Source organism: Alteromonas sp. ABD4_190, assembly GCF_056160105.1.
The window spans coordinates 2,707,512-2,822,854 of sequence record NZ_JBSWWN010000001.1 but is presented as its reverse complement, the minus strand read 5'-3'; the positions used below and the strand labels follow the sequence as shown (position 1 = coordinate 2,822,854).

Annotated in this window: 92 protein-coding genes, 4 tRNA genes, 3 rRNA genes and 1 pseudogene (2 of these 100 cut by a window edge); 32 read left to right on the top strand and 68 right to left on the bottom strand. The window is 44.5% G+C overall.

What is annotated here, in order from left to right:
- The 4 genes from ACXAFM_RS12415 to ACXAFM_RS12400 form a co-directional block, all read right to left on the bottom strand.
- Positions 1 to 154 carry the start of a hypothetical protein gene (locus tag ACXAFM_RS12415; RefSeq protein WP_474829856.1) on the bottom strand. It extends 899 nt beyond the left edge of the window, so the window shows 154 of its 1,053 coding nt (coding positions 1-154); it begins with the start codon at positions 152 to 154; its stop codon lies beyond the left edge, outside the window.
- A gap of 143 nt (positions 155 to 297) precedes the next feature.
- On the bottom strand, positions 298 to 768 hold the full coding sequence (gene yiaA, locus ACXAFM_RS12410) for an inner membrane protein YiaA (RefSeq protein ID WP_474829854.1): 471 nt from the start codon (positions 766 to 768) through the stop codon (positions 298 to 300).
- 10 nt (positions 769 to 778) lie between these two features.
- Entirely contained in the window at positions 779 to 1,588 is an 810-nt protein-coding gene (locus tag ACXAFM_RS12405; protein WP_474834717.1) for a DUF2145 domain-containing protein, read from the bottom strand.
- Positions 1,589 to 1,595: 7 nt separating this feature from the next.
- Positions 1,596 to 2,000: a hypothetical protein gene (locus tag ACXAFM_RS12400; RefSeq protein WP_474829850.1), complete on the bottom strand. Its 405-nt coding sequence runs from the start codon at positions 1,998 to 2,000 to the stop codon at positions 1,596 to 1,598.
- Positions 2,001 to 2,131: 131 nt separating this feature from the next.
- On the opposite strand from ACXAFM_RS12400, the gene ACXAFM_RS12395 reads away from it, so the two are divergent.
- Entirely contained in the window at positions 2,132 to 2,866 is a 735-nt protein-coding gene (locus ACXAFM_RS12395) for a helix-turn-helix domain-containing protein (RefSeq protein WP_474834715.1), read from the top strand.
- Positions 2,867 to 2,916: 50 nt separating this feature from the next.
- Here ACXAFM_RS12395 and ACXAFM_RS12390 read toward each other — a convergent pair whose 3' ends face one another.
- The 9 genes from ACXAFM_RS12390 to rutA form a co-directional block, all read right to left on the bottom strand.
- On the bottom strand, positions 2,917 to 4,416 hold the full coding sequence (locus tag ACXAFM_RS12390; protein ID WP_474834713.1) for an NCS1 family nucleobase:cation symporter-1: 1,500 nt from the start codon (positions 4,414 to 4,416) through the stop codon (positions 2,917 to 2,919).
- Between the two features lie 363 nt (positions 4,417 to 4,779).
- Positions 4,780 to 7,098 carry a TonB-dependent receptor gene (locus ACXAFM_RS12385; protein ID WP_474834711.1) on the bottom strand — a complete coding sequence of 773 codons (2,319 nt, stop codon included), beginning with the start codon at positions 7,096 to 7,098 and terminating at the stop codon, positions 4,780 to 4,782.
- Positions 7,099 to 7,369: 271 nt separating this feature from the next.
- Entirely contained in the window at positions 7,370 to 8,860 is a 1,491-nt protein-coding gene (locus ACXAFM_RS12380) for a CoA-acylating methylmalonate-semialdehyde dehydrogenase (RefSeq protein WP_474834709.1), read from the bottom strand.
- A 19-nt stretch (positions 8,861 to 8,879) separates the two neighbouring features.
- Complete coding sequence (locus ACXAFM_RS12375) at positions 8,880 to 9,410, bottom strand: flavin reductase (protein ID WP_474834707.1); 531 nt, start codon at positions 9,408 to 9,410, stop codon at positions 8,880 to 8,882.
- Positions 9,411 to 9,432: 22 nt separating this feature from the next.
- On the bottom strand, positions 9,433 to 10,053 hold the full coding sequence (locus ACXAFM_RS12370) for a malonic semialdehyde reductase (protein WP_474834705.1): 621 nt from the start codon (positions 10,051 to 10,053) through the stop codon (positions 9,433 to 9,435).
- A gap of 109 nt (positions 10,054 to 10,162) precedes the next feature.
- A complete protein-coding gene (gene rutD, locus ACXAFM_RS12365; RefSeq protein ID WP_474834703.1) occupies positions 10,163 to 10,999 on the bottom strand; it encodes a pyrimidine utilization protein D in 837 nt (278 codons plus the stop codon).
- Positions 11,000 to 11,057: 58 nt separating this feature from the next.
- Positions 11,058 to 11,441 (bottom strand): pyrimidine utilization protein C, encoded by a 384-nt coding sequence (rutC, locus tag ACXAFM_RS12360; RefSeq protein WP_159120466.1) that lies wholly within the window; start codon positions 11,439 to 11,441, stop codon positions 11,058 to 11,060.
- Between the two features lie 215 nt (positions 11,442 to 11,656).
- Positions 11,657 to 12,388, bottom strand: a complete 732-nt coding sequence (rutB, locus tag ACXAFM_RS12355; protein WP_474834701.1) for a pyrimidine utilization protein B — start codon at positions 12,386 to 12,388, stop codon at positions 11,657 to 11,659.
- Complete coding sequence (rutA, locus tag ACXAFM_RS12350) at positions 12,388 to 13,476, bottom strand: pyrimidine utilization protein A (RefSeq protein ID WP_014950780.1); 1,089 nt, start codon at positions 13,474 to 13,476, stop codon at positions 12,388 to 12,390. Before rutA ends, rutB begins: the two co-directional genes overlap by 1 nt.
- Before the next feature lie 309 nt (positions 13,477 to 13,785).
- Here rutA and rutR point away from each other — a divergent pair, with 309 nt between their 5' ends.
- Together rutR and ACXAFM_RS12340 are read left to right on the top strand one after the other, a co-directional pair.
- On the top strand, positions 13,786 to 14,457 hold the full coding sequence (gene rutR, locus ACXAFM_RS12345; protein ID WP_474834699.1) for an HTH-type transcriptional regulator RutR: 672 nt from the start codon (positions 13,786 to 13,788) through the stop codon (positions 14,455 to 14,457).
- An 86-nt stretch (positions 14,458 to 14,543) separates the two neighbouring features.
- Complete coding sequence (locus ACXAFM_RS12340; RefSeq protein ID WP_474834697.1) at positions 14,544 to 14,762, top strand: VF530 family protein; 219 nt, start codon at positions 14,544 to 14,546, stop codon at positions 14,760 to 14,762.
- Here the strand turns inward: ACXAFM_RS12340 and ACXAFM_RS12335 are convergent.
- Positions 14,755 to 17,919: a glycoside hydrolase family 2 TIM barrel-domain containing protein gene (locus tag ACXAFM_RS12335; protein ID WP_474834696.1), complete on the bottom strand. Its 3,165-nt coding sequence runs from the start codon at positions 17,917 to 17,919 to the stop codon at positions 14,755 to 14,757. The two genes, ACXAFM_RS12340 and ACXAFM_RS12335, sit on opposite strands and share 8 nt — an antisense overlap.
- Positions 17,920 to 18,146: 227 nt before the next feature.
- Between ACXAFM_RS12335 and ACXAFM_RS12330 the strand changes: the two are divergent.
- Positions 18,147 to 18,370 (top strand): annotated as a pseudogene (locus tag ACXAFM_RS12330) (VF530 family protein).
- A gap of 139 nt (positions 18,371 to 18,509) precedes the next feature.
- Positions 18,510 to 19,778 (top strand): ABC transporter substrate-binding protein, encoded by a 1,269-nt coding sequence (locus ACXAFM_RS12325; protein WP_474834695.1) that lies wholly within the window; start codon positions 18,510 to 18,512, stop codon positions 19,776 to 19,778.
- A gap of 44 nt (positions 19,779 to 19,822) precedes the next feature.
- On the opposite strand, the gene ACXAFM_RS12320 is transcribed toward ACXAFM_RS12325, so the two are convergent.
- The 13 genes from ACXAFM_RS12320 to ACXAFM_RS12260 form a co-directional block, all read right to left on the bottom strand.
- A complete protein-coding gene (locus tag ACXAFM_RS12320; RefSeq protein WP_474834694.1) occupies positions 19,823 to 20,713 on the bottom strand; it encodes an MBL fold metallo-hydrolase in 891 nt (296 codons plus the stop codon).
- Positions 20,714 to 20,776: 63 nt separating this feature from the next.
- Positions 20,777 to 21,025 (bottom strand): DUF1653 domain-containing protein, encoded by a 249-nt coding sequence (locus tag ACXAFM_RS12315; RefSeq protein WP_474834693.1) that lies wholly within the window; start codon positions 21,023 to 21,025, stop codon positions 20,777 to 20,779.
- A gap of 216 nt (positions 21,026 to 21,241) precedes the next feature.
- The gene (gene dinB / locus ACXAFM_RS12310) at positions 21,242 to 22,315 is read right to left on the bottom strand and encodes a DNA polymerase IV (protein WP_474834692.1); all 1,074 of its coding nucleotides are present in this window, start codon (positions 22,313 to 22,315) and stop codon (positions 21,242 to 21,244) included.
- Between the two features lie 208 nt (positions 22,316 to 22,523).
- Positions 22,524 to 22,757: a (Na+)-NQR maturation NqrM gene (gene nqrM / locus ACXAFM_RS12305; RefSeq protein ID WP_014950791.1), complete on the bottom strand. Its 234-nt coding sequence runs from the start codon at positions 22,755 to 22,757 to the stop codon at positions 22,524 to 22,526.
- A gap of 9 nt (positions 22,758 to 22,766) precedes the next feature.
- Complete coding sequence (locus tag ACXAFM_RS12300) at positions 22,767 to 23,792, bottom strand: FAD:protein FMN transferase (protein WP_474834691.1); 1,026 nt, start codon at positions 23,790 to 23,792, stop codon at positions 22,767 to 22,769.
- A gap of 135 nt (positions 23,793 to 23,927) precedes the next feature.
- A complete protein-coding gene (nqrF, locus tag ACXAFM_RS12295) occupies positions 23,928 to 25,160 on the bottom strand; it encodes an NADH:ubiquinone reductase (Na(+)-transporting) subunit F (RefSeq protein WP_071815998.1) in 1,233 nt (410 codons plus the stop codon).
- 20 nt (positions 25,161 to 25,180) lie between these two features.
- Positions 25,181 to 25,789, bottom strand: a complete 609-nt coding sequence (nqrE, locus tag ACXAFM_RS12290) for an NADH:ubiquinone reductase (Na(+)-transporting) subunit E (RefSeq protein ID WP_474829811.1) — start codon at positions 25,787 to 25,789, stop codon at positions 25,181 to 25,183.
- 3 nt (positions 25,790 to 25,792) lie between these two features.
- Positions 25,793 to 26,425, bottom strand: coding sequence for an NADH:ubiquinone reductase (Na(+)-transporting) subunit D (locus tag ACXAFM_RS12285; RefSeq protein ID WP_015068139.1), 633 nt, complete (start codon positions 26,423 to 26,425; stop codon positions 25,793 to 25,795).
- A gap of 10 nt (positions 26,426 to 26,435) precedes the next feature.
- A complete protein-coding gene (locus ACXAFM_RS12280; protein WP_014950796.1) occupies positions 26,436 to 27,200 on the bottom strand; it encodes a Na(+)-translocating NADH-quinone reductase subunit C in 765 nt (254 codons plus the stop codon).
- Complete coding sequence (locus ACXAFM_RS12275; RefSeq protein WP_014950797.1) at positions 27,190 to 28,392, bottom strand: NADH:ubiquinone reductase (Na(+)-transporting) subunit B; 1,203 nt, start codon at positions 28,390 to 28,392, stop codon at positions 27,190 to 27,192. Before ACXAFM_RS12275 ends, ACXAFM_RS12280 begins: the two co-directional genes overlap by 11 nt.
- Before the next feature lie 3 nt (positions 28,393 to 28,395).
- On the bottom strand, positions 28,396 to 29,736 hold the full coding sequence (locus ACXAFM_RS12270) for a Na(+)-translocating NADH-quinone reductase subunit A (protein ID WP_474834690.1): 1,341 nt from the start codon (positions 29,734 to 29,736) through the stop codon (positions 28,396 to 28,398).
- Positions 29,737 to 30,248: 512 nt separating this feature from the next.
- Positions 30,249 to 31,427, bottom strand: coding sequence for an enoyl-ACP reductase FabV (gene fabV, locus ACXAFM_RS12265; RefSeq protein WP_474834689.1), 1,179 nt, complete (start codon positions 31,425 to 31,427; stop codon positions 30,249 to 30,251).
- A 330-nt stretch (positions 31,428 to 31,757) separates the two neighbouring features.
- The gene (locus tag ACXAFM_RS12260) at positions 31,758 to 32,378 is read right to left on the bottom strand and encodes an FKBP-type peptidyl-prolyl cis-trans isomerase (RefSeq protein ID WP_015068144.1); all 621 of its coding nucleotides are present in this window, start codon (positions 32,376 to 32,378) and stop codon (positions 31,758 to 31,760) included.
- A 232-nt stretch (positions 32,379 to 32,610) separates the two neighbouring features.
- Between ACXAFM_RS12260 and ppc the strand changes: the two genes are divergently transcribed.
- The gene (ppc, locus tag ACXAFM_RS12255) at positions 32,611 to 35,232 is read left to right on the top strand and encodes a phosphoenolpyruvate carboxylase (protein ID WP_474829806.1); all 2,622 of its coding nucleotides are present in this window, start codon (positions 32,611 to 32,613) and stop codon (positions 35,230 to 35,232) included.
- 114 nt (positions 35,233 to 35,346) lie between these two features.
- Here ppc and ACXAFM_RS12250 read toward each other — a convergent pair whose 3' ends face one another.
- The gene (locus ACXAFM_RS12250) at positions 35,347 to 36,381 is read right to left on the bottom strand and encodes an alpha/beta hydrolase family protein (protein ID WP_474829804.1); all 1,035 of its coding nucleotides are present in this window, start codon (positions 36,379 to 36,381) and stop codon (positions 35,347 to 35,349) included.
- A gap of 221 nt (positions 36,382 to 36,602) precedes the next feature.
- Here ACXAFM_RS12250 and ACXAFM_RS12245 point away from each other — a divergent pair, with 221 nt between their 5' ends.
- Positions 36,603 to 37,391 carry a DUF2071 domain-containing protein gene (locus ACXAFM_RS12245; protein ID WP_474829802.1) on the top strand — a complete coding sequence of 263 codons (789 nt, stop codon included), beginning with the start codon at positions 36,603 to 36,605 and terminating at the stop codon, positions 37,389 to 37,391.
- A 553-nt stretch (positions 37,392 to 37,944) separates the two neighbouring features.
- Here ACXAFM_RS12245 and mdh read toward each other — a convergent pair.
- Positions 37,945 to 38,883 (bottom strand): malate dehydrogenase, encoded by a 939-nt coding sequence (gene mdh / locus ACXAFM_RS12240; RefSeq protein WP_474829800.1) that lies wholly within the window; start codon positions 38,881 to 38,883, stop codon positions 37,945 to 37,947.
- A 237-nt stretch (positions 38,884 to 39,120) separates the two neighbouring features.
- Here mdh and argR point away from each other — a divergent pair, with 237 nt between their 5' ends.
- Positions 39,121 to 39,585 carry a transcriptional regulator ArgR gene (argR, locus tag ACXAFM_RS12235; protein ID WP_025253953.1) on the top strand — a complete coding sequence of 155 codons (465 nt, stop codon included), beginning with the start codon at positions 39,121 to 39,123 and terminating at the stop codon, positions 39,583 to 39,585.
- 84 nt (positions 39,586 to 39,669) lie between these two features.
- Here argR and ACXAFM_RS12230 read toward each other — a convergent pair whose 3' ends face one another.
- Positions 39,670 to 40,353 carry a type 1 glutamine amidotransferase domain-containing protein gene (locus ACXAFM_RS12230; protein ID WP_474834687.1) on the bottom strand — a complete coding sequence of 228 codons (684 nt, stop codon included), beginning with the start codon at positions 40,351 to 40,353 and terminating at the stop codon, positions 39,670 to 39,672.
- Positions 40,354 to 40,545: 192 nt separating this feature from the next.
- On the bottom strand, positions 40,546 to 43,719 hold the full coding sequence (locus tag ACXAFM_RS12225; RefSeq protein WP_474834685.1) for a TonB-dependent receptor: 3,174 nt from the start codon (positions 43,717 to 43,719) through the stop codon (positions 40,546 to 40,548).
- A 384-nt stretch (positions 43,720 to 44,103) separates the two neighbouring features.
- Between ACXAFM_RS12225 and ACXAFM_RS12220 the strand changes: the two genes are divergently transcribed.
- The 5 genes from ACXAFM_RS12220 (at position 44,104) to ACXAFM_RS12200 (ending at position 48,995) form a co-directional block, all read left to right on the top strand.
- On the top strand, positions 44,104 to 44,997 hold the full coding sequence (locus ACXAFM_RS12220) for a type 2 periplasmic-binding domain-containing protein (protein WP_474834683.1): 894 nt from the start codon (positions 44,104 to 44,106) through the stop codon (positions 44,995 to 44,997).
- Positions 44,997 to 45,950: a hypothetical protein gene (locus ACXAFM_RS12215; protein WP_474829793.1), complete on the top strand. Its 954-nt coding sequence runs from the start codon at positions 44,997 to 44,999 to the stop codon at positions 45,948 to 45,950. Before ACXAFM_RS12220 ends, ACXAFM_RS12215 begins: the two co-directional genes overlap by 1 nt.
- Positions 45,951 to 46,138: 188 nt before the next feature.
- Positions 46,139 to 46,762 (top strand): uridine kinase, encoded by a 624-nt coding sequence (gene udk / locus ACXAFM_RS12210; protein ID WP_014950808.1) that lies wholly within the window; start codon positions 46,139 to 46,141, stop codon positions 46,760 to 46,762.
- Positions 46,763 to 46,774: 12 nt separating this feature from the next.
- Complete coding sequence (locus ACXAFM_RS12205; RefSeq protein ID WP_474829791.1) at positions 46,775 to 47,986, top strand: NupC/NupG family nucleoside CNT transporter; 1,212 nt, start codon at positions 46,775 to 46,777, stop codon at positions 47,984 to 47,986.
- Between the two features lie 169 nt (positions 47,987 to 48,155).
- Positions 48,156 to 48,995, top strand: coding sequence for an isopenicillin N synthase family dioxygenase (locus ACXAFM_RS12200; protein ID WP_334060271.1), 840 nt, complete (start codon positions 48,156 to 48,158; stop codon positions 48,993 to 48,995).
- A gap of 55 nt (positions 48,996 to 49,050) precedes the next feature.
- Here ACXAFM_RS12200 and ACXAFM_RS12195 read toward each other — a convergent pair whose 3' ends face one another.
- Entirely contained in the window at positions 49,051 to 50,211 is a 1,161-nt protein-coding gene (locus ACXAFM_RS12195) for a tetratricopeptide repeat protein (protein WP_474834681.1), read from the bottom strand.
- A 306-nt stretch (positions 50,212 to 50,517) separates the two neighbouring features.
- Between ACXAFM_RS12195 and ACXAFM_RS12190 the strand changes: the two genes are divergently transcribed.
- The 3 genes from ACXAFM_RS12190 (at position 50,518) to ACXAFM_RS12180 (ending at position 52,870) form a co-directional block, all read left to right on the top strand.
- The gene (locus tag ACXAFM_RS12190; protein WP_474834679.1) at positions 50,518 to 51,024 is read left to right on the top strand and encodes a fasciclin domain-containing protein; all 507 of its coding nucleotides are present in this window, start codon (positions 50,518 to 50,520) and stop codon (positions 51,022 to 51,024) included.
- Between the two features lie 236 nt (positions 51,025 to 51,260).
- Positions 51,261 to 51,680, top strand: a complete 420-nt coding sequence (locus ACXAFM_RS12185) for an MAPEG family protein (protein WP_474829784.1) — start codon at positions 51,261 to 51,263, stop codon at positions 51,678 to 51,680.
- A gap of 206 nt (positions 51,681 to 51,886) precedes the next feature.
- Positions 51,887 to 52,870 (top strand): GGDEF domain-containing response regulator, encoded by a 984-nt coding sequence (locus ACXAFM_RS12180; protein WP_474834677.1) that lies wholly within the window; start codon positions 51,887 to 51,889, stop codon positions 52,868 to 52,870.
- Here the strand turns inward: ACXAFM_RS12180 and ACXAFM_RS12175 are convergent.
- The 4 genes from ACXAFM_RS12175 to ACXAFM_RS12160 all read right to left on the bottom strand — a co-directional run bounded on the left by ACXAFM_RS12175 (position 52,867) and on the right by ACXAFM_RS12160 (position 57,463).
- Positions 52,867 to 53,499, bottom strand: a complete 633-nt coding sequence (locus ACXAFM_RS12175) for a 3'-5' exonuclease (RefSeq protein ID WP_474834675.1) — start codon at positions 53,497 to 53,499, stop codon at positions 52,867 to 52,869. The genes ACXAFM_RS12180 and ACXAFM_RS12175 overlap by 4 nt on opposite strands.
- A gap of 59 nt (positions 53,500 to 53,558) precedes the next feature.
- Positions 53,559 to 55,388 carry a putative nucleotidyltransferase substrate binding domain-containing protein gene (locus ACXAFM_RS12170; RefSeq protein WP_474834673.1) on the bottom strand — a complete coding sequence of 610 codons (1,830 nt, stop codon included), beginning with the start codon at positions 55,386 to 55,388 and terminating at the stop codon, positions 53,559 to 53,561.
- A gap of 98 nt (positions 55,389 to 55,486) precedes the next feature.
- A complete protein-coding gene (locus ACXAFM_RS12165; protein WP_474834671.1) occupies positions 55,487 to 57,193 on the bottom strand; it encodes a sodium:solute symporter family protein in 1,707 nt (568 codons plus the stop codon).
- A gap of 3 nt (positions 57,194 to 57,196) precedes the next feature.
- Positions 57,197 to 57,463, bottom strand: coding sequence for a DUF4212 domain-containing protein (locus tag ACXAFM_RS12160; protein WP_039216401.1), 267 nt, complete (start codon positions 57,461 to 57,463; stop codon positions 57,197 to 57,199).
- A 257-nt stretch (positions 57,464 to 57,720) separates the two neighbouring features.
- On the opposite strand from ACXAFM_RS12160, the gene ACXAFM_RS12155 reads away from it, so the two are divergent.
- Positions 57,721 to 61,164, top strand: coding sequence for a PAS domain-containing hybrid sensor histidine kinase/response regulator (locus ACXAFM_RS12155; protein ID WP_474834669.1), 3,444 nt, complete (start codon positions 57,721 to 57,723; stop codon positions 61,162 to 61,164).
- 90 nt (positions 61,165 to 61,254) lie between these two features.
- Here ACXAFM_RS12155 and ACXAFM_RS12150 read toward each other — a convergent pair whose 3' ends face one another.
- A complete protein-coding gene (locus tag ACXAFM_RS12150) occupies positions 61,255 to 61,878 on the bottom strand; it encodes a mechanosensitive ion channel domain-containing protein (protein WP_474829773.1) in 624 nt (207 codons plus the stop codon).
- Positions 61,879 to 62,210: 332 nt separating this feature from the next.
- Between ACXAFM_RS12150 and rimK the strand changes: the two genes are divergently transcribed.
- The 4 genes from rimK to ACXAFM_RS12130 all read left to right on the top strand — a co-directional run bounded on the left by rimK (position 62,211) and on the right by ACXAFM_RS12130 (position 65,693).
- Positions 62,211 to 63,116: a 30S ribosomal protein S6--L-glutamate ligase gene (gene rimK, locus ACXAFM_RS12145; protein WP_025257684.1), complete on the top strand. Its 906-nt coding sequence runs from the start codon at positions 62,211 to 62,213 to the stop codon at positions 63,114 to 63,116.
- 42 nt (positions 63,117 to 63,158) lie between these two features.
- The gene (locus ACXAFM_RS12140) at positions 63,159 to 64,190 is read left to right on the top strand and encodes a succinylglutamate desuccinylase/aspartoacylase family protein (protein ID WP_474829771.1); all 1,032 of its coding nucleotides are present in this window, start codon (positions 63,159 to 63,161) and stop codon (positions 64,188 to 64,190) included.
- Between the two features lie 15 nt (positions 64,191 to 64,205).
- Entirely contained in the window at positions 64,206 to 64,640 is a 435-nt protein-coding gene (locus ACXAFM_RS12135) for an ATP-dependent zinc protease family protein (protein ID WP_474829769.1), read from the top strand.
- A gap of 81 nt (positions 64,641 to 64,721) precedes the next feature.
- Positions 64,722 to 65,693 carry an amino acid ABC transporter substrate-binding protein gene (locus ACXAFM_RS12130; protein WP_474829767.1) on the top strand — a complete coding sequence of 324 codons (972 nt, stop codon included), beginning with the start codon at positions 64,722 to 64,724 and terminating at the stop codon, positions 65,691 to 65,693.
- On the opposite strand, the gene ACXAFM_RS12125 is transcribed toward ACXAFM_RS12130, so the two are convergent.
- Entirely contained in the window at positions 65,653 to 66,297 is a 645-nt protein-coding gene (locus tag ACXAFM_RS12125) for a response regulator (protein WP_474829765.1), read from the bottom strand. The genes ACXAFM_RS12130 and ACXAFM_RS12125 overlap by 41 nt on opposite strands.
- Before the next feature lie 17 nt (positions 66,298 to 66,314).
- Positions 66,315 to 68,261 (bottom strand): acetate--CoA ligase, encoded by a 1,947-nt coding sequence (acs, locus tag ACXAFM_RS12120; RefSeq protein WP_474834667.1) that lies wholly within the window; start codon positions 68,259 to 68,261, stop codon positions 66,315 to 66,317.
- A 256-nt stretch (positions 68,262 to 68,517) separates the two neighbouring features.
- Between acs and ACXAFM_RS12115 the strand changes: the two genes are divergently transcribed.
- Positions 68,518 to 69,681 (top strand): DcaP family trimeric outer membrane transporter, encoded by a 1,164-nt coding sequence (locus ACXAFM_RS12115; protein ID WP_474829761.1) that lies wholly within the window; start codon positions 68,518 to 68,520, stop codon positions 69,679 to 69,681.
- Positions 69,682 to 69,883: 202 nt separating this feature from the next.
- Here the strand turns inward: ACXAFM_RS12115 and ACXAFM_RS12110 are convergent, their stop codons facing one another.
- From ACXAFM_RS12110 to ACXAFM_RS12100, 3 genes are all read right to left on the bottom strand, one after another.
- Positions 69,884 to 71,032 carry a Na/Pi symporter gene (locus tag ACXAFM_RS12110; RefSeq protein ID WP_474829759.1) on the bottom strand — a complete coding sequence of 383 codons (1,149 nt, stop codon included), beginning with the start codon at positions 71,030 to 71,032 and terminating at the stop codon, positions 69,884 to 69,886.
- A 107-nt stretch (positions 71,033 to 71,139) separates the two neighbouring features.
- The gene (locus ACXAFM_RS12105; protein ID WP_474829757.1) at positions 71,140 to 72,192 is read right to left on the bottom strand and encodes an aldo/keto reductase; all 1,053 of its coding nucleotides are present in this window, start codon (positions 72,190 to 72,192) and stop codon (positions 71,140 to 71,142) included.
- Positions 72,193 to 72,283: 91 nt separating this feature from the next.
- Complete coding sequence (locus tag ACXAFM_RS12100) at positions 72,284 to 73,342, bottom strand: chemotaxis protein (protein WP_474829755.1); 1,059 nt, start codon at positions 73,340 to 73,342, stop codon at positions 72,284 to 72,286.
- 286 nt (positions 73,343 to 73,628) lie between these two features.
- Here ACXAFM_RS12100 and ACXAFM_RS12095 point away from each other — a divergent pair, with 286 nt between their 5' ends.
- The 6 genes from ACXAFM_RS12095 to ACXAFM_RS12070 all read left to right on the top strand — a co-directional run bounded on the left by ACXAFM_RS12095 (position 73,629) and on the right by ACXAFM_RS12070 (position 82,669).
- Positions 73,629 to 76,106, top strand: coding sequence for a S8 family peptidase (locus ACXAFM_RS12095; protein WP_474829753.1), 2,478 nt, complete (start codon positions 73,629 to 73,631; stop codon positions 76,104 to 76,106).
- Positions 76,107 to 76,198: 92 nt separating this feature from the next.
- Complete coding sequence (locus ACXAFM_RS12090) at positions 76,199 to 77,044, top strand: DUF6689 family protein (RefSeq protein WP_474829751.1); 846 nt, start codon at positions 76,199 to 76,201, stop codon at positions 77,042 to 77,044.
- Positions 77,045 to 77,189: 145 nt separating this feature from the next.
- Positions 77,190 to 78,032 (top strand): GAF domain-containing protein, encoded by an 843-nt coding sequence (locus tag ACXAFM_RS12085; protein WP_474829749.1) that lies wholly within the window; start codon positions 77,190 to 77,192, stop codon positions 78,030 to 78,032.
- A 122-nt stretch (positions 78,033 to 78,154) separates the two neighbouring features.
- Complete coding sequence (locus ACXAFM_RS12080) at positions 78,155 to 81,361, top strand: protein kinase domain-containing protein (protein ID WP_474829747.1); 3,207 nt, start codon at positions 78,155 to 78,157, stop codon at positions 81,359 to 81,361.
- On the top strand, positions 81,354 to 82,043 hold the full coding sequence (locus ACXAFM_RS12075) for a sensor histidine kinase (protein ID WP_474829745.1): 690 nt from the start codon (positions 81,354 to 81,356) through the stop codon (positions 82,041 to 82,043). The genes ACXAFM_RS12080 and ACXAFM_RS12075 overlap by 8 nt, the downstream gene beginning before the upstream one ends.
- Positions 82,040 to 82,669 (top strand): response regulator, encoded by a 630-nt coding sequence (locus ACXAFM_RS12070; protein ID WP_474829743.1) that lies wholly within the window; start codon positions 82,040 to 82,042, stop codon positions 82,667 to 82,669. The genes ACXAFM_RS12075 and ACXAFM_RS12070 overlap by 4 nt, the downstream gene beginning before the upstream one ends.
- Positions 82,670 to 82,994: 325 nt before the next feature.
- Here the strand turns inward: ACXAFM_RS12070 and ACXAFM_RS12065 are convergent, their stop codons facing one another.
- The 17 genes from ACXAFM_RS12065 to ACXAFM_RS11985 all read right to left on the bottom strand — a co-directional run bounded on the left by ACXAFM_RS12065 (position 82,995) and on the right by ACXAFM_RS11985 (position 101,093).
- Positions 82,995 to 85,442: a S8 family serine peptidase gene (locus ACXAFM_RS12065; protein ID WP_474829741.1), complete on the bottom strand. Its 2,448-nt coding sequence runs from the start codon at positions 85,440 to 85,442 to the stop codon at positions 82,995 to 82,997.
- A 232-nt stretch (positions 85,443 to 85,674) separates the two neighbouring features.
- Positions 85,675 to 86,217 (bottom strand): hypothetical protein, encoded by a 543-nt coding sequence (locus tag ACXAFM_RS12060; protein ID WP_474829739.1) that lies wholly within the window; start codon positions 86,215 to 86,217, stop codon positions 85,675 to 85,677.
- Positions 86,218 to 86,325: 108 nt separating this feature from the next.
- Positions 86,326 to 86,943: an ankyrin repeat domain-containing protein gene (locus ACXAFM_RS12055; RefSeq protein ID WP_474829737.1), complete on the bottom strand. Its 618-nt coding sequence runs from the start codon at positions 86,941 to 86,943 to the stop codon at positions 86,326 to 86,328.
- A gap of 150 nt (positions 86,944 to 87,093) precedes the next feature.
- A complete protein-coding gene (locus tag ACXAFM_RS12050) occupies positions 87,094 to 88,710 on the bottom strand; it encodes a catalase (RefSeq protein WP_474829735.1) in 1,617 nt (538 codons plus the stop codon).
- The gene (locus ACXAFM_RS12045) at positions 88,707 to 88,883 is read right to left on the bottom strand and encodes a hypothetical protein (protein WP_474829733.1); all 177 of its coding nucleotides are present in this window, start codon (positions 88,881 to 88,883) and stop codon (positions 88,707 to 88,709) included. Before ACXAFM_RS12045 ends, ACXAFM_RS12050 begins: the two co-directional genes overlap by 4 nt.
- 268 nt (positions 88,884 to 89,151) lie before the next feature.
- Positions 89,152 to 90,504 (bottom strand): alkaline phosphatase PhoX, encoded by a 1,353-nt coding sequence (locus ACXAFM_RS12040; RefSeq protein ID WP_474829732.1) that lies wholly within the window; start codon positions 90,502 to 90,504, stop codon positions 89,152 to 89,154.
- Between the two features lie 645 nt (positions 90,505 to 91,149).
- Positions 91,150 to 92,334, bottom strand: a complete 1,185-nt coding sequence (tuf, locus tag ACXAFM_RS12035; RefSeq protein ID WP_012519826.1) for an elongation factor Tu — start codon at positions 92,332 to 92,334, stop codon at positions 91,150 to 91,152.
- Positions 92,335 to 92,401: 67 nt separating this feature from the next.
- Positions 92,402 to 92,477, bottom strand: a tRNA-Thr gene (locus ACXAFM_RS12030).
- A gap of 7 nt (positions 92,478 to 92,484) precedes the next feature.
- Positions 92,485 to 92,559: transfer RNA gene (locus tag ACXAFM_RS12025), tRNA-Gly, on the bottom strand.
- 33 nt (positions 92,560 to 92,592) lie between these two features.
- Positions 92,593 to 92,677: transfer RNA gene (locus tag ACXAFM_RS12020), tRNA-Tyr, on the bottom strand.
- Between the two features lie 7 nt (positions 92,678 to 92,684).
- Positions 92,685 to 92,760: transfer RNA gene (locus ACXAFM_RS12015), tRNA-Thr, on the bottom strand.
- A 107-nt stretch (positions 92,761 to 92,867) separates the two neighbouring features.
- A complete protein-coding gene (locus tag ACXAFM_RS12010) occupies positions 92,868 to 93,626 on the bottom strand; it encodes a type III pantothenate kinase (RefSeq protein ID WP_474829730.1) in 759 nt (252 codons plus the stop codon).
- A gap of 147 nt (positions 93,627 to 93,773) precedes the next feature.
- Positions 93,774 to 94,760, bottom strand: coding sequence for a bifunctional biotin--[acetyl-CoA-carboxylase] ligase/biotin operon repressor BirA (birA, locus tag ACXAFM_RS12005; protein ID WP_179984680.1), 987 nt, complete (start codon positions 94,758 to 94,760; stop codon positions 93,774 to 93,776).
- On the bottom strand, positions 94,757 to 95,797 hold the full coding sequence (murB, locus tag ACXAFM_RS12000) for a UDP-N-acetylmuramate dehydrogenase (protein WP_474829727.1): 1,041 nt from the start codon (positions 95,795 to 95,797) through the stop codon (positions 94,757 to 94,759). Before murB ends, birA begins: the two co-directional genes overlap by 4 nt.
- Positions 95,798 to 96,003: 206 nt before the next feature.
- A 5S ribosomal RNA gene (rrf, locus tag ACXAFM_RS11995) occupies positions 96,004 to 96,119 on the bottom strand.
- A 232-nt stretch (positions 96,120 to 96,351) separates the two neighbouring features.
- Positions 96,352 to 99,227, bottom strand: a 23S ribosomal RNA gene (locus ACXAFM_RS11990).
- A 333-nt stretch (positions 99,228 to 99,560) separates the two neighbouring features.
- Positions 99,561 to 101,093, bottom strand: a 16S ribosomal RNA gene (locus ACXAFM_RS11985).
- The 16S, 23S and 5S rRNA genes sit together here, the layout of an rRNA operon.
- Before the next feature lie 632 nt (positions 101,094 to 101,725).
- On the opposite strand from ACXAFM_RS11985, the gene ACXAFM_RS11980 reads away from it, so the two are divergent.
- Positions 101,726 to 102,538 (top strand): hypothetical protein, encoded by an 813-nt coding sequence (locus ACXAFM_RS11980; protein WP_474829725.1) that lies wholly within the window; start codon positions 101,726 to 101,728, stop codon positions 102,536 to 102,538.
- 237 nt (positions 102,539 to 102,775) lie between these two features.
- Here ACXAFM_RS11980 and ACXAFM_RS11975 read toward each other — a convergent pair whose 3' ends face one another.
- Genes ACXAFM_RS11975 through ACXAFM_RS11965 form a run of 3 tightly spaced genes read right to left on the bottom strand, consistent with a single transcriptional unit; the run spans position 102,776 to position 107,037 of the window.
- On the bottom strand, positions 102,776 to 104,230 hold the full coding sequence (locus ACXAFM_RS11975) for a TolC family protein (RefSeq protein WP_474829722.1): 1,455 nt from the start codon (positions 104,228 to 104,230) through the stop codon (positions 102,776 to 102,778).
- Positions 104,224 to 105,276 carry an HlyD family secretion protein gene (locus ACXAFM_RS11970; RefSeq protein WP_474829720.1) on the bottom strand — a complete coding sequence of 351 codons (1,053 nt, stop codon included), beginning with the start codon at positions 105,274 to 105,276 and terminating at the stop codon, positions 104,224 to 104,226. Before ACXAFM_RS11970 ends, ACXAFM_RS11975 begins: the two co-directional genes overlap by 7 nt.
- Positions 105,277 to 107,037: an ABC transporter transmembrane domain-containing protein gene (locus ACXAFM_RS11965; protein ID WP_474829718.1), complete on the bottom strand. Its 1,761-nt coding sequence runs from the start codon at positions 107,035 to 107,037 to the stop codon at positions 105,277 to 105,279.
- A gap of 201 nt (positions 107,038 to 107,238) precedes the next feature.
- Here ACXAFM_RS11965 and ACXAFM_RS11960 point away from each other — a divergent pair, with 201 nt between their 5' ends.
- Complete coding sequence (locus tag ACXAFM_RS11960; protein ID WP_474829716.1) at positions 107,239 to 108,129, top strand: LysR family transcriptional regulator; 891 nt, start codon at positions 107,239 to 107,241, stop codon at positions 108,127 to 108,129.
- On the opposite strand, the gene ACXAFM_RS11955 is transcribed toward ACXAFM_RS11960, so the two are convergent.
- From ACXAFM_RS11955 to rfbA, 6 genes are all read right to left on the bottom strand, one after another.
- Complete coding sequence (locus tag ACXAFM_RS11955) at positions 108,086 to 108,850, bottom strand: YkgJ family cysteine cluster protein (RefSeq protein ID WP_474829714.1); 765 nt, start codon at positions 108,848 to 108,850, stop codon at positions 108,086 to 108,088. The two genes, ACXAFM_RS11960 and ACXAFM_RS11955, sit on opposite strands and share 44 nt — an antisense overlap.
- 306 nt (positions 108,851 to 109,156) lie before the next feature.
- A complete protein-coding gene (locus ACXAFM_RS11950) occupies positions 109,157 to 110,344 on the bottom strand; it encodes a nucleotide sugar dehydrogenase (protein ID WP_474829712.1) in 1,188 nt (395 codons plus the stop codon).
- A gap of 297 nt (positions 110,345 to 110,641) precedes the next feature.
- Entirely contained in the window at positions 110,642 to 111,724 is a 1,083-nt protein-coding gene (rfbB, locus tag ACXAFM_RS11945; protein ID WP_474829710.1) for a dTDP-glucose 4,6-dehydratase, read from the bottom strand.
- 37 nt (positions 111,725 to 111,761) lie between these two features.
- Positions 111,762 to 112,631 (bottom strand): dTDP-4-dehydrorhamnose reductase, encoded by an 870-nt coding sequence (rfbD, locus tag ACXAFM_RS11940; protein WP_474829709.1) that lies wholly within the window; start codon positions 112,629 to 112,631, stop codon positions 111,762 to 111,764.
- A 58-nt stretch (positions 112,632 to 112,689) separates the two neighbouring features.
- Positions 112,690 to 113,235, bottom strand: coding sequence for a dTDP-4-dehydrorhamnose 3,5-epimerase (gene rfbC / locus ACXAFM_RS11935; protein ID WP_474829707.1), 546 nt, complete (start codon positions 113,233 to 113,235; stop codon positions 112,690 to 112,692).
- 75 nt (positions 113,236 to 113,310) lie between these two features.
- Entirely contained in the window at positions 113,311 to 114,192 is an 882-nt protein-coding gene (rfbA, locus tag ACXAFM_RS11930; protein ID WP_474829705.1) for a glucose-1-phosphate thymidylyltransferase RfbA, read from the bottom strand.
- Positions 114,193 to 114,369: 177 nt separating this feature from the next.
- On the opposite strand from rfbA, the gene ACXAFM_RS11925 reads away from it, so the two are divergent.
- Both ACXAFM_RS11925 and ACXAFM_RS11920 read left to right on the top strand, forming a co-directional pair.
- Positions 114,370 to 115,002, top strand: coding sequence for a hypothetical protein (locus tag ACXAFM_RS11925; RefSeq protein ID WP_474829703.1), 633 nt, complete (start codon positions 114,370 to 114,372; stop codon positions 115,000 to 115,002).
- A gap of 1 nt (position 115,003) precedes the next feature.
- Positions 115,004 to 115,343, top strand: the start of a protein-coding gene (locus ACXAFM_RS11920; RefSeq protein WP_474829701.1) for a glycosyltransferase family 2 protein. 620 nt of this gene lie beyond the right edge of the window; 340 of the gene's 960 nt are visible here — the first part of the coding sequence; its start codon is at positions 115,004 to 115,006; its stop codon lies off the right edge, out of view.

Genomic DNA, 115,343 nt, shown 5'->3' with positions numbered 1-115,343 from the left:
CAAGCGCCGTATTACGCCAGCTTGGCTCTGATATGATATTGCCGAAGGTAAGCGTAATGTCTGGCAAGGTACTAGGTAAAAACCATGTGCCTACATAAAAACACCCCGCAGCAACAATCAAAAAAGCAATTCTGTATTTGACGGGTTTACGCATATTTCATCCCTGACGCGTTGAAGATAAGAAGCAGCTAAGAAGCTAAACAATTGATATACAATACGAAAAAGTGGGGTCAGAGTAAATTAATTTGATGACGGGGTCGTCTGACTTTGGCGAAATGTACTCTGATCCCTTTACTTTTATGCAGCTTTTACTTTGGGGGTTGTTTCAGGCTGTGAAACGTTAGTTTCTAATTGGGGTTCAACGCTATTAAGTTCATTTTGATTTTGGCTATCACGAACGTTCTTTTGAACCGTAATGGCAGCAAATAAGCTTAAGGTAAACGCCATTCCGAAAAAGCCTTTCTCACTTAGTAAAAGTTCGGCGTTTAGCAACCCAATAACTAACAGTACAATGGCTGAACCGGTGGCTACCGCTGAAGCTAAAAAGTATGCTTTGGTTGTAGGTACACCTTCCATTTTATCCCGTACCGTTTTTTGCAAGCTTACCACTGAAAATAAGCCAAATAGCATGATTGTGAAGTAATAACCTTTTTCGTTAAGGGCCATAGGTGCATTGTACAAGCCTATAAAATAAGCACCTACGCCTACAATAAGTGCAGCTAGTGACGCGATTCGAAATGCTTTAGTGGGTTTATTCATGTTTTGCATAGTAAAACTCCTAAATATTCTCTATTTGACCCGTATGGGTAAACGTAACGGCCTTGTTTGTTAAATCGTACTTTTGCATATAACGAGCAAGGCTTCCGAAAGTGGTGGTTTCTACCTTGCGACCGTGGTCTGACAAAGTTACGCCATCGCTGAACATACTTGCTAAGCCAAGTTTCGCGCGGCTCATATTTACTTTTTGTGGCACAAAATGGGCCTTAGCATTTACCTTTAGCTGCGCAATATCAGTGGTTGAATAAATTGCAGCGTTTAAAACATCAAGGGTGTATTCCGTGCAGTTCTGGCGTTCACTATTAAACGGGTTAGCCACTACCGAATATCGAGCATTGTGAAGCAGCTTAGCTTTGTCATCGCGATATAGCTTCACCAACGCTTGTTGCACTTCTGCTGAAGGAATTATTATTCCCGCCTCTAGCGCATACGCGCCCCAGAAGAAGTCTACTGGATAGTCGGTAATTAAGTGACTTTTGCCCTGATCTTCTGCGTCTTGATATAAATTGTGTATGGCATAGCCTTTCGCCGTATCGCCGTTGCTTAGCTGAATAGTTGAGTAAATAGCAACGGCGGTATGGGTAAAGCGAATACCTTTTGGCATATCCTCAATAGGTCTGCCACGTCTTGCAATAATAAATGCCCGGGCCCCTTCACCTGCCGCATACTTTTCCACATCTTTTGAAAAAGTTGCGATCGCTTCTGGCGTAAAAGTAGGCTTGCCGTGTTGCTGGCTACCCGCGTATACGTCATGAATACTAGACATCAACAATACAAAGGCGAACCCGATTGAAGTTAAGTAGGCTTTCATGTTCAACCTACCGCTGAGTATTAGTTGTGGTTGTGATCACTTTAGTTTTGGTAGTAACCACTTGGTTTGGAGCGGGGTCGGCGGTGATAATAGTTTCGGTTATCACCAAAGGCTGGTTGTGCGCCACTGAAGATTGATGGCTAGCCTGATGAAGGTTACGAGCACTTTCATTCACGGCGCTTTCTACCACCGCGCTTCCGGCTACAACCACACTCCCGGTCAATACCACAGGTACTGCCACCACCGCACTTGCTACCGAAGCGGTTGTCGCTAAGCCTTCAGAAGCAGCTAACGCACTGTGCTTACTTGCTTTGCCGCTATGGTCAAAAGAATCATCTGCCATTGCAGAATGGGTAAGAATCGCACTACTTAATAGTGCAGTTAACATCAATGTTGAACGTGTATTTTTCATATCACTTGCTCCTAGTTTGTTAAGACAAGATGTGTCTGAACACTTTCTACACTAGAACTAAGAATAAATTTCGTAAACCATAATGATTAATGTAGTATTAAATTACACCACAAGTATAAAAAAGTAATACCATGAGCCAAATCAACCTTGTGTACGACACCTTGAAACAATGCTTACGGGAACAGCGACTCACCTATAAGCAGCTTGCAGAAGCGCTTGATGTTAGCGAAGCAAGTGTAAAGCGTAACTTTTCGTTGCAGGCATTCAGCCTTGATAAGTTAGAGCAGATTTGTGAATGCTTAAGTTTGTCATTAAGCGATTTATTTAGCCTTTCACAAAAACAGCAGGAGAAGATTTCACAGCTGTCTGAACAGCAAGAAATGGAACTGCTCGCTAACCCCAAGCTATTGCTTGCCGCGGTGTGTGTTCGTGACGGCTGGCGCTTTTCAGAACTTATCGAACATTACGATATTGATGAAGTGGAAGGCATTAAGCTAATGACAACCCTTGATAGGCTTAAGCTTATCGAGCTGTTGCCGAACAACCATTATAAGCTGCTTATTGCCCAAGACTTTCGCTGGATCCCAGGCGGGCCGCTAGAAAAGTTTATGGAACAAGAGGTCATGGTGAAGTTCATGGATCCAAAAAAGAACGAACCTTGGATGTTCCGCTTTTATTTGCGCGGTCGCTATTCTCAGACCTCGGTTTCGATTATTCAACGTCGTCTTGAACAATTGCGGCAAGAAGCGGCTAAGCTCAGCAGCGAAGATAATGATTTACCGATAGAAGAGCGCCAGCATGTGGGGTTGCTTATGGCTATGCGGCCTTGGGAGCCATCGCTTTTTGAAAACATGAAGCGAAAATAGAAGCAGTGGGGTCAGAGTACATTTCATGGAAAAGTACTCTGACCCCATAGCTAAGAGGCGCTTTTTGCCTGCATGGTAACTGGTACTCTGTTAGACAGCGTTAGGTAAACGATACTGGCGATAATTAGCCCCACGAACCACGCGTAGGCGTAAAGTGTATCGAAAATGGCTGGTACACTGTCTACAAACCCTGCCGCGTGCATAAAGCCGGGTATATTAGGCAAAATTCCAATAACTAGTGCAGCTACTCCCGCCATGTTCCAACCGTTGTTCGCACCGTATTCGCCAGAGTGTTGAAACAGCGCATCAATGTTTAACGTCGATTTTCTCAAAATGAAATAGTCAGCAATGAGAATACCTGCAATTGGGCCGAGTAGCGCTGAATATCCCGTAAGCCAGGTAAATAAATAACCACCGGCGGTTTCAAGCAGCTTCCAAGGGAAAATAGCCACACCTATCCCCGCGGTAATATAGCCGCCCATTCTAAAGCTAATTTTTGAAGGCGCCATGTTCGAAAAGCCATACGCTGGAGCAACCATATTAGCGGCTAAATTTGTAGTTAAAGTAGCAAGCGCTAAGGCAGCGAGTGCAAAGACCACGCCCATGCCGCCCATTCTGCCAGCAAGTGCCACTGGGTCCCAAATGGCTTCTCCGTAAATGGTTACCGTTGCAGAGGTAACCGCTACACCGATAAAGGCAAACAACGCCATGGGTAAGGGTAAGCCAATAGCTTGCCCTAGCATTTGATCTTTCTGTGATTTAGCGAAGCGAGTGAAATCGGGAATATTTAATGCCATGGTTGCCCAAAAGCCCACCATAGATGTAAGACCTGCGAAAAAAGCAGACCAAAACTGCCCTTCTTTAGCGCCCCCTTCTACAAATTGAGATGGCGTAGATAACATAGCGCCAAATCCACCGGCATTGATGTATGCCCAAGCAAGAAGCGCTAAGCCCATTAAGATCAAAAATGGTGCAGCAAAAGTTTCAAGCCAGCGAATAGATTCAGTACCGTGTTTAATAAAAACTAAGTGCATTGCCCAAAAAGCAAAGAAGCACAGAGTTTGGGTAATATCTATACCTAAAAATGGCAGCGCCTGCCCCACAAAAGCGTCGCCGCTCACGCTATTTAAAATAACGTAAATCGCACTGCCACCCACCCATGTATTAATGCCAAACCACCCGCAGGCTACAAGACCGCGAGCCAGAGCAGGAATCTTCGCGCCTTTGGTACCAAACGCGCTGCGTAGCAATACAGGAAAAGGTAAGCCGTATTTAGCCCCCGCGTGACCAATTAGCATCATTGGCACCAGAACAATAACGTTGCCTAACAGCACGGTAATCACTGCCTGATACCAATTCATGCCTTCAGATACTAGCCCAGCAGATAGCAAATAAGTGGGCACACATACCACCATAGCCACCCATAACGCTGCATAGTCCTTCCACCTCCAGGTTCTTGTTGCTTCACTAGTGGGCGCCAAATCTTGGTTCCATAAATCGCCATCGTAATGGGAAGGTTTTGTCATGGGTTGATTGTTGGTGTTATCCACGATCTCTTTCCTTGTTGTTTTAGTGTTGCACGCGCTTGTCTTATTTATAATGAAAAACAGGGTTTTACGAAGCGTTACTGTTAACAAAATACCAAATATTTTGCTGATTCTTTTGGTGACATTTTTTGAAAAAATGCCGCATTCTTTTCAACTAGCGAAAACGCGTTATTTAGCAATAAGTTGCCGATAAGAAAAGAAGCAAAAATGCTGCCGCTTTTCGCTTACCGATAACGAAACACCTAGATACCGTTTCATAGAATTTCGGTATCTAGGTTAGCTAAATAGCTTTCGTTTTCGGGTTAGAGCGTTTTCGAGTAAGATTTAACGTCTAAGCCAAGTGACTAAAACGTCTTGCTTACCAAACTAGAAACTTCGTCTTATAGTCACGCCATATGTCCTAGGCTTGGCATAAGATATTTGCGACGTCCCATAAAACCCTGATACATCGAAGCCAATGAGTTCGTGGTCAGAATCAAATAGATTATCTACGTAAGCAGCTAGGCTCCATTTGTCTTGCCCATCAACCCAGGTCAATCGTGCATCGGCCGTAGCATAGCTATCAATTTCATGAGCGGTAAAATTACGCGCATTGTGAAAAGTTTCAGATTGATAGTTTGCTGATAGCTGTGCCGCCATGTTGCCGTCAAAGGCATCCCAGTTGTACCTGAGCATAGCAGACGCCTGGTATTCAGGAGTAAATGGCGGAGTAGTGTCGGCAAAGTAACCTGAAGCCACTTCCAAGTCTTCAACCACGGCATCGGTATAAGAGAAGTTAAGCATTACATCTAAGCTGTCTGTTGGCGTTAAAAATACTTCAAGCTCCACACCGCTAAACGAGGCTTCTTCATTCGTCACTACACCGGCATTATTTACCCATGAAAAAGACTGGTAATCGTTGTAGTCATAGTAAAAGACGTTGGCATTAAACACACCGCTCCCCTGCATGAAGCTGTGCTTTAAGCCTGCTTCGTAGGAAGTTAGCTCTTCAGGCTCATAAAAGCTGAACCCTCCGAATAAGGGCGCATTAAAACTCCCCGCTTTTACGCCACGATTAATTCCCGCGTAGTACAAACTATTGCCAATGCTATATTCCAACTGTAGCTTTGCCGACCATAAGTTTTGATCGTTACTTTGCGAAAGTATTTCCAAAGAAGACGTACTGGTGTCAATCTCAATAACTCGGTCATCGGTATTTTCATTCTGATACACGTTACCGATGAAATCTTTGCTCTCTCGGGTGTAGCGAAGCCCGCCTACTAATACCAAATCATCCGTTAAGCTGTAGTCAAGTTGCCCGAATGCAGAGTATGACTCGGTTTCAAGCGCCACTAAGGTATTGTTTTCTTCACCGCCTAAGAAAAAGGTGGTGGGTGAGCCCGCCAAGCCTTGACTGTAATCTGTGTCGATAGAAAGGTAATAAAGCCCTCCAACCCACTTTAAGTCTGCAGTTTCACCTGAAAAACGAAACTCTTGGCTAAACTGTTCGATGGTGCTATTTGACTGGAAGATAAGTTCAGGAGACGCCGTTTGGTCAGAGTCAAGACCAACCGTACGCTTGAATTCTTTATAGTCTGACATCGCAAAGAAGTCGAACTCTTCGAAGGCATAGTCTAGTGTCGCCGCTAAGCCTTTTGACTTAATTTTGTTTTGATCGTCAAAGGCAAAGTCTTTATTTACCTTATTGCCCGAACCGTCAGGGTCAAAGTTACCGTTAAAGTCACCACCTTGCACAGGGCGAAACGGGTCACCATTAAAGTTACCGTCCACGCACACGCCTGCCTGAATAGTGTCACATCCTAGAGGATCGTCGGCTGCGAAAATTACATCTATCACATTGCCCGCGGCATCTTTTACTTCTGTGGTATTCACAACCTGATACGGGCCTTCACTTTTGGTGGTATCAGACCAGTTACCGCTTAGAAGTAAGGTGCCCTCCTCGCCAATATCAAACATCAGCTGAGCACGAAACGCTTTCGTATCGTCGTTATAGCCGTCTTCTCCACCGCCTACAGATCCTAATCGGGTGTCGGGAGCAGCACCGTCTTCGTAAATATTCTCGAGTATCTCACCTTGCTGATTGGTAAACCCAGAAAATCGGCCATAAATGCCGTCTGCTATTTCCCCGGATATTGCCCCTTCAAAACGATATTGTTCGAAACGGGCTGCGGTAAACTCTGCATAGCCCTCGGTGTCGGCAGTAGGTTTTGCGGTAATGGTATTTACCAGCCCGCCCGTGGCGTTTCTTCCAAATAATGTTCCCTGTGGGCCTTTTAGAATTTCGATGCGAGCCACATCAAATAAGCCAAAGGTTTGCGCTTGGGTACTTGCTAAATATCCGCCGTCCACATAGACCGCCACGGGCGCTTCAGCCAAATCAGCGTAGTCATTTTGTACCACACCTCGAATATTGAAAATAGCGCGCTGGCCACCAATATCACCGGCTAGCGACACCCCTGGGGTAAAGGCGATAAGCTCGGTACTACTTTCAAGACCAAGGGCTTCTAGTTGTTCACCAGAAAACGCGGTAATGGCAATCCCCACATCGCTTATATTCTCGTTGCGCTTTTGCGCGGTAACTTCAATACTTTCCCAAACATTCTCTGCAGCAAAGGCCGCTGGCGCACTTAACGCCATCCCAACGGTTAACGCCAGCAGACGCTTGTGTGTGTTTAACGTATGCATGTTTTACTCTCGTTTATAGTTCTTTTTAACAAGCCTTGCGGCGGTGTTGTCCCGATATTTTTATAAGAGTAACTGTCGACGTGAACTGCTTATCGATTGCCACTGGGGTGCAAACCTAAGGCAGGACTGGAGACGAACTGTCAAAGGTTTGCGAGTTTAAATTGTTATAATTAATGGCGTAGCTTTTTATACCTACCGCCAGTGAACATTGGCCGCTTTATCTAAAGGCATTAATACACTGGCAGCGTGTAAGTGTTTATTAACTTGTTAGTTAACTAGGAAATGAAAAGCTGACTCCTTCTCTAACTCCACTTGAGGGCCAACGTTGGGTAATAGTTTTGCGCTTGGTATAAAAACGCACGCCGTCTGGCCCATATGCGTGAAGGTCGCCAAAGAGTGAGCGCTTCCAACCACCAAAACTGTGATAAGAAACAGGTACAGGCAGCGGTACGTTTATGCCTACCATGCCCACCTGAATATTGTCGGAGAAATAACGCGCAGCTTCACCGTCGCGGGTGAAAATGCAAGTGCCGTTGCCGTACTCATGCTCGTCAATAAGCTGCATGGCTTGCTCCATACTGTCAACGCGCATTACCTGTAACACAGGGCCAAAAATTTCGGCCTTATAACTTGTCATTTCAGGCGTGACTTTATCGATTAGTGTGGCACCTAAGAAAAAGCCCGTTTCATATCCCTCGACTGTGGGGCTTCGCCCGTCAACGACTACGTTGGCGCCTTGTTCAGCAGCACTTGTTATGAACCCTTCTACTTTCTCTTTATGCTGCTGTGTAATAAGCGGGCCAAAGTCATTAGATGCATCGTCAAATGCCCCTACTTTCAAGTCTTTCATAGCCGACTGCATTTTATCTACAATCTCATCGGCTATCTTGTCGCCCACGGCAACCACCACAGAGAGCGCCATACAGCGCTCGCCCGATGAACCAAAGGCTGCGCCTAACAGTTGATTTACCGCGTTATCAACGTCGGCGTCAGGCATAACAATGGCGTGATTTTTAGCCCCACCTAGTGCTTGGCAGCGCTTGCCACTAGCATTGGCTTTTGAATAGATGTATTCGGCGATAGGCGTAGAACCTACAAAACTTACTGCTTTAATGCGCTCGTCATCGAGTATCTGATCAACCGCTTCTTTATCGCCATTTATCACATTGAAAACACCGTCGGGTAACCCAGCTTCTTTCAGTAACTTTGCTAAGAAAATAGCGCAGCTTGGATCTCGCTCTGATGGTTTTAAAACAAAGGTGTTACCGCATACAATGGCGAGCGGAAACATCCAAAGCGGCACCATAGCCGGAAAGTTAAATGGGGTAATCCCTGCCACCACACCAAGGGGCTGAAACTCGCTCCATGAATCTATGCTTGGACCCACATTTTTACTGTGTTCACCTTTAAGCAACTGCGGCGCGCCACAGGCAAATTCTACGTTCTCGATACCTCGCTGTAGTTCGCCCGCCGCGTCGTGGCTTATCTTTCCGTGCTCGGCGCCAATTAGCGCGATAATTTCATCCGCGTGCTCTTCAAGTAAGCTTTTGAACTTAAACATAACGCGAGCCCGCTTGCTTACCGGCGTGTTTCGCCATTGCGGAAAAGCTTGCTGCGCGTTAACAATGGCTTCGTTTACGGTAGCCTTCGATGCCAGTAAAACCAGCTTCTCTGCTTCGCCCGTTGCCGGGTTATAAACATCTTGCATACGCCCTTTTGGGGTACAGGTTTCACCGTTTATAAAGTGGCCTACTACTTTCATTGGGTATCTAATCCTTCAGTTATGCGTCTTTGCACGCGCTGTGATATCCGCGCTGGTAATATAAAAGTGCGTCGGCGTCTTGGTCTTGTTTGATGTCTACTACCTGGCAAAAAAGCACATCGTGTGTAGCAACACTTTTTACATCTGTGATAATGCAATCAAAGCTTACTGCAGCATCGGCAAGCCTTGGGCAGCCGGTAGTCGATTCCACCCAATCACCAATTTCGAAGCGTTCATTCATAGGCGCTTTACCACCAAAGGCGTTTGAAATTGACTGATGCTGTGAAGTTAGCGTGTTAATAACCAGATGCGTGCTGTTTTTAAATACTTTGTGTACAGAAGCACTGCGGTTTAAACACACCAGTAAAGTTGCTGGGCTGTCGCTTACGCTGCACACCGCAGTTGCTGTAAAGCCAGCGCGCCCTTCTGGGCCAGTTGTTGTAACGACGTTTACCGCTGCCGCTAAGCTAGACATGCCTTCACGGTATTGCTCAGGCGTAACAGGGGGAAGCACTTCTGTTACTGCGTTTTTTATTGCTGTAATAGTCATACAAATATCCTTTGTGTTGGCGTTACAATATTTGACAAGCTTGCTCGAAACTTAAGCGAGGCAAACGTTTGTGCACTTTCTTTCCATCGCCATAGCCAATGTTAAGTAAGAAGTTCACCTTCCACGTGCTATCGGAAAAGAATGTTTCGTTGAGTAATTTGGGGGTAAAGCCAGACATGGCACCGGCATCAAGACCGAGTGCGCGCGCAGCGCTAATGAGATAAGCCCCCTGCATTGAACTGTTTCGCATCGCGGTTTCATAGGCGGCTTCAGGGCTTGAAGTAAACCAGCTTTTCGCATCCGCATAAGGAAATAGCGTAGGTAATTCTTCATAGAATTCTTCATCGTAAGCCACGATAACCGTACAAGGTGCGGTCATGGTTTGCTCTACATTACCGCTTGAAAGACAAGGCTTAAGTTTTTCTCGCCCTTCATCTGAGGTTATAAAAACAAATCTCGCCGGGCTGCAATTTGCTGATGTCGAACCTACCTTCACCAAGTCATAAAGCTGCTTTAGCACCCCTTCATCTATCTTTTTATCGAGCCATGTAGTGTGCGTGTGTGCACCGCTAAATAACTGGGCTAGACCACTTTCGCTTATAGGGCCTTTTGTTTCATATTCAGTTTTTTCTGATACCGTCATTTCTATATCTTTCCAGTTTTCAAATTGCTAGACAGCGTCTTAGCCGACTAGGTATTGTCTTGAGCGCTTTGTTCAAAGGTGCTTATCTAAGGAGCGGACTTGTGAACAATTAAGCTATGCGCGCTAAGTATTCCAATACCAATTTATTAAATGCCTCAGGCACCGTAATGCTTGATGCATGACCGCCATATTCCATTACCGATAGCTCTGCGTTAGGCATGGCATCAGCTAATATTTTTGAGCGCTGCCACGGCACCAAGGTGTCGTCTTTGTTTGCCAGCGCTAATGTTGGTGTGGTGATAGTCGCTAGTTTGTTATCGATATCGAACGCACTTAGCGCGCCGATACGAGCTAGCAAGTTATCTACATCGGGAAAATGATTAAGTAAACGTGCCTCTTCATCGTCTAAATGCTGTGCATTAGCGGCTATCCAATCAGGTGGAAATAGCAACAGTGCTTGCAGCTGTAGGTACATGTCTTTTCTATCCGCAGCGAGTAAGGCTTTGCGTATATCAAAGCAGCGCAGAGTGTGCGGATTGGGGCTACTCCATGCATTTACTAGCACTAGGCTTTGCAGTAGGTTGGGCTGAGTTAACCCTAGTTCTAAGCCCACCAGCCCACCAAGTGCATGCCCAACAAAATGACATTGCTGCACTTCCAGTTTTTTCAGTAGTGCAGCGAGTTCATTTGCCATATCAGAAATACGGTAGTTCGCTGGCAAGTCACCCACACTTTTGTTGGTTCCTAGCTGGTCGTAAGTGACAACTCGGTAGTTTTGAGTAAAGTCAGCCAGTTGGGGCTGCCAAAACTTAGCTGCCCCGCCTAGCCCTGAACTGAAAACAACCGTTGGCGCGTCGGGCGATGTCAATCCGTGAAGTTCGTAGTACATGTCGTAATGCATTCCCTTGTGCGTATCAACTTCGCTTGCCTGCACATCAGAAGGCATAAAGCTCACCTACATAAAACCAATGGGCACAGTTAATAGGAAGTCCAAACATAACCGCTTACCCAATGTGCGCTGTGGAGGCAATTTCAATTAAGGCTTCAGGCTTAACCAGCCCAACCTTAATGCAATAACGTGCGGGCTTTTCACCTGGGAAGTATTCGGCGTAAACTTTGTTTACCGCGGCGTAATCGTCCCAATCGGTAATGAAAATTGAGTTAAAGGTGACGTCATCCATAGTGCCACCCGCCTCTTCAATAACGCTTTTTATGGTTTCCAAAACATGACGAGTCTGTGCTTCAGCATCACCTACATGCACTACGTCATTGTTTTCATCAAACGGCAAAGTGCCTGACACATATAAAATATTGTCCGCCATAGAGCCTGGAACAAAAGGGGCGATTGGCGTTGACGTACCTGCTGGAATAATGGCTTTCTTTGGCATAATTAAATTCCTATTCTTCTTTGCGCTTTTTACACAGTGTTCTTTGTAGTGCTTTAGCTAATTCGTTTTATTAAGGCGTTACTGCTTGCCCTTTTTTTACGGTTATTGGTTTTTCGCTTTTTAAGCTTTCTTTCCCACTTTTGAATAGCGGCTTTGGGTTGAAGCTAAATGTTTTTTGCTCCAAGTGCAGCGCGCTAACGTCTGGGCTTTGGAAACTAAGAAGACTTAAACACCTCACAAAATTGCGCGGTGGTAGACACCCAACCGAAAAACGTTTGTATATTGAAAAGTGACGCTTCGTGAATATCGGGCGGACCAGCTTGATATGCAGCATCAGCCAATACCACGCCAAAATATTCCAAGTGAAAGCCATCGCGCAGCGTAGACTCCACACACACGTTAGTGGCAATACCGGTGAACACTAAGTTGCGAATACCGCGGGCGCGCAGCATGCTGTCTAAATTGGTGTTGTAAAAACCGCTATAACGGGTTTTAGGGATAACGATATCGCCTGTTTGAGGCTTTAGTGCGTCGACAAGTGCGTAGTCCCAGGTTCCTTTGGCTAGCAAACTGCCCTTTAACTCTGGCTGTTTGCGCATAGTTTTAAGGGCATTAGATTTATACCAATTTGGCGAACCTGGGCCGCCAGCCTCTTTATAATCCGCATCCCAACCATTTTGTAAGAACACCACCGGCATGCCTGCAGCACGAGCGGTATCAAGCACCTTGACGGTATTTTCAATAACAGGCGCAGTAGTAGAGACGTCAAAACCCGCTTTGTCTAAGTAACCCTTTTTACTGGCATAAGCGTTCTGCAAATCCACAACTATCACGGCGGTTTCAGCAGGGTTTAAGGTTAAGGGCTCAGGTTTAGCAGGCAGTACGGGCTGCCCTGTTTGGCGTGCTTGAAAGCACCCTGACACTTCAAATACGTCACCGGCAGACATTAGGCAGCTCCCGATGTGCTAAGCAAGTGCTGACGGGATTTCATTAACGGCTGAATTTTAGTGCCAAAATCATCCATACCTTTAAGGAAGTCATCAAAGGTTAGCAATACTCCTTCACAGCCTGGAACCGTCGCTATTTCATCGAGCATAGAAGCCACCGATTCATAAGAGCCAACCAGCGTGCCCATGTTCAGATTTACCGCTGAGGTTGGGTTGGTCATGTCGCGAATATTAGTGTCTTTACCCGATTTCTTATCAGCGGCCCCTTGCGTTGCCATCCAATCTAACGCTGACTGATCTTTACCGTCTTTATAGCTTTCCCATTTAGCCATGGCAGCTTCGTCGGTTTCATCGGCAATAACCATGATAAGTACCGCAGAGCCCACGCTGCGACCGTGCTTTTCAGCCGCTTCGGTTAAGCGGGCAGCGGTAGGAGCAAATGCGGTAGGTGTATTCACACCTTTGCCAAAACAGAAGTTATAGTCGGCATGACGGGCCGAGAAATCCATGCCAGCTGCGCTTTGGCCCGCACAGATAAGCGGTATTTTACGCTGTGGTTTGGGCAGCATGCGACAATCATCCATTTGGAAATGCTCGCCTTTAAAATCGCTTTTTCCGGTTTCCCATAACTCTTTTACTACCTGAATGTATTCATCTAAGTATTCGTAGCGGTTACCGAAGAATTCATCGCCCGGCCACATACCCATTTGTGAGTATTCAGGGCGTTGCCAGCCAGTCACTAGGTTTACGCCAAAACGACCGTTGGAAATAGAATCGATAGTACTTGCCATGCGCGCCATGATCGCAGGCGGCAAGACTAACGTGGCAGCCGTAGCATACAGCTGTATTTTTGAGGTAACGGCGGCAAGACCAGCCATTAACGTAAACGACTCTAGGTTGTAGTCCCAAAATTCAGTTTCACCGCCAAAACCGCGCAACTTAATCATAGAGAGCGCGAAGTCCATATCGTACTTTTCTGCCTTCATTACAATCTCTTTGTTGAGATCGAATGATGGTTTGAACTGAGGCGAGTTTTTCGAAATTAGCCAGCCGTTGTTACCAATCGGAATAAATACACCTATATCCATGTTGTACCCTCTGCTTGTTTGCGTTTTAAGCGGTTAACCCCGCTTTTTTTAAGGTTGCCGAATTCAAAACATTGAAGTGGCGGTATACATAGTGAACAGCATAAAGCAGGCCAATTTATTTAATATATAATTTTCAATAACTTAAATATCACAAGCTCTCAAATTAGACCTCGCGGTTCAATTTGGAACACCCAGTCCAGTGCAACTGAACTTAATTGGTGCATATTTGTGCAAATGGGTTTATAGGTTAGAAAACTGCGCGTAAACTATGCGCCAGATTGCAGAAATCCGGTTAAGAAGAATTGAGTAGTGAGTAAATCTGAAGACCAATTAAGTACAAAAACAGCAAGAGCTTTTAGCCCTACAACCCAGAAACGAAGAGAAAAGGCGCTTCAAGAAAAGCGTACCCGCATTATGGATGCTGCCCTTTCTCTGTTTTCAAAAAACGGTGTAAGCGGCACAACCGTAGAACAAGTATCGGAATTAGCGAATGTATCAAAGAGTAATTTACTGTATTACTTTAAAAGCAAAGATGGCCTTTACTTATCGGTAATCACTCACCTATTAGATGTATGGCTAACGCCGCTACAAAGCTTTTCAGCAGAACAAGAGCCCATAGCCACCTTAAATGAATACATTAAAGTAAAACTTGAAATGTCACGGGACAACCCAGCCGAATCTAAGCTTTTTTGTATGGAAGTAGTGCAAGGTGCGCCACTTTTAATAAAGGAATTGGAAACGCCGCTTAAAACATTGCTGGACACAAAAAGTGCCGTCATTAATGAGTGGATTAAGGTCGGAAAGCTTAAATCTGTCGACCCCATACATTTAATTTTTAGCATTTGGGCTATTACGCAGCACTACGCAGATTTCAGCGTGCAGATTAAAGCGGTCACCGGCAAAGATTTGAGCGATCCCGACTTCTTCGATAGCACACTAAGTAACATTCAGCGCATTATTTTAGACGGGCTAAAGCCTTAAAGAGGATTGGGGGTCAGAGTTGTGACTCTGACCCCATTGTTCGTGATAAACTAGCAGTTCGAATTAAAACAGAGCAGCGCTATACTATGAACCAACAACCCAATAACCCGCTTCACGGCTTAACGCTAGAGAAAATCGTGACACAGCTTCATGAGCGGTACGGCTGGGACGGATTGTATTACCGCATAAAGGTGAACTGCTTTAATAATGATCCATCCATTAAATCCTCACTCAAGTTCCTCAGAAAAACGCCATGGGCTCGAGACAAAGTCGAAAAACTGTATATTCAGACCTTTATCAATTAAGCGCTATCTCGAACTGATAGTGATAGTCTCTCCATGGCAGCGTGTATTTGAACAGTGGCGGAGTCATCCATGAGTCTGTACCCGCAACACCACGCTGCTTAAAGTCGATATTAATAAAAGCATTTTGCTTAACCGGGATTTCATGAGGATGAAGTCCGGTTTTTTCCGTTGTGTCGTAATCCAGCCAATCTGTGTATTGCGCATTAAAGCCTATCAATGGCTTGCCTTTGAATGTAATAGACGGTGTCTCTGCATTACTTCTCTCAAAGAAACTTACTTCGTAAACATCCGCTCTGTGTCCGTTTTCTTGAGGCCTCACATAGTCATGACTTAAATCAGCAATAGACATTGAGTATTGGCCAAAAAAGGCAGAGCTTTTGCGATCCCAGTAATTTTCGTGTGGACCACGGCCAAACCATGACGCACTTTCATAACTATCGGTTAGCTGAAGGCGATAACCAATTCTAGGGAGCGCAGAGTAATATTGGTTTGGCGCGGCAAGAAACCAAACATCAATCAAAATATTACCCTTATCCGTCAAGGTGTATGTTGTGTGATATTCACTTTGTACGGTAGGAAAACGGTGTTTTGTTACAACACTTATTGCTCCGTTTTCTTCTTTTTCAGTTATAGAAATTAATTCAGCATGTTTAGCAACATCTATCCAGATCTTGCTTTTTTGCGGAAAGCCCTCTCCGAAGTCATTGTCGGTTGGCGCTCGCCAGAACCAGGGGATCATTGGCGTCTTTAATACTTCTTTTTCTTTCTTTTGTACTGAAGTAAGCCACCCCGTATTTTTGCTCACCGTGTACTCGCTATCTTCAAAGCGAAGTATCAGTGCATCACCTCTCTCGTCAATACTGCCTTGTGACTTAACAATCTCTTTTTCGTTATTTTTAAATGGTTGCAAGAGCTGTATTTTTGCAATCACATCCCCTTTTTTATGGCTAAGTGAATCTGATTTCTTAACAAAGTACAGGTTAGTATGATAAAGATTCTCGTTTTTCATCTTTGAGATATTAGGGATGGTTATTGTCGCGCTTTCGCCTGGTGGTATTGAGAGCGATTCAACTATTCCACTTTGAAGCACCTGTCCCTGCTCAAGCCTTTCCCATCTTAGAGCGACATCGTCGAGACCGGTAAAGTAACGACCATTTCTGATAAGAACTCTGTCAGCACGGGGAGAATCCCACTCTGCAAATATATTTTGATAAACGTGTTGCACCTCATAGGCATGAGGATGCAATTCTCGATTAGCGGTAAGAAGACCATTTGCAGAAAAGTTACCATCGTGATATTGACCTGCTTGCTCAAAGTCACCTCCATAACCTTGATACTCGATCCCCTCATTTGTTGTGGTGGTTATCGTTTGGTCTACCCAGTCCCAAATGAACCCGCCTTGTAACGCTTCATGTTTATAAATGAGATCCCAGTACTCTTTTAAATTCCCAACCGAATTTCCCATAGCGTGCTGATATTCACACAGTATCATAGGCCGGTCACTGCCTAACTCAACAAAGCTTTGCATGAGATCTAGCGAAGCATACATTTGGGCGTAAATATCGGTATGAGGACGAAGCTGCGCTTGCTCAAACATAATAGGCAGCGATGTTCGTTCTTTGAGCCAGTGATATAGATATTCAGTATTGTCGCCATCTCCACTTTCGTTGCCAGGAGACAACATCACGACAGAAGCATGGTTCTTACTCGCCTCATACATATTGCGGATACGATCTACATATGCGTTTCGCCACTGAGGCATGTTGACCATGTGATTTTCAGCATTATAGCTGTGGCCTTGATTCGCGGCCCCTACACCGTGTGACTCAATGTTCGCTTCGTCAACAAGATACATTCCATACTCATCAGCTAACGCATACCATAGGGGATGGTTCGGATAATGTGAGTTGCGCACCGCATTTATATTGAGCGACTTCATTAGTGTAAGGTCTTTTCGCATCGACGCTTCTGAAATAACGTGGCCAGTAAGCGGATCATGTTCATGACGATTTACACCTTTAAACAACACAGGTTTGCCATTAATCAGGACGTTACCTTCCTTCAACTCACTCGTCCTAAAGCCTGCTCGAAGCCAGACGACCTGTGTTACCTCTTCCTCTCTGTTTAGCAGCCTTAACCTGACCGAGTAAAGTGTGGGAGATTCATGGCTCCATAACTGTACCCCTTTTACAACCGTCGACTGAACGATGGCTACGGACGTATTTTCTTGGATGCGAGTTGACTGGCTATCACTTAAAACCACATCTCCGTTTTCATCATAAACGGTGAAATCAACCACGCTATTACTGGCTTGATTTCCTACAATCGAAACCTCTGCTCCAAATAACCCATTTTGATAATCTGTAGTGGTCGTGGTGTTTAACTTGATATCTTGGATGCGTGTGCGAGGGGTCGCATAGAGATAAACATCTCGTTCAATACCATTTAGCCGCCACATATCCTGTAACTCTAAATAACTTCCATCCGACCATCTATACACTTCAATAGCCATAGAGTTCTGCTTGCCGGGCACTATAAACTCTGAAATATCAAACTCAGCTGCAGTTTTACTGTCTTGAGAGTATCCAACGTAGTGCCCATTCACCCACAGTTTAAACGCTGACTTTACAGCGCCTAAATAGGCAATAACTGTTTTTCCATTCCATTCTTTAGACACATAAAAAACACGTTTATATCGCCCTGTTGTATTGGTATCACGAGGGATCTTATTAACCGTCAGCGGATTTTCATCAGGTGCAAAATCAGCGCGCATATTAACGTAATTGGGCTCGCCGTAACCGTTTAAAGACCAATTTCCAGGTACCTGTATCGTACCCCAGTCTTCTGTTGAGGCGTCGTTTTCGTAAAAACGCGTGGAACCGGTAAACGGCGACGAAGACAATTGAAATTGCCAGTCTCCATTTAAGTTCAAGTAATTTTGGCTATCCCATGGGGTATAGACGAATTTATTCGGATCTTGAAAAAAAGAAAAAAAGTGTGACCGTGCTGGAAGACGATTCTCATGGACAATTGTTGGGTCTTCCCAAGGCGCTTGAATTTCGTCGCAGTGAAGGTGATGAGAGAATACGCCTAGAAACGCAACAAAAAGCAGGATTACTTTCCAAGGTAACGTACTAATTTTTTTATTTTTCAACACACGTCCTCTCCTTCACAATTTGTGCAACCCATTATAGGTAAACGTTTACCCTTGTAAAGTTAAGTGTGAAATAAATGTAAAAAAAGCGGCCTGCGCCACTTTTTTCATGCTTTTTGACATTGCTAAGCGTCGTCAGGTTATGGGGTCAGAGTAATGACTCTGCCCCCATAACCTATTACGTTCGTGATAAACTTACGGTTTGAATAGAAACAGAGCAGCGACACGCTATGAACCAACAACCTAATAATCCGCTTCACGGTTTAACGCTAGAGAAAATCGTCACGCAACTTCACGAACGATATGGCTGCGACGGGTTGTATTACCGTATCAAAGTGAACTGCTTTAATAAGACCCTTCTATTAAGTCATCCCTTAAATTTTTAAGAAAAACACAGTGGGCAAGAGATAAAGTAGAGCAGCTTTACATACAAACGTTTAAACAGCCTGAATAGCCCTAACAGTCCAAGTGTCGTACCTAACTATGGCAACAGCATTGCGACTTTTTAACTAGCAACTCCCCTCCCATGTACTACACTTTTCTTATAATGAAGGAGTAAGTTTAGAACTTTCTGGTCTACAAGGGATGTTGATATGTGGGGTAAGAGTAAGCTGACGTGGCTTAAGTTTTTCTTTCTACCGCTCTTTTTTTATTTCTACTTTACCTTCCCTGTTTCTGCTGTGGATTGTGAAGAAGCGAAGGGCACACTGAATGTGTCACTGCTTATTTTCAGTGTTGAACAACGAAATGCCTTCGAAGAAATTGCAGCGAACTTTTCAGCACAGTGCCCCGGTATAAATATTGTTTACTCATCGTCAGATGATACTGGCTACAAGCAAATGACCGAACTGTGGTTAAGTGACAATCTTAATCTAGATCTCATGGTATGGTTATGGCCTGTCGAGCTAAAAAAGGCCATTGAGAGAGGGTTGATAGAGCCTTTAACATCTCTTTGGGCAGAACCAGAACTTCAAAAATATCCAAACAACATGAAAGAATTGATGACTCATGAAGGGGAGCAGTACGGCGTTCCTTTGTCAGTGGGTTTTTGGGGATTTTTTGCCAACCGAAACGTCCTACAAGAATTTAAAATCAATCGTCTTGAAAATATTAGCGATCTGCTTAGTGCATGCCGAACACTGTCTCGAAATCAAATTGTTCCGATCGGTTTAGGATTACAAGAAAAGTGGCCTGTTCTGGCACTGTTTGACTATTTAAATCTCAAAGTAAACGGGCTTTCCTTTCACAATCAGTTAATGGAAGGAAATGTAAAATTCACTGATAAGAAGGTGTTAGCAGTACTTCAATTGTGGAAAAAAATGATTAATAACCAATGTTTTCTCAAAAATGCTGATGAGTACACACAAAAGCAAGTTCTCCCGTTACTGTATCGCGATAGAGTGGGAATGGTGCTTTCAGGGAATTATACGATAAGCCAGATCCCTGATGCGGTCTCTGAAAAGCTAGAATTTATTCCTTTTCCTTTTGTGGATGAGAAGATCGGCCAGTTTGAAATTGCCCCAATGGATTTTATTATCCTTCGCTCTAGTAGCAAAAACAAAACTCTCGCTAACGTTTTTTTACGGTACCTAGTTAAGCATGATGTACAAGCCCTACTAAATAAAAGGCTTAATTTCCTACCCGCACATCCAGATGCCCAAATAAGTGATGTTAGCTTGGTTCAGCGCGGTAGCTCAAATTTAGAAAAGGCTGACGGTGTAGTGCAATTTTTCGACCGCTCTACCAGTAGGGACTTTCATCAACCGCTCAGTGACATTCTCGTAGACTTCATGGGCTCAGGAGAGGTAGACAAAACAGCATTAGAGATGGAAACAGTTAGACTGCGGCTCTTCGATCCATAGCATATTTCGAGCCGCATAGCTTTTTAGCTAAAAAAATTCCGCGCTTAGGCATCGTTGTAGAGCGTCGTTAACCACTTCTCTTCATTGATAAAATTCCAGCTCCAGTCGGCCCACTTTTCATCTAAGCCCATCGCTTTCACCTCATCAAGGGTTTTGCCGTCTTGCTTGAGTTTCTTAACGTAGTCAAAGGTTTCGCTGATCATAGCTAAAAATGCGGTGTATTCTTGCTTGTTGCTGATTTCGCCGTGGCCCGGAATAATAACTGTCTCGTCATCTATTTTCGCTAGCAACTGCTCTACCGAATCCATGTAGCCTTCCACATTGCCACCTGCACCTTGGTCAATATAGGGAAAGCGACCATTGAAGAACAAATCACCCGTGTGCATGACGTTGGGTTGCTCAAACCACACTACGCTATCGCCATCGGTGTGGCCGACGGCTAAATGCATTACGTGAAGGGTTTCACCATTAAAGTAAATTTTAATCCCGTCTTCATAAGTGATAGTTGGCAGGGCTTCGGGTTTTACTTTTTCATCGTTAGCTAGCCGAACACGTACATTTTCATGGGCCAGAATGGTAGCGCCTTTGTGGCTGTGGAAAAATGCATTAGAGCCAGTGTGGTCACCGTGATAATGGGTGTTTATTACATACTTGGGTTTATCGCTGCCTAATTCGCCAAGCTGCGCCGCTATTTTTTCAGCAAGTGGCGCAAATTGATCGTCAATGATCAAAACGCCGTCTTCCCCAGCTGATACGCCGATATTTCCGCCAGCTCCTGTAAGCATGTGCACAGAGCCCTTAATTGCCGTCGCTTTCACTTCGACATCGGCAAATCTATCTTGTGCATTTGCAGGGTTAATTGTTGAATAGAATAGAGGGCTAGCAGCAATGAGTGCAGCCATTATAGGTGCACTAAAACGAGGGGCAGTTTTCATTATTATTTCCTTGTAAGAAGTCTGTTTAGATAAGACCTCTTACACTATGACCTAATTTCACAATTAGATCATTTTTTCATCATCAGGAATATCACCCACATAAGCAAAACGAGGGAGTGTCTCTCCGTCTTTATCCACTGACTCTACAAACATCGCAAGGGGACGAACCCACAACGCCCTTTCACCATAACACGGCCGATATACCACTAACTTGCTTTCATCTTCCGAATGGGTGGCCACCTCGTATACATCGTATAAATTGCCTTTGTAGTGTTTATAACGACCGGGGGTTTTGAGTTGATTTGAGTTCATAATGTTCTTCATTAAAAGAGTAATAAAATAGCAGCAGTTGGCTGCTTTGTTTGAGTGCCGCATATAAAATGCCTTGGCTGCCAAACCACTAGTCTGTGCTTTCGCAACGCAAGATAGCATCAGCGGTATGCCCCACAACTTCACCGCACTAAGTATAACAAGTGACTATATTGCGGCCGCAGCGCACGAGCATTAAAAAATGCATGATACCTTTAGCTAAATCTGTTCAAAAGGCAAAACCAATTGCTGAGTCGATTGGTCGGCCGCAAGCCCTATGTGCACACCCACAAGACGGATACCTCGCCCTGTTGCCCGTTCAAAAGCTTCCTGCATCAATGTGCGAAAATACGCTTCATTGAGAGTTGCGCAGCGATGTTCAACCGTGGTTAGCTGGAAATCATTAAACTTAAGCTTTACTCCCTGGGTGCGAATACGTACAGGCTTGCCCGTTCGCTTCTTATGATTTTCAATTCGTTCCTGAAGCTTCTCAAACAGGTGCGGCAAAAAGTCGAGGCACTGATCGAACGTGTGTATATCTTCGTTTAACGTGCGTTCTACGCCGATAGACTTGCGTTCACGAGATACGGATAGCTCACGCCCATCAATCCCATGAGCACGCTCCCACAATACACTGCCGAATTTTCCAAGCTCTTTTTGAATGCGCTCAAAAGGATACTCACGAACATCGTTGCACGTATTTAAGCCCATGCGCTGCAGCTTTTGCATAGTCACTTTGCCAACGCCTGGGATTTTCTTTAGCGGCATGTCGCGCACAAACTCATCGAGTTTGTCGGGAGTGATAACGCAAATGCCGTCCGGCTTGTTTTCATCACTGGCTACTTTTGCCACAAACTTACAGGGCGCCACTCCTGCTGAAGCGGTAAGACCTAGTTCGTTTTGTATACGAGCACGTATTTCTTCAGCTATTAATGTAGCACTGCCACCACAAAACTCACTGTTGGTAACATCTAGGTAGGCTTCGTCTAATGATAGAGGCTCAATAAGGTCGGTATAGTCAGCAAAAATCTTACGTATTTTTTGCGACTCGGCAGCGTAAACATCCATGCGCCCTTTTACTAGAGTGAGGTTTGGGCATAGTTTCAGGGCATACGCTGTAGCCATAGCTGAACGTACACCAAATTTGCGGGCGGGATAATTACAGGTAGAGATAACACCGCGACGGTCGGCACTGCCGCCAATAGCGATGGGTATATTGCGCAAAGCTGGGTTGTCGCGCATTTCAACTGCGGCGTAAAAACAATCCATGTCGACGTGGATAATTTTTCGCATTACCTGCCTTTGCTATATAGCTATCAACGTAAAACTGTACAAAAAGACAGTATATTATTAATAGTGCTGAATTACACTATCTAATCATGGCTTCTAAATCGAAGTAATGGCTCGCACTTATATTTGAAGGCTGTGATAAAAAACAAAAAAGCGCTGTCGATTTAATCTAACAGCGCTTTTAAATATTAAGCCAACGAGAGACTAAGCATTACAAAATTTGATTTTGCTTCCACTCGTTTAGCTTTTTCTGGCGGGCTTCTTCTTTTTCCATGCGCGACTTTTTACGGTCACACGGTTCTGGACAGTCACAGGCTTTTTCAATACCTAGTGCACCTAAGCCACCACAGCTTCCAGAGATTGATTTTTTCTGAAATAGGTAACCCACGGCCATAGCCAGTACCATTGTTAGAAAGAAACCAAAAGCAAGAATGAATGTAGACATTGCTACCCCCTAATTATGAACTGTGACCAGTTTATCAAATTCTGGTGACGCATACTCTTCAAATCCGTCATCTGTGCGACGAATGAGGAATACAGCAAGATGTTCTTGCTCAGCAACCGCTTTTGCTTGCTCCCATCCCATCACATTAAACGCCGTAGCCAAACCGTCTGACGTCATAGATGAAGGGTGAACTACGGTTACCGACACCAAATTATGCGAAATAGGTTTACCCGTTGTCGGGTCGATAAGGTGCGAATAACGAACACCGTCTTCTTCATAATAGTTGCGATAATCACCGGATGTTGCCACTGCGTTAGTACCAATAGACACCACTTTTTGAACTGCGCGTTCAGTAGTAACTGGCTTTTCAATGGCTATCAGCCATTCGCTGCCGTCGCCACGTTCTCCTTTAACGCGCATTTCACCGCCTATTTCCACAAGGTAGTTTTCAATACCGTGCTTTTCAAGGATCTCTGCCACTTCATCAACGCCAAAACCTTTGGCAATAGTGGATAAATCGACGTAAAGCATGGGATGGCTTTTCTTTAAGCCCGTCGGCGTAGTTGATAGCTTTTTATAACCCACATATTCGCGAATGTCGTCGATGTCGGCTTGGCTTGGCACTTTTTCAGGGCGCTTAGTAGGGCCAAAACCCCATAGGTTAACCAGCGGACCAACGGTCACATCAAGTACGCCGCCACTAAGATTTGCCAAGCGTAAAGCCTCGTTTACCACCGTTAGGGTATCGGGCGACACGGCAAAATTATCGGTGTAGCGATATTGATTAAACCTTGATAGTTCTGACGTTGGGTCGTAAGTAGACATCATCTTGTTAACCTCAACAAGACGGGCATCTATTTCAGCTTGTAAACCTTCTACTGGTGTCTCCGCTACAAGGTACTTAACATTGTAGGTTGTGCCCATTGTCTGCCCTTGCAGGTGTACCACAGGCGTTTTTTCGTCGCTACAGCTTGCGAGAAGTAGAATACCTACCGCAACAAAGGCGAGGAAAATTCGAATAGCAAATCGAATCACGATGTTGTCCTTAGCTAATATGCACATTACTCAATCGCTATTATGTGCATTATGCGTTTTGCTTCAACAAAAAAGGGGCTTACGCCCCTTTTAATATGCTTGAGTTTTTAAGCGAGTAGCTCTTAAATCAAACCCTTAGCCACCGAAGTCATCTAGCATGATGTTTTCGTCCTCAACACCTAAATCTTTAAGCATGTTGATTACGGCCGCGTTCATCATAGGTGGTCCACACATGTAGAACTCACAGTCTTCTGGTGCAGGATGATCTTTCAAGTAATTCTCTAGAAGTACTTGGTGAATGAACCCTGTGTAACCTTCCCAGTTGTCCTCTGGTTGAGGATCAGAAAGTGCTACGTGCCACTCGAAGTTATCGTTTTCTGCTGCTAGCTCGTCGAAGTCTTCTGTATAGAACATTTCACGAAGTGAACGTGCACCGTACCAGAAGCTCATCTTACGCTTAGACTTAAGACGACGAAGCTGATCGAAGATATGTGAACGCATTGGGGCCATACCTGCACCACCACCTACGAATACCATTTCGTTTTCAGTTTCTTTCGCGAAGAATTCACCGAATGGACCAGAGATAGTCGCTTTGTCACCTTCTTTCAGGCTCCAAATGTACGATGACATTTTACCCGCAGGTAGGCTTAGGTTATTAGGTGGCGGCGTAGCGATACGCACGTTCAACATAATAATGCCTTCTTCTTCTGGGTAGTTCGCCATTGAGTAAGCACGAATAGTCTCTTCGTCTACTTTAGACTCGATGTCGAAGAAGCCAAAACGCTCCCAGTCACCGCGGTATTCTTCAGGAATATCGAACTCTTTGTACTTAACGTGGTGAGCTGGCGCTTCAATCTGAATATAACCACCTGCACGGAAAGGTACACTTTCACCGTTAGGTATTTTAAGCTTAAGTTCTTTGATGAAGGTTGCTTTGTTATCGTTAGAGATAACTTCACAATCCCACTTCTTAACACCAAATACCGACTCTTCCAGTTCGATTTCCATGTCTTGTTTAATAGCAACCTGACATGAAAGACGGCAGCCTTCGCGCGCTTCACCTTTAGTAATGTGGTCTAGTTCAGTTGGTAGGATTTCACCACCACCTGAGTGTACATCCACACGACACTGGCCACATGAGCCACCGCCACCACAAGCAGAAGATACGAAGTAACCTGCGTCAGCTAGTGCACCAAGAAGCTTGCCACCCGGTGCAGTTTTGATTGCCTTGTCTGGGTCACCGTTGATAGTGATAGTAACATCACCGCTTGGTACCAATTTAGACTTGGCAAACATGATAATAAATACCAGCGCTAGAACGATGGCAATGAACATGCCTACGCCTAGATATATTTCTACATTATTCATTTATATGCTCCCGAGCTTTCTTACAGCTGAATACCAGTGAATGACTGGAAGCCTAGTGCCATTAGACCCGCGATCATAAATACAGAACCCAGACCACGAACACCATCAGGCATATCAGCATACTTCAGCTTTTCACGTACTGCTGCTAGCAACACAATTGCAATTGCCCAGCCCATACCACTTCCTACGCCGTAAACGATGCTTTCAGTGAAGTTGTATTCACGCTGTACCGCAAACGCCACACCACCGAAGATTGCACAGTTAACGGTAATTAGCGGTAGGAAGATACCTAGTGCGTTGTAAAGCGCAGGGAAGAACTTGTCTAAGCTCATCTCTAGAATCTGTACCAACGCCGCGATAACACCGATAAACGTTAGGAAGTTAAGGAAGCTTAGGTCAGCTTCTGGGAAACCTGCCCATGCTAGTGCGCCTGGAGCAAGAATGTTTACATAAATAACTTGGTTAACGGGTACAGAGATACCTAGTACCACGATAACTGCAACACCAAGACCCATAGCAGTTTTAACTTTCTTAGATACCGCAAGGAAGGTACACATACCCAAGAAAAGTGATAACGCCATGTTCTCAACGAAAATTGAGCGAACAAATAACGACAAATAATGTTCCATGACTTACTCCTTAGGCTCTACTTGCTCAGGACGGATAGTACGGATAACCCAAATCATACCGCCGATTAAGAAGAATGAGCTGAATGGTAGGATCAACAAACCGTTACCCTGATACCAGCCACCGTTTTGAACCAGTGGAAGGATTTCGAAACCTAAAATAGTACCGAAACCAAATAGCTCTTTAATTGTACCAATTACAATTAGAATGAAAGAGTAACCCAAGCCGTTACCAATACCATCAAGGAAGCTCATCAGAGGTGGGCTCTTCATGGCGTAAGCTTCAGCACGACCCATTACGATACAGTTAGTAATAATCAGACCAACGAATACCGACAGCTGCTTCGATATTTCATACGAATACGCTTTCAGAATTTGGTCAACAACGATTACCAATGATGCAATGATGGTCATCTGGATAATAATTCGAACGCTAGATGGGATCTGGTTACGAATTAGTGAAATAAACAAGTTTGAGAACGCTACAACGCTTGTAAGCGCTAGCGACATTACCAATGCTGTTTCCAGCTTAGTGGTAATTGCCAGTGCTGAACAGATACCCAATACCTGTAGGGCGATCGGGTTGTTGTCCAGGATTGGCCCAAAGAGGGCCTTTTTCATTTCTTTAGTATCTGCCATGAGACTTCCCTTATGAACGCCATGCTTGGTTCTTCAGGAACTGGCCGAAGCCTTGCTCGCCTACCCAGTAACGAATTGTGTTTTCAACACCGTTGCTGGTTAGGGTTGCACCTGAAAGCGCATCGATAGTGTGAGGATTGCTAGGATTAGCATTTTTCACTACGCGAATAGCAACTTCGCCATTCTCGTAAAGCTCTTTGCCGTCCCATTTGTCCTGCCAAGCAGGGTTTTGCACTTCACCACCTAGTCCTGGCGTCTCTTTTTGCTGATAGTAAATAAGCTCGCGAACCGTTTGGCCGTCTGCGTCTACCGCTAAGAAACCGTACATAAGATCCCAAAGGCCGCTGCCGTGAACAGGAAGGATGATACGAGATACATCACCTGCGTCGTCGCGAACTAAGTAAACACTTGCCACGTTAGGGCGGCGTTGGAAACCAACATTGCTGTTAGTTACCTTTGTGCTGTACTCAGTTTCTTTGGCTGCTTTATACATATCGTAATCTGGCTTAGGCGCTTCTACGAAAGTACCTTCGTCAAGATTAACAAAACGCTGTTCTACTCGCTCGCTGTACGTGCTTTCAATTGCGCTATTGCTCATGCCCATTTCGTAAAGGCCTGCAGCATTAAGAATGTTGCTCTTTTTATCTAGAGCTGCGTTTGTTTGTTGTAAAGAGCGAAGGCCAACAGCCGCGCCAGAAACAACAATTGAACAAACTAAACATACGGCAACAACAATACCTACCGTTTTGCCTAAAGATTCTTTCTTAGCCGACACGTGCTACCCTCCGCTTGATATTGCTTTGTGCGACGAAATAGTCGAACAGTGGCGCCCACAAGTTAGCAAATAGAATTGCTAGCATTACACCTTCAGGGAAGGCTGGGTTTAGGACGCGGATTAGTACCGTCATGAAACCAATGAAGATACCGTAAGCCCACTTACCTTGGTTAGTGAACGACGCAGAAACTGGGTCTGTCGCCATAAAGAACATACCAAAAGCAAGACCACCAACAACAAAGTGCCAATGTGCAGGCATTGCAAACATAGGGTTAGTATCGCTGCCAATTAGGTTTAGCAAAGTTGCGAAGAAAGCAACACCAATTGCTACACCAGCAACAATGCGCCAGCTTGCTATACGCATGTACATGATGAACAAGCCACCAAGAATAATAGCAAGGGTAGACACCTCACCCGCAGAACCTGAGATAGTACCGATGAAGCTGTTCATCCACTGATCCATGTTCGCGTAATCAAGGTTGCCAGAAGCCGCTTGGCTTAGAGACGTTGCACCAGAATAGCCATCTGCCGCTACCCATACTTGGTCTCCTGAAATTTGTGCAGGGTACGCAAAGTAAAGGAATGCACGACCAGACAATGCTGGGTTAAGGAAGTTACGACCTGTACCACCGAATACTTCTTTAGCAATTACAACACCGAAGGTAATACCTAGTGCAACTTGCCATAGAGGAATAGTGGCTGGAAGTGTTAGTGCGAACAGTACCGATGTAACGAAGAAACCTTCGTTAACTTCGTGCTTGCGCACAGACGCGAACAATACTTCCCAGAAACCACCTACCGCGAACGTTACCGCGTAGATTGGCAGCCAGAAACATGCGCCGTAGAAGAATAGACCTAGTGTACCCGCATTTGCCAAGTCACCGCCAAGGGCAGCGAATAGGCCTGCTTGCCACGTATCAGGTAGTGTTCCTGCGCCAGCAGCAATAGCTTCTTGCGCTTGGAAACCAATGTTATACATACCGAAGAACATAGCTGGGAATGTTGCCATCCATACCATGATCATGATGCGCTTAAGGTCAATGCTGTCACGCACGTGCGTGTTAGCTTTATTTACTTTACCTGGGGTGTAGAAAATGGTCGCCGCAGCTTCGTAAAGCGCATACCACTTTTCATGCTTACCACCTGGTTCGAAGTTTGGTTCGATCTTTTCTAAATACGCTTTTAAACCCATGACTTAACCCTCTTTCTCTATCGTGGTCAAACAGTCGCGTAAGATAGGAGCGTAGTTGTATTTGCCAGGGCATACATAAGTACACAATGCCAAATCTTCTTCGTCCAACTCTAAGCAACCCAACGTCTGAGCACCGTCAGTATCACCAGAAATCAGGTCCCTAAGCAGAAGCGTAGGAATGATATCTAGGGGCATAACGCGTTCGTAATTACCAATTGGAACCATAGAACGTTCAGAACCATTGGTAGTTGTTGTCATATCAAATTTCTTGCTGCCACTTAGGTGACCTAAGTAAGCACGAGTCACTGAGTGTTGGTTTGAACCTGGTAGGATCCAACCGAACAATTTCTTCTCGCGACCTTCTTTTAGTAGTGAAACTTGGGTGTGGAAACGACCAAGGAAGCCGTGAACGCCCATCGCTGTCGTACCGCTAAGTACAGAACCAGAGATAACACGTACTTCACCGTCTTCTTGCTCGCTAGCAGTAAGCTCAGTCAAGTCTGCGCCCATTACGGTGCGCACTAGGCGTGGGTTAGTTGCTGCAGGACCTGCAAGTGAAATAACACGACGGTTATCTAGCTCGCCTGAAGTCAGCAATGCACCAATTGCCATAACGTCTTGGTAGTTGATGTGCCAAACCGTTTTGTTCATGCCGGCAGAATCAAGGAAGTGGATGTGAGTACCCGGTAGGCCCGCAGGGTGAGGACCGCCAAATTCTTCAACATCAACTGCCGCATCGCCAGTAGCAACAGATGCACCTGCCGCTTTACAAACGTAAGTCTTGCCACCGCTCAATTGCGTTAATGCTTTAAGACCATTTACGAAATCGTCTTGGCGCTCAGCAATAATCACTGCAGGATCTGCTGCTAGTGGATTGGTATCCATTGCTGTAACGAAAATTGAACTTGGAACAGAGTCTAGCTTAGGAGATTTGCTAAATGGACGTGTACGGAACGCTGTCCACATGCCTGACTCTACAAGGATTGACTGAAGTTGCTCGCGTGTTGCGCTCGCGATCTGGTCAGCTGCAATTTTATCAAATGTCACAGCATCGCTGCCGTTCACTTTGATAACTACAGACTGAAGAACACGTTTTGCACCACGGTTAACCTCTACCACTTCACCCGCTGCTGGCGCAGTGAATTTAACGCCAGGATTCTTTTTATCTTCAAAAAGAACCTGACCTTTCTTCACTACATCGCCAACTTGGACGTGCATGGTAGGGCGCATACCCACATATTCTTCTCCCAGAATGGCAACGCGCGTTGCAGCAGATGCATCAGCAATCTCCTGCTTTGGCGCTCCCTCAATTGGGAGGTCGAGACCTTTCTTGATTTTTATCATATGTAATCGCACTACTCTAATAGAAATACCCTTTTGCATGACCGCAGAAAACCTGCCTGTCAGCATGCAAAAGCGCACTATTAACAGGTGTAAAACACCTTTTCGTTGTTGATTGATGGAACTTGCTGCATTTGCTACGGTCAGCCTGTTATGAAGCCGTAACGCATAATTCCTTTTGCGGACGCTTTGTTCGCCCTTTCTTTATAGACCACCAGCAGAAATTTACACTTATTATTGTTGTTGTGTAGCTGCAATCGCTACTGCTGTTTTGGTAGAGGCAGAAAAGACCCCTACTTAATTTCGGGATTTTAGCATTAACCCATACGTTTGTGCCACGCTATTTCAAGATAAAGGCAAATTTTTCTACAATTTAATGTAAACCTTTGGTCTTATTCATTTACATTTTGCGAATCCATACGCCGTATCAACTTGTAATCAGGTACAAAAAAGCCGTCAAATCAGACGGCTTTTGCGCATATAAGCAGTAGGTTAATTAATGGTAAGTTTAGGTTTTACCAATTAACCATTGGGTCAACTTCACTGTCGTAATCAACACTGTCGATGTCAAAACCAAACAGCTTTAGGAACTCATGGTGGTAACCTTTGTAGTCACTTAAGTCATGAAAGTTCTCTTGTGTCACTTGATCCCATAGCGCCTTAATTTTCGCTTGGGTTGCATCGTTAGTTTCCTTGCCATCCATACGAAAGCGATTTGCTTCATCTAACGTAGGAGTATTTCCAAACAGGCATTGTGTGAATAAACCATGAATTTGTTCAATACACCCTTCGTGTGTCCCCTCTTCTTTCATCACTTTGTAAATAAGTGAGATATACAGAGGCATTACAGGAATGGCAGAACTTGCCTGCGTTACCAGTGCTTTTAGTGAACTTACGTTTGCTTGTACAAGCAAGTCACTGTTTTTACCGATAATAGCTGCTGCAGCGCGATCAAGATCTTCTTTTGCTTTACCGATAGTCGCTTGACCGTAGATAGGCCATGTAAGCTCTTTACCAATGTAGGTATAGGCGGTGGTTTTACAGCCTTCTGCAAGCACATCGGCTTCACGCAAAAAGTCCATCCAACGCTCCCAATCTTCACCGCCCATCACTTTGATGGTGTTAAGGATCTCGTCGTCGTTGGCAGGCTCTAGCGCCACTTCATGCACTTTATCTTTATCTGTGTCGTAAGTTTTTGTGGTGTATGCCTCGCCTACTGGCTTAAGTGTCGACTTGTAGGTCACACCGGTTTCTGGGTCGGTTCTGCGCGGAGACGCAAGGCTATAAATAACCAAGTCAACCTTACCCATTTCAGCTTTGATTTTTTCGATGGTTTCATTTTTGATTTCATCGGAAAACGCATCGCCATTGATGGTGTCTGCATACAAGCCTTTTGCTTTGGCTTTTTCGTGGAATGCTGCAGTGTTGTACCAACCTGCTGTACCCGTTTTACGTTCCGTTGGCGCTTTTTCAAAGCACACACCTAATGTTTTCGCGCCATAACCAAAGGCAGATGTGATGCGTGAAGCTAAGCCGTAGCCTGTAGAACTACCAATAACCAGTACATTTTTAGGGCCTTCGCCTAAGTCGCCTTTTGCTTCTACATAAGCAATTTGTTCGTCAACCGCCGTTGCACAGCCAACAGGGTGCGCGTTTGTACAAATGAAGCCTCTCACTTTAGGCTTGATAACCATAATAATTTTCCTTATTTGAGCGTGGGGCTATTGTAATGCCGAAGCCACTGATAACAACTCGGAGCAGATGGAAGCCTGCTAACCATAAAACGCTTTTGCCAGCATATCGCATACATGCATTCTCACCAACAAAACATAGTAGCATCACATATTTAGATTTAAACAAGCGACACGTAAGCGCGTTCAGATTATTAGTGCGCTGTTCGTTTACTAACTAAGCGTTAGAAGAGTAAAAGGAATAGACTAGAAGATAGAAAGGAATAAAAAATGAAACAAAGAAGAATACAGGTATTCACAGGAGTACCACTGGGCACTCCTGTGAAGAAATCATTAACCTAGAACGTCAAGAAGTTCTACGTCAAAGATCAGGGTGCTGTAAGGTGCAATAGCTGCGCCAGCGCCTTGCTCACCGTAAGCTAGGTCGTGTGGTACGTATAGACGATACTTTGAACCTGCTTTCATAAGTTGAAGTGCTTCAGTCCAACCTTTGATTACGCCGCCTACTGGGAATTCAGCTGGCTGACCACGCTCGTAAGAGCTATCAAACGTAGTACCGTTTATAAGCGTACCGTGGTAGTGAACGCGTACTGTGCTAGAAGCATCTGGTGTCTCGCCGTCACCTTCAGTAACAACTTCGTATTGAAGACCAGATTCAGTTACGGTTACTTCGTCACGCTTCGCGTTTTCTTCAAGGTACTTTGTGCCTTCTTCAATAACCGCTTTGCTTGCTTCTTCTTTAGCCGCTTGCATACGCTTGTGAATTTCGCCAAACGCATCACGTAGAGTGTCGTTATCAACCTGAGGTGCTTGACCTGCGAAGGCGTCTTTAAGGCCAGCTACAACAGCGTCAATCGCTAGTCCGTCAAACGGATTTGATTGTAATTGTTGACCCATTTGAAAACCAATGCCGTAACTTGCTTGGGTTTCTACTGTATTGAATGTATCAGTCACAAGAACTCCTGAAATTAAATTACAAATGCAGTACAAATTTCAAACAAAACGCATGTCGCGAGAATGTTTCTGCATTTTCCGGTGTAAGAGTGTACCACACCACAAAATATCTTGCTTTGAGCAATGTTAACTGTGGTGCAAAAGTATCGAAATGTTGTAAATTATAACCGAAAGTGGTTAGACAAGTCGCGAAGGACACAGTATGGTTAGCCCATATATTTAGGAGGATAGCATGCAAACACACTACGATGCTGAACTGAAAGATACCGTTCGATACCTTGGTAAAACCCTTGGTGAAACAATCAAAAATCAATTAGGTCAGGAATGGCTAGACCGTATTGAAAAGATTCGTAAAGGCGGCCGAGCTTCTTATCAGGGAGACGCTACCTGTAGCGAAGAACTGAAAGAAACTTTCAAAACAATGTCTGACAGCGATTTGCTTACTGTTGGTCGTGCCTTCGCACAATTCTTGAACCTAGGCAATATTGCCGAGCAAGAATACAACGCAGCAATGAATGTCGATGCATCGATTGATGCTCTGTTTAAACACCTAGATAAAGCAGAACTAACTGCTGACAAAGTACAAGATGCTGTAGCAAAGCTGAACATTGACCTTGTATTAACTGCGCACCCTACTGAGGTTACGCGCCGTACACTTATTCATAAACATAAAGAGCTAGCGGATTGCCTTCAAGCAGTGCATCAGGCGTCGCTAAGTGATGTTGAGCGTAAAAAAATCGAAACCCGCATTGCTGATCTTATTGCGCAAGCTTGGCACACTGAAGAAATTCGTTCAGTGCGCCCTACGCCTGTTGATGAAGCGCGTTGGGGCTTCTCCGTTATTGAGAACTCATTGTGGGAAGCGGTACCTGACTTCATGCGCGAGCTTGATGGTCGCTTAAATGAAGACTACGACGTATCGCTACCGCTAGACTCGTCACCAGTACAATTTAGCTCTTGGATGGGTGGAGACAGAGACGGTAACCCGTTTGTTACTTCGAAAGTAACTGAGCAAGTATTGCTGCTGGCAAGAAAACGCGCGGCTAAGCTTTTCGCTATCGACCTTGATCGTTTGCAGGTAGAACTTTCGATGTACGATTGCAACGAAGAACTACGTGCACAAGTAGGCGATGCAAACGAACCGTACCGCGCCCTACTTCGCCCGTTGGTTAATAAGTTTATTGCTACTCGTGACGGCATTGCCGACTATCTTGCAGGTAAAAACCCAGACACGTCTAACTGGATAGAAAGCGATGATGAGCTTATCGAGCCGTTGATGCTTTGCTATCAGTCACTATTAGACTGCGGTATGCAAGTTGTTGCTAATGGCCTACTACTAGACACCATTCGTCGTGCTCGCGTATTTGGTATTCACCTTCTACGCCTTGATGTACGCCAAGATTCAGAGCGTCACGCAGACGTATTTAGCGAACTTACTCGCTATTTAGGTTTAGGCGATTACGCACAGTGGAGCGAAGCCGACAAGCAAGCATTCTTATTGCGCGAGCTTGGCTCAAAACGTCCGCTATTCCCAGCACAATGGGACGCATCTGACGATGTAAAAGAAGTTCTGGATACTTGCAAGGTCATTGCAAAGCACAGCAAGCATGGATTTGGTATCTACATTATCTCTATGGCGAGTGAGCCATCAGATGTTATGGCGGTTCAGCTGCTTCTTCAAGAAAGCGGTGTAGATTGGCCAATGCCGGTAGCACCACTATTTGAAACGCTAGACGATTTGAATAACTCGCCTGACGTAATGCGCAAACTTCTGTCTATCGACTGGTATCGCGGTTACGTGAAAGGTCGTCAGTTTGTGATGATTGGTTATTCTGACTCAGCAAAAGATGCAGGCGCATTAGCAGCTGGCTGGGCACAGTATCAGTCGCAAGAAGCACTGGTAGCCATTGCAGAAGAATTCGACGTAAGCCTAACCCTATTCCACGGCCGTGGCGGTACAATTGGTCGTGGTGGATTGCCAGCACACGCTGCTATTTACTCACAACCTCCTGGCTCACTAGAAGGCGGGTTCCGCGTAACAGAACAGGGCGAAACTATTCGCTATAAGTTCGGTATGCCAACTCTGGCCAAGCGTAGCTTAGGTATTTATGCGAGCGCTATTATAGAAGCAATGCTGTTCCCGCCGCCGGCACCAAAAGAAGAATGGCGCGAACTCATTACTGCAATGGCAGCACAAGGCCGTGATAACTATCGCGCCACTGTGCGTCACGACGAAGAGTTCGTTCCATATTTCCGAGTTGCTACGCCGGAGCAAGAGCTAGGTAAACTGCCGCTCGGTAGCCGTCCTGCTAAGCGTAAGCCACAAGGTGGTATAGAAAGCTTACGCGCTATCCCATGGATATTCGCTTGGGCACAAACCCGTTTGGTGCTACCAAGCTGGTTAGGTGTTATGCGCGCTATTGATAGTGTGAAAACACCTGAGAACGAAAAAGTGGTTAACGAGATGTTTAGCGAATGGCCATTCTATCGTTCACGTTTGTCTATGCTAGACATGGTGTTCCACAAAGCCGACCCACGCATTAGCGAAGCGTATGATGAGCGCCTAGTGCCAAGCGAGCTTAAGCACTTTGGTGAAGCGCTGCGTAAAGAGCTTAAAGAGAGCATTTCATCGCTACTCGCCATTACTGGTGATGACGACATTATGAAAAACGATCCGCAGGGTAAAGAGTCGATGGAGATCCGTGCAGGCTATCTTCAGCCTCTACACTATCTTCAAATTGAGCTTTTAGATCGTATTCGTAAAGCAGGTGACGAGTCACAAAACACCAGCCTAGAGCGCGCCATGATGGTAACCATCGCCGGTATTGCTATTGGTATGCGTAACACGGGTTAACTCGCTAAATTTGTGAAAAACAAAAGCCCGCCTCGTAGTACGTAGCGGGCTTTTTTGTATTTAATACACGTTGCTGACGCTTGTGTTTACATCCTCAGAGCAAAGCTTTAAAGCTTACATATGGCTAGAAAGCCAACTGTTAATTTCAGTTTTCATTTCTTTTTGGTAGAACGAAAGTCCATGATCCCCATTTTCATAAATAACCACTTTATGCGGATGTTGATTTTCACTGAGCGCTTCAGCTGCCATATTTGTATGCGAAACATCAACACGAACATCAGCATCGCCGTGTATAAGTAAAATCGGAACTTTAGTGTTAAGTTCATCTACCCACTTCACAGCAGAACGTGCATTCAGAGCTCTCTCTTGATTATTTTCAATGTCAGGGATCATGCGATGCAGGAGTGCTTTCATACCAGCTCTGCGATTAATCATAAAATGTAAATCGGTAGGACCTGCTACCACTATGGCCGTTTTTATATCATCCGACGCCTTCAACTGACGCAAGGCTTGCCATGTCATCATGCCGCCTCTGCTAACACCATACAGCGCAATTTTTGAGGCATCGGCAGCTGGCAACTGCTTAGCAATGTCGATAAGAGCAAGCACATCGTTTACATCTTTTCCACCAAACTCATCTTCACCCTCACTAAAGCGCGAGCCTCGATAATTACTGGCAAGTACGATGTAACCTTTTGCGGCAAGCGGAAGAAGTCGGTCTACTACCGTAATTCGGCTGACATTATGTTTATTATTACCGCCGCGATTATAAATAATAACCGGAAGCTTTTTGTTGCCAGCGTTTTTAGGCGCCACCATTACACCTGAAATCTTCAAACCATCAGATTCGTATTCAATCCACTGAGCGCTTGTTTGTTTGATGAGAGTATTAAACGCTTTGGGATTAACACGCTTCTGCCAGCGGTCGACAAAAGCTATTTTTTGATTGTTACTTTGCGCATGCGCAAGCCATTGTTGATAGTTTTCGAAAGGCAAAGCGTCGCCTTTAAGAGTTAGTGCTTTTGGCAGTTTAGCAAATGCAGTACCTGCCAATGGCACAGTATTGCTTGTAGCCGCAATAGTATTGGCGTTAATGCATAAGGTTAAAAGTGCGATGGAAAGTAAAATAGTGCATTTTAAAAAACTCATAACACGTCCTTGTTGAATTCAAATAAAAAACAGTCAGAATGTAGATAGTAAATAACGAAAACGTATACGACTCAACAAAATACGAACCTGATTAGTAACAAAATTTGTCGTTGTGCATTGTATTAAATTGCAAGCAGCGAATCAGGTTTCTGCTTGTAAATGAAAGTAAGCGTTACTCTTCTTTTTCAACTTGTATCTATCTATTAAACCAAGGAAGTATTGTGCAAGAATCAAGGAAGCTAAAAGACTATTTGATCGATAGACCTAAACCGAGTGGAATTGACGTGCTATGCAGTTTAGAGCATTTTGCAATTATTACTTATGCAGTACCAGCCAAACGTTTTGAAGGAATTTTCCCCGAGAGGTTTCAACTCGACACTATTGAAATAAATGGTCAAGAACTTGGGCTTATATCCGTGGTACCTTTTATTGACGTTGATTTCACTTCCGCCGTGTTCCCCTTCCCTAAATTTACAATGGGGCAAACCAATTATCGTATCTACATCATCGATAAAGAAACAGGAGAACGTTGTGTCTGGTTTCTTGGAACAACACTCGATTCGTGGACGCTAGCCGTTCCTCGATACGTTTGGAACTTACCGTGGCATTCGGGAAGGGTTCGTTTTGATTGTGAGCGAGACAAAGAGAGCGGTCTCTATAACAAGTATCGAATGAACACCGAGTCTGATTGGGCCCCTGCGTCGGTAGAATTAGTGCAAGATAAGACTGACAAACTTAGTTTTCCCGGCTTTCCCGACACAGAATCTGCTTTAGTTTATTTAACCCACCCTCTCGCTGGCTTTTATTATCGAAGAGATAAAAAACTGGGGACTTACCGAGTCTGGCATAAAGAATTAGTAGTCAAGCCCGCTAGACTTGTATCTGCAAGTTTCAAACTTTTATCTGATCTCGACATTGTGAAAGAGTCAGAGCAACACTCGCCTTACAGCGTTCTAATAGAACCCATCAATGAGTTTACTATTTACTTACCACCGACTGTCATTAAATAACTCGAAGAGCTTATAAGCTCCTGTGCCAAGGAAGCAGCGGCGAAGCCTACAAAGATGCAACAAAAAAGGCTGGATACGTAAGGTCGTAACAGACTGCGCTTTATTACTACTTGAGTGATTAGGCTATAGAGGTGTTTTGAGTTGGCGGGGATTTGATAAGTAGGCTTTCCTGTGCCAAGGATGCCGTGGCGAAGCCTACGAAGACGCAACAAAAAAGGCTGGATACGTAAGGACGTAACAGACTGTCCTTTTATAAAAATCTTCAGTAATTAGGCTACAGGGATGTTTGGAGTTGGCGGGGCTTTGATAAGTAGGCTTTCCTGTGCCAAGGATGCCGTGGCGAAGCCTACAAACACGCAACAAAAAGGCTGGATACGTAAGGGCGTAACAGACTGCACTTTCTACAAATCTAAAGTGATGAGGCTATTGGGGAGTTTTGAATTGGTGGGGCTTTGATAAGTAGGCTCTCCACCGCAGGGAAGCGGTGGCGAAGCCTACAGGGAAGTATTCACGGCGTGCCTACGTTCAAAGGCCTGCCAATGACACTCACTAATTAGCCGTTTACGAAGTCAACACCTAGCTTGATGTCGCCACGTAGGCCTTCAAGCATGTCGTTTTTCGCTTTTTCTTCAAATGCGCTTAGCTCGCCGTATGGCAAGATTTCTTCAACACCGTTTGCGCCAAGGCGAACTGGGTGTGCGAAGAATGCTGCGTCGTCGCTGTCGTCAGTTTGTACATAAGTGTACTCAACAACGTTCTCACCCTGCATTGCTGCAACTAGAGATAGACAGAAGCGTGCCGCTGCTTGACCCATTGATAGGGTTGCAGAACCGCCGCCCGCTTTAGCTTCAACAACTTCAGTACCCGCATTCTGGATACGAGTTGTAAGGCTAGCAACTTCTTCGTCTGTGAAATCTACACCTTCAACTTGTGAAAGAAGAGGAAGGATAGTTGTACCAGAGTGACCACCGATTACCGGTACGTGCACAGAAGATACGTCTACGCCTTTAAGTTCAGCAACGAAAGTTTCAGCACGGATAACGTCAAGCGTTGTTACACCGAAAAGCTTATTCTTGTCGTAAACGCCTTTAGCTTTAAGCGTTTCAGCTGCAATAGCTACAGTAGTGTTAACTGGGTTAGTGATGATACCAACACACGCGTTCGGGCAGTTATCAGCTACACCTTCGATTAGGTTTTTAACAATGCCGGCGTTGATGTTGAACAGATCTGAACGATCCATACCTGGCTTACGAGGCATACCTGCTGGAATAAGAACTACGTCTGCTCCAGTTAGTGCATCAGCTAGGTCATCTTTACCGTGACCGGTTACTTTTACCGCAGTGGGGATGTGGCTCAAATCAACGGCAACACCAGGAACAACTGGCGCCACGTCGTAAAGCGCTAAATCTGAACCTGCTGGCAATTGTGTTTTCAACAACAAAGACAGCGCCTGACCAATACCACCGGCAGCACCTAACACGGCTACTTTCATACCATTTCTCCTATGGGATTACTTCACGTATTTAAACGGAACGTCACACTAATGCAACGCGGGGGAAAACTCAATCACCGGATCGTCTTATTAACGTTATTTATGGCGATTTTTGTTCGATATTCATTATCATGAATGATTATGCAAAGAAATTGCGCAAAGTCTACCTGTGCGGCACAATATACGCATACTAAATATAATTCCTAACGATAACCCTCAGAAAAGAAAAGAGCGCTAATGGCAAACGCAAAACAAGAGCAACTCATCAAGGCTTTTAAAGAGATTCTTAAAGCGGAAAGTTATGGTTCACAAGGCGAGATAGTAGATGCTTTAAAAGCTCAAGGTTTTGACAATATCAGTCAATCTAAAATCTCTAGAATGCTAAGCAAGTTCGGTGCAGTAAGGACTCGTAATGCCAGGGGCGACATGGTGTACTGTTTGCCCCCAGAACTAGGCATGCCAACCGCCAAGAGCCCCCTGAAACAACTTGTGTTAGACATTGTCCACAATAATGTGATGGTTATTATCAGAACCAGTCCAGGTGCAGCTCAACTTATCGCCCGTTTATTAGATTCGTTAAGCAAGAAAGATGGCGTATTAGGTACTATTGCAGGCGACGACACCATTTTTATAGCGCCAGCTGATGTGACAAGAATTGAAGAGCTAAGACAACGCGTTGAAGATTTATTCGAAAATGTCTAACTAGTTCGTCAAAGACTCGGTAACCGAAAACAAGAAACCGCATACAAGATGCGGTTTCGAAATAGTTTATAAACTAAGACTTTCCTAAGATAAAAGCTTAATTAGCGCATCTGCAGCTGGGCGTGATGACGGTGGGTTCTGTCCTGTCACCAGTAAACCATCAGTACACACTTTTACGGCGAAATCGTCTGCACTTTCATATTTACCGCCCTTTTTCACTAGTTCGTCTTCAACTAGGTATGGGACAACATCGGTAAGCTCCATTGCTGCTTCTTCGCTATTGGAGAAACCTGTCACAGCTTTTCCGTCCACCAAGTACTTACCATCTGGAGTTTGCACATCTTTAAGCACGATTGGCGCATGACACACGGCACCAACAGGTTTGTTTGCCGCAATTGTGTCTTCTATAAGTTTAATTGAGTGGGCATTATCTGACAGATCCCACAAAGGACCATGACCACCTGGGTAGAATACTGCGTCAAACTCATCTGCACGCACATCTTCAAGCGGTATAGTCGAAGCGATTGCACTACGCGCTAATTCATCTTTCGTGTATCGAATTGCATCATCAGTCATCGCATCGTCGGATAGACTATTGGGGTCAATAGGAACTTGCCCGCCCATCGGCGACGCAAGGGTAATCGTATAGTCTTGATCTTTAAATGCGTAATAAGGTGCGGCAAACTCCTCAAGCCACATACCTGTTTTCTCACCCGTGTCACCCATAATTTCGTGAGACGTCATTACCATTAACATACGTTTTGACATAAGCCCTCCTTGCGAGCATTTAAAAATGTAACGCCAATTACTTCGTGTGATGGAGGGTCTTAGATCATAAAAGCAGAGAAGGATCGATTAGTAGCAAATGAGTGAGATAAATCGCGGGCATAAAAAAGTGCCACTTCCTGTTAAGGAGAGTGGCACCTAACACTACAACTTGTAGTTAGCGTTTACTACTTCTTAGAAGCGGTAGTTAACACCTACGCGGATTTCCCATAGAGAAGGACCGCGAGATACGCTTTGCTCTGGAATAGAAACAGCGCTGTACTCGTATTGACCTGCGTCGTTGAAGCTAGCATCAAGAACTTCATCACCACCGAAGCTACCCTGACGGAAATCGCCCCACTGGTCGTTGATCAAGTTAGTCAAGTTTTCAATTACGAAGAACGCGCTTGCTGTATGACCTTCATAGAAGCCAGGAAGCTCTTGAGAAACACGTAAGTCAGCTTTAAACCACCAGTCAGCAGTTTCACTGTTACGCTCAAGGATCTCGCCACGTTCGAAGCCGTTGTTCTCAACCCAACGGTTAAACAGTCTTTCTGCTTCTTCTGCAGTTTGTAGCACGTCACCATCACGGTTAGTTTGGTCTACAAACACTACATTCGGGTCATTTACTTCAGGAATGTAAATAAGCTGACGAGCAAATACACCATCCCATGAGAATGCTGAGTTGTTGCTATGAACGTAAGAGAAAGGCTTACCTTCGTTAGCCGTTGCAAACAAGTTGAAACGCGTTGCATAACCGTCAAAGAACTCAGCAGTGTAGCCTAGAGAGAAGTTAAAACGGTTGCCAACAGCGTAGTCAGACGTTGCTGCAGATGGATTGTTAGGATCGCTAGTTGCAAAGTTCGCGTAGTTCGAGAATGCAACTGCGCTTGTCATTGGGTTAGCATCTTCAGCATCAACATAAGCGTATGAAGCGCCCATATCGAAACCATTATCCCACTCTTTGCTTACGCCGATTGAAAGTACAAGCGAACTACCGTCGTCACTTGAATCTACGTTACCAAGGATAAAGTCAGACGTTTCGTTACGGTCCGCGTCAATGCGCTCGTAAATTGGACGACCGTCAAAACGATTTTGACCTGAGTAAACGATGTTAGCGTCTCTAACAATCGCTGAGTCTTGGCGATCGGTATAGATCATATCAGCGTTAATTAGGTAGTCGTTTTCAGTTACGTAGGTGAAGCCTAGCGCGTATTTCCACTCAGACGGAATTTCAAAGTCTGGGTCAGTTGCGTTAGTGTTACCGTCACCATCTGTTAGGCTAGTGTTCGCTACTACGTCAAATAGCTCTTGTGGTACGTCGTAAATCGGACGACCTTGACCAGTTAGCGCTAGGTCAAACAATGAAGTAGTGCCACTTACGAAGCCATCGATTTGACCTTCACGAGTACCAATGTTCGTCACACCGTCGTTAGAGTAAGCATTTGAGATCCAAACGTTAGGGTTACCACCAGAGTAAAGACCTAAACCACCGCGTAGCTCTAGGCTTTCGTTAACTGTGTAAGTAAAACCGAAACGCGGTTGAAGAAGGTCGATACCGTCTACATTTGCCGTGTTTGCAAAACCGTAACGCTCAGTAAAGTTTTCATTCAAACGAGGTGTGTCGTCAGAACCGTATGTATCGTAACGAAGACCAGCCATAATTTTCAAGTCATCAGTCAGATAGAACTCGTCTTGTACGTAGAACGTGGTCACGTCGAATGCAAAAGAAGCACCTGCATCAGCTGGGTTATTTGTACCCGCTGAGTTATTGTAGTAAATACGGTCAACTAGGCCTGCTTCAAAATCAGCAATGCTGTCGAAACGGTATTCACCTACGGTGTGCTGCATAAACAGGTTAAATACATCAGTTTCTTCGTATTCAACACCGGCTGTAATTTCGTGGTCGCCCCAGAAATAAGTACCCGCAAGCTTGAAGTTAAACACTTCGTAGTTAAGGTCGTTAGACTGACGAGAATCATCAGGACCGATGTAAATACGGCCGCTACCTTCAGTAGAAATCTGCGCTTCTGCAAAGCCAGAAGCAGCATCAAGTGATTGCTGGCGATTATCTAGGTCAGTGTGACCAATACGAAGTTCTGTCGAGAAATCGTCAGACCAGTTTGAGTAGAGTGAACCAACAATCGTAGTTAGCTCAGCGCCGCGCTCGTAGAAGTGATTGCTAAGAGAAAGGTTACTTGAACCACCATCAGATTGGCTTACGCTGAAACCATCGTTCCAGTTGTAAACTAATGAAGCACGGTGATCTGCATTAATATTCCAGTCTAGTTTAATAAGAATTTTTTCATCTTCAACTGGCGCAGAACCTGGTGTACCGCCAACATCGTAACCGTAAACGCGTTGCGCAATTTCAGTTACTTGGTCGATATCATCTTGAGTTACACGGCCGCCAAGCGCGTTGTAATCATATAGCTGAACGCCTTCAAGCTTCTCGTAAGCAGCAAAAAGGAAAAGACTATCTTTAATTAGTGGAAGGCCAACGTTGAAGCCGTAACGTTTTTCAGTGTAGTTGCCGTTGTCACGCTCTACGCTGTCAACTTCGTCGCCGCGGTAAGAGTCAGACGTAAAGTCATAGAAAACACCGCCGTGAACTTCATTTGTACCTGATTTGGTTACTGCGTTGATGTTACACGCAGTGAAGCCACCGTACTCTACGTCGAAAGGAGCAAGCTCAACCGCTACTTGTTGAATAGCGTCGTAAGAGAAAGGCATACGCTCAGTTGGGAAGCCGTTGCTGTTTAGACCGAAGTTGTCATTCATGCGAATACCATCTAGGGTCAAACTATTGTTACGCGGGCTTGCACCACCACAGCTAATTGAGTCGTTGAAGCTTTCATCAACGAAAACACGAGGGTCAACACGCACAATATCACCGATGCTACGGTTAATAGCAGGCGTATTTTCAAGCGCTTCTAGATTAAATACTGTTTGCGGGCCAGTTGCACCAAACGCTGTAGCTGTTAATGCGCTACCGCTAACAGAAATAACTTCGATGTCGCTAGCGTCTTCTAGCGTAAGGTTAACACCAAATGGGTTACCTAATTCAAGGAATACGCTGTCAATAGTAGTGTCTTGGTACTCGTCAGAATCTACAACGATTCTGTAAGGACCACCAACGCGAAGGCCGCGAAGGTTAAACGTACCGTTAGCTCCCACAACCACTTCACGGGCTGTGCCAGTAGGTTCGTGAATGACAGTAACAGATGTTCCCGCAGCAGGTGCACCTGTAGGGGTAAGGATGCGGCCTTCCATTGCAGATGACGTTTCTTGCGCCATTGCAGTGGTAGACAAACCGATTGACAGCGCAACCGCAGCCGCAATGCGACTGAATTTAGCTGATGAGCTCATGTGTGTGTTTCCCTTTTTGTTTAAAATTCTTTTTAACACGGTCTAGTGTAGTGCAAAAATAACACACCTAGCCTGTGCTTGTACTTGAATGTATTAAATTGTCGTAAACCTTCGTGTCAGTTTTATTACAGTTTTACATTTTTATTTAACAGCAATCGCCCGAGGCTATTGAGTTTGAAAATTATTTCTTGACCACATGGTCAAGTTAATTTACTTGTTATTATTATTGTCAATCCATAACGATTAGCTGGACCTATTCTTGACAGATATACGACTAATAAACAGCGTTTAATAAAAATCAGGTTTACCCATAAAAAACCCATAAATATCATAAATATAACACTTTAAAATAAACTTACCTATTGCAATAAATAACCTTAACTGATGAAATCACACTATAAATCGTTAATTCATTTGGTCGTTTTTTTGACGAATTTCAGAATTGTTGCCTCCGGGAAATGGATAATTTTTATTATCGCTGCTATCACCTGCGGTGCGGTGAACTATTTCCAACATTCAGTCACATACACTGATATCGCCCCTCAAACTGGCCAAAATATGAACTGCAAGACTGAACTTGTGGGAAATTTTGATGTTTTTTCTGTTTATGTAACCGACGGCAGAATAGCTGAGATGGCAAAAGAGAAGCTTTGCAGCGATCAAACCATTAAACGTCAATTCGGCGAAGTAAATATAATTATCGGACAAAGCGATTACGACACGTTTCGTTACATCAATCACGGCGTTGTCGATTTAGCGTTGGTCAAGAGCAACGTAGTTGATGCTTTCGGGGCAGATCAGATTTACGGCTTAACTAAGATTGCGTCGCATCCTAACTATTCGGCATTTTTCATTGCCTTACGAGAAAGGCCTGAACTTTCAAAAGAGTACCTTTTAGGAAAGCGCATTGGCTTGTTGGACTATCCTAGCAGTCGCTCGGGCCATATCGTGCCGAAGACTGTAATGCAAGGCTTAGGACTGAGCGACAATAATGTCGACATTGTATATTTCAGTTCTCACCAAGAACTAAGACGCGCGCTGCTTGCTGGTGATGTGGACATTATTTCTTCTTACTGGGCTGAAGAAGATGAAGAAAGGTTTTCACGAAACTACGCCACGCCGCTTTTAGAAAGCGTAAGCGGAATGCAATGGTTTTTGAAAATGCAAACGCAGAATACCGACTTGTTTTGTGCAATGCAGTCAGTCGTTCATGACATAGCGATGTCTCACCCCAGGCCCTATTACAAAACTATTACATTGGAAGAGGGGTGTAACTAATGAGTCATAAAAAGATTTATTTCAAGTCCAAGCCCCTGATTGCTATTAACGTTTTAGCGTTAATATTGACACTTCAATGTGTGGCGATAACCGCACAATATTTCTCATACCAATCTTCCGTTCATCAAGCGCTTGATAATGTTCAGCGAAGAATAAGTTTAGATAGCGCCTTTTTAGATGTGGGCAATAAAACACTTAATACCCCAGTTAATCAATTCGCGATTTACCGATACCTGAGTAGATTGAACAGCAGCCTCAAAAAACAAGGCTATCCAGTCCTGGTAAAGGGTATTCAAGGTATAGAAACGGATTCAGAAGACTTCAGTTCATACCCCAGTAAAATGTCTTCGCGTTTCGTTAATGCTGAACAAGACATTATCGTCGAACTTCGTCATAAACTCCCTTCAAGCGCCTTAACGTTCAGTTGGATTGCTTTATTTGCGTCACTCTTTATCGCGCCGCTATTCTTTATTTCAAATAGAACAAGAAAGGCTCGCAAAGCGCTTGAAGAAGTCATTCCTCCTACGCCTAAGCTTGTAATTAATTTAAAAGACAAAACTATTTCTAACGGCATAGACGATAAAGTGGTTACGCTCCAAAACAAGCCGTTATGCTTTTACACTGCGTTAGTCAGATATTGTATAGAGTATCCACACACCCCACTTCCTCCGCACAAGGATGTACCTTCTGAATTGCTTACGCTAGCGAACAGAAGTTTCGGACGGCTTATTGAGCTTGGGCATACTAAGCGCAAACGCCCTGATTTCAATGCGAACCTGGACAAAACCCTCAGTGAAATAAGAGCCGCCCTTGATGAAGTGTTTTCGTCTTACAACGAAGAAAAAGAGAATTATTACCCGCCTCGTGCTCAGGGAGAAGGTTCGCGTTCAAAGCAACACTCTTACGCATTGCCACCGATAAAAGAAGAGGATATCGAAATTATTGGTAATTAATTAAAAACTGACCAATTGGAGAACTTTTTTGTATTTTATGCGTGTTTTAAAAACAGCCCGCAATACCTTGAAAACACAATAAAGTTCTAGCAAAGACCGCGCCCAAAAGTGAGAACTTGTGAATATAACATTGATTCGCGAGGCCTAAACGCGTATCTTTGCACCAACAAAACCAGCTTTATAGTACTATGCAATCGCCACTAATTATTGCCATTTCTGGAGCTTCTGGCTCTGGGAAGTCTCTTTTTACAAAAAATTTGTTTAACGGCTTCAGTGCTCAAGGGCGCCCTGTTCAAGTGCTGCGCGAAGATCACTACTATCGCGCCCAAGATCATCTTCCCATGGAACAGCGTGAGAAGAATAACTACGATCATCCAAACGCATTTGAACACGAGTTATTGAAAGCGCACCTGCAAGCATTGCGTGATGGCCAACCTATCGACTATCCGCATTACTGCTATAAAACGCACACACGTTTACCTGAAACGGAGCGCTTAAACCCCGCACCGGTGATCATACTTGAAGGTATTATGTTGCTTGCACGTACAGATTTATTACCTCTGTACGACGTAAAAATCTTTATCGATACTCCTCTTGATATTTGTTTGATGCGCCGAATGATGCGAGACCTGAAAGAACGAGGTCGTAGCATAGAATCAGTGGCCAAGCAGTACGAAGAAACTGTAAAGCCTATGTATCATCAATTTATCGAACCTAGCCGCTTCACTGCCGACGTAGTAGTGACGCAAGGTGGCAAAAACCAAATCGCATTAGATGTGATCAAATCACACATTCAGCAAGCGCTTCTTTAAGGGAACATTACTATGGTAGGTTTACTGGGCATTGCAGTCCTTCTGGGTATTGCTTTCGCGTTATCATCGGCGAAACGCAGTATAAATTGGCGCACCGTTGGCGGCGCATTTGCTATTCAAGCATCAGTTGGCGCATTTGTCCTGTACTCTGAACCAGGTAAAGAAGTTCTATTAAGCGCAACCAAATTTGTCGCCAACATTATTGCTTATAGCCAAGAAGGCATTAACTTCTTGTTCGGCCCTATTGGCGACAAATCAATTGCTTTTATTTTTGCCTTTAACGTGCTTCCCGTTATTGTCTTTTTCTCTGCACTTATCGCTGTTCTCTATCACCTCAAAGTGATGGGTGTCATCATCAAAGTAATCGGTGGATTCTTACAAAAAGCGCTGGGGACTAGTCGTCCTGAATCCATGTCCTCTGCAGCCAACATTTTTGTCGGTCAAACCGAAGCGCCTTTGGTAGTTCGCCCTTTCATCCCACACATGACGAGCTCTGAACTGTTTGCCATTATGGTAGGCGGGCTAGCGTCAATTGCGGGCTCTGTGATGGCAGGTTATGCTGGAATGGGCGTTGACCTTAAATACTTATTGGCCGCAAGCTTTATGGCTGCGCCAGGTGGTTTGCTAATGGCAAAAATTATCTTGCCTGAAACCAGTAAACCCAATGAAGACTTACACGACGTAGACGCGGAAGATACCGGCTACGCTAATGTATTTGATGCTGCTGCCAGTGGCGCAGCGTCAGGCATGCAGCTTGCGTTAAACGTAGGCGCTATGCTACTCGCTTTCATAGCGTTAATTGCCATGTTTAACGGCCTTATTGGCTGGACAGCAGGGCTATTTGGCTATGAAAACGTTACGTTTGAAGGGATCCTGGGTTATGTACTTCAACCTCTTGCATGGGCAATCGGCGTACCATGGGAGGAAGCACAACTTGCAGGTAGCTTCATTGGTCAGAAAATGGTGGTCAACGAATTCGTTGCTTACCTTAACTTCTTAGAAAACCAATCGCAGCTATCTGAAGCATCTCAGGCCATTATCACCTTTGCACTTTGTGGTTTTGCAAACTTCTCTTCTATCGCTATTTTGATGGGTGGAATTGGTGCTATGGCACCAACACGCAGAAAAGAAATTGCGAGACTGGGGTTAAAAGCTGTTATTGCTGCAACGTTATCTAACTTAATGAGTGCCGCGCTAGCGGGCTTTTACCTCTCTCTTGGTTAAATTTCATTAATTTGGACCAGTTGGTCAAGATTTTACTAGACTAACTGGTCAGGTTTCTGTAAATTACGCGCAAATTCCTCGCGGGATTGATTTATGTCAATTTCTGCGACTTTTTTCTGTAGCCCGTCTACCTTTATAATGCCGCAGTCAAAATATACGGGATAAAGTTATGCAATTAGTTGCTGTTGATTACCAAGCGGAAAACGCACAAGAAGAATTCGTGAAGTCACTTCGCGAGACAGGGTTCGGTGTTTTGAAAAATCACCCTATCCAACAGTCATTAGTTCAAGGTATTTACGACAATTGGCAGGGCTTCTTCGATAGTGAAGAGAAGAACGACTACCTGTACAACAAAGGTAAACAAGACGGATTTTTCCCTCAGAGCGTATCTGAGGTAGCTAAAGGCTTTACGAAAAAAGATATTAAAGAGTATTACCACTTCTATCCGTGGGGTCAGTGCCCAGAAGCGCTACATCCACAAATTTCTCAGTACTATGAGGAAGCAAACACATTAGCGAAAGAGCTATTGGGTTGGATAGAAAAGCACTCTCCTTCAGAGGTGAGCGATAAGTACAGTCAGCCGCTAGGTGACATGATCAAAGATTCTGATCAAACCTTGCTACGTATACTGCACTACCCACCACTAAAAGGTGATGAAGAAGTTGATGCAATTCGCGCTGCTGCTCACGAAGATATTAATTTGATTACTATCTTGCCAGCAGCCAACGAGCCAGGGTTGCAAGTACAAGCTAAAGACGGTAGTTGGATTGACGTTCCTTGTGATTTCGGGAACTTGATCGTGAATATTGGCGACATGCTTCAAGAAGCATCAGGCGGATATTTCCCATCAACTACCCATAGGGTTGTAAACCCAGATGGCACTGACATGACGAAATCTCGTATCTCGTTGCCATTGTTTTTACACCCAAGACCAGATGTTGTTCTTTCAGAACGTCATACTGCAGGGTCATACCTGCAAGAGCGCCTTCGTGAGCTGGGCGTTATATAAATTAAGTTCCTTTTGTAGTGTTATTCTTTTGCCGCAGCTAGTCTGCGGCTTTTTTTTAGTTGCTTGCCAAGGTAGCTAGTTTAGAAGAATAGCGCTGTTTTTCTTGTTGGTTTGGTGAATGCTTCACGGCTCTTTCTAAGAAGCGTTGCGCTTCGCTAACATCTCCTAACTCGTGATACGCTTTGGCCATGCCGAATAAAATCTCGTGACGCGCGTTATCAAGCTTTAGCCCTTTTCTATAATGCGCTATTGCAGCGTTAAGCTTGCCAGCATCAAAAGCTTGTTCCCCTAATATGTAATGATAAAAAGGGTTGTTCTTACGCTTTGCTTCAACCATTTGCGTAATCTGCATTGCTTCTCCATTTCTATCTTGATGCGTATAAAGAATAGATAAATTTTCCCATGCGGTGAGGTTTTCATCATTTAGTGATAGTGCATGCTTGTAAGTAATCTCAGCCTGCTCATAAGCTTCCACCATTCTGTAAAGAACGCCTAGGTTCACCCAACTTTGCTGTAATTCAGGCGTTAATGTAGCAGCGGCACGAAAGTAACTGTAAGCCCTTGTGTAGCTATTCGCCACCAACGCATCTGCCCCTTTGTTGTTGTAGTACATGGACACTATTTTGTTTTTCGATACTGGCTTTCTGGGAAAGTAGTTGCGTAGCATTTGCGGGTCAAAGTCTACGTCTGCCCATGAGCCTCCAATCGATGTTACATGATTAGCCTCAGGCACTGAGACGCGCATATTAATATGCCCATTTAGCAGGCTATACCCTTCTCTTCGTGTCCAATACTCTGGAATATCTACTTCATAGAAGGTCGCGTCTAACCCCACATGTTCAGCAAGTGCATAGGTCATAATTGAGAGGGATAAACAGTTTGCCGCTCGATTGTTAAACGTAGTGTCTGCCGTCGTGTTCGCACTATTACGATACAGCATGCCATAGTCCGAATGATCAAAAATAGCTTTTACTAGCCCTTTTACATCTTTCCCGGTAATGCTTTTTGCATACACTGCCTTTTCAGCAAAGATCTGAGCATCTTCTCCAAGAAAAAAGATATCTTCAATAGACTCAACGGGAAATAAATGATGAGAAGAAAACAGGCTATCGTTTAATAGTGTGGGCGCTGCCTCCACACTATTCTCTCGCGTTGACTGGCAAGCGCTGAGCAAACCACAACAAAAAAGTATAAAGAAAACTAGTCGAGTATTCATATTAGGCACCTTTTCTTGTTACTCGATAGTTTAAAATTATAGCATTCGCGCTTATTTTTACATTTTATTTACAATTGCAAGCTGCATATTATCGCAATAGATAAGCCAGAACTGAACTAAGTTACTGATGCATCGCTCCTCTTCTTTCGTTGCTAACCAGCATTACACAAAGTTAATCATCAAATTGTAAGACATTGCCGTAACAAACCTCAATTCAGTAGCTTTCAGTAGCTGTCATTAAGTAGTAGACGATATGAAGGATGATGAATTTCATTTAAAACCCATTTACACATTGAAGGAAAGATTATGAAGAAAATAATGAGTGCGTTGTTTTTAATTGTACTGAGCACGAGCGTTTTCGCAGGTCACCATGCAGAAGGCAAGCAAAACGATATTGTCGACACTGCTGCTAGTAATGATATGTTTTCAACACTCGTAGCCGCCGTTAAGTCTGCTGATTTAGTCAGTACATTGAAAGGGGATGGTCCATTTACCGTTTTTGCTCCGACCGATGACGCATTTGCTGCATTGCCTGACGGTACAATTGAAATGCTGCTTAAACCCGAAAACAAGCAAACGCTAACAAAAATTCTTACGTATCATGTGGTAGCTGGTAAAGTAACAGCAAAAGATGTAACGGAGCTCTCTGATGCAACTACGGTGGAAGGTAGTAAGCTAATGATATCTACTACAATGAATAAAGTCATGATAAACGACGCTCAAGTTATCAAAGCTGACGTTATGGCCAGCAATGGTGTAATTCATGTTATAGATAGCGTATTACTTCCAAACGACATAAAAGCGTCGCTATAAATCGATATACAAGAATATAAAAAAAGAGCATACACCGACGAGGGTTGGTCTATGCTTTTTTATTTCTATTTATCGATCTCTTCCCATAGTTGTCGCGTAAACAAATTCAATTCGATAAAGGCTTTGATACTGTCTCGTTTCCATACGAGAACGTTAAGTGGATAGAGTCAATCAGCTCGGTATTACTGCACTTATAAATATATAAAGTCTCTCACTAAACCAGAGAAGGAGTTCAAATGTTTGCGGTTTACACATACAGTATTGCGGGGCTGCTAGTTATTAGTTTAACTGTGTTTGTTCAAAACATCGTAGCCGCTGTAGCACATAGAAAGCAGTCTCGTTACATTCCCGGTAAAGTCAGCGAAGAATTGAGCCACGATAGCTTTGTTTTTAGAAGTCACAGAACATTTCACAACTCGCTTGAAAATATTCACCAATTTACGCTTCCCGCATTGCTTTGTATGTTTCTTGGCGCGCCAACAGAGATCCTAGCCATGTTGGTTTGGGCCTTCGCACTAAGTCGTATCATTCATATGGCACTGTATTATGCTATTGCCACAGAGAAGAACCCTAGCCCTAGAAGCTATTTTTATATGGTGGGAACCCTGTGTACCCTTGGCGTTTTTGGATTGGCTTTTTTAAGTTTGTTTTTCTAAGGGTTGATACTTAAACCTTCCCATCTGTATCACAAATCGTTCTTTATTGTGAAAAAACGCCTTTAGCGTTAAAGATTTTCTTATAGATGCGGATAATAAGAGAACCAGTCTCTACGCCTAAATATTACACTTATGGTTAATGTTCTTTTTGATATACAGGCGTATTCTTATCAAGTAATAACACACATATGTTGTTAGGAGATCCAGTGTACATCGACCAAGTCGGCGATCGGACTTTAGCTGATTGCAACGTTTTAATTGTCGACGACCAAGCTAGCAGCAGACTCGTTTTGAAAACTCTACTTGAAGAAGTTGTTGAGTGTTGTTCTGTGAACTCGGGAAAAGAGGCGGTCGAGTACTGCAAGCGCAACAAGCCTGATTTGATCCTTATGGATATTTCCATGCCAGAAATGGATGGGCATCAAACCACTAGGCTGCTTCGAAAAAAGCAATCGTGTGAGAATATACCTATTGTTTTCGTTACCTCTTCATCAACAGAAGAGGAAGAATCACGCTGCTGGGATTCAGGGTGTGTAGACTTTGTTGTTAAACCTGTCAATGCCTGTACGCTGCGCAATCGCGTAAAGTCGCACCTTCAACACAAGCTCAGAAGTGATTTCTTAGAAAAACTAATTTATATCGACAAACTAACCGGTGCCTACAACAGACACTATTTGGATGACTATCTCCCCCGATTAGTTAAAGATAGCGAACGCAATGCCACCCCATTGTCTTTAGTTATATTTGATGTCGACCACTTTAAGCTATTTAACGATATGTATGGGCATTTGGATGGTGATAGCTGTTTATGGAAGGTCAGTAAAACGATAAATGATGCACTCCTTCGGCCTATGGACAAATTGGTTAGAATTGGTGGTGAAGAGTTTTTAGTAATTTTACCAAACACTGATGTGGAGGGTGCAGTAGCTGTCGCCGAGCGCCTATTAGAAAACGTTTACGACCTCAACATCCTTCATAGTTCGTCTGAGTACGGGCGTATAACATTGAGTGCTGGATTAGCGATAAAAACCGCCAGCGATGATAAAACGATTGATTATGTAATGCTGGAGGCGGATAAAAACTTGTATGCAGCTAAAACTTCCGGGCGTAACCGCTTAGTATCTCCTTCACTTGCGCCTACTAAACAAGCAAAGAGCCCCAGTTCTTCACAACCGATAAAAAGTTTTTAGCTGCTACCTAGCTGAATACACCCAACAGCCCCGGTGTGAAGCAGGCAGTTCAGCGTAGCCTCTTTCGCTACACCTAATTCCGTCAACTGGGCTAGGAAAAGCTGAAGTGTAGCTAACGCATCATCTAGCGCATTATGTTCATTAAATGCAGGGAGGTCTAAGCGTTGGCGGCACACCCCTAGCGTAGCACTATTACTTGGCAAAACCTGATGCTGCTTGTTTAGCTGATACAGCGCAAGCTGAAGGGTATCAATATAAACCACCTCTAACTTTGGTAAAGCGCACTGTTTAAAAGCTTTGTTTAACGCCATTAAGTCCAGTCTAGCGTTGTGAAAAATAAGTATATGTTGTTGAAGTAACGGTGTGAGTGCATGGAGCGCCACTTCTAAATTTTCGCCTTTTTGCAAGATGTCAGGGGTTAACCCGTGAATCACAGGGCTTTGCCCTAAGTCTGCGGTAGTGTTGATAACATGATAACCGCTCGTCGATAAATCGATACGCCCCCCCGTGCCGCTCACATAACCCACAGAAGTAATTTGCGTTGCTGAAGGGTCTAGCGAAGTAAGTTCTAAATCAACTGCGGTAAATGATGTATTGTAAACGCTAAGTTCGCGAAGACGCTTTTTCAACTTGGTTTTACTCGTGAGTGCCTGTGCGCATGCCTTTATCCACCGTTGAACCATATCGATTAACTCACGCCACCTGAAAACTTCATCACCATAGCTTGATTCGTTCTTTCTATGGCTTTAAAAGCAGCTTTAAGCTGATGTTTTTCAATTGATGACAGGCTTGATATGGAAACGCGATTATCGGTAACTTTGTTTTCAAGTTGATGACGCCAGCGCAGACGATTCAGGAACAGCCAAATATCGCTAAGATTCGTTGCATCGCGTTTTGAAAGTTGCGAACGAGCTGATAATGCGTCTAAGCGCGCAAGCGTGTTAGGTAAAGTCACACCATCAGCTAAGGCATAGATTCTTGCTATGTTATTGATTAAAGCAACAGCACGAGTCTTTAGATCAATAACGTCTTTTTGTTTTCTTCCCCTTTCATAAACAAACTTCTGAAACATGGAAAGCGGCACCGATATATCGTTACTATGTCTGGCAAGTGCTGCTAAAAACATGTTTTGCTGCATCAAAGGCGCACGCCGTTTTTGAAGCTGCTTGAATAAGCTTACATCTCCCGCTGCACATCGCACATCAAGAAAAATATTAAAATGCATAATGGCATCTTTGGTAGGCGCTTTTACCCACTGTTTAGCTTCTTCGAGCGCCTCACCGAGAGATAGTCTCAGCTTAGGATTACTGGCCATAATATTGCCATCGCAAAGCTTGATGCCGCACTTTGCCAACCCCTTGCATACGTACTCTGCCATATTCGAAAAGTACTCAGCTTGCACTTCGGTAGGTTGCTTGGCAAGAAGTAGCCCGTTGTCTTGATCTGAGCCCATGGTTTGGTCTTCTCGGGCTTGTGAACCATACACTAACCACGCAAACATCATGGGAGCTTTACCGTTAGCTTGTTGGAAAAAGCCAATTAGCTTTCTGGTCATAATATCGGTTGCTTGTGACAATATTTTCCCAGCAATGTCGTAGTCACCTGCCTTTTTAGCATGAGCTGAAAAGTAATGAGGCAGTTGCCACGACAAGCGCGTGAGCTCATAAAGGTTCTCAGCCTTGCTCAACTCACCAATAATGAAGAGTACGTTTCCTCGCTGCTGACGAATGATATCGCTGGCGGTTACCATGCCAAGGGGCACTAGCGTTTGATGATCAATAATAGGCAGGTGATGAATGTTTTTTTCCGTCATTAGTGCTAAAGCGTCAAACAAGGTCCTGTTACCCATAATCTGAGCCGGGTTGGCTGTCATTATTTGGCTAACTGGAAGATGAGAGTCTAAAGAGGCTGCCACCACTCTCGACCTTAAATCGCGGTCAGTAATGATACCAATTAGCTTCTCTTGTTCAGTTACTAACAAAGAAGAGACTTTTTGCGATGTCATTAACTGAGCTGCAACCGAAATTGAGGTTTGAGCCTCGACGGAAACCGGCGCTTTTTCGATAGCATCAGTAAGGGCTTTGTAGAGCCACATTGAATTACTATCTGCAATGGCATGATTTTGCAGAGCGTTATTGCTAAGGCCATCAAAAAAATGCCGTATTGTAGGTATTTCTAGTAAAGGTTCTACAGCTAGCGCATCAAAACAATAAACCAGCCCTGGGCTGTCCACCGTTATGCTTAGTGGAAAATTTCGTTTTTGTATTATATTTGCGTAACCGAAATAGTCACCTTCACTTAAATGTTGAATGGGTGCATCAGAGTCTTTCACTGAGAACTGGCCGCTCTGAATAAGGAACAGCGCGACTTTATCTTTCATAGCCTGATCCACATTATCGGCGGTCAAATAGAGTAGCTCTGTGTGTTTTGTAAGCTGCAGCTTCTGCTCTTTGTCCAGCAAGTCAAAAGGCGCGGACGTATTAAGAAAGTCTTCAACTTGTTTAGCCATTGCAGTCATAGAAATTGTCCGGTACACAAAAAGAAAAAACCAACCTACTCACTTTCGCCAGTAGATTGGTTTTATTTTGCTAAAGCCTATCTTTAGGCAACATTAGCTTAGTGCGCTGATGCTTCACCCGCTCCCTTAGGATAACGAATGCTTTCAACCAGTTCTTGGATTTCTTCTGGCGCTTCATCTGTTGCTTTGAACACAAGGAAAGCCACAATGAAGTTCACCATCATACCTAAAGTACCAATGCCTTCAGGAGAGATACCAAACCACCAGTTATCAGGCGTATTAGCTGCTGGATTTACAAACTTAAAGTAAATAATGTAAGCCGCAGTAAACGCAATGCCTGAAATCATTCCCGCAATAGCACCTTTGTCGTTCATACGTTTGCTAAAGATACCCATAATAATGGCTGGGAAGAAACTCGATGCCGCTAAGCCGAAAGCAAAGGCGACCACCTGCGCGACAAATCCGGGCGGATTAATACCGAAGTAACCTGCAATGACAATTGCCACCGCTGCTGCCAATCTAGCGTACATAAGCTCGGCTTTATCCGTAATATTCGGCATAAAGTTCCGCTTCAGTAAATCGTGTGATACAGAGGTGGAAATTACCAACAGTAAGCCCGCTGAAGTAGAAAGGGCTGCTGCCACACCACCTGCCGCAACAAGCGCAATTACCCATGCTGGTAAGTTCGCGATTTCAGGGTTAGCCAATACCATGATGTCGCGGTCAACTTTCATTTCATTGCGCTCATCACCCGAATAGAACATTTTGCCATCGCCATTTTTATCTTCAAACGCGATAAGACCAGTCTGCTCCCAATTTTTAATCCACGACGGCGCTTCTTCATAGCTGGTTCCCGTCATTTCAGGGCCGTTAATAGTTTCAATCATATTCACACGAGCAAACGCTGCTAACGACGGTGCTGTAGTGTAAAGAATAGCGATAAATGCTAAGGCATAGCCTGCTGATTTACGTGCATCGTGAACTTTAGGCACAGTGAAGAAGCGAACAATAACGTGTGGAAGACCCGCAGTCCCCACCATTAGTGCAAAGGTGATAAAAAATACATCGATAGTACTTTTCGTTCCCGACGTATATTCATTGAAGCCGAGTTCGACGGATAAATTATCGAGTTTCTGCAGCATATGCATTCCTGAACCGTCTGCTAAGGTTGCGCCAAAACCGGTTTGTGGAAGTATATGCCCGGTAACCATCATCGAAATAAATACCGCAGGTACGATATAGGCAAAGATCATTACGCAATATTGCGCGACCTGAGTGTAAGTAATGCCTTTCATACCGCCGAGCACAGTATAGAAGAACACAATAACCATGCCGATAACCACGCCAGACACAATATCCACTTCTAAGAAGCGGCTGAAAACCACGCCTACGCCACGCATTTGGCCTGCTACATAGGTGAAGCAAACGAAGATGGCACAAAATACCGCAACCGTACGTGCGGTTTGTGAGTAGTAGCGATCGCCAATAAAGTCGGGCACCGTAAACTTACCGAATTTACGTAGGTAAGGTGCTAAACAAAGCGCAAGTAGAACATAGCCGCCAGTCCAGCCCATGAGGTATACCGCACCATCGTAACCCATAAATGAGATAAGACCCGCCATTGATATAAACGATGCTGCCGACATCCAGTCTGCCGCCGTAGCCATACCGTTCATAACAGGCGGTACGCCACCACCCGCTACATAGAAGTCATTCGTCGACCCAGCGCGTGCCCAAATTGCAATTGCAATATACAGCGCGAACGACGCGCCAACGATAATAAATGTTAAAGTTTGAACGTCCATGATTTACTCCTCATCTACGCCGTAGCGTTTGTCCATGGCGTTCATCTTCGCCATATAGACAAAGATCAATGCGACAAATACGTAAATCGAGCCCTGTTGTGCAAACCAGAAGCCTAATTTAAAGCCAAAAAACTGAATTTCATTTAAGATATCGACAAACAGTATGCCGGCACCAAATGATACGATGAACCAAACGACTAAAAGCTTAGCTAGGAGCGCTAGGTTTTCACTCCAGTAGGCTTTTTTGTCCTCTTCGTTTCTAAATGCCATTGTTTCACCCTCATGTCAGGTTAACTAGTTGTTATGATTTTACAATTCCCTAACGCTCGGCTTTGTTAACGTTATTGCTGCGTTTGAAACTTTTGCATAAAGCAGAAACAAAACAGCAAAAGTCAAGCATTTAGGAGGTCAGCTACTACTCTAGACCTGAGGTGTGAAATTCAAAATGAGACCATGGTCGTAGGTAGACCATGGTCGAAATGATTATAATACCAGCACAGTTGTTAAAACTAAGTTAAGGGAAGATTATGGTTTTTGGTTGGGTAACGCTTGCAGTCTTGTACCTCTTTTTGCTGTTTTCATTAGCAAGTTGGGGAGAGAAGAACTCGCCTACAGCAAGAGCACTAACTTCTCATCCCGCCATTTATTCATTAGCCCTGGCAATCTATTGTACCGCTTGGACTTTCTTTGGCATGGTAGGGCAAGCAAGTAGAGATACATGGATTTACCTGCCAATTATGCTTGGGCCCATCTTAGTCTACGTGTTGGGATACAAGTTTATTTATAAACTGACATTGGTAAGTAAAAAGCAGCATATTACAACCATTTCAGACTTCATTGCGTCACGCTATGGCAAGCGTCAAACCGTCGCCCTAGTCGTTACCCTTATTGCTTTACTTGCAACTATTCCCTACATCGCGCTCCAGTTAAAAGCGGTTGGCGCAACCTTTCAACTGTTAACTCAGCAACCCAACAGCAATGGCATTGTCATTGCTGCCACGGGCTTTATCGCCGTTTTTGCTATCTATTTTGGTACACGCCAAACCGACGTTACAGAATACAGACGTGGTTTGATGCTAGCCATAGCCTTTGAGTCAACCATTAAGCTACTTGCCTTAGTGTTAGTCGCCATTGTTGGCTATAGCGCTTGGGAACGTACGCAATCAGGGGCATTCTTCGAGAGCTTCACAAATGAGGTGGCACTTGCTCAATTTGGCTCATTTAGCTTCATCGCACAAACGATTATGGCTGCGGCAGCTATTGTGTGCTTACCTCGTCAGTTTCATGTCGCCATTATTGATAACTTAAGCTTGGGCCATTTACGCACAGCGCGCTGGCTGTTTCCGCTGTACCTCACCATTATTTCTGCTGTTATTCCTGTTATCGCTATTGCAGGTAAAGCCATTTTTGCAGGTCAAGGCATTGAGCCCGACTCGTACGTTTTATCACTCGCTATGTTTTCTGAGTCAGCATTGCTTCAGGTTATTGTATTTGTGGGTGGGCTGTCTGCGGCCACCGCTATGATTATTGTCGCCACGTTAACGCTAAGTACCATGCTTACTAATGACGTGATATTGCCGCGTATCCTCGCATTTTCCGGCAACACTGATGATAAAAAAGACGTATCGAAAAGAATCCGCCTTATTCGCCGTATCGTTATTGCCTTCATTTTATTAATGGCCTTTTTATACCACCAGCAAATGACCAGCAGCCGGTCTCTTCACTCTATTGGTCTTATCGCGTTTTCTCTTGTAATACAGCTGATGCCTGCCATTGTCGGCGGCCTTTATTGGAAACGTGCTCATGCCCACGGCGTTTATGCGGGGCTTATGGTTGGGCTTGTTATCTGGGTGCTGTGGTTAGTACTTCCTATTGTAAGTGAGCAAGTTTCTCAAATGGAGCAAAACGAACTTATAAGCCAAGGAGCTATGATTAGCTTGGCCGCAAATAGCTTGGTGTATATACTCTTTTCTCATTTCGCTCCCCAGCGGCTTATCGACAGAATGCAGGCTGAAGCGTTTGTGTCGCCTGCTATTTCAAGTAACAACACGGTGAAAGCCCAAGCAACGAACGTTACCGTGTCTGACCTTATCACTTTGCTTTCAACCTTTATGGGAACAGGGCGCTGCGATCAGCTTCTTACCCAATATCAACAGCTAAATAATTGCCAGTTAAGCCACGCAGATACGCCTAATGAATCGTTTTTATCATTCTGTGAACGCGCCCTTGGCGGGGTTATTGGCGCCTCTAGTGCAAAGGTACTTTTAGACAGTGCACTACGTGGCAAGAAAATGGATTTTACTGAGGTCATTAACTTTTTCGACGATACTACGCAGGCGATGCAGTTTAATATGACAGCGCTATTAACTTCGCTTGAAAACATGGATCAGGGCATTAGCGTGGTAGACAAACATTTGAATTTGGTCGCTTGGAATAAACGCTACGCAAACCTTTACCCTTACCCTGACAACTTACTTGCTGTGGGCACGCCTATTGAAAAGCTCATTCGATACAACGCGTCGCAAGGCGAGTTTGGAACTCACGATGTCGATGCTGAAGTAGAAAAACGTTTGGCGCACTTGCGATCCGGTATGCCCCATCGCTTTACTCGTCAGCGCAAAGATGGTCGGGTTATTGAAATGGTAGGAAATCCACTTCCCGGAGGCGGTTTTGTAACAAGCTTCAACGACATCACCGGGCACGTGGAAATTCAGCAAGCGTTAGAAGAATCGAATATTGATCTTGAAGCCCGTATCAAGAAACGTACGGAAGAAGTGCACTCCATTAACGCAGAGCTTCGCCTTGAAATAGAACGTCGTTCCGAAGCGGAAAAAGAATTAATAAGAGCTCGAAAAGCTGCTGAAGATGCCAACGCCAGTAAAACTCGGTTTTTAGCCCTTGCCAGTCATGATGTACTGCAGCCGCTTAACGCCGCTAAACTTTACGTGAGTGCTTTGGAAGAGCAGGAACTGTCTGAGCAAGCCCAAGCTATTATTCAAAAACTTGGACATAGCGTTACCTCAAGTGAAACACTTATAGGCACACTGTTGGATATTGCTAGACTGGACCAAGGAGAAATGAAACCCGATATCGAGTCTATTGATGTTAGCGCTCTACTCTCTCCGCTTGTTGATGAAATGGCCATGCGCGCCCGTGAAAAGGGGCTTGATTTCAAAGCCATTATCCGCCCTTGTTGGGTACGAGGCGATAAAACTTATTTATATCGAATAACCCAAAACTTGCTATCAAATGCTGTGAAGTATACGGAAATGGGTCGAGTTTTATTTGTCGTAAAACCCGTAAAAGAAACCGTTTATTTTAAGGTCTTCGATACTGGCATTGGTATTTCCGATGATAAAAAAGGCAGTATATTTGGCGATTTCTTTCGCGCCAATGAGAGCAAAGAGCATGGGTTGGGCCTTGGTTTAGGTGTAGTGCGCCGCTTAGGTCTTCAGCTTAACAGCGATATTAAGGTTAACTCAAAGGTGGGAAAAGGAAGCTGCTTTGCATTTTCTCTAGACAAAGCTGAACCTAGACGGGTTACTAATATTGCAGCAAAGCCTCGTAGTACCACATTCACTGGAATGGATGTACTTTGCGTAGACGACCAAAGAGAAAACTTAGATGCCATGCAAACTCTATTACAAAAATGGGGCGTGAATGTGTTCTTAGCGAATAACTGGGATGATGCACTGAAGGTTTGTGAAATCATTCAGCCTCAGATCTTACTGATGGATTATCAACTTAGTCACGATAACGAGAAAAATGGGCTTGCGCTGATTGAGGAGATAAGACACCGGTTAAACATCGTTGTGCCGGCGGCGCTTATAACCGCAACACCAGATGAGAATTTAGTGACTGAGTGTAAAGACCAAGGCGTAAACTTTTTGGCTAAGCCGCTTAAACCGGCAAAACTCCGCGCGTTACTACAAAGTATGACGCGTTATATTAGAGAAGCGAAAAATGTTTAATTATTGAGGAGCGATGACATATCTGCACCACGTTAATTGAATGCTTTTCGTTCTCTACTATTCCACTGTACATGACGAATAAAGAATTACTTACAGTAACTCGTCATGTGGTTTAGTTTCTTCCGTCTTAACCACCGGCGTCTCTACACTCGACTTCGCCACAACTTTACCCATGGCACCCCACTTTTCTTTCGGGTTGAGTAGCACTGGGCGAGTTAGAATTAAATTGTTAGGGTACATTAGCGTTTCGCGGTCTGCGGTGATTAAACGAGTACTGAATGGCCCAACATCCGCAATAACGCCCTCTATGTAGTTATCGCCATCGAGAATGCGTACGTAATTGCCTCTGCTATACGCTACGTTTGTAAGCAATATAAAGTAAGCCGTGATATTACTGATGAGCGACCAGCTTGCAAAAAGTGCAACACCGGTTATCGTAATGATCGAAGTGGAAAGTACGAGTAAACCCGAGAAATCAATACCCCATGCCAGTAGCAGCAGGGAAAAGGATACTGTAGCTACAATTACACGAGCGGCAAAAAGCCCTTTTAATGCACTGTTAGATTTGAGCTTTGATTTTACAATATTAGTTTCTAATTTTGGCAGTAACTTCCGCGACATCGCTAAATAAATAAGCAACACCAAGCCACTGAACACGACGTTTGACTGGTACTGAACTAACCACGCCAAAAAACCATGCCACCACTCATTCATTCACTCTTTCCTTTCTGTTTTTGTGAGCCATATAGGCCTTTCTCTCTGATTTTTATTTAGAAAAGCCACGGCGCATTAATGCTAACGCGAATAACAGACAAGTTCATGCATTAAAAGCAATCGACACCACAAGAATTATTCGTAAGACACCCCCTACCACTTCAATTAGTATGCGCGCAAAAATGACTTGGCTAAAATTAATACCAGTCCGCATACAAATTTCCTATTGAGTGGGCGATTTTCTATACAGATTGGTATACTCACGTTCTAACGTGATAACTGACATGTCGTATAAACGACAAAATAAACCACAAACTACAGGCTTTTTTATAATGCGCATCGCTATTCTTTCAAGAAATCCACGTCTTTACTCTACTTCACGCTTGGTGGAAGCTGGGCAAGCTCGCGGGCATGAGGTTGACGTAATCGACACCATGCATTGCTACATGGATATCACTAGCGCGCGACCGTCTGTTCGCTATAACGGTAAAAAGCTTCCTTACTATGATGCAGTGATCCCGCGTATCGGCGCATCTGTTAGCTTTTACGGTACTTCTGTAGTTCGACAGTTTGAGATGATGGGTACATACAGCCTTAACGAGTCAGTGGCGATTAGCCGTTCGCGAGATAAACTTCGCTCGCTCCAGCTGCTTTCGCGCAAAGGCATTGGCATGCCTAGAACCGGCTTTGCTCATCACCCGGACAAAATTGACGATGTAATCAAAACCGTGGGTGGCGCACCAGTGGTTATTAAGCTGCTAGAAGGTACCCAAGGCATAGGCGTTGTATTGGCAGACACCCAAAAAGCCGCAGAATCCATCATTGAAGCATTTATGGGGCTTAATGCCAGCATCTTAGTACAGGAATTTATCAAAGAGGCGGGGGGTTCCGATATACGCTGCTTTGTGGTTGGAGGAAAAGTCGTTGCTGCCATGAAGCGTCAGGCGGCGCCTGGAGAGTTTCGCTCTAACCTTCACCGCGGTGGTCAAGCAAGTTTAGTTCGCCTAAGCCCTGCCGAGCGCAAAACAGCAGTTGATGCTGCGAAAACCATGGGCCTTAATTGTTGCGGTGTAGACATTCTTCGCTCGAACAACGGCCCGGTCGTAATGGAGGTGAACTCTTCACCAGGCTTAGAAGGTATCGAGAAAGCGACCAACAAAGATGTTGCCAGCATGATTATTGAGTTCATTGAAAAAAGCGCAGAGCCGCACAAAACAAAAACCCGAGGAAAAGGCTAACCCCTTAAACCTACGCAATAACGTAATTATAGGAAAACGTTAGTGGTAAATGATGTTTTAAAAATTGGGGGCGAAAATATTGCTCCTGGCGAAACAAAAAAGATTGAGCTAGAAATGCCGCCGCTATACACGGCTACTAATATGAGCATTCCCGTTTATGTTAAACGAGGAAAGCGACCAGGCCCAATTATGTTCGTAAGCGCAGCCATTCACGGTGACGAGTTAAACGGTATTGAAATAGTGGGTCGGCTGATTCGCTCGAAGGCTATTGAACGTTTAAGAGGCACCTTGATAGCGGTGCCAATGGTTAATGTATATGGCGTGCTGAATCAATCTCGTTATTTACCCGATAGGCGTGATTTGAACCGCAGCTTTCCTGGCAGTAAAAAAGGTTCGCTTGCCGGGCGGTTGGCGAATTTATTTTTCAAAGAAGTCGTGAGCAAATGCGATGTTGGCATCGACCTTCATACAGGCGCAATTCATCGAAGTAATCTGCCACAAATTCGTGCGGATTTGGACGATCCTGAAGTGCTTGAAATGGCTAAAGCGTTTGGCGTGCCTGTGCTGCTTAATGCTGAATTACGAGACGGTTCATTACGCGAAGCGGCCAGTGAAAATGGCGTTAAAATATTGCTTTATGAAGCAGGTCAAGCACTGCGCTATGACGAATTTTCTATTCGCGCAGGCGTAAAAGGCATTATCAATACCATGCGTCATTTAGGCATGCTGAACAAGAGTCGCAGCAAAGGTCATAGTATTGATCGTTTCATTGCCAGACAGAGTGGTTGGGTGCGCGCGCCTGAAAGTGGATTTGTCAATCACCTCGCCCAACTGGGCGATCATGTTGAAAAGGGCGACAAACTGGCCACTATCGCAGACCCATTTGGAAATTATTTAGACAGCCTTGAAAGCCCTGCTGAAGGTGTTGTCATTGGTAAACAAAATATTCCACTTACACAAGAGGGAGAGGCTGTTTATCACATTGCGTACTTCTCAGAGCCTGATACTGTTGCTGAACACGTAGAATTACTGCAAGACAATTTATTGCCTCAAGAACAGAATACTGTTTTATAAATTGGTGGAAATCTGATGAACAACAAAAAACTTGTAGGAGCGGTAGAACTGTGCGACTTGCCCAAACTCGCCATTTCTGACTTAACCGTGCGCGTTGACACTGGGGCGGCTACGTCGTCACTGCATGTGGACAACATCGAAGAATTTGATCACAACGGTGAGCTGTGGATAAAGTTTGACATCCATCCAGATATCCATAACGTTGAGCGAGTGGTTCGCAGAGAAGCGAGAGTTGAAGGCAAAAAACGCGTAAAAAGCTCAACAGCTACACGTGAGAAACGCTATGTTATCATTACGCCTATCGTTATGGACGGATTCCAGTGGGATATCCAGTTAACGCTAACAGACCGTTCTGAAATGACTTACTTAATGCTTCTTGGCAGAGAGGCGATGAGTGGACAGTTTATTGTAGACCCCGAACACGACTTTTTACTCACAGGAAAAGATTAGCAGCTAAAAAAGGGGCTATACTTTAAGCAACCTTTAGCAAGGCATGCAGCTGGGCTGACACCACTTAAATGAGTTAAAAATATGGATATCAAAGCTAAATCACTAAGCCGTGTCATTTTGTTAATGAGTTTACTTGCGCATTTCGTTGTTTACGGGCAACAGCAACCTTCTGATGAGGTAAGTGCAGATTTGCCTCATACCGTTTTACGATTACCCAACGTCCATCCTGGAAGGGATAGCGTTTACTCTTACGCAAAGTCACTGCTAACAGAAGCTTTGCGTGTTACACAGCCGCAGTACGGTACCTTTGAACTTATTGTTAGTGACCAAGAAACGGCCCAAGAACGCCAGTTGCGAAGCCTCGAACACAATATGCTAGATGTAACGTGGAGCGTGACGTCAACCGAGCGCGAGCGTCAATTCCTTCCTGTTCGCATTCCTATAATGGCTGGGCTATTTGGTAAGCGCGCTTTGTTTGTTAAAGAAGGGGATGTGCGACTAAAAAAGGTAAAAAACCTCGTTGACCTACAGGAGTTTCGCGCGGTTTTAGGGTATGACTGGCCTGATACAAAGATTTTTCGGGCTAATGATATTCCTGTACTGGAAACAACCTACCGCGCTTCATTTCGCATTGTTTCGGAAGGGTTCGCCGACATGTTTCCAAGAAGTGTGATGGAAATTAACGAAGAGTTTGCCAACAAAAGCTTGTCAAAAGGTTTAACTATTGATGACAACCTCGTCATTTCATACCCTAGTCCTATCTTTTTCTTTGTTGCCAGCGACAATCAAGCAATGGCGGGGCGAATAGCAGAGGGTTTACTGATGCTGTTTGAAACCGGAAAGTTTCAAGAATTACTGCTCGCAAATAAGAACTTCAAAGAAGGGATGACCTTAGTTGATGGGCGCACGGTTCTTGAAATCGAAAACCCATTATTAAGTAGGCAAAGCCGCTTGGCGCTAGAAAAGTTTTTACCTGAATTCGCTATGTCTGAAGCCGTGCTTAAATACGGTGCTACTGAACCGGTGGCTCCAGCTCAAGCTGCGAAGCAATAAGTACCGCTTGGGTGCGGTTATTAATGCCCAGCTTTTTAAAGATAGCGGTAACATGCGCTTTAACGGTGGCTTCAGCAATATCTAAATTAAAGCCAATTTGCTTATTCAACAGCCCATCTCGCATATAGCAAAGTACTTTATACTGTGACGGTGTAAGCGACGCAACTTTGTCAGCAAGTTCAGAAAACGCTTCATCCACCTCATCAACATCTTCGCTTAAATTTTCAGGCAGCCATACGTCGCCATCTAAAATAGCCTCTACTGCACTAGCTATATCCTGTGCACTGGCAGTTTTTGGGATGAAACCTAACGCGCCAACGCTAATAATTTTTGAAATAAGTGTGGAGTCTTCTGTACCAGAAACCACGGCAACAGGAAGTTCGGGAAAGAGTTTTCGAATATGCAGCAGGCCAAATAGATCATTGCTACCTGGCATATGTAAATCAAGAAGCAACAAGTCGATATCCTCATTATTGAGAATATCGACCGTGGTGTTTAGATCTCCCGCCTCTCTAAGAGTTAAGGCTGGAAGTGACAACGACAACGCGCCTCGTAGTGCATCGCGATACAGCGGGTGATCATCAGCGATTAGAAGGGTTATCATTGTCTATATCCTTAGTTCTACTTATTTAGACGTTCCTCTATCAGTGTATCAACAACCGATGGATCCGCCAACGTAGATGTGTCACCTAATTGCTCGTGCTCATTGGCCGCAATTTTACGCAGTATACGGCGCATGATCTTACCAGAGCGTGTTTTAGGTAGGCCACTTGACCACTGAATCATATCAGGAGTGGCAATAGGGCTTAACTCTTGACGCACCCACGCCTTAAGCTCTTTAGTAAGGGCTTCATCTGCTTCAACCCCTTCATTTGGCGTTACGTAAACATAGATACCCTGCCCTTTGATATCATGTGGGAAGCCAACAACGGCAGCCTCAGCCACTTTAGGATGGGCAACAAGTGCGCTTTCGATTTCAGCGGTGCCCAAACGGTGTCCAGAAACGTTTAGCACGTCATCTACACGACCAGTGATCCAGTAAAAGCCATCTTCGTCGCAACGAGCACCATCACCGGTGAAGTACACACCTTTGTACGCGCTAAAGTAGGTGTTAATAAAGCGCTGATGATCGCCATAAACCGTTCGAGCTTGGCTCGGCCAGCTGTCTTTAATAACAAGATTACCTTCTGCTGCCCCTTCAAGCTCATTACCGTCAGCATCAAATAGCGCAGGCTGAATGCCGAAGAATGGACGAGTCGCTGAGCCAGGCTTCAACTCCGTAGCGCCAGGTAGAGGCAGGATCATGTGTCCACCTGTTTCAGTCTGCCACCATGTGTCAATAATAGGGCAACGACCTTCACCAATAACACGGTGATACCATTCCCATGCCTCTGGATTAATTGGCTCACCTACTGTGCCAAGCAAACGAAGTGACGATAAATCGCAACCTTCAGCAGGTACGTCACCGTGAGCCATTAATGCACGAATCGCGGTTGGCGCAGTATAAAGACTATTTACTTTGTATTTTTCTACGACCTGCGCAATACGTTTTACGTCTGGATAGGTGGGTACACCCTCGAAGAACACTTGTGACGCAGCGTTTACCATAGGACCGTAAACCATATAGCTGTGACCTGTGATCCAGCCCACATCAGCAGTACACCAATAAACGTCATCGTCTTTGTAATCGAAAGCGTATTTAAAGGTCATAGCGGAATAAAGTAGATAACCGCCTGTGGTATGCACCACGCCTTTTGGTGTACCCGTAGAACCCGAAGTATAAAGGATAAACAGCGGGTCTTCTGCGTTCATAACTTCGGGCTCGCACTGCGCTGACATACCGTCCACAGCTTCATGCCACCATACATCGTGTTTCTCGTCCCAATCTACATCGCCGCCCGTTAGCTTGTGCACTAAAACGTGAGTGATCGACGGACAAGCGTCGTCGGCTAACGCTTTATCGACATTGGCTTTAAGCGGAATGCTTCTTCCTGCACGGCGACCTTCATCGGCGGTGATAACAACCTTTGCACTACTGTCGTTAATACGGTCGGCAATAGCATTAGGTGAGAAACCACCAAAAATGACTGAATGCACAGCCCCTATACGTGCACACGCAAGCATCGCGTAGGCAGCCTCGGGTACCATTGGCATATATATGGCGACACGATCGCCTTTGGCTACTCCCATCTCTTTAAGTGCATTCGCTAATTTACATACTTCATAATGAACTTGTTGATATGTCACATCTTGACTATCTTCTGGTGAGTCGCCTTCCCAGTGAAAGGCAACTTTTGTGGCATTATCAGCTAGATGGCGGTCAATACAGTTATAGCTGGCGTTTAACTCTCCATCTTCGAACCATTTGATAGACACATCATTTTCACCAAACATGGTGTTTTTAATTTTGGTGGGCTTTTGGTACCACTCAAGCATAGGCGCGTGCTCAGCCCAGAACACTTCGGGTTGCTCTACTGACTGCTTATACATCTCGTCATACTGCGACGCAGTCAAATGAGTAGATTGAAGAATGTTCTCAGGCACAGGGTAAGTTTTGCTGGCGGTCATAAAGATTGCCTCCAATATCAATAATGTAAAATTCTTGTTGTATGGTGAAACACTCTAGCTATTCACCCGCAAAGCAAAATGAGACTTTGGTCTTAGCAGCATCAAACTAAGGTGCTAATAAAAAAAGTTAGACTAAACGTATTACGACTATAGTCTTATGCGACCATCGGCTTATTTAAATTTGAGATAATAAGTACACAATCAACAACGTTAACGTTGAATTTACATTTATTTAACCACTTTTGGAACAGACACGATGAAAGCTAAAATAAAAAGTACCGCTACAGCAGTAGCGCTGTGCCTAGCGGCGAGCGGCGGCGCAGCACAAGCAGCAACAATTGGCGACACTAGTGTGAAATTCACGGGTTATATTAAAGTTGACGCTATGGTAAGCGACTATTCAGATGGCACCATTGCCTCGGGTAGCGTAGGCCGAGACTTTTACATACCTTCACTAACTCCAGTTGGTGGCGTTGACGAAGACCCACAGTTTGATGCACACATCAGAACTTCCCGTTTCCGCTTTGCCACGTCAACACCTACCGCGGAAGGTGACACTATTAACGGTGTATTCGAGCTGGATTTTGTTGTGACTAGCGGCGGCGATGAGCGCATCAGTAACTCCTATACTCCTCGAGTACGTCACGCATACTTAACTTACAAGAATTGGTTGGTGGGCCAAACATGGACGACCTTTATGGACGTAGGTTCATTACCAGAATCACTTGATTTTATTGGTACCACTGACGGCATCACCTTTGGCCGTCAAGTCATGGTGAGATATACCAACGGCGGGTTTCAGATTGCACTAGAAAACCCTGAATCAACCATTACGCCGTTTGGTGGTGGTAGCAGGATAACAAGTGATGACAGTAGTGTTCCAGATTTAGTTGCCGCCTACACCACAAAGCAAGACTGGGGTTATGTAAAAGTCGCGGGCCTAGTTAGACAACTTTCTTATGATAATGCCGCGGGCATTGACGCTGACGAGACCAGCTTTGGCGTGTCGTTAACAGGTAAATATAATTTATCAAATGGCGATGACATTCGCTTCACGTTCAATACGGGGACAGGGTTAGGCAGATACTCTGCACTTAACGCCGTAAATGGCGCTGTGCTTACAGAAAGTGGCGACTTGGAAGCCATTGACTCAACTGGGTATGGCATTGCGTATCGTCACAAGTGGAGCGAAAAAGCACGCAGCAGCATTATGTTCTCAGCGTTTGAAGCAGACAACGACGTAACGCTTACTGGCTTGAATACGACTGAAAGTACCTACAGTACTCGTGTGAACTATTTGTATTCACCGACGAAGGCACTGACCGTAGGTGCTGAATATGCGTTCGCAAAACGTGAAATTGAAGCAGGCCTTGAAGGCGACATGAACCGTTTCCAAGTTTCAGCTAAATACGCGTTTTAATAAGTACGTAGCTTTACAGATTAGAACGGCGTTTCTGAGCTAGGAAACGCCGTTTTTTATTGACCGAATGGTTGCTAAATGCGTTTAATGCCTAGTTTATACCGGCCCGCACAGGTAGTGAACACGCTAACTGTATTACACCATTAGAAACAATTAGTCCGCATTTACCTCTCTCGTGCAGTTTAAAAATGCTGGTACGCTTTTAAATTGTCGTAAAAATAATTCCCAGTGGTACTGCAAAGAACAACCCACCCACGTAAGCTGCGCCGTACATTTTTCGTTCTGCAGCTAAGACAGATAATTGATACGAGAGGTTGATAGGAATATTACGCAAAACAGGAACACCATAAATGAGTGTGACACCCAACACATTGTAGATAAGGTGTACCAGCGCTATCTGTAACGCAAAACCGCTGTTCACGCCCGCCACGCCTAACGCAGCAATAAGGGCGGTAATACAAGTTCCAATATTTGCACCAAGAGTAAACGGGTAGATTTCACGGGCTTTTAGCACCCCGGCCCCCACTAAGGGCACCATGAGTGATGTGGTCGTGGATGATGACTGCACCAACACTGTCATTAAGGCGCCAGATGTGATGCCGGATATGGGGCCCTGCCCTATGCTTTTATGTAGTAAATCCTTCGCTTTTCCTACCATAAGGGACTTCATAATCTTTCCCATATAGGTAATAGAAACCATGATAAGCGCAATACCAATCAGAATTTTAGCGATACCTGGATAAACAGAAGGTAAAAACTCAAGGGACTGAGAAACCAAATTGGTTACTGGCTGTGTGGCCGCCTTTATTGGGTTGAATCCGCTTACGCCCAGCGCTTCTGGAGTATGAATAAGTGTTACAATCTGACCACTCAAATACTCTAAAATACCAAAGGCCATTTCTAGTGGAAGGAATATAAGTACGGAAAGAACATTGAAAAAATCATGAATAGTGGCTGCGTTAAAAGCGCGCTGAAATTCTTCTTTTTTAGCAACATGCCCCAGGCTTACCAAGGTATTGGTAATACTAGTACCAATATTCGCTCCCATCATCATGGGTACCGCGATGGTAATAGGTAAACCACCTGCAACCATACCAACAATAATTGAAGTTACCGTACTTGAAGACTGAATTAACGCAGTCGAAACCATGCCAATTATAAGGCCCATTATTGGGTTTGATGCAAAATTAAAAAGCTCTCTAGCATGATCACCAGCGGCATATTTGAAGCCACTTCCAATCATGCTCACCGCAAGTAACATGACATAAACAAGTAGTGCAAGAAGCAGCCATCGGTGCCAGTTATTGTTCTTTTCTACAGTGCTGGCTGATAATATATGTGGGTCAATCATTCAGATAACGAGTACGAGTTAATACAGAAAAAACCATACTATTACGACCGTGTGACACAAAAATGACGGGATATACCCGCCATTCTTCATCAAATAAGCACTAGCTATTAGAAACCGAGAGGATACCTTCTAAATACATCGTGAATATCATTCAACGTCTCGCTTGAGAGCTCTATATCAAACGCATCAATGTTTTCTTTTAACTGAGGCATTGTTGTTGCCCCAATAATAGTAGACGTAACACCAGGCACTTGCTGACACCATGCTAACGCTAATTGTGATGGTGTAATACCCACTTTTTCTGCAACCTTTACATATTCTGCAGTGGCAGCCTGCGCAGGCGCTTTATCTCTGAAAAGTCCCATGCGCTGAGCTAGCGTCCACCTGCTACCTTCTGGTCTTGCGCCGTTTTGGTATTTGCCGCTTAGCATGCCTGTCGCTAGTGGTGACCACGGTAAATAGGCAATATTCTCTAGCTCACACATTTCAATTAAATACGGCCAGTCTTTTGCGTGCAGTAAGCTGAACTCATTTTGGATAGATACAGGAAAGGGCATATCGAGCTCTTTGCAAAGGGTAAGAAAAATGTGAATGCCCCAAGGCGTATCATCCGACAGCCCCCAGTGTCTTATTTTACCCTCGTCTAATGCCCGCTTAATTCCCATGAGAATATCGCGCATACCCTCTATTTCTTTTTCGCGATTGGTTTTCGTGGGATTTGCGCCATCAGGCCAATGCTTTCCAAAATGTGGCGTTACCCTGTTCGGCCAATGTAGCTGGTAAACATCAATATAGTCAGTATTTAAACGCTCTAGCGAATCAGTAAGCGCATTGCTAACTGCATCAGAAGTAATTGGCCCGGCATTGCGAATATACTTCAAGCCGCTGCCGGCAACTTTGGTCATCAATATAATATCTGAGCGCTTCGCGTCATTTCGCGAGAGCCAATTACCTATAATTCGCTCTGTATCGCCATAGGTTTCGGCATTAGGGGGAACGGGGTACATTTCCGCGGTATCTAAAAAGTTAACACCTTTATCAAGGGCGTAAGCTATTTGTTCATCTGCATCTTGCTGGGTGTTTTGAATACCCCATGTCATTGTTCCTAAACAGATGTCTGACACCTGTAGGTCGCTATTTCCTAAGCGGTTAAACTTCATCTTTGCTTCTACCTTGGCTTATACCTTGTTTATGCAATAGTGAGTCGGCCGCTTTAGAAAATCTACCTACTTTTAGCTTTTTAAATGAAAGCTATGAGACTTTCTTATTGGCCAACTCAGCTTCTACGCTGGCGAGCCGCGCCTCAATATCTCTTTTCGACTCGACCATTTCATTCGCCAGCTCTGCAAGTGACTTTAACTCTGCAAACCCTAACTTTCTGGTATCAATCGTTTGATACTGACGCTTGCAGCGATAAAAGAAAGTAAGAAAGTTAACAAATGCGCGATGAAATGTCGCAAAACTCTTGATCAGCACCAGAATTAATACGACAGACGTAAGCGCGGCAATACTTAAGCTATAAATACGCACCTGTGCTTCTTGTTGCTCGATCATGGGTTGCAGGGCGGCATCGACGCCTTTTAGCTGAGTTTCAACGTTGTGAGCGCTTTGTCTAAATTCGCCACGAAGCCCTTCATTATGAGTTACGCCGTAGGTAGTAAATGCATCAACTAGCTGTAAAAGCGCTTCTCTATATTGAACCAAAGTGCCGCTCAGTAAAGCAGTACCGCTATATTCAGAAGCTAAACGCTCACTCAACGTCATCATTTGCCTTGCGTAAACCCCTTCTTGGTTTATCTGATAATTGCGCGTTGCCAGTTGAATACCAGTCAACAGTTCACTCGCTTGCGAGTCTTGAGCACGCAGCCCTTCGCTAAGGGTATTTTCTAACTCGGTTATGCGCGCTCTCAAACCATCGTTTTGGTTTAATCCAATCCGTTCTTGAAGCGATACTACCTGTCGAAATGTGCCGCTATAGGCTTCTATAGAAGATGACAGGCTTTCCACGTCAGCCACAGGCAATCTGTACTCATTGAACAGGGGAACCAGAGTTGTTAAGCGACCTTTAAACTCATAGCTCCGCTCAAGGAACTTGTCGTAATAAACGGTCTCGTGGCGCAGAAGAAAGTCTTTTTCATGTCGTCGCATTTGCAGCAGATCTTGCCCCATTCTTAGCAATACATCACGCTGCTGGTGTAACCCTATAAGTCGCTGGGTGAAGTAATGCTGGCTAACAACTAATACCCCCATACCAATAACGCAAACAAGGGTCATTAAAACTAGGCGAGATTTAATAGAATCAAACTTCATGACAAGCTCCTCTTGGGAGAAATTGCGCGCATCAGCTACATAACAAAAAGCTAATAAACGCTGAAAACACATCAACATACGTCATCAATATAGATGTTTAACGCACGTTTTATTATTAAACCTTTGTAGCATTTTTGAACGTTTTGCTATTTAAAAAAATCTTATAATTAGGGTGAAACCCCTATGTTCTGGTCCTTCTCAAAAAGTCACTATTAAGGCGTACCTTGCTGCGATGACGTAACCCGATACCAAAGCAAACCGCAGCCTTTAGAATTTGGAGAAGAATATGAAGAAGTTCGCCCTATCTACCTTAGCTGCTGCAATGCTGGCAAGTCCTTCGGCTCACACGCTAGCCGACGCTTACATTGGTTCTCAAATGGCCGATAGACTAGTGTCTCTATCCCCTACAGAATCATTGATGGCGGTTGTTACGTACGATCAAATGTCGCCTCTTGCTGAATCTCAAATTACTCAACTATTAAACTTGGGTATTACAGAAGGTATTCAATTTAAAAACCTGCCAATTATTGGTGTAGTAGCCACCAAAGCTCAAATTGAAGCTATTGCACAATTTGACGGGGTACGCTCAGTATTCGCAAACCGTGAGATGAGCTTATACAACGCTGACGCGCGTGAGATAACGGGTGTTGCTGATATGCAGGGCGAAGCATTTGCATCGCGCAACAATGTCGAATTTACTGGTAAAGGTTCAACGGTTTTAGTCATTGACTCTGGTGTTGATGCTTCTCATCAAGACCACTTCTTTGGTGATACCGTGGTTGATAATGTGCAAGCGATTTTGAACCCAGGCGCATTGTCTATTGTTGGTATAACTGGCCCAACGCTATCTAACCAGGTAAATACAGACTTAAACTCAGGCCACGGTACTCACGTAACAGGCACTATCGCAGGTACTGGCGCTATGTCTGGCGGCAAGCACCGCGGCGCAGCACCCGATGCAGATATTATTGGTTATGGTTCGGGTGCAGCGGTACTGCTACTTGATACCATCGGTGGTTTTGATTATGCGATAAGTAAGCAGTACACCTTTGACAACCCTATCAAAGTTATCAGTAATTCATGGGGCTCAAGCGGCAAGTATGAGCCACTTGGTCCTGTATCTTTGGCCAGCTATAAAGCGCACACAATGGGAATGATTAGTGTCTTCGCAGCAGGTAACGATGGCCCAGGTGAAGACTCACATAACCCATACGCGCAAATTCCTTGGGGAATTTCTGTAGGTGCGGGCGATAAGTTTGGCAAACTTGCCGATTTTTCATCTCGTGGTCTTAAAGGCGAGTCTGGTGATTTTACTATGCCAGACGGCACAGATTGGACGTATACAAACGACGTAACCATCGTCGCTCCTGGTGTAGATATTATCTCTACTCGCGCTGTATTGAACGCTGCAGCTAATGGCGGTGATGGGGATCTCGGTGCGATAGAGCCGCAAAATATTCCTTTCTATACCATGATCTCTGGTACTTCAATGGCAACGCCACATGTATCGGGCATTATTGCGTTAATGCTAGAAGCAAACCCAAATCTTGATAACTTAACCATAAAGCGTTTGCTTCAAGAAACTGCTACTAATATGCCTGGCTACGAGCGCTGGGAAGTGGGTGCGGGTTATGTTAACGCCCGCTCTGCGGTAGCTGCGGCCCTTCTTGAAGACATGGATCATAAAGTTACGGTTAATAACCTAGATGGCAAAAGCTTTAAAGCAAACGCGCTAGTGACCACCAGCGACCGTGTAGAAAACTTCGATGTTTTTTACTCTCCAGTAGGTGCGCCTGAAGTCATAGAGTTTGAAGTAGGAACAGAAGAAGTACTTGTTAAAGCGTCTGCCGATAGTTTCGCAAACTTAACCAAGCTTGTTCTTGTTGCCCCAGACGGCACTGAATATCGCGGCAACCTCACAACACCTGTGCTTACAACTACCATGCGTGTCGCTGCTCCTGCAATGCCGGGCACTTGGGGCGTATATGTCTATGGATTGACGTCACTGTCTGGTATTGAGGCCGACCCATTAGGTTTAACCAACGGCCCAGGTCTGCCTGAAACCTTCAACGTTACTGTTTCGTTTGAAAATAGCGGTGGCTTTGAAGGTATGGATGATGTTGAAGGTCACCCTCAGCAAAACGCCATTGAATTTGCTGTTAGCGAGCGTCTAATGGATGCCATTAACAGCCGTGGTTTCTCGCCAGACGCCCGTCTTAAACGTAAAGACTTTGCTCGCTATGCGGTAATGGGTGGAGCAGTAAGACAATACCGTGACCTGCTAAACGAAGAGCGCCCTAACATCGGCTCAGTACCTGGGTTTGATAAAGCGTTTGTAGAATCGGTCATGGTCAAAGGTGGTGCACTTAAAGATAAGCTTCGTACACAAGCGCCTGTTCTAAGAAGCGTAGGCGGTAGCGCCGACCCCTTTGCTAGCGTAACCAAGTTAGATATTGCTTATTCGCTGGTGCAAATGTTAGGCCTTGAAGAAGCAGCACTTAGCTTCGACCCCAATGCCGACATCGTTGTTGACTATAATGGCGAACAAATCATTTTAGAAGACCAAGACAACATTCCGGCTGATATGAAGGGATATGTGCAGTTAGCGCTTACCTTGTCTCTTATTAACGCTGAGTTCGGTGTAGAGCAAAGCCCATTTAGCATAACGCCAACTATTACTGCGAGCTTCGCGCCAGATACAGTAATAACCAGAGCGCATTATGCTGTACTCGCTTCACGCTTTTTCACCCAATATTTTGAATAAAATCGCAAACCACTGAAAACGGTGCCATTATACTAATTGATAATGGCACCACTTTAGGTTAAATTTTAACCAACACTGAAAGAGGTCATCCTATGATGTTTACTGCGATGAAATTCAGACAACTTACTACTGTTGTTGCCACCACTGCATTACTTCTGCTTTCAACCGCGCAAGCACAGGTAGTTACTCCTGCAACCCTAACTGTCGATGACAATAAGATCCAGGCGAAGCTTGCGCTTACCAGCCTAATCGAAGTTGATTTGACCGTTGAGTTTGAAAACAGTATTGGTCTTAATGCCAACACTATTGATATTACTGCCGAACTGCTTGACCCTGCGGATTTAGCCATTACCGACCGCCTGCCTTCTGTGCTAACAAGCGCCGTTTCAGGCTTCCCTGTTCTTGTTTCTATTTCGCCGAAAACAGATGCAGGATTTGGCTTTGAAGGTTTAGCGACGGTTGAGCTTTACACCAAAGCCATTCATTACACCCCAACCATTCCATGGCGTTTGTTTACGTCGCATGACGGCGGGCAGTTTGAAGATATAACTGTACTTATGTCGTCTGGAAGTATTCGCGCGCGCGGTAGCACGGGTCAATTTTCCGATTTCATTATCTTGCTCGACAATCGTCCTTCAACTACTGTCATTAACGACAAAGTCGCCTCTTTAAGTACGACTGTTAATGGTAATCGCGACAAAATAGCCCCACTGCTAGAAGCAGCTATTGATAGCGGAATAAATGACGTTCAGTCAGCGCTGGCGATAAACGATGACGATGCAGCATTAACTGCGGTTGATAGCCTTATCACACTTGTTGATAGTGCTTCTGGAAGCCAGATTGCCGACGTCTGGCGGTCAAGTGGCGACGTAGTTAATGTGAAAGGTTTGCTTCTTACTCAGCTGCAAACATTACGTTTTAGTTTAAGAACGCTGTAAATAGTCCTGTTGACCTTAAATCTACACTGTTTTTTGAACAGCTACACGGGACTAGGGTCAACTTGGCTTCGTGCCTATTCGGGCATGGTCGTAAGTTGCAAAAACAATAAAAATTCAGCGACAGTGACATGATGAGGGTGATGCTATGCCATTACAGTTTGCCTTTACAGAAAGCAACGGTAGCGTAAGTGAACACTTGCTTTTCGAGGGCCGTGAATATCAAGTAGGGCGCGCCGATAGTGCCGACATCGTTATTCCTCACCCTCAAATTTCACGTTCTCACATTGTTTTACGCACCGCAAAATATGCTGACAACGACCATATTTGGCAATTGGACGACACCAGTTCTACAGGGTGCTTCAGCAACGCAGGTATCCCCGTAAAACATCTTACGCTAGACAAACCTCACGTTTTGCAACTTGGCCCAATTCCTTGTGAATTCACGCCTGTCGCATTTAATAATGTAGTTAAACTTGATAGCCAACGTGAATGGCGTAAGCAACAACTAAAACGATATCAAAACCAACTACAGCACTGTAATAACAGTACTACACTTATTAACCTTGCCAGAGAGTGTCTAACTCAGTCGCTTGGGTGCGAACGCGCTTCGCTCATTCTGTTTGATAAAATAAATAACTATCAGCTTGGTGTAGGTTATGAAGATTGGATGCAGGGCGATGACTTTACAGGCAGCCGCACTATTATCAATCAATGTATGCAGACAAATGCCGTTCGCGCTATCGGTAATATTGTTTGCGACAACACGCTTAATAAGCAGCACAGTATAATAAACCACGGTATTCAGGCAGCCGTTTGTGTACCTGTATGTTTGGATGAAAAGCCTATTGGTGTTTTATATGCTGACTCTATTTTAGGGCGTCGTTACTTCACACAAACGGACATAGAATTTGCCACCTCCTTAGCAAATATGATTTCCATGCGTTTGTTATTCCACACAATAGAGCATAAACTTTCACTTATAAGCTAGAATAAAAGCAATAACGTTTAAGCCAGTCGACCATTTGTTATACCTATTGTCGACAGGCCTGCGTGGCGTAAACCCTATTTGAGTTGCTTCGTCACGTTAATTAGTGAAGTGTGGAGAAGGCTTTGAACAGGCCAGATGTATTCTCGTCGCAAAATAATTCCCTTAAAACTGAAGCCTTAGCTTTAGGGCCATCTATTGCGCCAAATTCACGCCTAGCTAACCGTTTTCTTATTGTAGAGCAATTAGGCTGTGGCGCTCAGGCTAATGTTTATAGTGCGCTCGACGAGCTACTTGATGTAAAAGTGGCGCTAAAAGTGATAGAAGGTGGTGCTAGCGATCCGGTTAAAATGCAAACTATCCGCAATGAAGTTAATATTGCCAGACAGCTTCAACACCCCAATATCATTCGTGTACATGATGTTTTCTCTGACGGAGATACTGCATTCTTTACCATGGCTTTCATAGAAGGGGAGCCTCTTTATACGCGCCTTCAAAAACCTATCAGCAAGGCCGACTTCGATAAGTGGCAACAACAGCTCATTGAGTCCTTACTTGCATGTAAATCCATAGGTATTAAGCACGGCGATATAAAGCCAGACAACATCCTAATTGACCATAATGAAGATATTAAGCTTATCGACTTTGGCATTGGTCAAAGCGCGGTTTCGGGTGTCCAAACCAGCGGGCATCAACGCTACACCGCTCCTGAGGTTATTCAAACCGGAAAAGCAAGTGAGCATTCTGACACCTATAGCCTAGGTAAAGTGTTAGAAGACATGTTGGGCTGTGTTGAAAAAGAAGGCGTTGGCATCTCCCATTACTTGTGGTTGAAAAAGCGAAAAACCTGCATTGCTCAATTAACCCATCACTTACCGGCTAAGAGACTTTCGCTGGAAGAAGCCTTTAGCGTTAATACCAGAGCCTTTAGCGTTAATGGCAGAGCCCTTAGCGTTAACGCTCATGCCCTTGACGATAATGGCAGTGCGACCGTACCTAACAAAACCCTTGTTAGGTTTTCTATAATTGCTTTACTGGTATTAATTGGGAGTGCCAGTATTTTTTCCTTCACTTGGTATCAAAAAAGTCACCCCAAATTAGCGACAGATAGTCCTATTCAGCTTCTGGTATTGAATGACCCTCAATACCCGCTTTTAGAAACCATTAACACATTACTTCGTTACCCATTGTCTACCCACCCCAACATAGTGTTAGACAACAAAGAACAGACTCAAGCTTGGGTAAGCAATTTAGGGTTATCCCCCTTTACTAAGAATAATGATCGCACTGATTTAGCCGCTACACTCGCAGCTAATACCGTACTGCTTCTCGATGCTACGCCTACCAGTAATACTGCTTACTTGCTTCACGCAAGCTTACTCAGCATGCCTGCCAATACACCTATTTTTACCGTGTCGCACAATGTGGATGCAAACACCCTTTCTGAGGATTTAGTGGAGTTTTCCAACAAATTAATTCAGCTACTATTTGATGCTGTTGAAACTCAAGCCCCTCAACCACTCCCTGATTTACGTTATCTAGATGCGTTAGATTCAGCATGGCAAAAGGGTGAGACATTAAATAGTGCAGACGCTATAGATGCCATTATAGCGACAACCCCTGATTACCCCGGTGGGTGGGTAGCCACAGCCCGCAATAGGATAAATGTTGGCGACTATGATGGTGCCAGACAGGCCCTGCAAACCTTAACCAGCCTTCCCGAATTAGCGCTATATTGGCGACTACAAAGTGAACTTCTACGGGCTGAACTTAATGAAGATTTAGCCCTTGCAAGACAATCGATAGATGCACTGGTTTCTCAATTCCCCAACCGACCAGAATTGCTATCAATGCGGGCCGACATATACCAGTGGGCGGGCGAAGATTCCAAAGCGATGGCCGACTACAAAGCCGCTTTAGCCCTTCGACCGAATAACGGACAACTGTGGTTTGAGCTGGCTCGTTTGCAGATTATTAACGGAGATATAGAAACGGCCACCAGCGATTCGTTAACACGCGCACTTGTGGCATTTCGACAGGCCAAGGATACCCAAGGTGAAAGTTTAGTGCTGAATGCCTTTGGCATTGCCTACCTGCGAACGGCCGACAATGTAGCAGCGGCGCGTTATTTTAAAGACGCGCTGGCGCTGCGAGATGCGAAAACACAGCCTTCTCAGCGGGCCAAAACCTTAGCAAACTATGCTATCGCTACTTCACTCACAGGCGACTACACCACTGCTGAAGCGTCGCTAGAAGAAGCAGTAAAGCTGCTTCACGATTTAGGTGACTTAGCACAAGAAGCGCACGTAAACGACACCCTAGGCTTTATGTTTGAAGAACGAGGACAGTTTTCAAGAGCGTTAGATTACTACAAACGAGGCCTTGATATTCGTGTTCAAAACGATGACAAGGTACTTCAGCCCCAAAGCATGAGCAACGTGGCCTATATGCACTTTTTGATTGGTGATATCTCTCTTGCAGAAATATACTGGCAGCAGGCTAAGATACTATTTGAAAGAAATGGTGATGAATCTCACCTACTTCGAACCCAGCAAAACCTTGCGCAATTGAGTCTAGTAAAAGGTGATAAAAACACCGCTTCAAGGCACTTAACAACTGTAGATAAAAACCTAGGCACTCAGCATAACCAAGAAAAAATGATAAATCACCTTCTGTTCAGCTATTTAAATTTTGCAAACGGAAATTTAGAAGAAGCCACACAACATGCTGCACAGGCAAAACGCTTAGCTCAGGAGTCTGAAGATAGCCGAGCAAAAACAGAAGTTTTGCTCTGGGAGGGTGAAATATGCTTGCTGACTGCAAACTGGTCATGCTTAGAGAAGCGTCTTGAGTCCGTATTGCCCACCATAAGCGAAGAACGTCACGAGCAATTCGCCGTTTATCAATGGTTAACGTTAGGGTTAAAGCATCATCAAGGTAACCTTAACGATGAAAGTGACGACATCTACAAAACGCTTCTAAACAACGACAATGTACCCGCGATCACCGAAACAAAGATTCTGCTCGATATGCAGCAGCGTCTATCTTTAGGCGCTTCGAGCAGTATCATGGAAAAGCTTGGCACTCTTATTAAACCTACTTATTATCAACAATACTTGCAGTGGCTGTATATACAAGCGTCGTTAGGTGATGAAGCATCAGTTGAAAAGCTGAAGCAAAAGCTCGCGCTATACCCTTCATATTGGCGCAATCACCTATACTATAGCGCTATTCCCGGCAAAGAAGATACCGTAAATAAGTTAACAACGCAGTGGCTTTCTCAACTACCTGAAAAACAAGCGGGTGACTACAGGAACGCCTATTTTGAGTGATTTAGCCAGAGAAATAGAGAGCATTAAGGCACTACAGGCAACACTTCAAGCGCGACTAGACGCTGATCAGGAAGTACTTCAGCAGCTTGCGAAACGCCTGTGGGCTCAACAAGAATCCGAAAAAGCTAAACTTTCTAGAGAGTTGCATGATGGTATAGGGCAGTTACTTACTGGGCTGACAAGACGACTGCAGGCGCTCTCATCTTCCTCGCCTGAAATAGAAGCACTACACGGTATCGCTGAAATGGCGCTAAATGACGTGAGGCAGCTATCACGCCTTATGAGCCCCACCATTTTAGACGACCTGGGCCTTAAACCCGCACTAAACTGGCTGTGTCGAAACCTGCTTAGTGGTGAAGATATGGCGTATAACACTGACATAAATCTACCCACAGATCTCTCGAAAGATATAAGCACCTTATTATTCAGAATTGCGCAAGAAACATTGGTAAATGCTATAAAGCACAGTGAAGCAACACACCTTACTCTGACGGTTTCTTACCACCATAACGTTATTCGTTTAGATATTCTTGATAATGGTGTAGGGTTTGATAGTAGAACAATAGAGCCTGGCATTGGTCTTTCAAGTATTCGCGATAGAGCCGCAGCGTTCAACGCTACGCTAGAAATAGATTCAGCTGTAGGGCAAGGCACAAGAACAACAGTAACGGTACCTGTATGACAATTCGAGTAGTGCTAGCCGACGATCATGTACTAATGCGTCAAGGCGTATCTCAAATGCTAAATGCAAACCAAGATATTGAAGTGGTCGGAGAATGTGATGACGGTGTTGAGCTTATTGCAGCGGTGCTAAAACTCTCCCCCGACGTTATTCTGATGGATATTTCTATGCCGCGCATGAGCGGACTCGTTGCCATTGATAAAATACTGTCTCAGCGCAGTGATGCAAAGATACTGGTGCTGTCTATGCACAACGAAGTGGAATATATAGAGGCCATGCGCGACGCGGGCGCAAAGGGCTATATTTTAAAAGAGTCATCTGGGGACAGCTTAGTCGATGCGATAAAAAAAGTGGCGGCCAACAAAACATCTTTCCCCGACGAATTAACCCAGTCATCCACTGACCAGTGTCAAAAGCACGTATCACCGCTGAGCGTTTTGACGCGAAGAGAGCGAGAAGTCTTTTTCTTAGTTGCCGCAGGCAACACCAGTAAGAAGATTGCCGAACTACTAGATATGAGCCTTAAAACCGCAGAAAATCACCGAAGTAACATTTATAAGAAGCTTAATTTAAGCAGTTCCGCAGAACTTATCAGAATGGCAGGAAAGGCAGGCTTGCTAGAGTAGCTGACATTTGTTCGGAGCGTACAACTCTATTCTTTCCCCTTTTTACATATTAATCGAATACTGATTGCAGTAGCTAAAACCCTCAGCACTAAACTTGCTTTAGTGAACTCTCCAAAAGCGAAATCCGTTAAGTAGAACACTACTCTATAGAACTTTTATACGTTAAAAAAGAGAGGGGCCTTGCTTCAGCTACCCCTCTCTAAAAATTGCGCGAGGGCCGGTTGTGGCATTCAAAACCCTCAGCAGCAGGGATGCTGCTGTGGAGCGCCCATGGATGGGTTTACCGCGTGTTTTGAATGTTACAACCGGCCCTCGCCTTAAAGGACTAAAGTTCTGCGTATTGCGTTAGGATAAACGCAGCTTCGCCTCGTGATACGCCATCTTGTGGGTTAAAGAAGGCTTTAAGCGTAGGCTGTAGGTCAAACGGACCTTGCTCTACCTTCACTTCCACCTGCATTATCCCTGCAGCTAAAGCTTGTTGAACATAGCCGCGATACTCAGGTGCAATTGCATCTGTATCTTCAACTTCCACCGCTTCACCAAGCACGATAGCGATAACCTTTTCAGAGTCAAAGCTGCTCGCGGCATCTTCAAGACCTAATGCTTGAACCATTGAGTACGCCATTTCTTCCTTACTTACCTGCATATTGCTACCAAAAAAGTCGCCGTCAACTTGCATCACCGGTTGCGTATTCATCTCTAGATCCCCAAGCACAGCGCCAGTTGCTGTTGCTGAATTTACCGCGGCAGCGTTTTCTGCACTCACATCAGTGAAGTTCACTGTATTACCATCGTTGGTTTGACGAAGATTAGCACTAAGCGCTAGCGTATCAGCAAGTTCTACACGCGTTAACGGTGCATCTGGTGCAAAACCGCTTTCCTTTGCGTCCATTAGCTCATTTGCTACTACATATTCAATGAATGGTTTCGCTGGATGGCCTACTGCATCATCAATACCGGTATAGCCTGATGTAACTAACAAGCGAATATTCACATCGTTAGTCCCAGGAATACCTACACCGTTTGTAACACCGAGTGGGTCAACTGACACACCACTAATGCTACCAATACCTCGGCTGTATAGTTTCCATGTACCCGGCATACCCGGAGCAGCTGTACCAACAGAAGAACCTAAAACAGGTAGGCCAATGCCAGAACCGTAGGTATTTCCTGCCGGGTCTTCTAATACGAACGCTGTTGCCGTTTCAATTGACGCGCTCGCCACCACCATAGATACGTCAGACGTTACCTCAAACTCTTCTACTGGTGACTCACCAACAGGAAGATAAGTTGTAGGTAGCGTAAAGCTATCGCCTTCAGCAACGTTAGCAAATGCGTTAAACTCGCGATTCTTCTTCACTGTATCGCCAAATACTTCTTCACCTTCAAGCACTGCAGTTACCGCAGCATAAGCGTTCACGTAGCCTGCGCCCACTTCCCATTCGTCCATACCAGCCATTGGTGTTGCGGTTTCCTGAAGAATACGCTTAACATCTTCCCACTGAAGGTTTGGATTTGCTTCTAGCATTAATGCAACAATACCTGACACGTGCGGCGCAGCCATTGAAGTACCGCTAGATACGGTATAAAACGGTAAGTGCTGTGCCTCAATCATTTCCGCGTCGTCAGCTGCGCTCAAACCGCCTAAGCTAGACAGTGATGCGCGAGCAGAAATAACGTCTACTCCTGGCGCAGTTACAGTAGGACGGTCCTCCCACGTGAACACTTCACCATCAACAATCGCTTGTCCGCCTTTTCCGTCGACACCGCGAGAACTAAAGTCAGCTAGCTCGCCTTGCTTGTTGCCCGCAGCCACTGTAATTACCCAAGGTGCTTTTTTGAAGTTACCGGTAATTGTCGATTCGCCAGGGCCTGAGTTACCTGCCGAGAATACGGTAATAATACCGTTGTCTGCCAGTGCTTTAGTTACAACGTTCGTTGGGTCGTCTGGGTTGAAGTCTGTACCTACATCACCTGTGTTACCAAATGAGTTAGAAATTACGCGAATGTTGTAGTCGAACTGGTGGGTTAGTGCGTAGTCGAAGCCGCCGATAGTATCTAAAATAAATAAAGCGGCGCCCGAGCCATAACCAATGATGTCTGCACCCGGTGCTACACCTGCATGTAAGCCACCACTCTTGGCGCCGTTACCGCCTACTGTGCCAGCTACGTGTGTTCCGTGACCGCCTAGAATATCAGTCTTAGATACGTTTTCTTGGTATGTAATCGGCAAAATGCCGCTATAGCTATTTAGGTTTACCTGCGCTAAAACGTTTTGTACAACGTGATCAGGGAAAGCTAAATCGCCGTGGGTACCGTCAACACCCGAGTCGTTTACCACTACGCCAATGCCTTTACCTGATACTGGCATACCGTTAATGCGAATATCGCGGTCAGCCTGTAGTGCCTGCACGCCGGTAATTTGGGTAGACTCATGGTTTTCTAATTCTAGCGGGTCGTTGTTCCACACTGACACAACGTCATCACGTTGATAAAGCGCTTCAACTTGCTGCTTGTTGGCTAACACACCAACAATAGGCACGTTACGCAGGCTAACACCACCAGTGATGCCCAACGATTCAAGTGCGGTAATTTGTTCTGTTGTGGCAGGTCCCTTACCTTCAAATGTAACAATAACTTGTTGTAGTTCTAGTGGCGAAGCAGCAAGTGCATCAGCCAATGTTTTATCGAAAGTTTTTGCATACACCATGCTCGCTGGTAGGGCACAAGCAATGGCTACTGATAATACTGTTTTGTTATTAAGGAACTTCATAATACACCTCTCTTTGAGTACTCCTTGAGTATTCATCAACCCAAGAAGCAAAACTATGGGGAGTTCCCCCTATTCGGCGTGATTTATAAAAGCGCCGAAAAATCAGAAACTTAAAAAGAAAAAAGCCCTCACAAATGGAGGGCTAAAAACACCAACTATCGAGAAACATAGACAAGTTGGAGGGAACGAACGTGGTACAGGAAATAAACCACTCTCTCGAATTGAAGAAGCCTTATAGTTTGCGCTTTCTGAAAGAAGTAAACGCGAACAAAATTAGCATCGCAGTGGCAAAAGAAGCAGGTTCGCTCACTTGTGTTGAGCCATCTGTAGACTCGACAGTTTTAACCAGTTGAAACAAGCCACCTGCGCAGCGGTCACCATTTTCAAAAAACACACACGAGTCTGATGCTCCTAGCCCGGCTAAACCTGAACTAATAGTGAATTCGTATGGAACGCTTGAGTCTTCAATAAATAGCTGAAAACCTTCACCGCTTTCATCACCAAACACACCATTTTCTAAATCAACTATCGCAAACTCATCAATATCGTCTTCTAAAATATTATAAGTCGTACCATTGAACTCTAGCTGAAAGAAAAATGATAACCACGTGCTCATATCGAATTGGGTTTCGTTTTCATCAAAAGTGATTTGCCCAATTAAACTGGTTTGGTCAGCTTCGTCACCTAACACTAATCGAGTGAAATCATAGGTAATTACGCCGGCGAAAGAGGATGATGCAAAAAAGATAAAAAATGCAGCAAGTAACGTTTTCATAGTAAACCCACTTCTAAATTCTTATGGGCTTAGTATTGAACTTAATGCATTGAATACAAATAGGGAGTTCCCCCTAGTTGTATCCAATGCTATCTAAGATGACGCGGTTTAATTAGCGTTTTGTTCGCGCAATACTTTCGCTAACTCGTAGTTACCTTGTGAAAGTGCGATATCAGCTACCGAGTTACCCGCTTTATCCATATGAGCTGGGTTAGCCCCTTTATCGATAAGCGTATTGATAATTTCTTGTCTGTCGAAAAGGCTTGCAAACATTAACGCGGTTTGGCCTTGTGCGTTTTCTTCGTCAATATCGCAATCGGCAAATACGAGCTGTTTGGCCACGCTTACATGCCCTTTAAAGATGGCGCCCATTAGCGCAGTGTTGCCGCGATTGTCTTCTTGACATGGGTTAGCGTGTGCATTGCTGATAAGGAAGTCTACCGTTTCAGTGTGGCCATGATAGGCAGCAAGAATAAGCGCGGTATAGCCCTTTTGATCCGCTACGTTAACATCTAGGCCAGCTTGATAAAATGCAGCTAGCATGGCGCTATCGCCTGCTCGCGCCGCATCAAAATAGCGCGCTTTCAAGGCTTCCATATTAGGCGTAGTTGCACTTTGTTGAGGATTAGCTTGAGTGGTTGAGTCAGTTGCCGCACTAGTATAAAAACTGGTGAAGGTGGCAACGACGAACAGTGCTGCCATAAGTGTTTGCTTCAAAAAAGACATTGAGCCCCCTTACTGGTAAATGTAAATTAGGTTACTACTAAACTGTTTTCAGCAAAGCTGTTACAGGAAGTTTGTTATAGAAAAGTGGTTTGAGAAAAATGGGAGTTACTCAACACTGTGATGTAACTCCCAACCCTATTGCTACTTAGCTTATTGCATTAGTGCGGTTAGGCTTTCAGCAACTTGTTTTGCTTTAGCGGCACGTGCAGCTTGCTGTTCCATTAAGTCTTTTGCAGTTTGGCGAACTTTCGACATTGGTGCTTTCGCTAATTTTGCTACACCTGCACCGTAGTCCTTATCAGCGTTGTACATATAAGCACTAATAATGACGCGAATTTCTTCTTCAGGTACCGATGCTAACGCTCCACCTAAGTTACTAATTAGATGCGCTTGACCTTCATTAGTCAGATTTCTGAAAAACTCACCCGCTTGCTTAAAGTTCTGTTCTTTGTAGAACGGAATTTGTTGTGTCATACCTGCAAGCGGCTTGCTTGAATAACGAAATGCTGGATCTTCGTTAAGATCAAGACGACGGCTTGGCTGATAGTTCACATCGCGATTAGAGCTAGTTGTGCGAAGCTGACCGTGTTGCTCGTGGTTATTGATAACTGTATTTTTAGGCGTATTAACCGGAATGCGGTACGCGTTTACACCTAGGCGATAGCGCTGTGTATCAGCATACGAGAACAAACGACCTTGAAGCATTCTGTCTTCTGATGGCTCAATACCTGGAATTAAGTTGCTTGGTGCAAATGCCGCTTGCTCAGTTTCTTCAAAGAAGTTATCCGGCACACGGTTTAGCACAAGGCGACCAATTTTCTTAGCAGGCACCAAAGACTCAGGCCAAATTTTAGTAGTATCAAGTGGGTTAAACTCGAAATCATCTAACTGTTCTGGCTCTAGCTCTTGAAGATACAAATCCCAAGATGCTGTTTCACCTTTTTCACCGATACGGGTATACACATCAGTAGTATGCGGCTGGAAGTCCATACCTTGAACTTTCATTGCTTCTTCAGCTGAGAAGTTCTTAATAGGTTGGTTCGCTTTCCAAGTAAACTTCACATACTTGTAGTTTCCTTCGTCATCAACAAATTTAAATGCGTGAACACCTGAGCCGTCCATATTTAGATAGCTTGCTGGTGTACCATAATCAGAGAAAAGCATGGTTAACGTATGCGTTGACTCTGGCACGTGAGAGAAAAAGTCAAAAATGCGCTTCGCATCTTGCTTGTTCGTTACCGGCGACGGTTTAAATGCGTGAACCATATCAGGGAACTTGATTGCATCACGAATAAAGAAAACCGGGAAGTTATTACCTACTAGATCCCAATTACCTTGTTCGGTGTAAAACTTCACCGCAAAACCACGTGGGTCGCGCAGCGTTTCTGGCGATAAATGTCCATGGACTACTGATGAAAAACGAACAAATACTTCAGTCTTTTTACCTTCACCTTGGAAGGGAGCGGCAACTGTCTCTTCAGATAAGTCGACATAGTTTTCGTAGTAGCCATGGATACCGACACCACGGGCGTGAACAACGCGCTCTGGAATACGCTCCCGGTCGAATGCCGCTAACTTTTCAATAAGGTGAGAGTCTTGTAGTAATACTGGTCCCCATGGACCTGCGGTTTGCGAGTTTTGGTTATCACCTACCGGTGCGCCATTTTGGCGAGTTAGTGTATCTGCACTTACGCCTAATGTAAGCATACTGGCAGCAACGCCGCCTAGTACGAATTTAGTTAAGGTTGATTTCATTGAGGCTCTCACAGCTGTACTCCTACATGAAGGTTGGTACGAGGTTTAGGAGCTTTTACTTCTACACAAACTTGGTCGCCGTAATAGTTATCAGCGTAATTGCATTGCGTTCGAATGAGTTGATTCGTGGTGGAGGAAACACGATGGCTATTTGCCGTTGTTAGCTTTTTAAATAGTGCGCTCATTTCGCTCTCCTTGTTAAGTTGAGAGCATTATCATCAATTGAGTAAAACTATTAAAACGAGATAATATGATTCGACTAATTAAATAAAGCGATTGTAAACATGCTGACTAATCGCATTGTTTTATGAAAGAGAGTGATAGCTATTGCTGTAGGAAAGTGAAGATTATCTGTGTTTTAGAGGCTAGAGAGTATAGTAAGGCTAAGTGTATGAGAAAAGAATGTGGCAGCGTTTTTGCCAAAACGCTGCGCATAAAATCATTTAAAATGACTTAGGCATTAACCCAGGGGCCGGTGATTGCCAACGTTTTGGTTGGTGAGTAAATATTGACGAAAAGCGTATTTCCATCAGGCGAGAAACACGCACCTGCCAGTTCTGTTTGCGCATGTAATTTAGCAAAGTTGTATACTTCTCCGCTTGGCGTAACACCACGCAAATGGTTATCTACTATGTCGGTGTATTGATCTTCGCACACTAATAAATGCCCATTCGGGCATACAGTTAGATTATCGCCAAAGTTGTACAGATTCTTGTCTTCACTTTCTAAAAACAGCTGCAGCTTGTCTTGTTTACCATCTGCAGAGGGAACAAGCTTCATTACCTGGCCTAGCTGCTTTTGCCCGCCATTGGTACAGCAGAAATAAAGCTCATCTTCGCCCCAGTGTATGCCTTCACCGCGAGCGAAAAGCGCAGCACCTTTATCATACCCTTGCACACGTAAATCATCATTAGGGCTTTCTGGGTTATCTAAAGCTACCCACTCAACGTCAAACCACGTTGCCACTGGCATAGTATCTGAAGACCAGTTACGTGTATCGAACTGAGACTTCCCTTTTACCACCAAAGCCTCTAACTGACCGCCCGCCGCTAAGTTACCGTATTCACTTGGTACAAAGCGATAAAGCAAACTATCGCCTCTGTCTTCGGTCAGATAAACGATACCCGTTTTAGGGTCAACACAAGCAGCTTCGTGGTTAAAGCGCCCCATTGCTTTAAGTGGCTTAGCTTTAATAAGTGAGTCAGCGTTTGCAGGTACTTCAAATATATAGCCGTGATCCTTGTTTACTACATCGCCGTTAGGGCCGTGAGGACGGTCTACCGACTCTTCACACGTTAGCCACGTGCCCCAGGGCGTAATGCCGCCTGAACAATTTCTTACGGTGCCAGCCAGGCTAATAAACTCACTTTCAACTTTTTGAGTGCTAAGGTTGTACACCATGGTTGTGGTACCGCCAGGTAACGCAATGCCATTAGCGTAACTATCATAAGCTAAGTCGCTGGTATGCGCTTGAATAGACTCAGGCTGAGCACTTAAATGTTTTGGGTGCAGTTCGTGGTTACGTATAAGCGCCACTTTGTCGCTAGTACCTTCTACAGGAAGACACCCCATGCCATCTGCTCTATCAGGTACATGCATACCATCAGACATGTTATTACCAAGAGAAGATATAACTTTATAGCTAAAGCCTTTAGGTAAATCGAGCAGCTTTTGTGGGTCGGCGACTAATGCTCCATAGCCTTCACTAATTGGCATTGACGCCAAGTTCATTTTCTTACCAAAAGCACTGCTAGCTAGGCCACCAAATGCCAAAGAACCCACTAAAAACTGGCGTCGTGTAATCATGAAAATCTCGTTAAACAATAAAGCCGGGCATGATAGCCATTAATTGTTACTGTATAACAACACTATAAGAAATCATTGGCAAGTGACATTCGTATTTTATAGGCAGACAGCTTGGGGAAAGCGGTTAATGGGGAGAATGCGGGTTGATCTCGAAGCTCTTACATAAAGCTGGGAAGGGTTTACAGCGTATAGCTCCCCTCCTCTTCAAACTTTTTGCTATGCCGATTAAGGAGGGAGTGAAGCCCCATCAAAAACTCTCAACAGCAGGGACGCTGCTGTGAAGCCGCCATGGATGGTTTTACGGCGTGTTTCTTTTTATCCCCCCAAACTTCTTGCTGTGCCGCAAGAAGGGAGTGATTGTTGTGCCCGCTGAAACCCTACACCACAGGAATGCGGTGTCGGAGCCCCCATGGATGGGTTGACGGCGTATTGCTCCCCTCCTCCTCTCAAGCTATTGACTATGCCGATCAAGGAGGGAGTGAAGTCCCATCAAAAACTCTCAGCAGCAGGGACGCTGCTGCGAAGCCGCCATGGATGGCTCTTCGGCGTGTTTTTGATGGGGCTTCACTCCCGACCTAAAAAATCGCAGGCATAAAAAAAGCGCACCTAAGTGCGCTTTTTTTGGCTTGTGTTGCTAAGTCTAGATTAGTCTAGGATCTTAGATACAACACCAGCACCTACTGTACGACCACCTTCACGGATTGCGAAACGAAGACCTTCTTCCATCGCGATCGGAGCAATTAGCTCAACTTTGAATTTAAGGTTGTCACCAGGCATTACCATTTCTACGCCTTCTGGAAGCTCTACAGCACCAGTTACGTCAGTTGTACGGAAGTAGAACTGTGGACGGTAGCCTTTGAAGAATGGAGTATGACGGCCACCTTCATCTTTAGATAGTACGTATACTTCTGCTTCGAAGTTAACGTGTGGAGTGATTGAACCAGGCTTAGCTAGTACTTGACCACGTTCAACTTCATCACGCTTAGTACCACGTAGAAGAACACCAACGTTCTCACCTGCACGGCCTTCGTCAAGAAGCTTACGGAACATCTCAACACCAGTACAAGTAGTCTTAGTAGTGTCTTTGATACCTACGATTTCTACTTCTTCACCAACCTTGATGATACCTTGCTCAACACGACCTGTTACAACAGTACCACGGCCTGAGATTGAGAATACGTCTTCGATTGGAAGGATGAACGGCTTGTCGATTGCACGCTCTGGCTCTGGGATGTATGAATCAAGCGCTTCACCAAGCTCGATGATTTTCTTTTCCCACTCTGCGTCGCCTTCAAGCGCTTTAAGAGCTGAACCTTGGATAACTGGTAGGTCATCACCTGGGAATTCGTATTCGTTAAGAAGTTCACGAACTTCCATTTCTACTAGCTCTAGAAGCTCTTCATCATCAACCATGTCACACTTGTTCATGAATACGATGATGTAAGGAATACCAACCTGACGACCAAGTAGGATGTGCTCACGAGTCTGAGGCATAGGGCCATCAGTCGCAGCTACTACTAGGATACCACCGTCCATCTGAGCAGCACCAGTGATCATGTTTTTAACGTAATCAGCGTGTCCTGGGCAGTCTACGTGTGCGTAGTGACGAGTAGGAGTGTCATATTCTACGTGTGAAGTAGAAATGGTGATACCACGAGCTTTCTCTTCAGGCGCGTTATCGATTTGATCGAAAGCCTGAGCAGAACCGCCGTAAGTTTTAGAAAGAACTGTAGTGATAGCTGCAGTTAGGGTAGTTTTACCGTGGTCAACGTGGCCGATTGTACCCACGTTTACGTGGGGTTTCGTACGTTCAAACTTTTCTTTTGCCATTTCTATTATCCCAGCAAAGTTACATTAAAAAATTTAGAAATTTTACATGAGCTGGGGAGAAATAAACTGGTGCTGATAGGCAGATTTGAACTGCCGACCTCACCCTTACCAAGGGTGCGCTCTACCAACTGAGCTATATCAGCACTGATTTGGAGCGGGCAGCGGGAATCGAACCCGCATCATCAGCTTGGAAGGCTGAGGTAATAGCCATTATACGATGCCCGCAATCCTAATTCTCTGGCCACCTCATAGAGAAAGTGGTGGAGGGGGCAGGATTCGAACCTGCGAAGGCTGAGCCGGCAGATTTACAGTCTGCTCCCGTTGACCGCTTGGGTACCCCTCCAGATTGATGGTGCCGACTGCCGGAATCGAACTGGCGACCTACTGATTACAAGTCAGTTGCTCTACCAACTGAGCTAAGTCGGCACTACATCAAGTGGGTGCGCATTCTAGAGTATTGTTTAACTCTGTGCAAGTGTCTTTTTGAAAATTTTTCAATTTTTTTTTGACCAATTTTTCAACTAATCAAAAACTTACGTCGATGTTCCCTTTAGAAGTTCACTTCGAGCGTAGCGGGCAAGACCCTGCATCACCAAATGAGCGAGGCGCATGTTATCAGCAGATTTTAAGAATGCAAACACTTTTTTGTCTCCACCCCCTAAAATTATATCAAAATCGGTTTGTTTGCTTGATATGTAATCAACCGCGCTCAAATAAACACCATATAGGGCAGCATGACACCCTGATGCCACACAATCTTCAGTATCGGTTCCCACTCCAAAGGTGGTCGGAATTTCATCATTCGCGAACACTTTTTTAGTAGAAGCTACCAATGCATTACGCATAACTTGAAAACCAGGCACGATCCAACCGCCTAAATGTTGACCATCCACAACAAAATCGACCGTTATTGCCGTACCCACATCCATAACAAAAAATGCTTTTTTTGATTTTTCTGCAGCGCAGACCATGGCAAGCCATCTATCAACGCCCATTTTTTGAACATTCGCGTAACTATTTTTTATGCCGAAGGCTTCTTTCTCTGTGTGCTTTTCTACAAAAACAATATTTCGCTCGTTACACATGGCGGATATTTCATCAACCAGCTCCTGATTTCTTACCGAAGCTATATATAAATGGGAAATTTTTTTCTGAGAATCGATAAAAGAGAAGAGAGAATTGACATCTTCACATGCATTAGGCTCTTCTTCTGCATGACAAAGCAGTGAATATTTTATTCGGGTGTTACCGATATCCACTAATATGACGTGGTTTTCTTCAATGTTGTGCATATTTTAGTTTTCAGTCGCAATGTAATGCGTATAACGAACGGAAAGAATTCTATTTGAAAATAACAAAAATGAACTACGAAGTACTTTTATTATAAAAATGGCCAAAATCTTCGTAGCTCAGCTATAAAATAAAACAAAAATAAAAAGTTAATTACCTCTAAGGCTAACTTCGCCACCGTGGAATCGCGTAATACCGTCTTGGGTTTCAACGAGTAGTGCGCCGCTGGCGTCTACTCCCCTATCAATTCCGGAAAAACGCTTCTCTCCCATCTGCAAAACAATGCGTTTATCTGCGTATAAGTCGAGTGCTTCCCAGTAAGCCGTAAATGGTCCGAACCCTTGTTGTGTAAATTTGGGCAAATAAAACCACAGAGATTTAATTATTTCTGCTGCTAGCGCATTTCTATCAGGAATAGTGCCTAAATAAGAAGCAAGGTCGCTATGAGGCTGACCAACATCATATTGATTATCGGGTACACAAACATTTAAACCTATGCCGATAACACTATGCGCCGTTGCACCTATCTGCCCTTCTACCTCAATAAGTACACCCGCAAGTTTTTTACCCTGCAGATAAATATCGTTTGGCCATTTAAGTTCAGCGTCTTCGACACCAAATTCCTTAAGCGCATCGCAAACAGCTAGACCTACTAATAAAGAAAGCCCAGCCATACTCTGATAGCCATCAGGAAAAGACCAATACATGGAAAAAGTTAAGCTACCGCCAACTGGCGCTAACCACGAACGACCGTGTCGCCCTCGCCCATCGGTTTGAATTTCGGCAAAAACAACATCGCCATTTTCAAGATCTTCTCGTTTGCTCGCAATACGCTTCTTCATTTCTGTATTGGTGGAAGGTAAAACCGACTCCACATCAATAACCGCTCGTTTTGTATTGCCTAAATGGCGTTTAATGCTGTCAGCGCTTAACAATGGAAAACCTCGTTCTAATCGGTAGCCTTTACCTTTTACCTTAAATACATCTAAACCCCAATCGGCAAGTTGGGAAATATGACCCGCTACTGCGGTACGTGAAAGGCCAACTTGCTGAGCAATGGTTTCACCTGAATGGAACTGACCGTCAGACAACAAAGCGAGTATATGTTTTCTTATAGCTTTTGATGCTTGTCTCATAGCGAAATAAGTCCTTTGTTTCCTAATAAGCGTACTTCTGGCTCAAGCTGTATGCCAAACTTATCCTGTACGCTTGCTATGATATCTTTTGCCATTGCTATTACATCGCTTCCGGTGGCGCCACCTAAGTTAGTAAGTACCAATGGCTGTGTAGGGTGGCAACGTACTTTGTTCAACGTTTTGCCTTTAAAACCCGCTTGGTCAATAAGCCAAGCAGCAGGAATTTTTATTTGTTCTTGTTCATTTCCAGCATTTGATGAACCAGCATTTTCGCTTACAACGAAATGCGGTACCGAGTCATATTCTTTCGCTATTGCTTGGAACACTGTTTTTGAAACAACGGGATTTTTAAAAAAGCTACCTGCATTACCTAGTTCGCTAGGATCTGGCAGTTTACTTTTTCTAATTTCAATTACCTTACTATACACCTTTTCTGGTGTCGGCTCGGTAAGTGCGGCTAATTCTCCATAGCTTGTTTTAAGCTCGTATTGCTTAGGTAGCTCAAAGTTTACATGGGTAATAAGTACTTTGTTGGCTAAGGCATGTTTAAACACACTATCTCTATAACCGAACTGACAGTCTTCATTGCTTAGTAATACCTGTTCGCCGGTTTCAAGAAATACACATTCCACCTTATCGATTAAAGAATTAACCTCTACACCGTAGGCTCCAATATTCTGAATGGGGCAAGCCCCAACCGAGCCAGGTATTAATGCTAAGTTCTCAAACCCATACCACTTCTCTTTCATACAGAGAGTTACAAAGTCGTGCCAGTTTTCACCTGCACCTACTCGCAAGTAGTGATGACTTTCAGTATCAAAGTGGCTTATGCCTCTTATTTCGTTTACCAGGATCGTACCGTCAAAATCATCGGTAAAAATCGAGTTGCTTCCACCACCTAATATATAAATGGCTTTGTTGGTTTCATTTTTATAGGCATTAAAGATAGATAGAAATGAAGCAACGTCGGTAAACGACTGGATAGAATCACACGACGCTGAAAGGCCAAATGTGCTGTAAGCTTGTAGTGAAGGCATAGAATTTTACGAACTGCGAACAATCCGCTAATGGTAGGGTAACGACGCGTTAAATAAAAGCGCAAACATGCAAATAAGTCAGCGGCTGTGGTGTAAGCTTCTCAAAACTAAAAATAATGGGGTCAGAGTCACGACTCTGACCCCATTATTTTTTCTCTGGTGCGGAAAGCAAAAAACCCGCCGTTAGGCGGGTTTCTCTTAATGGGACCTGGCAGTGTCCTACTCTCACATGGGGAAACCCCACACTACCATCGGCGCTAATACGTTTCACTTCTGAGTTCGGAATGGAGTCAGGTGGTACCGTATCGCTATGGCTGCCAGGAAAAACTTTTAGTGCAGAATCATGACGTTTTTTTTGTCATGACTTCTGCGCAAGGAGGACTAACAGTACTCTCAGGAGTATGTTTAATCATCGTTGCTTAATAACTAACAAATCGGAAAGTTTGATATCAATTCAATCAGTGAGTAACTACTTTTCACTCTACTTGCTGCTCTTTATCAGAGCTTAGCTTGTCTACAACACTTCCAAAAGCCTAAAGCTTCTTGGGCGTTGTATGGTTAAGCCTCTCGGGCAATTAGTACAGGTTAGCTTAACGCCTTACAACGCTTCCACACCCTGCCTATCAACGTCATCGTCTATAACAACCCTTCCAGAACTTAAAGTTCAGGGATGACTCATCTTTGGGCCGGCTTCCCGCTTAGATGCTTTCAGCGGTTATCCGTTCCGAACATAGCTACCGGGCAATGCGATTGGCATCACAACCCGAACACCAGCGGTTCGTCCACTCCGGTCCTCTCGTACTAGGAGCAGCTCCCATCAATCATCCAACGCCCACACCAGATAGGGACCGAACTGTCTCACGACGTTCTAAACCCAGCTCGCGTACCACTTTAAATGGCGAACAGCCATACCCTTGGGACCGACTTCAGCCCCAGGATGTGATGAGCCGACATCGAGGTGCCAAACACCGCCGTCGATATGAACTCTTGGGCGGTATCAGCCTGTTATCCCCGGAGTACCTTTTATCCGTTGAGCGATGGCCCTTCCATACAGAACCACCGGATCACTATGACCTACTTTCGTACCTGCTCGACGTGTCTGTCTCGCAGTTAAGCTAGCTTATGCCATTGCACTAACCTCACGATGTCCGACCGTGATTAGCTAACCTTCGTGCTCCTCCGTTACTATTTGGGAGGAGACCGCCCCAGTCAAACTACCCACCAGACACTGTCCACAATCCCGATAAGGGACCAATGTTAGAACATCAAACATACAAGGGTGGTATTTCAAGGACGGCTCCACACAATCTAGCGACTGTGCTTCAAAGCCTCCCACCTATCCTACACATGTAGGTTCAATGTTCAGTGCCAAGCTGTAGTAAAGGTTCACGGGGTCTTTCCGTCTAGGTGCGGGTACACAGCATCTTCACTGCGATTTCAATTTCACTGAGTCTCGGGTGGAGACAGCGTGGCCATGGTTACACCATTCGTGCAGGTCGGAACTTACCCGACAAGGAATTTCGCTACCTTAGGACCGTTATAGTTACGGCCGCCGTTTACCGGGGCTTCGATCAAGAGCTTCGTCCGAAAACTAACCCCATCAATTAACCTTCCGGCACCGGGCAGGTGTCACACCCTATACGTCCTCTTACGAGTTTGCAGAGTGCTGTGTTTTTAATAAACAGTCCCAGCCACCTGGTCACTGCGGCCTCCATTTGCTTACCACGCGAGGTGTTCACAAACAGAGGCGTACCTTCTCCCGAAGTTACGGTACAATTTTGCCGAGTTCCTTCACCCGAGTTCTCTCAAGCGCCTTAGTATTCTCTACCTGACCACCTGTGTCGGTTTGGGGTACGGTTCATATAATCATAAGTTTAGAAGCTTTTCCTGGAAGCAGGGCATCAACAACTTCACTCCCTTGGGAGCTCGTCTCGTGTCTCGGCCTTGAAAACCCGGATTTACCTAAGTCTTCAGCCTACGCACTTTCACTTGGACAACCAACGCCAAGCTTGCCTAGCCTTCTCCGTCCCTCCATCACTGATTATATAAGTACGGGAATATTAACCCGTTTCCCATCGACTACGCATTTCTGCCTCGCCTTAGGGGCCGACTTACCCTGCCCTGATTAGCATGGGACAGGAAACCTTGGTCTTCCGGCGTGGGAGTTTTTCACTCCCATTATCGTTACTCATGTCAGCATTCGCACTTGTGATATGTCCAGCAAGCTTTACAACTCACCTTCATCCACTTACACAACGCTCCCCTACCCAGCATGTAAACATGCTGCCGCAGCTTCGGTATATTGCTTAGCCCCGTTACATCTTCCGCGCAGGCCGACTCGACTAGTGAGCTATTACGCTTTCTTTAAAGGGTGGCTGCTTCTAAGCCAACCTCCTAGCTGTCTATGCCTTCCCACATCGTTTCCCACTTAGCAATATTTTGGGACCTTAGCTGGCGGTCTGGGTTGTTTCCCTCTCCACGACGGACGTTAGCACCCGCCGTGTGTCTCCCGGATAGTTCTCATTGGTATTCGGAGTTTGCAAAGGGTTGGTAAGTCGGGATGACCCCCTAGCCTTAACAGTGCTCTACCCCCAATGGAATTCGTCCGAGGCTCTACCTAAATAGATTTCGGGGAGAACCAGCTATCTCCCGGTTTGATTGGCCTTTCACCCCCAGCCACAAGTCATCCCCTAACTTTTCAACGTTAGTGGGTTCGGTCCTCCAGTTGATGTTACTCAACCTTCAACCTGCTCATGGCTAGATCACCGGGTTTCGGGTCTATACCTAGCAACTAAACGCGCAGTTAACACTCGCTTTCGCTACGGCTCCGCTATTCGCTTAACCTTGCTACTAAATATAAGTCGCTGACCCATTATACAAAAGGTACGCAGTCACCCCGAAGGGCTCCCACTGCTTGTACGTATACGGTTTCAGGTTCTATTTCACTCCCCTCACAGGGGTTCTTTTCGCCTTTCCCTCACGGTACTGGTTCACTATCGGTCAGTTAGGAGTATTTAGCCTTGGAGGATGGTCCCCCCATATTCAGTCAAGATAACACGTGTCCCGACCTACTCGATTTCACTGTAAAGATTGCGTCGTGTACAGGGCTATCACCTTGTATCGCTCCTCTTCCCAAAGGATTCCACTACATTCAATACAGCTTAAGGGCTGTTCCCCGTTCGCTCGCCGCTACTAGGGGAATCTCAATTGATTTCTTTTCCTAAGGGTACTTAGATGTTTCAGTTCCCCTCGTTCGCCTCGTTACACTATGTATTCATGTAACGATACCTGTAAACAGGTGGGTTTCCCCATTCGGACATCTGTGGCTCAAATGCATTTTGTCGGCTCACCACAGCTTTTCGCAGACTTACACGTCCTTCATCGCCTCTAACTGCCAAGGCATCCACCGTATACGCTTCGTCACTTAACCATACAACCCCAAACAGCCTTTTGACTTCTGTCTAAGTTATGTCGTATGCATGACAAGCTAATCGGAAGAATTGCCTTGCTATCAAATCATCGATTGATAACAAGCAATTCAGTCAAGTAGAGTAAAAAGTCATCTTTCGATTTCTCAGTTACTCAATTTTGATTGATTACTATTAATATCAGCTTTCCAAATTGTTAAAGAGCATAGTGCTTAATTCAAAACACTTAGGTTTGATCTTAAATCAAAGCTAAGGGCTTTTATTTAAGTCATCTTTAAATATAAACAAAACAATCTGTGTAGGCACTGCATCAAGTGCGTCTATCGACGTAATGGTAAGGAGGTGATCCAACCCCAGGTTCCCCTAGGGTTACCTTGTTACGACTTCACCCCAGTCATGAAACACAAAGTGGTAATCGTCCTCCCGAAGGTTAGACTAACTACTTCTTTTGCATCCCACTCCCATGGTGTGACGGGCGGTGTGTACAAGGCCCGGGAACGTATTCACCGCAGTATTCTGACCTGCGATTACTAGCGATTCCGACTTCATGGAGTCGAGTTGCAGACTCCAATCCGGACTACGACATTCTTTAAGGGGTCCGCTCCACATCACTGTCTCGCTTCCCTCTGTAAATGCCATTGTAGCACGTGTGTAGCCCTACACGTAAGGGCCATGATGACTTGACGTCGTCCCCACCTTCCTCCGGTTTGTCACCGGCAGTCTCCTTAGAGTGCCCAACTTAAGGCTGGCAACTAAGGACAAGGGTTGCGCTCGTTGCGGGACTTAACCCAACATCTCACGACACGAGCTGACGACAGCCATGCAGCACCTGTGTCAGAGTTCCCGAAGGCACCAATCTATCTCTAGAAAGTTCTCTGCATGTCAAGTGTAGGTAAGGTTCTTCGCGTTGCATCGAATTAAACCACATGCTCCACCGCTTGTGCGGGCCCCCGTCAATTCATTTGAGTTTTAACCTTGCGGCCGTACTCCCCAGGCGGTCTACTTAGCGCGTTAGCTTCGCTACTCACGACTTAAAGTCACAAACAGCTAGTAGACAGCGTTTACGGTGTGGACTACCAGGGTATCTAATCCTGTTCGCTACCCACACTTTCGCACATGAGCGTCAGTCTTTGGCCAGGGAGTCGCCTTCGCCACTGATGTTCCTCCAGATATCTACGCATTTCACCGCTACACCTGGAATTCCACTCCCCTCTCCAAGACTCTAGTCTGCCAGTTCTAAATGACCATCCCAGGTTGAGCCCGGGGCTTTCACATCTAGCTTAACAAACCGCCTGCGTGCGCTTTACGCCCAGTAATTCCGATTAACGCTCGCACCCTCCGTATTACCGCGGCTGCTGGCACGGAGTTAGCCGGTGCTTCTTCTGTTGTTAACGTCACGGCTAGCAGGTATTAACTACTAACTTTTCCTCACAACTGAAAGTGCTTTACAACCCGAAGGCCTTCTTCACACACGCGGCATGGCTGCATCAGGGTTTCCCCCATTGTGCAATATTCCCCACTGCTGCCTCCCGTAGGAGTCTGGGCCGTGTCTCAGTCCCAGTGTGGCTGATCTTCCTCTCAGAACAGCTAGAGATCGTCGCCTTGGTAAGCCTTTACCTTACCAACTAGCTAATCTCACTTGGGCCTCTCTTTGCGCCGGAGCCGAAGCCCCGTTTGGTCCGTAGACATTATGCGGTATTAGCAGTCGTTTCCAACTGTTATCCCCCTCGCAAAGGCAAGTTCCCAAGCATTACTCACCCGTCCGCCACTCGTCATCTTCTAGCAAGCTAGAAATGTTACCGTTCGACTTGCATGTGTTAGGCCTGCCGCCAGCGTTCAATCTGAGCCATGATCAAACTCTTCAATTAAATATATCGAAATATGAATCGTCGTTGTGACACTCTTAACGAGTGCCCACACAGATTGTCTTGTCTAAATTTTTAAAGAACATTCACTAGAAGCCGTTGCTTCTTAGTGACTCACCCTGTTCGAGTGAGGTGCGCATTATACGCTGGAAGTTTTTATTGTCAACACTTTTTGAAAATTTATTTTCTGAAGCGTTTCTTCTAAACTCCCGTCTTTACTGGCCTATAAAGGTAGTAGAGACTTACTTCAGGAGGGTTGCTGTTTTGCTTTTCCCCCGAAGCGGATGCGCATTTTAGGGAAATGAGCGCTCACGTCAACACTTATTTTAAAAAAGATGAAAAAACTGAACTAACCGTCTATTTTTCATTCAAATGTGATAATTAGTAGACAATATGGACTAATTACTAATAGGATGGGGATTCAGATCCTATAAAGTAGTAGTTCTTAAAGTAGTATTTGATCCTGCCGTTATTAATAAAGTGCTTGGTATTAGTTGCTGATATTAAAGCCAGCGTAAAGGAATACGTATAAGAATGTATATAAGCGTCGATGTTCAGTGCTTTGCGTTTTTTATAAATGTATTAATACTGGTAGTGTCATAAATTGACTACGCGATAATTATAAAGGTGGGTTTATGTTACGAACTCTTTCATTGCTATCAGCGGCAATACTAGCTTCTCAAGTTAGTTATGTGGCAATGGCACAAGACGCTCCTGCTAATGGAGTTATCCAGCCATCCAGTTCAGCGAGCGTAGAAAAATCCGTTGAAGAGTCGAATCGCTTTCAAACAGCCTTTCTAAAACGTCAAGTTGAACAGACCATGTCTGTAGGACGTGCTATTAGCTCTATTGCTGGTCACTACCCTCAGGAAATAGTGCCTATCGTAGATATTGCACTAGATACTTATCCTGACAAATACCGAGAAATAATCTTTGCTGCCATTTCAGCGCAGCCTTCCTCAACTGAAGAAATTGTTCAGCTGGCTATAGAGAAGGAAGTAAGTAGTTGCCCTAACATTGTACAGTTAGCTATTAAAGCAGAACCTACCTATGTAGATTTTGTTGTTCACGCTGCGGCGGTATCAACGCCTGAAGAATTAGATGAGATTGTACGCGTTGCTGTATTAACTCAGCCTGATGCTGCTGATAGTATTGTTCAGACATTATCGCAAGAACATCCAAACAAAATCGTTGATATTATGACTAGTGCGCTAAATGCAGTACCTTTTGTTGGCGAATATGTAGTAGATGCACTTTTAGCTGTATTCCCTAACGAAGCGGAAACGGTAGTTGAAACAGCTGTAAGAGAATCTGCCCAGCAGCGTGAACAAGTATTGCGTATATTAAATACTGCACAACATGCAGGGGTCTCTCAAGATAAGTTAAAAGAGTACGCTATGTCTGCCGGACTAAGCGAGGAAGACGTTAATAGTGCATTGAGCAATTAGGCACTAAAGATTTATAAGTCCTAAAGATTTAGTTTATGAATAACGGCGTATTGAGCAGCTCAGTACGCCGTTTTTTTATATCGCTCTATTAGTCACTTCTTTACTGGTAACTATCGTGGCCATGCTCTCTCTAGCGACTACCACCTCTTTTGTGACTGTTAGTTTTGTAGTCGCTAACGGCAAGCGAAGTTTTCTAATCCACTTCTCATTAGAAATCTATGTTAGTAACAACAACCTTTAACTGTCGAATGAATACAGCATAGCGGCTTCTCTATAAAGCATAAGCTCTGCTTTTAACAAGTCGACCTTAGCTTTGATCTCTTTGATCTTCGCTTTAATTTCGTTCTGAGCTCGCGCATTTAAAACAAACATATCGCTATCACCTGCATCAAAGCGTGTTTTTTCCACTCTAGATAGGGTTTTCGCAAGCACCGCATTTTCGCTTTGAAGTGACACAATATCCTTTGCTTGCGACCAATAAATCAAAGCTTGCTCGAATCGTTGTACAATAGCTTGCTGTGTAGACGTAAGCTTATGTGCAAGCTCTCTTTGCTTTGACTGCAATTGTGCGCGCTCTGCTTTTGCCTTTCTGTTGCCCAGCGGGTAAGAGAACGATAACCCCACTTTGGTTTCTGTACCTTCTAATGTTTCAGATCCTGCACCTACATCTCTGGCGATAGAGGCTGTAAGGTCAAGCTTGGGGAGTAGCGCGTTGTCAGCAAGTGCAACCTTATTTTCTACCACCTGCTGTTCTAACTTCATTATGCCCAATTCAGGGTGGCTGCGTAGCGCATTGCGAAGCGTAACCAATTGACTGTTGCCAATCCAGAAGGGCCAGCTTAACTCGTTAGGTGGCTGTTCACTATTAATTGCCAACATATCGCCATTTGGCGAGCGCCAGTAAAAAGACAGCATTTGCGCGTGCATGTCTCGCTTTTGTTTAAGTTCGGCCAGAGTTAAACGCTGTTGAAGCAAGTTGGCTTTAAACTCGGTAAGTACAATACTGGCTAAATCGCCCTTCTCCACCCGAGTAACCAAAGCTTTTTCGCGTTCAGACGCCGTATTAAGTAATTCGGTAACAGCTTGAATTTGTAACGCACTCTCGTACCACGCAATGTATTCACTCACACCTTTATAGACAAAGTCGTTTATAAGGCTCGTCGCTAGTGCCTGCCATTGCGATGCAGCCAGCCCTGCATTACGCAATTCAGTTCTGCGTTTATCTATCTCACGATTTTGCAAAAGCGACATGGCGACACCCACACTAGCCTCACCAGCCGACAGTGTATCGTAGTACCCTTCATAGCTAGGAAAGTCACCCGCTGCAATGCGATACTCACCAAACACAGACGCGTTGAAATCTTCGACTGGGTTTGTGAAACGCTGAGTTAGGTTAGTCCCATCATAATAACCTGACACTCGGCTCTTTGTTTTCTGTTCAATAAAGGGGTCGAAGCTGCTTCTTGCAATCTCCAGTTCAGCGGCAGCTTGGTAATTTCCTTCGTTAATTGCCTGCACATAAGGGTGATAGTTCACCATACTATCAATAAAAGCCTCAATGGTTGGCGCTTGTCTACTCTGTTGAGTTTGCATTTGATTCGTATTTTGTGTCTGTGCGAATGGACCAGGTATGTTTCCACCTATATAAGTAGCCAATGCAATTGCCGTAAAAAACAATCTGCGCATTACCATATTGATGCTCCCGAACCTTTAGCACCACCAGACGGTGCTTGCTGCGTAGGTAATGGAGGGAAGTTATTTAACTGGCGCCACATTTCATAACCTAAACGAACTTCTTCTAGCAATACCCAGGCTTTCACTCGGCTGCCTAATCGCGCTGAACTTTCTGCTGGCCATGGAACGTCGGACTCGTCGGGTCTGATCCACACATTAAAGTCGCCCGTGGCGTTTGCCACCGGCTCTACATATACCACTTCACCACCGAAGGTTCCTATTGCACTTCCAGGCCACCCGCTAAACTGGAAAACCGGCCAACCTTCGAACTGCAATCGCGCTTTTGCACCAGGCTTTACCAATGGTGCGTCTAAACCTCTTACCGTTACCCGCACACTACGCTTGGCATCGGCAGGAATGAACTGACCTAAGATATCGCCAGATTTCACAAAAGTAGACACACCACCCGACAGTAAACGCACCACGGTACCATCTACAGGCGCAAACTTGGTTTGGGTAGATTGACGAGATAGTGTCATACTTACCTCGTTGATTTCAGATACAGACGCTGCGGCTTTTGCTCTTAGCTCCTGTACTTTGATTTCAGCTTGCTCAACTTCTTTACGAGACACCAAGCCTTGTTCCTGTAGTGACTTTTGGCGCGCCAAGTTGTTTTCGGCATTTCTCACCGCCGTTTCGTTAGCTTGGTTTTTAAGGTTTGCAGCAGAAAGTTGAGATTGAAGCTTTTCAAGACGCTGAGCATCAATATCAATAAGCGTAACAATAGGCTCGCCCGCTTTAACTTGCTGACCTTCTCTCACATGCCATTTTTTAACCTGCCCATCGACAAGCGCGTTAATTGGTTGAGTTCTGTCTTTAGGGTCGAGCGAGTCAACCATCCCTGTACCATAAGCGGTTTGGATCCAAGGAGTAAAGTACAGTATCAATCCTGCAGCGAGTACCAAGAAAATGATCACGCCTGTGATGACGCGGTGGAGTTTGGGCACTTTCAAAGAGGGTAACGATGTAATGTTGTCTAAAAAGCGACGTTCTGCGTTATTCATTTACTCACCCTCCTTATCATTTGTTTGTGTATTCGCCCTTTGTGGATTAGTACCTAGTGTATCTGTAACGTTAGCGCTTTCTTGTACACCGACAATTGGCGATTCGCCATTGGTATACTTATTTAACATGGCCGTCGCATTATCGTGTAAATGCAAAACACCCTCAAAGCAATCCGGTATTGGCATATTGGTAAAGTACATTACGGTGAAATCGTACTTGCTTAAGCGTCTTAGTAATCTTGCTCTTAAGTCGACAGGTATGGCATCAAAGTGCTGGTTCAACACAAGCAGCTTAGGTTTGCCTACGATAGCAGCAGCCAGCTTAAGCAGTAAGAATTCTAGCGGCTGTAAAGGCGCACCTAATACCGACACTTTGGTCTGCAGACCTTCCGGTAAGCTATCAATAACCTTCGTCATCTCAACTTCTTCAAGGGCTGCGCGAATATCGGCAATGCTCGCCTCGGGGTGAGCCAGTTTCAAGTATCGCTCGATAGACACTTCAATTATTAAAGAACGATCTAAAATAGTTACCGCCTGCCTTAACTCATGGGTGTCATAATCGTTTAGGCTAAACTCACCTAATAATATGTCGCCTGACTTCACGCGGTCATATTGCTTTACTAGCCCCAACAGTTGCTTTTGAACCCAGCTTTTGTCAGTAGTCACGAAATACTTAGTACCTGGCTCGAACACAACGTTTAAATGACAGGTATCGTTGCCATGTTTAAGCTCTACATTGTTAAAAACCAACTTAGACGATGTAGGGATGTGCTCTGAGGCATTTAGCTCTTCCTGGGGCATAGCTAAAGCACCACCCAACTTTTCGGCTGCACCGTAGAGTTCATAATAAAGCTTTAGGTACTGAGTGAAGCGGGATAAGCCAAAGAATACCGCAGACATCACCAATTCAGCAGCAACGAGCTGACCAATAGACAGCTCACCTTGTACAACAAGCACACCACCAATACCAAGTAGTGACGCACTTGCCACCGCATACATTAATAGGAACATTACCACTTGCGCGAAAGTGTAATTAAAGTGGCTTTTGTGCTTTTTCACATAGTTACTGATATAGCCCTCGGTACTGCGACCGGCATATTCCACGTGGTCCGCCGATTTGAAAAATTCGTGTGCGATGGCAATGTCGTGCAGCCACTTAGCTGAATCATACTTAGCGTGAGAAAGTTCGATGGCCGTGCGTTTAGCGCCCCGCCCCCAAACTTTCCATACGGCATACATAGTAAGTAGAAGTACTACGTTAAACGCAAAAAGCGCAGGATGATAAAACGAGACAAGCGTGAAACCCACCAGCATCTGCAGTACCAGAGCAAAGCCGTCGATCATCAGCGAAGGCATGTTCTTTTGAAACGTCATAATATCGAAGTAGCGCTGCGTAATACTTACGTTTTGACGACCTTCGAAAAAGCTATGCGGGGCAAGAATAGTTTTAAGCCCTAAATCTGCGGTAAGGCGTGCATACACCTTGCGTTCGTAAAACTCCATTACGCGCATACGAAGTGCGCTGAATACGCCTGATATAAACAAGGTAAGAAACAAGATAACGGCGAGGATGATAACAGCACGGGTTGAGCCGATATTGGCAATACTGTTTATTAACGTTTGAACCGCTATAGGCACTGCCAGTGTCATCAAACTAATTGCAACACCATAAGCGATAGCAACCCAAAAAAAGCCAGCCTCCGGTTTCAATAACGAAAACAGTGTTTTTCGCGTTTTACGTAAGTTTATTGTTTTGGCCATAGTTATGTCTTCAATATACCGCTAGCTTGGAAAAATCAGTTGCGCGTTGTTCAGTTAACTTACGGAACAACGCTTATAGTGTATTGCAATGTTTAGTTAGAATAAATCTGTTATATTCTTAATAGTTCATCGAAAATAATTGCGTTTACGAATAGGGGGGTCAGAGTACTTTTCTCTACTCGTTTAACAGGTTGCTAAAGCATGCATCATCTTAACTACCACCATCTCTATTATTTTTATCTAGTCGCCCGCGAAGGTAGCATTGCCAAAGCAGCTAAGTTACTCCACGTTACTCCTCAAACGGTAAGCGGGCAACTGAGCACGTTTGAAAGTCAGCTTGGTTATTCATTATTCGACAGAATAAACAAGCGGCTGTACCTAAACGCTCGGGGTAAAGTAAGTTATCAGTATGCCAGCGAAATATTTCATAAGGGTAACCAACTGGCTGAAATACTTAACAATAGCGATGAAGTAAATACGAAGGAATTCGTAATAGGTATTACAAATGGTATTCCAAAAGTGCTTTTTTATGATTTCGTGCACGACACCATGCGCATGTTCTCGCAAGTAAAGTACGTAATTAAGGAAGATAGCTTTGATGGTTTACTAAAGGAGTTGGCTATAAATGCTATCGACTTTATTGTTGCTGACAGAGGCATAGCGCCCGGTACGCAAATTAGCGCTAACAGCTACTTCTTAGGGGAAAGCTCATTAAGCTTTTTTGCTAAGTCGCCCCTAAATGAAGGGCTACAGTTTCCAGATTGTTTAAACCAAATGCCGTTACTTATTCAAGGAAACACGTCGGGCATACGCCAAGCACTTACAAGCTGGCTTGAAACCGAACAGCTTTACCCAAAAATTGTGGCCGAGTTTGATGATACCGCGTTATTAAAGTTATTTGGCAGCGAGGACTTCGGCGTGTTCTGTGCCCCATCAGCCATTTCAAAACACGTAGAAGAACAATATGGCGTGCACTGCATAGGTAACGCTAATACTCTTAATGAAAGATACTACGCTATTACCGGTAAAAGCCGAGCTGACTACACAATTAGTGAGGCAATCGTGGAATCGGCACGTGGAATTTTAGCGTAAAGCTTTGGGTTATGGGGTCAGTGTACATTTTATGCTTTCTATTTGTTTGAGCAGCAACACCATCATCTGTATCTTGCGCATAAAAACTTAATGTCAGAATTTTTTCTAACACAAAGCGTAGTGCGTCATTGATAGGCATAAGCTTTTCACCCAATTCATAATCTAGTTGAGCCAGTTTTTGCCTACCTTCTGCGATCATTGGCGGCTTTGCCGATGTAAATCGAACCTCACTGTTTGCAGCAATATCATGTATTAATGGCTGTTCAAAGGTATCTAAACGCTGTGGCTGTATAGAAATTAGCGCGGCCGCATATTTTTCAGGTACGGCTTGCTTTATTGGTTTGCATACCGAAAGCGTGGCTTCACCAGATTTGGTTTTATAACCTGCTGCACCGAACATGCGGCAAATGCCAGGTCGGTGTTCGTAAATTCCGCAGTAGCCTTCTGTACCGTCTAAACTCAAGCGTTGATATTGCTTGCATGCAAAACCGCTATAGCTTTGAAGCTCATCGAATACTTGTTCGGCTTGACCACTATCAAACAGATGCAGTGCATATGGCAGCATTTCTAAAGGCGACACTTCAATGTCGGGTTTATTGCAACATGCGCCGCATTTCTCAACACAGTTTAATGACTGACTTGATTGATATGCGCTGAATTCTTGGGAAAGAGATTGGTAAACATCCATCACTTGGCTGGAAAGCTCACGCAGCCTATTCATAACGACTCCGCTAATAAAAGCAAACTAAACGAAACGAAGTTCACGCTGGGTAATATGGTAGGTAGCATGAACTCAAGACTTTGTTTACTGGTTTCAGTAACCAGTGAACAGATAGTATTGGAGGCAGAAATGTACTCTGACCCCATATTTAAAGCATGCTTCTTCCCCGCCGGGTGTGAGTAATCTTAAGGCTTGATGGCAGGAGTTGAATTGGTGCGGATTCTATTTTGAATTTTGGGATTTGGGAAGTTTTTTGTGAGGTGGATTGCGAAAAGACTGATGCTTTTCGCAATCTCAATTATTTTATTAGTCAGCGTTGAACAGGTCGCGGCTGTATACTTTATCTATTACGTCTTCAATATCGCCCGTTACACGGTTGGCTACGATTACGTCAGAAATTTTCTTAAACTCTTCTAAATCGTTTACTACGCGCGAGTTAAAGAAGTCATCTTCTTTAAGTACTGGTTCGTAAACCACAACTTCAATACCTTTCGCTTTAATGCGCTTCATGATTCCCTGAATAGCACTGGCTCGGAAGTTGTCTGAGCCGGTCTTCATAATAAGGCGGTAGATCCCAACAACCTTGGGGCCACGGCTTACAATTGAATCGGCAATAAAGTCTTTACGGGTGCGGTTAGCATCTACAATGGCCTGAATCATGTTATTCGGCACTTCACTGTAGTTAGCGAGCAATTGTTTAGTATCTTTTGGTAAGCAATAACCACCGTAACCAAAACTTGGGTTGTTGTAGTGGTTACCAATACGAGGGTCTAAGCCAACACCCTCAATGATCTGCTTGGTGTCTAGGCCATTACGCTCTGCATAGCTGTCTAGTTCGTTAAAGTACGCAACACGCATTGCTAGGTAAGTGTTAGCGAAAAGCTTAATAGCCTCTGCTTCAGTGCTATCGGTAAACAACACATCAATATCTTCTTTAATAGCGCCTTGCTGCAGTAGCTTAGCGAACACTTCTGCACGCTCACTACGCTCCCCAACTATGATACGGCTAGGGTGAAGGTTATCGTAAAGTGCTTTACCTTCACGTAAAAACTCTGGCGAGAATATAAGATTTTCAGTACCGAAGCGTGCTTTTGCGTCTTTCGTAAACCCTACCGGTACGGTCGATTTTACAATCATCACAGCATCAGGATTAATTTCCATCACTGTTTTGATAACCGCCTCTACACTACCTGTATTGAAGTAGTTAGTTTGAGGGTCGTAATCTGTTGGTGTTGCAATAACAACATAATCGGCGTCTTTATACGCAACTTGTGCATCTAACGTAGCTTCAAGGTTTAGCTCTTTAGTTGTTAGATATTCTGAAATTTCTTTGTCTTCAATTGGAGACGTTTTGTTGTTAAGCATCTCAACTTTTTCCGGAACTAAGTCGACCGCTTTCACTTCATTGTGTTGTGCAAGTAGCACTGCATTTGAAAGCCCTACATAGCCTGTGCCTGCTACAGCTATTTTGTACTTAGCTAACGTACTTCCCATTTACTGTTTCTCCAATCCTATTCACTATCAGCGATAGAAATAATTATTAAAATGTTCTTGCTATATATTGCCAGAGTTTTTTGAAAATCTCATGAACAATGCATCATAAAGGTGCTTGATTCAGAGAAACCCTGATGAGTCGGTGCGTTTCAATCTAAAACCATCATTTCAACATAAAGCGTAAGTGCAATATTGCTAATAAAGCAACAATCACACCACTACGTGAATATTGCATTTGAAAACAAAAAAGCCTCAGCAAATTAAGTAAGCTGAGGCTTCAAAGCTCATAAGAGCTAACTAGCTTCCGGTACCTAAACGCTCACCTTGGTAACTACCGTCTAAAACAGCTTTCCACCAGCTTTCGTTATTCAAATACCATTCAACGGTTTTACGAATACCGCTTTCGAAGGTTTCTTGAGGCTTCCATCCTAGCTCGCGCTCAATCTTGCTAGCATCAATGGCATAGCGCATATCGTGCCCTGGGCGGTCTTGTACGTAGGTAATTTGCTCAGCGTAATTGCTATCTTTTGGCTTTACTTCATCCAAAATAGCGCAAATAGTTTGCACCACTTCAATGTTCTGTTTTTCGTTGTGACCACCAATATTATAGGTTTCACCAATTTCACCGTTTAGTGCAACCACAACTAATGCACGTGCATGGTCTTCAACATACAACCAGTCACGAATTTGGTTACCTTTGCCATATACAGGCAGCGGCTTTCCTGCTAGGGCATTTAGAATAACCAACGGAATAAGCTTTTCCGGGAAGTGGTACGGGCCGTAATTATTTGAACAGTTAGTTACAAGGGTTGGTAGCTTGTATGTGCGAAGCCACGAACGCACTAGCTGATCTGAACTTGCTTTACTTGCTGAGTAAGGTGAACTTGGTGCATACGGGGTAGTCTCCGTAAAGAGTGGAAGCTCTGTTCCTGGCTCTACTTCATCTGGGTGAGGAAGGTCACCGTATACTTCGTCAGTAGAAATATGATGAAACTTAAACCCAGCTTTTTTATCGCCCTCAAGTTCAGACCAATACGCTCTTGCTTGTTCAAGCAATGTGTATGTACCTACAACATTGGTTTGAATAAACTCGCCTGGCCCGTCAATTGAACGGTCTACGTGTGACTCTGCAGCCAAGTGCATAATAATATCTGGCTGGTGTGTATTGAATACACGCTTTACTTCTTCAGCATCACAAATATCAACTTGTTCAAAGCTATAGCGGTCGCTGCCTGAAACAGGTGTTAATGACTCTAAGTTACCCGCGTAGGTTAGCTTATCTAAATTAATCACTGTGTGGTCAGTGTCGTTTATAAGATGACGAACTACTGCAGAGCCAATAAAGCCCGCGCCACCTGTTACTAAAATTGTTTTATTCATTTTCTTTTTACCAAAAGTATAATCTTGTTCTTGTCGCTTACGCTTTCAATTCGTCTAGCATGCTGGCTAACTGCTTACGCCAGTGCGTGGGCTTACACGCCGCAAACGCTTCGCGCGCGGTTTGCTTATCTAATACGCTGTAATGCGGGCGCTTGGCAGGCGTTGGATACTGGCTTGACGGTATAGGTAACACTGGAATTGATTTATCTAGCAAACCTTTCTCGACACCTAGCTCTTGAATAGCTAAAGCAAAGTCATACCAGCTAGCTACACCTTCATCAGTCCAGTGATACACGCCACTGTTTTTATTCAAAGCAGCAGTAACACAAACTTCAGCTAAACCTTTAGCCCACGTAGGCGTTCCAATTTGATCATCTATTACGCCCAACTGAGGTTTATCAGCCATCAAACGCAGCATGGTTTTCACAAAGTTATTACCATGCGAAGAGTAAACCCAAGCTGTGCGAATTAGACAGCTAGCACCTGGCAGTATTTCAAGCAGCGCTTTTTCGCCTTCTGCTTTTGATTTGCCATAAGCACCTTGTGGTTCAATGGTGTCGTCAGTTAAATAAGGTGAACCTTTATGACCGTTAAACACATAGTCAGTAGACACATGCACCATGAAAGCGCCGTTAGCTTTGCAGAAGTTTGCTAAGTTTTTAACGGCAAGCATATTAATAGCATTACACGCCTCGGTATCTTCTTCGGCTTTATCAACAGCTGTATAGGCCGATGCGTTTATTACAACTTCAGCCGATAAAGACGATAGCGTTTCTTCAATATTAGAGGCACTCGTAATATCAATATCATCACGCCCCAAAAACGAAACTTGATGCTCGCTATTTTCTAGTTCACGAGAAAGTTCAAATGCTAACTGCCCAGACTTACCTATAATTACAATATTCATTAATCGCTAATACCTAGTAAAACACCAATAAAAAGCCAGTGAAAAAAATCAATGACAATTAAAACGTAGGTGCGTCTACAAATGCCAAGCCCGTCTCATCTTTACCTGATAGAGAAGGCTTCTCGCCATTGACTAAAGGCCAGTCGATATTTAAGGTTGGGTCGTCGTACTTAACTGATATTTCAGATTCTGGGTGGTAATAGTCTGTGCACTTATACACAAACTCGGCAGATTCGCTAGTTACATAAAAGCCATGAGCAAAGCCCGCAGGTACCCATAACTGACGTTTGTTCTCTGCTGATAACGTTACCCCAACCCACTTACCGTATGTAGGTGAGTCTTTACGCATGTCTACGGCTACATCATATACTTCACCGCTAACTACACGTACTAATTTCCCTTGGGTTTGCTCCATTTGATAATGAAGGCCACGAAGGATACCTTGGCTAGATTTAGAATGGTTATCCTGAACAAAATCTACACCTGCACATTCTTTCTTAAACCAATCGGTGCGAAAGGTTTCTAGAAAAAAACCTCGCTCGTCACCAAATACTTTAGGCTCGATGATTTTTACATCAGGGATGTCTGTTTTAATTACTTGCATTTACTTTCCGTACAAACTGGCAATTTAAAATAAGAAGAAAGGTGGCATTGCCACCTTTTAAAATTTGATATGAAGCTAGATCTTAACTCTATCGTTAATCACTTTAAGCAGGTAATCGCCATAACCACTCTTCTTTAGTGGTGCCGCAAGCTTTTCAAGCTGCTCAGCGTTGATATAGCCCATTCTGTAGGCTACTTCTTCTGGGCAACATACTTTCAACCCTTGGCGTTTTTCGATAGCCGCAACGAAGTTTGCTGCATCAAGAAGTGAGTCTAGTGTGCCCGTATCAAGCCAAGCAGAGCCTCGGCCCATTAGCTCTACTTTCAAACTTCCATCTTGAAGATATAAGTTATTCAAGTCAGTAATTTCCAGTTCACCACGGGGTGATGGCTTAACTTCTTTAGCAAAATCGACTACGCGGTTGTCGTAGTAGTAAAGACCGGTTACGGCATAGTTTGATTTGGGAACAGCTGGCTTCTCTTCTATTGAAAGTGCATTCCAGTCATCATCAAAATCGACCACGCCGTAGCGTTCAGGGTCGTTAACGTGATAACCAAACACCGTTGCACCATGCTCTTGCTTATACGCATTCTGCAAAGACAATTTTAAATCGTGGCCGTAATAAATGTTGTCACCAAGAACCAGTGAACAGCTATCATTGCCAATGAACTCTTCACCTATAAGAAAAGCTTGTGCCAAACCATCTGGCGAAGGCTGAACCGCGTACTGAATGTTCATTCCTAACGCTGAGCCATCACCGATAAGGTCGATAAATCGCTGCTGCTCTTCAGGCGTAGTGATAATGAGTACATCACGGATGCCCGACATCATTAACGTTGTTAACGGATAAAAAATCATTGGCTTGTCGTAAACAGGCATAAGTTGCTTACTTACCACCTTAGTTAACGGGTGCAAACGTGTGCCAGATCCGCCAGCTAGTATTATTCCTTTTCTCATTGATGGAGCCTTAGCAAATTAAATTTAAAAATAAACTTCTCGATTGCAGTATATGATTTCCCCCACCCAGTTTAAAGCGGAACTTCCTATTCAGGCATAGACTCACCAGTAATTTTATTACAGAATACCTATGCATTTTATAATTAAAACCAGCAATAATTTGGAAGTTAAAACGAGATGACCGATAAAGATCAAATTTTCAATGAAATGAAAGGCGAGTTTTCGTCACATCGTTCGGAAGAAAGAGCTGAATACATACTAGAAAAAGTAGCTGAGTTATACGCAACCATAAAAAGCCAAAAAGCTCACATCAAAAAACTAGAAGAAGCTGTGTACGACAGTGAACTTTTCTTTAACTTACCAGAAGTTACGCTGATGACGAGAAGTAAGTTGCCGAGAGTGCTCATTGATGCCAACGATGTGGTCCCAGTTGGCGACAATTTTTATGAGGCGGAAGCTTATGGTGACGAAGGTCATTACCGCTGGACAGGTCCTGAAAGGCTGAACAATTTCCACGTACCCGTTGATAGAACACAAGAAAAAACACTGCGTATTTCAATTGTAAATGCAATTAAGCCAGAAATACTGAACTCAATTAAATTATACGTAGATGGTAACTTAGTCAGCTATGACTTCGAAAAAAGAAATGAAGGTATTGAACTTATTGCTGCTTTACCCGCGAGCTCAAGAGTTCAGGATACTTTAATAAGTCTATTTATTCCCCATCTATTTTCACCTTCTGAGGTGAAGCCAGAATCCTCTGATAACAGGAAGTTAGGTATTGCCTTTCACAAATTGGAGGTTCTATAAAATGCCTCTTATTTCGGTCGTTATCTGTACATATAATCGGTACGAAGTTTTGAAAAAGGCTGTTAAGAGCCTTACCCAACAAACGCTAGATGATGATAAGTTTGAAGTTCTCATTATTGATAACACACCAGATGCTGAAACAGGTGAAGGTGCATCAGTAAAGAAAGACTTCGAATCAATTGAAAACTTAACTTACGTGTTCGAAAAGACTCCAGGTTTATCTAATGCCCGCAATGTCGGTTTCAAACTAGCGAAGTCTCCTTACATATCTTACTTAGACGATGATGCAATCGCGTCTCAGGCTTGGATAGAAGAAGTATTAAATGCCTTTGAAAGTTTCG

What these genes read in the sequence shown, in the direction of transcription:
- ACXAFM_RS12250 (WP_474829804.1), bottom strand. Translation starts at nt 36,381, where the DNA reads ATGAGTTTTTTAAAATGCACTATTTTACTTTCCATCGCACTTTTAACC.
- ACXAFM_RS12225 (WP_474834685.1), bottom strand. Translation starts at nt 43,719, where the DNA reads ATGAGCTCATCAGCTAAATTCAGTCGCATTGCGGCTGCGGTTGCGCTG.
- ACXAFM_RS12045 (WP_474829733.1), bottom strand. Translation starts at nt 88,883, where the DNA reads ATGAGCGCACTATTTAAAAAGCTAACAACGGCAAATAGCCATCGTGTT.
- yiaA (WP_474829854.1), bottom strand. Translation starts at nt 768, where the DNA reads ATGCAAAACATGAATAAACCCACTAAAGCATTTCGAATCGCGTCACTA.
- ACXAFM_RS12095 (WP_474829753.1), top strand. Translation starts at nt 73,629, where the DNA reads ATGAAGAAGTTCGCCCTATCTACCTTAGCTGCTGCAATGCTGGCAAGT.
- ACXAFM_RS12105 (WP_474829757.1), bottom strand. Translation starts at nt 72,192, where the DNA reads ATGAAGTTTAACCGCTTAGGAAATAGCGACCTACAGGTGTCAGACATC.
- ACXAFM_RS12270 (WP_474834690.1), bottom strand. Translation starts at nt 29,736, where the DNA reads ATGATAAAAATCAAGAAAGGTCTCGACCTCCCAATTGAGGGAGCGCCA.
- ACXAFM_RS12130 (WP_474829767.1), top strand. Translation starts at nt 64,722, where the DNA reads ATGGATATCAAAGCTAAATCACTAAGCCGTGTCATTTTGTTAATGAGT.
- argR (WP_025253953.1), top strand. Translation starts at nt 39,121, where the DNA reads ATGGCAAACGCAAAACAAGAGCAACTCATCAAGGCTTTTAAAGAGATT.
- ACXAFM_RS12400 (WP_474829850.1), bottom strand. Translation starts at nt 2,000, where the DNA reads ATGAAAAATACACGTTCAACATTGATGTTAACTGCACTATTAAGTAGT.
- ACXAFM_RS12125 (WP_474829765.1), bottom strand. Translation starts at nt 66,297, where the DNA reads ATGATAACCCTTCTAATCGCTGATGATCACCCGCTGTATCGCGATGCA.
- rutA (WP_014950780.1), bottom strand. Translation starts at nt 13,476, where the DNA reads ATGGATATAGGTGTATTTATTCCGATTGGTAACAACGGCTGGCTAATT.
- ACXAFM_RS12110 (WP_474829759.1), bottom strand. Translation starts at nt 71,032, where the DNA reads ATGATTGACCCACATATATTATCAGCCAGCACTGTAGAAAAGAACAAT.
- ACXAFM_RS11925 (WP_474829703.1), top strand. Translation starts at nt 114,370, where the DNA reads ATGACCGATAAAGATCAAATTTTCAATGAAATGAAAGGCGAGTTTTCG.
- rutC (WP_159120466.1), bottom strand. Translation starts at nt 11,441, where the DNA reads ATGCCAAAGAAAGCCATTATTCCAGCAGGTACGTCAACGCCAATCGCC.
- ACXAFM_RS12195 (WP_474834681.1), bottom strand. Translation starts at nt 50,211, where the DNA reads ATGAATACTCGACTAGTTTTCTTTATACTTTTTTGTTGTGGTTTGCTC.
- ACXAFM_RS12320 (WP_474834694.1), bottom strand. Translation starts at nt 20,713, where the DNA reads ATGAAAACTGCCCCTCGTTTTAGTGCACCTATAATGGCTGCACTCATT.
- nqrM (WP_014950791.1), bottom strand. Translation starts at nt 22,757, where the DNA reads ATGTCTACATTCATTCTTGCTTTTGGTTTCTTTCTAACAATGGTACTG.
- ACXAFM_RS12040 (WP_474829732.1), bottom strand. Translation starts at nt 90,504, where the DNA reads ATGATTACACGACGCCAGTTTTTAGTGGGTTCTTTGGCATTTGGTGGC.
- nqrE (WP_474829811.1), bottom strand. Translation starts at nt 25,789, where the DNA reads ATGGAACATTATTTGTCGTTATTTGTTCGCTCAATTTTCGTTGAGAAC.
- ACXAFM_RS12135 (WP_474829769.1), top strand. Translation starts at nt 64,206, where the DNA reads ATGAACAACAAAAAACTTGTAGGAGCGGTAGAACTGTGCGACTTGCCC.
- ACXAFM_RS12160 (WP_039216401.1), bottom strand. Translation starts at nt 57,463, where the DNA reads ATGGCATTTAGAAACGAAGAGGACAAAAAAGCCTACTGGAGTGAAAAC.
- ACXAFM_RS12205 (WP_474829791.1), top strand. Translation starts at nt 46,775, where the DNA reads ATGGTAGGTTTACTGGGCATTGCAGTCCTTCTGGGTATTGCTTTCGCG.
- ACXAFM_RS11970 (WP_474829720.1), bottom strand. Translation starts at nt 105,276, where the DNA reads ATGAATAACGCAGAACGTCGCTTTTTAGACAACATTACATCGTTACCC.
- ACXAFM_RS12375 (WP_474834707.1), bottom strand. Translation starts at nt 9,410, where the DNA reads ATGACTATTACAGCAATAAAAAACGCAGTAACAGAAGTGCTTCCCCCT.
- rfbD (WP_474829709.1), bottom strand. Translation starts at nt 112,631, where the DNA reads ATGAATATTGTAATTATAGGTAAGTCTGGGCAGTTAGCATTTGAACTT.
- ACXAFM_RS12185 (WP_474829784.1), top strand. Translation starts at nt 51,261, where the DNA reads ATGTTTGCGGTTTACACATACAGTATTGCGGGGCTGCTAGTTATTAGT.
- ACXAFM_RS12340 (WP_474834697.1), top strand. Translation starts at nt 14,544, where the DNA reads ATGAACCAACAACCCAATAACCCGCTTCACGGCTTAACGCTAGAGAAA.
- ACXAFM_RS12070 (WP_474829743.1), top strand. Translation starts at nt 82,040, where the DNA reads ATGACAATTCGAGTAGTGCTAGCCGACGATCATGTACTAATGCGTCAA.
- rfbC (WP_474829707.1), bottom strand. Translation starts at nt 113,235, where the DNA reads ATGCAAGTAATTAAAACAGACATCCCTGATGTAAAAATCATCGAGCCT.
- udk (WP_014950808.1), top strand. Translation starts at nt 46,139, where the DNA reads ATGCAATCGCCACTAATTATTGCCATTTCTGGAGCTTCTGGCTCTGGG.
- nqrF (WP_071815998.1), bottom strand. Translation starts at nt 25,160, where the DNA reads ATGAATAATGTAGAAATATATCTAGGCGTAGGCATGTTCATTGCCATC.
- tuf (WP_012519826.1), bottom strand. Translation starts at nt 92,334, where the DNA reads ATGGCAAAAGAAAAGTTTGAACGTACGAAACCCCACGTAAACGTGGGT.
- ACXAFM_RS12215 (WP_474829793.1), top strand. Translation starts at nt 44,997, where the DNA reads ATGAGTCATAAAAAGATTTATTTCAAGTCCAAGCCCCTGATTGCTATT.
- birA (WP_179984680.1), bottom strand. Translation starts at nt 94,760, where the DNA reads ATGAGACAAGCATCAAAAGCTATAAGAAAACATATACTCGCTTTGTTG.
- ACXAFM_RS12155 (WP_474834669.1), top strand. Translation starts at nt 57,721, where the DNA reads ATGGTTTTTGGTTGGGTAACGCTTGCAGTCTTGTACCTCTTTTTGCTG.
- acs (WP_474834667.1), bottom strand. Translation starts at nt 68,261, where the DNA reads ATGACCGCCAGCAAAACTTACCCTGTGCCTGAGAACATTCTTCAATCT.
- ACXAFM_RS12100 (WP_474829755.1), bottom strand. Translation starts at nt 73,342, where the DNA reads ATGAAGTTTGATTCTATTAAATCTCGCCTAGTTTTAATGACCCTTGTT.
- ACXAFM_RS12285 (WP_015068139.1), bottom strand. Translation starts at nt 26,425, where the DNA reads ATGGCAGATACTAAAGAAATGAAAAAGGCCCTCTTTGGGCCAATCCTG.
- ACXAFM_RS11960 (WP_474829716.1), top strand. Translation starts at nt 107,239, where the DNA reads ATGCATCATCTTAACTACCACCATCTCTATTATTTTTATCTAGTCGCC.
- ACXAFM_RS12090 (WP_474829751.1), top strand. Translation starts at nt 76,199, where the DNA reads ATGATGTTTACTGCGATGAAATTCAGACAACTTACTACTGTTGTTGCC.
- ACXAFM_RS12395 (WP_474834715.1), top strand. Translation starts at nt 2,132, where the DNA reads ATGAGCCAAATCAACCTTGTGTACGACACCTTGAAACAATGCTTACGG.
- ACXAFM_RS12275 (WP_014950797.1), bottom strand. Translation starts at nt 28,392, where the DNA reads ATGGGTTTAAAAGCGTATTTAGAAAAGATCGAACCAAACTTCGAACCA.
- rutB (WP_474834701.1), bottom strand. Translation starts at nt 12,388, where the DNA reads ATGTCTGCCGGTGACGTATTTGAAGTGTCAGGGTGCTTTCAAGCACGC.
- ACXAFM_RS12370 (WP_474834705.1), bottom strand. Translation starts at nt 10,053, where the DNA reads ATGACGGTATCAGAAAAAACTGAATATGAAACAAAAGGCCCTATAAGC.
- ACXAFM_RS12230 (WP_474834687.1), bottom strand. Translation starts at nt 40,353, where the DNA reads ATGTCAAAACGTATGTTAATGGTAATGACGTCTCACGAAATTATGGGT.
- ACXAFM_RS12325 (WP_474834695.1), top strand. Translation starts at nt 18,510, where the DNA reads ATGTGGGGTAAGAGTAAGCTGACGTGGCTTAAGTTTTTCTTTCTACCG.
- ACXAFM_RS12170 (WP_474834673.1), bottom strand. Translation starts at nt 55,388, where the DNA reads ATGACTGCAATGGCTAAACAAGTTGAAGACTTTCTTAATACGTCCGCG.
- ACXAFM_RS11965 (WP_474829718.1), bottom strand. Translation starts at nt 107,037, where the DNA reads ATGGCCAAAACAATAAACTTACGTAAAACGCGAAAAACACTGTTTTCG.
- rimK (WP_025257684.1), top strand. Translation starts at nt 62,211, where the DNA reads ATGCGCATCGCTATTCTTTCAAGAAATCCACGTCTTTACTCTACTTCA.
- ACXAFM_RS12405 (WP_474834717.1), bottom strand. Translation starts at nt 1,588, where the DNA reads ATGAAAGCCTACTTAACTTCAATCGGGTTCGCCTTTGTATTGTTGATG.
- ACXAFM_RS11980 (WP_474829725.1), top strand. Translation starts at nt 101,726, where the DNA reads ATGTTACGAACTCTTTCATTGCTATCAGCGGCAATACTAGCTTCTCAA.
- rfbB (WP_474829710.1), bottom strand. Translation starts at nt 111,724, where the DNA reads ATGAATAAAACAATTTTAGTAACAGGTGGCGCGGGCTTTATTGGCTCT.
- ACXAFM_RS12010 (WP_474829730.1), bottom strand. Translation starts at nt 93,626, where the DNA reads ATGCACAACATTGAAGAAAACCACGTCATATTAGTGGATATCGGTAAC.
- ACXAFM_RS12085 (WP_474829749.1), top strand. Translation starts at nt 77,190, where the DNA reads ATGCCATTACAGTTTGCCTTTACAGAAAGCAACGGTAGCGTAAGTGAA.
- ACXAFM_RS11950 (WP_474829712.1), bottom strand. Translation starts at nt 110,344, where the DNA reads ATGGGAAGTACGTTAGCTAAGTACAAAATAGCTGTAGCAGGCACAGGC.
- ppc (WP_474829806.1), top strand. Translation starts at nt 32,611, where the DNA reads ATGCAAACACACTACGATGCTGAACTGAAAGATACCGTTCGATACCTT.
- murB (WP_474829727.1), bottom strand. Translation starts at nt 95,797, where the DNA reads ATGCCTTCACTACAAGCTTACAGCACATTTGGCCTTTCAGCGTCGTGT.
- ACXAFM_RS12315 (WP_474834693.1), bottom strand. Translation starts at nt 21,025, where the DNA reads ATGAACTCAAATCAACTCAAAACCCCCGGTCGTTATAAACACTACAAA.
- ACXAFM_RS12200 (WP_334060271.1), top strand. Translation starts at nt 48,156, where the DNA reads ATGCAATTAGTTGCTGTTGATTACCAAGCGGAAAACGCACAAGAAGAA.
- ACXAFM_RS12220 (WP_474834683.1), top strand. Translation starts at nt 44,104, where the DNA reads ATGAAATCACACTATAAATCGTTAATTCATTTGGTCGTTTTTTTGACG.
- rutD (WP_474834703.1), bottom strand. Translation starts at nt 10,999, where the DNA reads ATGCCTTCTGATGTGCAGGCAAGCGAAGTTGATACGCACAAGGGAATG.
- ACXAFM_RS12055 (WP_474829737.1), bottom strand. Translation starts at nt 86,943, where the DNA reads ATGTCTTTTTTGAAGCAAACACTTATGGCAGCACTGTTCGTCGTTGCC.
- ACXAFM_RS11975 (WP_474829722.1), bottom strand. Translation starts at nt 104,230, where the DNA reads ATGGTAATGCGCAGATTGTTTTTTACGGCAATTGCATTGGCTACTTAT.
- ACXAFM_RS12065 (WP_474829741.1), bottom strand. Translation starts at nt 85,442, where the DNA reads ATGAAGTTCCTTAATAACAAAACAGTATTATCAGTAGCCATTGCTTGT.
- ACXAFM_RS12380 (WP_474834709.1), bottom strand. Translation starts at nt 8,860, where the DNA reads ATGAAAGTAGTAGGCCACTTTATAAACGGTGAAACCTGTACCCCAAAA.
- mdh (WP_474829800.1), bottom strand. Translation starts at nt 38,883, where the DNA reads ATGAAAGTAGCCGTGTTAGGTGCTGCCGGTGGTATTGGTCAGGCGCTG.
- ACXAFM_RS11955 (WP_474829714.1), bottom strand. Translation starts at nt 108,850, where the DNA reads ATGAATAGGCTGCGTGAGCTTTCCAGCCAAGTGATGGATGTTTACCAA.
- ACXAFM_RS12190 (WP_474834679.1), top strand. Translation starts at nt 50,518, where the DNA reads ATGAAGAAAATAATGAGTGCGTTGTTTTTAATTGTACTGAGCACGAGC.
- ACXAFM_RS12150 (WP_474829773.1), bottom strand. Translation starts at nt 61,878, where the DNA reads ATGAATGAGTGGTGGCATGGTTTTTTGGCGTGGTTAGTTCAGTACCAG.
- ACXAFM_RS12385 (WP_474834711.1), bottom strand. Translation starts at nt 7,098, where the DNA reads ATGCATACGTTAAACACACACAAGCGTCTGCTGGCGTTAACCGTTGGG.
- fabV (WP_474834689.1), bottom strand. Translation starts at nt 31,427, where the DNA reads ATGGTTATCAAGCCTAAAGTGAGAGGCTTCATTTGTACAAACGCGCAC.
- dinB (WP_474834692.1), bottom strand. Translation starts at nt 22,315, where the DNA reads ATGCGAAAAATTATCCACGTCGACATGGATTGTTTTTACGCCGCAGTT.
- rfbA (WP_474829705.1), bottom strand. Translation starts at nt 114,192, where the DNA reads ATGAGAAAAGGAATAATACTAGCTGGCGGATCTGGCACACGTTTGCAC.
- ACXAFM_RS12115 (WP_474829761.1), top strand. Translation starts at nt 68,518, where the DNA reads ATGAAAGCTAAAATAAAAAGTACCGCTACAGCAGTAGCGCTGTGCCTA.
- ACXAFM_RS12165 (WP_474834671.1), bottom strand. Translation starts at nt 57,193, where the DNA reads ATGGACGTTCAAACTTTAACATTTATTATCGTTGGCGCGTCGTTCGCG.
- ACXAFM_RS12060 (WP_474829739.1), bottom strand. Translation starts at nt 86,217, where the DNA reads ATGAAAACGTTACTTGCTGCATTTTTTATCTTTTTTGCATCATCCTCT.